The sequence below is a fragment of the Mariniradius sediminis genome (genome assembly GCF_021491425.1).
GTDB classification, from domain to species: Bacteria; Bacteroidota; Bacteroidia; order Cytophagales; family Cyclobacteriaceae; genus Mariniradius; species Mariniradius saccharolyticus.
In genome coordinates this window covers 1-115,343 of the sequence record NZ_JAKEVZ010000011.1, presented here as the reverse complement: position 1 = coordinate 115,343, position 115,343 = coordinate 1, and the positions used below count along the sequence as shown (strand labels likewise).

Sequence of the window (115,343 nt, the reverse complement as noted above, 5' to 3'; positions counted from 1 at the left end):
ATCGGGCTGGTGTTTGGCGATCATTTCCCGTGCTACCTGCTTGATAGTGTCCATCGAGACATCCTTCAGCCCGCTGTCGGGAAAATCAAACAATTCGAGTGCATGTAGGCCCAAAATCTTGCCCACCTGTTGAATTTCATTTGTTCTCGTGGCCCCCAATTCGGATTGAGGTACGAGTCCGTTAGTAGGACCCGCCTCGCCCCGGGTCAGGTATACCAACACGATCTCATGCCCAGCTTCCGAAAGCCCGATGAGGGTGCCACCCATCGCAATCTCATCATCGGGGTGGGCAAAAAACGCCAAAAACCGTTGTTTGGGCTCATCAGGTACCAAGCTGGCCTTCACCGGAATATCGCCCGGGTGAAGCATCCAGCGCCCCAGAAGCATTCCGCCCGCTGTCAGCAGGATCATCACCAAGACGGCAAGGAGAAATATCAGCCCGACAGATTTCATCAGAAATCCTCCTTCAGGGTGGCGAGGTAGCTGACCAAATCCCGGATTTCCCTGCGACTCAGTACCGCCTTCATATCCGGCATGCTGGAGGGCGCGTCTTTTCTGGTTTTGACATTTGCTTTCATGACAAGGGTGTCAGGACTTGCTCCTTGTTTGACCAAAATAGACTTACTGTTTTCCTCTGCAAGGACACCTACTACCTTTTTTCCGTTGTCAAGTTCCAAGGTAACCACCCCGTATCCCGGTGCAATCCGCTTGCTCGGGTCGATAAGGGATTCCAGGATTTCCTGCTTGCTTAGCCGCTTCGCAATTACATTCATGGCTGGACCTACATTTCCGCCCATGTCATCATAAGCATGGCAGCGCATGCATTGTCCAGTTTGGGATTGGAAAAAGATGCTGCGTCCTTTGGCGATATCACCCCCATTGAGGCTGCTTTGATAGGAAGCCAGAGCGTCACCCTTCCAAAGTTGGTTGGAAGCGTGCTCGTACTTCTCCATTAAAACGCTATCTTTTGTAGAATCCACAGCCTCCGACAATTCCAACAAGATATCTGTCGGCAATTTCCCGGCGGACATTTGTGCCAATAACTTTTCGAAACTAGCCGAGGTGTTTTCTACGGGTACTTTACCCAATGCGACCAAGGCAGCTTGCTTCTCTTCCGTAGTCCGCTTTTCGATGACTTCCATCAACAGCTTGACTTTGAGTTCCTTATCCAAGTCCAATTGATCCAACAACGTAAGTCCGGCCACCCGCACCGATTTATCCGTATCAGCCAAAGCCGATTCAATGCCTTTTGCGGTGGTACTTGCATTCATCTTCGCGAGGGATTGAATGGCTGCGATTTTCACCTCGGGGAAACGGTCGGATTTCACCATGGCCAACAGCGGCTCAGCACCTTCTACGATACTCAATCTGCCGATCGCCTTTGCAGCGGAAATCCGCAACTGAGGTTCTTTGTTGGCCAACATCTGCAGTAATGCAGCCGATGAAGCAGTTCTGACCAAAGCGCCATCCCGTGTCACCTCGCCCCGGTAGTGGCCGTCCACCCTATCCAAAACAGAGGGTTTGGTCCAGGTGCCCAAAGCATCAATCGCCTCCTGACGCAGTGGCAAGGGTACATCCGGCTTTTGTATGTAAGTCACCAGGTTTTGCATGGATTTCTCCGTCCCGACACGCAGGTTGGCGCTGATCGCGCGACGGATAAGGGCTTCATTGGAAAAGGAAGTCGTCACCAACAAGTCGCCCAATGCAGGCAGTGCGGCTTCGATGGAATAATCATCGTTGATGGCTCGGGCAGCTTCAGTCACGATGTATTCATTTGGATCTTTGAGAAATTGCTCAATCCCCGGATGTTCCAGCCGTCTCAATGCCAAAACAGCACCCAACCTGACCGCGTTGCTGGGTTCAGTGGCCAATTTCACCAATTCATCAGGCTGATTCAACCTTGCCAAAGCCAAGGAAGCCGCATGACGGATATAGGCATCTTGGTCGTCGTTGTTTTCCAAGAGCGCTACCAAGGATGGAAAACCGGGTTGATAACCGATTCTACCGATTGCCTCCGCACCAAAGAACCTTGCCCTCGGATACTCGTCCACCATAAGTGCCAGCATAAATTGGCCAGCAGGTTCATATTTGATATCGCCGAGCCACTTGGCAGCTTGGGCGCGGATTTCAGGATCCGAATCCTTCAACAATGGAATGATCTTTTCCGCGTATTTCTCGTCCTTCATCCTTGCGATTTGGCTCATACCTACGATCGCATTGACCCGGGCAAGTTGGTTGGAAGTCTGGTTCATGGCTTTTTCAAAAACCTTGGCACCTTTGTCTCCCCTTTTTGCCAATTCAAACTGTGCCTTGCGACGGATCCGCATGTCTTCGTAGTACAGATGGTCTTCCAATTCGGCTTCGTCCATTTTCGAGTAATCCAACTTGATGCGGCGTTCAGTTTCTTTTCTTGCGGCCCAATTTTGTCCTTCCTCATCGTCGAGCTTCCAGATTCGGCCGTAATTCTTGGCTCCCCAGCCATTGATCCAGTCCGCCACATACATTGATCCATCTGGTCCAAAATCAATTCCAGTTGGCAACACACCTCCTCTTTGAATCGCTTCGGTCTTTGCCAATTCGAAGGTGGCCCCGCTTGGTTTCAGCTGGAATGCATGGATTCCCGAACGAACGGGGTTCCCTACGAACTCTACCACGAAAAAGTGGTTTTTCCAGCGTTCGGATAGGGCTGTGCCGGGATTGTAGATCATTCCTGTAGGGCCATTGACATAATTGATGATACACGGCGTAATGTAGGCAGCCTGACCCTCGTGTCTTGGCGTGTACATTTTCTCATCCATCCAGACTTTGTAGGTATTATTGTCGGGATCCCTGTACTTTCCAAACTGCCAATTGATACGCCAACCTGTGTCCGAACCATTGACGAGGTAGACCAAGCGCTCGCTTTCTCCGCGGTGGTCTCCATCGTTGTCGACTGAGATGAGGTTGTTGTACTCATCCCAAGTGAACTCGTGGGTATTGCGCACACCCATTGCAAAAACCTCAAAGTCGCTTCCATCGGGATTGGCCCTGACGACGACGCCACGGTTGGGATACTTGTGGACATTGCCGTCCTTATCGGTGCCATTGAATCCGATATCGCCGATTCCCCAATAGATTTTTCCGTCAGGACCGACTTTTGCACCCGACATGCCATGTGAACCAAAGCCCACATGTACGCCATAGCCATTGGAAATCGATGTTTTCTTTTCAAAAATACCGTCGCCATTCTCATCCTGAAGTCTCCAAAAATCGGGAGCGACGCCGACAAAAAGATCGCCTTCGTGTTTGGTGACCGCTAGGGCCAAGTCCGTGATTTCCTCATGAAAATCATATACCGCCCGCTGAGTCCAATCTGCCCGTCCATCGCCGTCAGTGTCCCTGACCTTGAAAACGCTCTCCTTTTCGATCATCAAATCCTTCCAATCGTGAGAGCCGTCTTTATTGAGATCCGTGAGCCATTCGTTTTCAGCGCTTCTCTCTGGCGCAAATTCCTTCCGTAGGAAAGCCCTCCGATCCTCATAGGTCTGCCAGCTGATCGATGGGATTTCCCATTTTTGATGGCCGCGGATGTCAAATTCAGATATTCCAAGGCGTTCAGAGCTTACATAGTACAATGCACCTTCCTCGTCTACATAAATGGAAACCGGATCGATAATCATCGAATCCACTGCCCAAACAGACATTTTGAGGCCTTCCTTCAGCGTCGGCACAATGGTCGCCTCCAATTCCGAGGCCTTTTGATTCACAATTCCCGAATCAAATTGGGTAATTCTTAGGTCTACTGGCTCTTCCTGCTTTTTCTTGCAAGAACCAAACATGGATCCGGCTACAACAAAAATGGAAACGACTAAGGGTAAATTGGGTCTCATAGGTTTTTGGATGTTTTACGATGGATTTCCGAAAACAATTTACCAAAATAGGAAAATGGCAGTTGACAATTTTGATAATCGGTGCACAATTTCATTTTTTGATTGGGTTGATTTACCTACTTTCAAAACAAATCAATAATCGCCATGTCCTACCTAACCCATATCGCTTCGCCGACCCTCTTGATTGACGAACAGATTTGCAGAAAAAACCTCCAAAAAATGGCCGAAAAGGCCAAGAGAAATGGAATGAAACTCGTGCCGCATTTCAAGACAGCGCAATCTCACGTCATTGGTGAATGGGCCAAGGATTATGGAATCAAGGAAATCACCGTCTCCTCCATCAAAATGGCCGAATACTTCTGCGGACATGGCTGGGAAAATATCCACATTGCATTTCCGTTTAATCCGCTCGAGGCGAAACGGCTGAATAGATTGGCCAAAAACCAATCCCTTTCCGTCCAACTGATCAACGAAACCACGACCCAAACACTGGTCGACGCACTCGAAAACCCCGTGGGATTTTTTATTGAAATCGATGCGGGCTACGGCAGGACTGGCGTGCACGTTTCCGATTTTGGAAAAATTGAAGCCATCCTCCGAACCGCCAAAAAATCCGACAAACTCAAGTTCAGGGGCTTCTATCTTCATGCTGGACATACCTATTATGAGAAAGACAAGGAAGCGGTCTATGACCAAACCCGGGCAGCTTTGGGCATGCTCAAAGCCAAATACCGCAGCGAGTACCCCAAACTGGTCACCAGAACTGGAGACACGCCGGGATGTGCGGTGATGGAGGATTTTGGGGATATCGACGAAATGGGTCCTGGCAATTTTGTATTCTTTGATATGATGCAGGTGGCTTTGGGAAGTTGTACAAGAGAGGAAGTCGCCGTCGCTCTTGCGGTTCCCGTGGTGGATATCCAAAAAGAAAGGGGCGAAATCCTGGTCCACGGCGGCGGTGTACACCTCTCAAAGGACTATCTCCCTGAGCCTGACGGAGGAAAAAACTTCGGCGAAGTGGTATTCTTGACTGAAACCGGATGGACAATTCCCAAAGAAAGGTCTTTTCTGAAAAGCATCTCCCAAGAACACGGCCTGATAAAGGCCTCATCGGAGCTTTTGAAAAGCGTCAAAATCGGCGATGTGTTAGGCATCCTGCCGATCCATTCATGCATGACAGCGGATTGTATGGAAAGCTATCTGAGCATTGGCGGGGAGGTGATTGACCATGCGGAAGGCGCACGTCAAGGCTGATGTAAATACGCTCGATCAAAAAAAATGCGTGCTGATTGGCGGCACGCATTTTTTTATATCGTCTTACCCGGATGCTAGTAACCCAGGATCTTGAGCATGCTTTCACTTTTTTGCTCCGGAGCAAAAAGCCAATGCTTGATGCTGCCGTCCTTTTCCCGGTCAATGATAACGTGCTTCGGCGCTGGAATCAGACAATGCTGAATCCCTCCGTAGCCGCCAAGTGATTCTTGATAAGCGCCAGTGTGGAAGAAGCCGATGTATTGTTTTCTCCCCTGTTCGATTTTTGGAAGGTAAATGTTGAATTGGTGCGCCTCGGAATTGTAGTAATCCATGCTGTCGCAGGTGAGGCCGCCGAGGTTGATATTGTGGTATTCCTCATCCCAATTGTTGACCGCAAGCATGATATACTTTTGGTTCAAACCCCAGCTATCCGGCAATTGGGTGATGAAGCTCCCATCAATCATGTACCAAAGTTCCTTGTCGTTTTGGAGCTTTTCATCCAAAATCGAATACAAGACCGCACCGCTCTCGCCTACCGTGTAGCTGCCAAATTCGGTGAAAATGTGCGGCTCGTCCGTATGGTTTTTGGCACACATCCACTTGATATTTTTGACGATCTGCTCTGCCATATACTGGTAGTCATAGTCAAAAAACACGTTGTACTTGATCGGCCAACCTCCACCGATATCCATCGTGTCGAGGCTCGGCGCGACCTTTTTGAGGTCTACATACTTCTGGATAAACCTCGTCAATTCGGACCAATAGTATGCGGTGTCCTTGATGCCTGAGTTGATGAAAAAATGGAGCATTTTCAAGGATACCTTTGGGTTATACTTAATCTTTTCTTCATAGAGTTTGATGATGTCGTTGTATCGGACTCCCAAGCGGGAAGTATAGAAACCAAATTTGGGTTCCTCGTCGGCAGCGATACGGATACCTACTTGGAATGGCACTTTGACATGCTCGAGGTAATAGTCGATTTCAGTCAGGTTGTCCAAAACTGGAATGCAGTTCACAAATCCGTCGTTCAACAACTCTGTTATGTATTGGCGGTAAAGCTCGCGCTTGAAGCCGTTGCAGACGATGTAGGTCTCTTTTGTGATTTTCCCTTTCTCATACAGGCTACGCACCAATGGGATATCAAAGGTGGAGGAAGTCTCGATGTGGATGTCGTTTTTCAAAGCCTCATCCAATACAAAGCTGAAATGGGATGACTTTGTGCAATAGCAGTAGGTATAGTTTCCCTTGTAGTCGTGCTTCTCGATCGCGTTGTTGAAGTAGGTCTTTGCATTCTGGATATTCTCGGAAATCTTGGGCAGATACGTCAGCTTCAAAGGCGTCCCATAAGACTTGATAATCTCCATCAGGTTCACACCGTTGAAATGAAGCTCATTGTTTTCAACGTGAAATTCTTTTGTGGGGAAATCAAAGGTCTGCTGGATGAGATCAATGTACTTGTTCATGGGAAATGGGGGAACGGTTTGAAAACGAGTCGCAAAAATTGCGGATTCTGCTGGTTATTCCAATGAAAAAAGGGAAAATCCCGCAGGACTTTCCCTCAATTTAACATTAAGATCATATGCCCAATCAGTTACCTGCAAACAGCTCTCTTTTCAGAAGTTGGCTTTCCCTACCAAACCGCTCCTGATTTTCGATCACGCGCTTCAGAATCTGCTTGAATCTCATCTCCTCTTTCAGTACTGAAAAAACTCTTTCCAAAAACGCTACTGTGTCTCGCTCCTCAGATTGATAGAATTTGACAGCAAACGTATCCAATTCACTGTAAAACTCTACTGACCCTTTACAAGGCTGACCGATCGCCAACAAGCCATTGAGTAGTGGCTGAATCGACTTGTAGGACTCATTTACTTTGAAATATGCTACCTGAAATACTTTCTTCGACTCGGGGAAATTTGGGAAGCCAAATCCAGCGAGTCCAGCAATCTCGACCATAGACTCTTCAGCGAGTATATCCCTGACTCCTTTAGTAGTCCTGCCGGAAAAGTCTTTTTTGGAAATCTCCCTGAATGGGTATATTTCTTGGATTTGGGTGCCGGATTGTAGATGCTGAACTGCCATGACGATAATCGTTTATTAAAATCTCATTGATGATTCAAAAGTAAAAAAGCATTTTGTATTATCCTAATTACCCTATCATTTTTATAGGGTAATTATTAATTTTTTTTTAGCGAAAAAAGGAATGACTGAATTGGTGAAATTTCGGTTCAAAGGCCCGCCAACTCCACGATGGACTTATCGAGCACGGGCAGCATCTCTGTCCGCAGTTCCGCAAAAAGCTTTCTGATTCGACAGGTATCCTCGTCCACGCATTCCCCGCAGGCCTCATAAAACCGCTCGGACACGCAAGGTATCAAAGCTATCGGCCCATCGATGATGCGCATCAGGTGGGCTACGGTGATCTGTTTTGGATCTTTTGCCAACGAGTATCCCCCTTCAGCCCCGCGAAGGCTTTTCACCACCTGATGGGTTTTCAGCTCGCGCAGGATATTCTCCAAGAATTTATAGGGAATACGCTCGTTTTCGGCAATTGTCTTTGCCGAAATGGGGACATATTGTTGGTGCTCGTACAAATACAAAATGGTCTTGATGGCGTACTTCGCTCTTTTTGACAGCATGAGGTAGATCTTGTGCCGCCAAAATAACAAAAAATCACCGCCTATCAGTCCACTCCATTCATTATTGAACCGCTAGGTAAAATGTGCGGATGCTCAAGATGATCACAAGCAAGCCGACCAAAGTCAACAAGACTCTTGGATTCATCACCTTGACAATCCTTGCAGCAAAAGGTGCGGCGATCACACCGCCGAGGATAAGGCCTAAAACCGGCGCCAAACTCAATTCTTTCACAAAAAACAGGAAAGTGCTGGCGCTAGCCAATGAAACGAATATCTCTACAAAATTGCCTGTACCGATCGCGAACCTGGGAACGTGGCCTTTGCCCAACAAAGTCGAATTGACGATTGGCCCCCAGCCTCCACCGCCAATGGCATCCGCAAAGCCTCCAACTCCTGCCAAATAGGGCAAGCTCTTACTTTGGGCGTTGAATTCACGCTTTTTTCTACGGATTACTTTCGAGAGAATGATCAAACCCATCAAAAGCAAATAGGCGGCTATAAACGGCTTGATCGCGTTGCCGTCGATATTTGAAAGGAAATAAGCGCCGAGAATCGCTCCAACCACACCAGGAATCAACAGCTTTTTTGCAAGAGACCACTGCACATTGCCCAATCTCCAATGTGAAAACCCGGAAGCAAGGCTTGTAAATACCTGTGCAAAATGTACCCAGGCACTTGCCACTGCCGGCGGGATTCCAATCCCCAATAAAATGGAATTAGAACTCACTCCATACGCCATACCCAAAGCACCGTCTATAGTCTGAGCTACAAATCCTACCAACAAAAACCAGAAAAACATCTCGTAATCCATACCGGCAAACCCGTCAATAGCCCCTGAGAAGGATTTGAAACTGATGAGGATGACAAGTACAAAGCAGAAAGCAAAGAACGCTGACCATAATGGTTCCTCTTTCAGTTTGATGATTACTTTTTCCATATATCCGATTTTTTTGGTAGGAATTATTCTCCAAATGTAAAGCCAAAACAAATTCAAAACAACATTTCCTATAATTTTTGTAGGGAATTAATTTTCCAGGAATTTTAGCCTTCACCGAATACTAAGTATTCAAATCGTTAAACTATTGTTATACAATGTATTAAAGGATCAAAAACAATATAAAAACCCCGAAATCCATCCGGGGTTCTTTTCCCAAATTAAAAACCTATTGAATCAATTATTGTGTCAAAATATTGAAGCGAACCGTGAATCCGAAAGTCCGCGGATCCCCGAGTACAGCAGCATACTGTCCCGAATTGCCTGCGCCCGGCAACAGCTGCTCGAAGTATTGGGCATCAAAGAGGTTTCTGGACCAGACAAAGAAGGATAACCCGGAGCTGGCCCTGAAGCCGGTTCTGGCATTGATCAAGGCATATCCATCAATGTTCAAAAACTGCGAAGGCGATGGGCTGGATGAGAACTCTGACCTAAAGAATAATTCTGATCCCACGAAATACTGGCCATCAAGCCCGAGGAAACGGCCCTTGAGCGAAGACCATTCTCCCCCAAAAGAACCTGCCCATTTGGAAACTCCCGGAAGTCGCCCGCCAGAAATATCTTTGTAAGTTTCGCCGCCCACCTCTTCCAAGGGCACTGGCGCATTGGTGAATTTCACGTACTTGGCATCAGTATAGGCCAAAGCCCCAAAGAACGACAGGTTTTTCAAGGCCTTCCAATTACCGTCCAACTCCAAGCCTTGGACGGCAACCTCCTCGGCATTGGCCAAATAGCCCCTATTGACGGAGAGGTCCGGCGTCTGGACCAGGGTCTGGAAATTCTTGATAGTCGTATTATGGTAGACAAGGTTCAGCGTGGTATTCCTAGTCGGATTTGTCTTTACACCGAATTCAAAATGATACACTTCTTCCGGCGCAATACGGGCAAGTTCGATCATCGTACGGCCGTTTTCCCTTGGGAGTCCACCGAGGTTGACACCCACAGGTTTGTAGCTCGAAGAATAGGTACCAAAGGCATTGATACGCTCGCTCGGACGGTAGGAAAGGGTGATTTGACCCGAAAAGTTGGATTCATCCACGTCCACGGCAAAATCCTGGTCATTGTACACTGAGTTTTTCAAAGCCAGCAATGCAGGATCGGTGGTCTGAAGCCCCCCGTAGGTTTTCCTGTCGAATACAACGCTCTTCTCGTCATAATTCCACCTCAACCCAGGCAGCACATGGAATTTGTCAAACACTTCCCAGTCCAATTGGCCAAAAACTGCACCCCCAAAAGACTCGAGTACACTCGTGGTCCTGATACCGTAGCCATCCAAGAGACCGGGCGTACGCCAGAGCGGGTTCTGGTTGTTTTGTACAAATCGCCACTGGTGAATCCCCGATTCCTCGGTATGGTAAGGACTGGTTTTCAGGTTTTGCCACAAGCCAAATACCCCGATAACACCACTCAGTTTGGAATTGAAATCACCTGCAAACCGAATTTCCTGAGACCATTGGTCATGTCGGGATGGCGCTTGTGACAACGCCAGTGCCTGTAGTCCTGTAAAATCACGGTCATTGGATGGCCCCCAGTTCCAATACCGCCAAGCAGATGTAGAGGTAAGGGTACCGCCTCCTACTTCTGCATCGATATTGAGCGATACCCCTCCGATGTCATTGTTGGATCGCCATGGGGTATCATGGTCGATGACTCTGTCAAAAGGATTGGTACTTGGAAGCTGATAGTTGAATTCTTTGATGATCTGGTCAAACTGCCTAAATGCCTGACGCTTTGTATGAACTATTCCGGCTACAACTTGTGCGTATCCGTCAGGTCGCTGTCGGGTAGCATCCGCCGCCAACAGGATTTCGAGTTTGCTGGAAGGAACAAAAAGCAACTGTCCACGTACCCCGAGGTTGTTCAGGGTACTTGTGTTGCCCTGTGTGGCTTCGTTGTAAATCAAGCCATCGCGGGTAGTGCCAGAAAAAGACAACCTTGCCGCCAAGGTTTTACTCAAGGGTCCGGTCACGGAGCCTCTCGTCTGTATAAAGCCATAGTTTCCAAAGCTGGATTCGACGGTCGCATCGTTTTGGAACCTTGGCCTTCTGGTACTGATATTGAATGCTCCGGCTGTCGTGTTTTTCCCGAACAAAGTACCCTGTGGCCCCCTCAGGACCTCAATCTGATCAATATCGATAAAGTCAAGCGTGGTCACGGCAGGTCTCGCATAATACACGCCGTCCACATAGAATCCCACCCCCGGATCGATGCCATCGTTGGTCAATCCAAAAGTCGAACCCATACCCCTGATATTGAGGGTAGTGTTTCTTGGGTTGGAGGAATAAAGCTGTACAGACGGCACGAGCTCCTTCAATCTGTTGACATTAAAGGCCTGGGTTTCCTCGAGCAATGCCCCGCCTACCACGGTGATCGGGATTGGAACGGCTTGGATTTCTTCCTGTCGACGGCGGGAAGTCACCATCACCTCGGCCAAAATCAGGTCTTCTTCCAACAAGAAATCAAGGGCACTTGCGGCGGGCGCATTCAAAATCAGCGACTGGGCCTTGAAGCCCACAAAGCTCACTTTTAGGGAAATTGGAAAGGATTTGGAGGTGGTGATCGAAAACTTGCCTGTGTCGTCGGAAATACTGAAGTCGTTGGTTCCCTCCACGACGACTGCTGCGCCGATGATGGGATTTCCCGAGGTATCCTTTACTGAACCCTCGATGGCCTGCTGCGCGATCGCATAGCCGAGGATGAATTGGCTGAGCAAAAATGATAGTATGGTTCTTTTCATATTGGAAGATTTTGAATAGTTGATGGCCTTGAGAGACATAGTTATAATTTATATATATTATATCTTTTTAGTATGATATTGATTCAGGATTAGTGCAAAGTTTTGATAGGCCCAAAAGTAAATGGTGAAAATTTATTTTCCTACATTTCCTATAATTTTTATATGATTTAAAATAACATCTTTAACCAGCCTTGGAACATGAGTATCATGGACGAACCGATTTAAACCCATAAACATTTGTTTTGCTCGGTTTTTCTCCAATATTTACATGATTAATCACACCATGCATCGGCAACAATCAGGTTTTTTGGTCCACAAAGGACTCAGTTTCCCAATCGGGCCTTCCATCCACCACGAATCGTTCAATTTTTGCCTGTTCTCCAAAAATGCAGAATGGGTAGAATTGCTCCTTTTTGATTCGGTAGAGGATATGTCCCCGAGCCACGTCTTTCGGCTTGATCCGCAAGTCAACAAGACCTACCATTATTGGCATATTGGCATTCAGGGTCTAAAAGGTGGACAACTCTACGGATTTCGCGTCCACGGCCCCTTTCAGCCCGATAAAGGACACAGATTCGATGCCTCCAAAGTACTCTTGGACCCCTACTCCAAATCGGTCGCCATACCCAAAAATTACAACCGCAAAGCCCTAAACGAATTTGGAAACAGTGAGGCACCGTTTTTGAAAAGTGTCTTGGTGGACCTTTCGACTTACGATTGGAACGGAGATGTCCATCCAAGAAGACCCTTTTCGAAGACCGTCATCTACGAAATGCACGTCGGAGGTTTCACCAAAAACCCCAATTCCGGGCTTCCACCAGAGAAGCGTGGGACGTTCTTGGGTTTGATAGAAAAAATCCCTTACCTCGTAGATTTGGGTATCACTGCTGTTGAGCTCTTGCCTGTATTCCAATTTGACGACCAGGATGCGCCCGAAGGATTAACCAATTATTGGGGATACTCCCCGATATCGTTTTTTGCACCCCACCAAGGGTACAGCACCTCAAATGATCCATTGGCGGTTTTGGATGAATTCAGGGACATGGTCAAAGCCTTGCACCAAGCCGGCATTGAGGTGATTTTGGATGTGGTATTCAACCACACCTCGGAAAATGATGATACCGGACCGACTTACACTTTTCGGGGGATTGACAACAGCATCTATTACATCTTGGACGAGGACAAGTCCAAATACAAAAACTACTCCGGAACGGGCAATACCCTAAACGCCAACCAATCGATTGTCAGACGGATGATCTTGTCCAGCTTGCATTTCTGGGTAAGGGACATGCATGTGGATGGATTCCGGTTTGACTTGGCTTCGGTATTGTCGAGGAACGAGAAAGGCGTCCCGATCGAAAACCCACCGATTCTTTGGGATATCGAATCCGATCCGGTTTTGGCTGGCACCAAATTGATCGCCGAGGCCTGGGATGCCGCCGGACTCTACCAAGTCGGTAATTTCACCGGTGATAGTTGGAAAGAATGGAACGGAAAATTCCGGGATGATATCAGGAGTTTTCTCCGAGGGGATAAGGGAAAAGTCGGACTTTTCGCGACGCGGCTCATCGGTAGCCCGGACATGTATGAAAAGATGAACCGAGAGCTTGAAAAGTCCATCAATTTCGTGACATGCCACGACGGATTCACTTTGAATGACCTCGTCAGTTATAACAAAAAGCGGAACCTCGCCAACGGCGAAAACAACCGCGACGGGCATAATGATAACCTAAGCTGGAACTGTGGCGTCGAAGGACCGACTGACAACCCAAAAGTCCTTGGACTCCGGAAACGTCAGATCAAAAACTTCTTGGCTTCCAACATGCTTGCACTCGGTGCACCCATGTTGCTCATGGGTGACGAAGTATGCCACACGCAACAAGGAAACAACAACGCCTACTGCCAAGACAACGAACTGACATGGTTTGATTGGGAACTGGTGGAAAAAAATGCTGACATATTCCGTTTTGTGAAAATCCTGATCAAAAAACGACTCTTGCGTGAAACATCAAAAGCCACGTTCAACATGAGTCTCCGGGAGCTTTTGGGACAATCCTTGATTTTTTGGCATGGCACCAAACTCAACCAACCCGATTGGTCTGAGCATTCCCGTAGTATCGCGCTGACGGTTTTGGCGCTGAGCCGCAAGTTTGCAACCCACTACCTGATCAATGCATACGACCGCGAGTTGTTGTTCCAGCTACCGGAAAACATTGAATCAAAACCTGTGGCCTGGAAGCGGTGGATAGATACCAACCTTGAATCGCCCGAAGATATTTGCCTGTGGGCGGATGCAAAGCCCTACGTGGGCTACAGCTACAATGTGGCGCCGCATTCGATGGTGGTGTTGATTACGGGACTAAAAGAAGGGGGATTGAACGGTCAATAGGTTTCATCCAGCCACCTCGACAATCTCGGCGGACTCGAGATAACAGATGAAACCTTTGGCAGGGAGTCCCGTCATCTCTCCCACGAGAGCCATGTACTCAAGCAGCTGGGTCATGTACTTTTCCTGGGCCTCTCCCGTTTTGAAATCAACAACTCTCACGCAATCTTTGCCGACCAAGATCCTGTCAGGACGCTTTTGCTGGCCACCGGGAAGAATGATGCCCTGCTCGACCATTGTCGGATATTCACCCGAAAACCAAGACGCAAAAACGGGATTATCGAAAAGTCTATCCAATTGAGACTTTACTGTCTCCTGTTCTACCTGGTCAAGCCTTCCCTCAAAATGAAGTTCCTCCAAACCCATCATCACCTCCGCTTTCGATCCTGATTTCTCCAACAACTCATGGATCATACTTCCAAACTCACGTTTTCTTCGCCGTTCCAAACCACTTTCTGAAAAGTCACCGGCAAATTCCCGTACCTGTAACAATTCATCCCAAGCTTGGTATTCCCAACGCAGGGGCACAACTGGAGCGGAAGCAACCGTTTGTTGGGACTTTTTAGGCCATATACCCAATTCATAAACCCGAGAATCGGCATCGTAAGAACCATATTCGCCCTTTCCGACCCGTTCAACATATTGCTGAACAAAATTCTGAATACTGCTTCCCTTTGGCTCTTTTTGAAAAGGCAAAAGTCCCCAAAGCACTTCTTCCGCCCGGGTAAACGCCACGTAAAGCATGTTGAGCGAATCCAGGTAAGACATCACTGCCTCGCTTCGGTATAGCTCCGAAAAAGCTGATTTCCCCAACTTCTTGTCCAAACGAAGCGGAACTATTGCATCCAGTCCTTGTGCTTGAAAAGGGGCCCAAAGGATATTGCTTTTCGTCGTGTCAAAAATCGTCCATTTCAAAAATGGCATAAGAACGACCTTAAACTGTAATCCCTTCGACTTGTGAATCGTCAAAATCCGCATTGCTTCATGGCTCTCCGGGATTTTCACAGTACGTTTCCCTTTTTCCTGCTCCCACCATTCCAAGAATCCCGCCAAATCGGCACGGTTGAATTGGGTAAAATCATATACTGCTTCCTTGAATGCCGCGATATAGGCCATCTCCAGACCTTCCCCTTTGATACCAAGCTGCTCAATCAACTCCTCCACCAGCTCCATAAGAGGCAATTTGATCCATCCTGATATCTCGTTTTCAAAACCAGCTATTCCCCTCTCAACCCAATCGGGCCCATTTCCGGAAGAAAAAAGCGCATGTCCGATTGCATTTCCCTGACCGACTGCATAGTAATACCACATCGTCTTCCAGGCCAACTCGTCCTTTGGATCCGACAAGTAGCGCAAAGCAGCTTCCAAGGCGACTACCGCCACGCTTTTGGTCAGAAACATAGATTCATCGGAAAGTACGTCAAACCGAAATCCGGTATCGGGATGCTGATGGGCATAATCCATCAGGCAATCGGCAATCTCCTCACCCTCAGCCTTGGTCCTCACCAAAAAGGCGATGTCCCTCAGTCCGTAGCCCTTCTGCTGCAATTCGATGACCATTTGGGGAACCTTTGCCAAAACCTGGCCCAAGAATTTCCCTTCCTCTTCCTCCCTATCGCCTTCCAACACTTCAAACCTTACCAGTCCACCCAAACCCAGCCCGACTTTGCGCGCTGAGACGTGTTGAAACACCTCGCTGTATGCTTTGGAAATGATTTCCTGTCCGTTGGTACCAAAATCCCTTTCCAGTTTGGATTCAAATGCTTGTGGCAAATGCTTGAATAGGGCGTTGTTGAAATCAATGATGTTTGGAAGGCTTCGGAAATTGGTATCCAGATTTTTCTCCTGAATATAGTCCAGACCTATTTCGGATTCGACTTCTTCGAGCATCAGCCGCATATCCCCTCCCCTCCAGCGATAGATCGACTGCTTGACATCGCCGACGAGCAGATTAGCGTTCCCTTGTGCCAGACTGTTTTGCAAAAGCGGCTTGAAACTGGCCCATTGGAATCCCGAAGTATCCTGGAATTCATCGATCAGGAAATGTCGGAATTGGTTTCCCACTTTTTCATAGATAAAAGGAGCATCGGTTTCGGCTGTGATTTCCTTCAGAAATTCGTTGGCATCGGATATCAACAGGATGTTTTCCTCGTCTTTGACGGCAGCAAGTTCATCCAAAAGGTACCGAAATAGTCCAAAAACGTAAATGTTACGCCCGAGAGCGATGATCGTGTTCCAGCGCTGTTCCAGTTCTAAGGCCTTGCCAATCAAACTTCCCAATCCCTCCTCATAGGCCGAAATGATTGCCTGAGCACTTTTGCTTGTTTTTGTATACCATTCATTGACTGATGGTGGAAGTTCACCTTTTGTATTTCTGAGATCAGCGATTGGATTGGGCATTTCACCAAATCGGTCAAACTTATTGGCAAATGACCTTGAACCACCTTTGAAATCCGTCCATTCCAAACCATGCCTTTGTCGGATTTGGTTGGCTTGGGATTTCAGGTTTTTGGCCTCAGCAATGATTTCAGCCCTGCCCTTTCTGGCAAAGTTTTTCAATCCTTCCAAAGCATCTTTATCATCCAAAAACTTTCGGATTTCATTGCCATACTTCTTGAAGTCCTCTTGGAATATCTTGTTGGCCAATTCCTGGATGTTTTTGCGAATATCCCAAGACTTGCCTTCCTGGATTTGCTCGATGGCGTATTCGACCATCCATTGGTGCAACTCGGTATCGGAGACCGCCTTTTCAATGACCCTGTCCACGGTTTTTGACAGCACGGCATCCTGATCCAATTCCAACTCAAATTGGGCGTTGAGATCCATTTCGCGTGCAAATGCGCGGACGATTTTTTGGAAAAAACTATCGATTGTGCTCACGGAAAAACGTCCGTAATCATGCAGGATCGCAGAAAGCGCCAGATTTGCTTTTTCCTTTAATCCCTCTTCCCCACAGCCCAACGCCTCCATGAGCTCGGCATCCATTGTTTCCTCAGGAACAACCTCCACGCGCAGCCTTGCGAGTTGGCTTAAGATACGCTCCTTCATCTCATGCGTGGCCTTGTTGGTGAATGTCACGGCCAAGATACCGCGAAATGCAATTGGGTTTCGCAAAGCCAGTTTCAGATATTCCTTGGTCAGGGTGTAAGTTTTTCCTGACCCCGCGGAAGATTTGTAGATGACAAATGGCTTTGTTTGCATGAGTTGTTCTTTTTAAAAATGACGCAGCATCACCCTATAAAAAAACCTCAAAATGTCTGGAATAAAAAATCGATGACGGAGAATGTCGGGATTTTGTTAAGAGATACTTCGATCCGCCTTTTTACCGAAAAGCCAATAATCCACGGAAAACTTCCCTGGCCCGATCAGGAAAATCGCCCAATAGGCCACCATGTACAGATAGGGCAGCTCCTTGGTCCCGAAATCATCTGCGCCGTGCACGACCAACACCGCGACAGAAAAGCCAACCGCGAGCATCAGCGACGCCGGCCTGGCCAAAATCCCGACCACAATCATCAGCGTGGCTACTGCCTCCAAACTTCCCATCATCACCATCGTCAAGTTCTGGCCCAAACCCAAAGGATCGGGATAGCTGATTTCTCCCCTCCACCAATTGGCAAGCGTAGGCCATCCGTGTCGAATGCTCATCGGCAAAGCCACGCCGACGCGTAACAAAACCTTTCCGAAATCAGATAGACTTTCGGTATTGGTGTTTCTTGAAAGCAACCAATCAACAAAATTCTTCATTGCTCATTTGGCTTTGTAAAAAAAAACTAATCGGAAAATTTGGTCAAATCTCGGCTATTGACGTCTGGTCTTTTCCCAAAATCAAAACGTGGATTGCAGCAGATCAGCCTTGCTGATCCGCGAAAAATCCAGTTCAATTTCGTAGCGCAACCAAAACGCATCCTCAATCCGATCCGCATCACTGATATTTGGAAACCGTACATAGGAAGTTCCCGCACCGGGAGGCCAAGCAGCCGCTACTGCCCGCAGCACGATCCTGCCATTCGAAAAGCCGATCTGCGGTACCAGCAGGGCATTGGTATTGCCATCGGTAAGACGGGCCGTGATAAAGGTGCCCTTTTTGATCTTGCCTGTTTCTGAATCTATTTCCATGACCAAACTCACCCTGGGCCCGCCACCGACCCCATATCCACTTTGGAAAACACCTTCAAATGCCCCCGGCACCACCTGATGCCGCGTGATCGAATTGGTGGCGACACTACCCCCATCGACGGTCATAACAGCGTACAACCGGCCCTCGCTCCAGGCAACCAACACGGCCCTGCCATCCACAGGTGTCTCTTCATAACGTAACCTCCAAAGGGTCTCGCCCCGGGAGTTTTTCTTATGGATAAATGGGTCTTGATTATTGCTGCTGACCTGGTCAAAACCGGCAAGGTAAGTATTGCCGGCAGCATCTACCGCAAAATGGTCGGTGACAAAGGGGATATCGTTTTCCGTATTTGGATTCCCTGAATCATCGGAACAGGACGCAAACATGAATAACGTAATGACCCAAAATGCGGGAAAATATTTCATCGACTGAAAGACTGAATGCGGTCAAAGATAGGGAAACATATCACAGCTGAAAAATCGGACGAAATTTGGTTTACAAATCAAACGCATTTTGGCGGCTGAACATGAGGCGCTAATCGGTTTTGGGTTTGTTGAAATGGTTGAGACGAAGGCCAATGCCAATGCCCACATGCCATCTTCCATTCTCCGTGGCGGTTTTGCTGTTGTAATAAAACGGCATCTGTATCGCCAAGGCCCGATAGGCGTAAGTAAGCCCAATTCCCAAGGTAGGCGTCACAAATGTATTTTGGGTCGGTCCTTCATCTTTTTTGTACCGCAGGGAAGGCAAGGCACTGAGGATAACCCTCGAGTCGCCTTTGACCCAGTTGATATTGGGGCCTGTGAAATTGGTGAAGCCTCCACGGTCAACGTATCCAGCCACCACGATGCCGTCAAAGGCGCTTGCTTTGATGCTTTGACCCCGACAAACAGCCATGCCTACCAACAGGTAAAATACGAACATTGAAACAAGCTTCTTATCCATTTTGAAACTGGGTTTAGACAAATCATTGGAAAAAGGGAAATCAGCCGAATCGGATCAAAAACAGGCCATTCAAACTGGATTCCGAAGAAATTCGACTTGTCTGATTCAATGCAATTTTGGCGAATTCTTCGAGATATAAAAGTGTCAATTCGCCGATTTTCCAGCTGATTTTCAGCCAAAAAGCGCAGTGCACGGGTTGCCGCATCGCTGTCGATTCCCAACCTTTGTTTTCACAATCTCAATTGGCTAATTTCAGGATTGAAAACGCCTCAAAACTTTTCAATACCAAATCTTGCCAACATGAAACTAAGCCTCACAGACCTCAAGTACCTTACTGCCTACACCATCCCACTTTCCGCTTGGTTTGCGCTCGAATGGCAAGGTGCATGGTCTTGGGCTACTTTGATATTGGCATTTGGTATTTTCCCTGTTTTGGATGCGATTCTCCCCGCTTCGACCAAGAATCCAAGTCCCGAGGAGGAAGTTTCCAGATTAAAGAATCGAATTTACGATGTGTTGCTTTACGCCTGTGCGCCGATCTGCTATTTGCTGCTGGCCGGATATTTTGGCGTCATCCAAAAAGGAGGGCTCACGGGAATGGAAACTGCAGGATTGACGGTCAGCATCGGGATTGTGCTGGGCGCACTTGGGATCAACGTAGCGCATGAGCTCGGCCATCGGTCCAATCCTTGGGAACAGTCCTTGGCAAAATGGGGACTGCTTCCCGTGCTGTACCAGCATTTTTTTATCGAGCATAATCGCGGGCACCACAAGCATGTCTCCACTGACGCAGACCCAGCCACCGCCAGGAAAGATGAAAACGTTTATGCTTTTTTCTTTAGATCAATCATCGGCCAATACAAAAACGCATGGAAATTGGAGAATGAGCGTCTGCAACGAAAAGGGCAAAAATTCTGGTCTTGGCAGAATGAGATGCTGCGTTTCCAAACTTTTCAGCTCGCTTATTTGGTGGCTGTCGGGGCAGTTTTTGGCGTCATGGTAGTTCCGTTCGCATTGGCTGTGGCCCTAATCGGCGTGTTGCTACTGGAAACGATCAACTACATCGAGCACTATGGACTGCGGAGAAAAATCCTATCGAATGGCCGTCCCGAGCGGGTTCTGCCCATTCATTCCTGGAATTCTGACCACGAAATGGGACGGATCGTCCTTTTTGAGTTGACAAGGCACAGCGACCACCATTACCTCGCATCGCGGAAATACCAAATCCTCCGCCACATGGACGAAAGTCCGCAGCTACCGACAGGGTATCCGGGAAGCATGTTGATGGCCTTGGTTCCCCCGTTGTGGTTTGCAGTGATGAACCAAAGACTGGAGCGAAACCAACAATTGGCCGAGGCCTGATTTCCCCAGACTATTTCAGGGCGATTTTTTCGGAAGATTTCTGTATCAACCTTTCCAAATATCCATCGATGCTTTCTGGCTTGGTCCATGGAGAGAATCTTTTCAAGGGCCTTCCTTTGTCATCCACCAGAAACTTGGCAAAGTTCCACTTGATACGGGAGCCAAATATTCCCCTCAATCTGCTTTTCAGGAACTTAAAAATCGGATGGGCATTTTCCCCGTTGACATCGACTTTGGCGAACATCGGAAAGGTCACGCCATAATTAAGCACACAGCCCTGGGCTATGGATTTCTCGTCACCCGGTTCTTGGTTACCAAATTGGTTGCAGGGAAAACCGAGGATGACCAAGCCTTTGTCTTGGTATTTCTGAAACAATTTTTCAAGGCCTTCGTATTGGGGAGTCAGGCCGCATTTGCTGGCTGTATTGACGACGAGGACCATTTTACCTTTAAAATCAGCCATCGAAACTACTTTCCCCTGAAGTGTTTTGGCTGAAAAATCGTGGAAGGACTTCATGTAGGTCATTTATGGTATAAAGCCTTTTGGAAATCAAAATGTTTCGACCTTTGTCAGGAAAAAAGGTCTAATGTGCCCAATCAAATTTCCCAAAATCCTCCAAACATGCCTTGAGTAGGCTGATGCTTTGGAGGATGTCATCTTTGTGGGCCATTTCAATGACCTGATGGAGGTGTCTCGTCGGAATGGATATCGCTCCGGCAATTGCGCCCTGCTTGCCCATTCTCTGTACTCCCGCCGTGTCGGTCCCACCGGCGGTTAGGATTTCGGGTTGCCATTTGATTTGGTGCGTGTCGGCCGTCTTTTTCATGAACGCCACCATTCTGTAGTCGCATATGGTGGAAGCGTCCATGATCTTGATCGCAGTCCCTTTACCCAACTCAGTGATTTTCTCGTGGGGTTGTGCGCCGGGGACATCAAAGGCTATTGTGGTGTCCAAGGCAATCCCGAAATCAGGATTGATTCCGTGTGCGGCTACGTTGGCGCCCCTCAGTCCTACCTCCTCCTGCACGGTAAATGTGGCGTAAACATCATAGGCCGGGTTCTCCAATAACCTCAGCGTCTCGATCAAAATATATACTGCTATGCGGTTGTCAATGGATTTGCAGTTGACACAATTACCCATTTCGATCAATTCGCGATCGCGGGTAATCGGATCTCCGACCGTAACGTATTTATCCACCTCCTCCTTGGGCATGCCCAGGTCGATAAAAAAATCGGTGGTTTGGGGCAGCTTGTTTTTTTCCTCGGGGGTCATCACATGGATGGGTTTACTTCCCATTACGCCAATCAGGTCTTTTTTTCCGTGAACAATCACGCGCTGCGCCGTCAGTGTCTTGGGGTCAAAACCACCCAAGGTATGGAACCTCACGAATCCTTTGTCATCAATATGGGTCACAATAAATCCGATCTCATCCATATGGGCAGCGACCATCACCCGCTTGCCTTCTGGGTTTTCCTTTGCTTTTTTGATGGCGATGACGTTGCCGAGATTGTCGGCCTTGACTTCGTCTGCCAAGGGAGTCACCAAAGAAACGACAAGGTCCCGGATTCTTTTTTCATAGCCCGGGGCGCCAGGCGTTTCGCAGATTTGTTTGAGCAAAGTCACATTGACATCCATATCGTTTGGGTTTGGTTTTTCAAGCTAGCCTGCGAATTTGCTCAAATTCAACGAATATTGAAACCGGGATTTTAATCCAATACATATTCAATGAATATTGAACACTGCTATCCGCCATTGGTATAAATCGGGAATTATTCCTTGAATGCACTCGGACAAATAGTTAATTTGAAACCTACAATTAGAGATATGGGAAAAAAATTATTGCTCGTTGAAGACGATATTGTGTTCAGCAAGTTGATCTCAAAATTTCTCGACAAGAACGGTTTTGAGGTTTCAGACGCGAAAAACGGAAAAGACGCGCTTCAGATTATGGATGCCGACCATTTCGAATTAGCAATCCTGGATTACAGATTGCCGGACATGAATGGACTGGAGGTATTGACTTTGTTGAAGGAAAAAAGTCCGAAGGCAAAGGTCGTGCTGATGACCCGATTTGGGGAAGAAGCCGCAGCAAAAGCCATTGGCGCAGGTGCCGACGCGTTTATTTCCAAGCCAATCAATCCTGAAGAACTCCTGGAAGTGGTCAACCGTCTCCAATAGCTGCCACCTATTCCTTAAGATTTTTTGAATTTCTAAATGAAAGGCTATCCTAATACGCCCTGACGGCTTTGCCCTCCATATAGTTTGCAAATGCCCTGTTCACGACACGCATTCCGCCCGAGGTAGGAAAATCTCCCGTAAAATACCAGTCGCCCAAATGGTCTGGAATACACTTGTGAAGGTTTTCAACAGTTTGGAACACAACCTTCACTTCAGCCTTGATTTCATCTGAGGTAATGATTTCGGCGATTTTGTCTGAAATCTCTTGGTCGGTGAAAGGTTCGTAGATCGCTTTCACATAGTTTTCGGTCAATATCTGCTGAGACGTACATTGGTCATAGGTCTTTTCCAAAAGGTAAGACATTCCCCTGTCCTTCAACAACTCTACCGTGGCGCGGAAGGCCACAAACTCCTTCATCCTCGACATGTCAATGCCGTAGCAATCCGGAAAACGAATCTGGGGTGCAGAGGACACGATGATGATACGTTTGGGGTTTAGTTTATCGAGTGTTGTCAAGATGCTTTTCTCCAAAGTCGTCCCCCTCACGATGCTGTCGTCAATCACCACCAAAGTGTCGATTCCAGCGCGTACGACTTCATAAGTGGTATCGTATACATTGGCCACCATCGCATCACGGTCGGAGTCGTTGGTGATGAATGTCCTGAGCTTCACGTCCTTGCTGACGAGTTTCTCAACTCTTGGCCTGAAGCTCAAAAGCGCTTCCAAGTCTTCCAAATGAGGTTTCCCGTCCAACAACACCTCTTTCCGCTTCGCTGAAAGGTAATCTTCGAGCCCTTCAATCATTCCAAGAAAAGCTGTCTCGGCGGTATTGGGAATATAGGAAAAAACGGTGTTTTTCAAATCAAAATCGATAGCCTTCAGCACTTGGGGGATCAAGGCCTTTCCGAGTAATTTTCTCTCCCGATAGATATCAGGGTCGGTGCCTCGGGAAAAATAGATGCGTTCGAAGCTGCAGGATTTCTTTTCTCTCGCGGGGAGGATTTCATACTCCGCAAATGATCCGTCCTTATTGATGACCAAGGCGTGGCCAGGCTGGATTTCCTTGATTTGTTTGTAGTCGATGTTAAATGCGGACTTGATCGCAGGCTTCTCTGAAGCCACGACGACGATTTCCTCGTCGGCGTAATAATATGCAGGCCTGATACCCGATGGATCCCGGACCACAAAACTGGAACCGTTCCCAATTATCCCTGCCATGGCATATCCCCCATCAAAATCCCGGCAAGAGCGGCGGAGAATCCGAGCGACATCCAATTCGTTTTCTATGACATGGGTAATCTGCTCGTTGGTGTAATGTAGTTTGTATTTGTCAAAAAGCCGCTGATTCTCCTCATCCAAAAAGTGGCCGATTTTTTCCATGACGGTCACGGTATCGGTTTTTTCCTTCGGGTGCTGACCGAGTTGGACGAGCTTGCTGAACAACTCCTCCACGTTGGTCATGTTGAAATTGCCCGCCATGACCAAGTTCCGGCTTCGCCAGTTGTTTTGTTTCAAAAAGGGATGGCAAGTCTCGATGCTGTTTTCGCCGTGCGTGCCATACCGCAAATGTCCCAACCAAACTTCTCCCGTAAACGCGATATTTTCCTTTAGCCAGTCGGCGTCCAAGATGGCATCTTCCCCTCCCTGCTTTTTGGCTTTTTTATATTTCTTCTGGATTTTATCAAAAATTTCATTGACCGCAGAGGGCTCAATAGAGCGATAACGGCTAATATATCTTGTCCCAGGCTTCGTATTGATTTTGATGTTTGCCACACCAGCCCCATCCTGACCGCGATTGATCTGTTTCTGCATCAACACATAAAGCCTATTGGGAATATACAGGGGTGAACCGTATTTGTCGATGAAGTATTGAGGGCTTTTCCTCATTCGGATCATCGCGATACCACATTCGTGTTTGATTTGGTCACTCATGGGGGTGGTGAAGTTATATTGGAGAGCACAAAGGTAGCGCTTTTTGAGAAGTTAATTGAAGTAAAAAAAGTTCTGTCTAAACAATATTTTGTGAAAAGGCGAAAATCATTTGGGAAATTTCTCGCAGAAAATCCAGCACCCTACGACCCCACTATTCCACGATTGGGGTGTGGTAAAACTCCACAGGTGTGGAAGATTTCCACAAGCCAAAAAACCCAAAACCCCAATTCTGGCGTTTCTGGGCACTTTTTGATTTCGGCATGGTGCGTGCATTCCTATTTGGCATGAAAAAAACACTCACGGTTTTCCTCCTCGGACTTCATATCATGATTCTTTCGATCTTGGCTTACGGAAAGGTAAGTACCAAATATTGGGAGCATTGCCCTGAGGCGGAAAGCGAGTTTTATGCACTCGAATTAGAGCACAGACTGTATGTGCCCTGAGATAAACAAAAAACAATTTCTAACCTAAACCAACAAAAACCATGAAAAAGCACCTCTTTTTCGGAATTATCTTCGCAGCAGGATTAGCTGCAAGTCCAGTCTTCGCGCAGGAATCAGCACTGTCACAGGCAACTGAAATGGCACAAGACCAGGAGAAGACCAAGTTAGATCCAGAGCAACTTCCGGATCCAATCAAGGCAACCATCATGAACAATGAAAGCCTTAAAGGACTTCAAATCAAGGAAGCTTGGCAAATCGTAGATCCATCAGGCGAGGCCCACTTCAAGGTAGTTTTTGATGAAAACGGCAGCGACTTGACCAAAAAATTCAAGGCCGACGGCACCGAAATCAAGGAATAACCAATCCAATTTACCTAATTGAAAGGCATCAGATCATTTCTGGTGCCTTTTTTGTTTGATGGGAAGTCCAACTTACCTACCATGTCTAAAATACTTCTCGTCGAAGACGATCTCAGCTATTCCAGGATCATCAAGACTTTCCTTGAAAGGAACAATTTTGAGGTGCTTTCTGCCAATTCCGTCGGCAAGGGTTTACATTTGATTGGCAAAGAACAACCGAATCTGGTGATTGTGGACTATAGACTGCCCGACGGGACCGGCTTGCAACTTTTGGAGACAAGTTTGAATGGGAACGATGCGCTTCCTTTCATTCTGATCACAAGCTATATCGATATCAGGACGGCCGTAAAGGCCATGAAACTTGGGGCGTTTGAATACATCACCAAGCCGATCAATCCGGACGAATTATTGGCAACCGTGAGAGATGCGCTGCGGCAGGAAACACCAAATCCCCAATCCAAGAAAAATGAAGCACCTCATCCCAAAGATCACCTGGTGGGAAAAAGTCGGGCCTCGCAACAAATTGATGCGCATATTTCAATCGTAGCAGCTACCGACCTCAGCGTTTTGATTCTAGGTGAAACCGGTACTGGAAAGGAATATGCTGCACGTAAGATTCATCTCCAATCTCCCCGCAGTAGCAAGCCATTCATCGCGGTGGATTGTGGGGCACTCAGCAAGGAACTCGCTGCCTCTGAATTATTCGGTCATCTAAAGGGCTCCTTTACGGGTGCTTTGGATGATAAGACTGGTCACTTTGAGTTCGCCAATGGCGGAACGATCTTTTTGGACGAGGTTGGAAACTTGTCCTATGAAGTGCAGGTCAAATTACTCAGGGCAATAGAGGAAAGAAAAATCCGAAAGATTGGTGCCAACACGGAGATACCACTTGACATCCGAATCATCGCCGCAACAAACGAAGACATCCGATCTGGTATTCAAAATGGCAGCTTCCGTGAAGACCTTTTTCACCGGCTAAACGAATTTCAGGTCATCCTCGAACCGCTGCGAAGGCGCAAGGAGGACATCATGCAGTTTGCTGAATTCTTTGTGAACCAAAGCAATATGCGCTTAGGAAAAAGTGTCACGGATTTTGCCCCTGCCGTAAAGGAAATCTTTGAGTCTTATTCTTGGCCAGGCAATTTGAGGGAATTGAAAAATATCGTCAGGCGGGGAGTTCTCCTCGCTCCGGGTTCGATGTTCGAAAAGGATTTGCTGCCCTTGGAGTTAATAGCGTATGCCAATTGTTCTAAAATTGAAATCGAAGGACCTGAAGCGCTGAGGATCGAGAGCCAAGAATCCGGCCTGATACGCAAAGCACTGCAAGAATCAAACAACAACAAGTCACTTGCGGCGAAGTTATTAGGCATCGATCGGAAAACATTGTATAACAAGTTGGCAAAACTCCGGATTTCTCAGCAAGGATAAATCCGTTGCTATTTCCCAATCGCCTCAGGATACTTGGCATGCAGTTGGGCGATTAAATGCTCGATACCAGGAAAGATTTCTTCCAACTTCCTATCCAGTCCTTCGATGCGATTTTCGCTGATCGCCAACTCAATTTCACGAATATCTCCAGAAAATGGCGCTTTGATCTGGGCCAGCCTACTCGCCAATTGATGGCAGATTTCCCGAATTTTGGAATAATCCGCCGTTGCCAATGCTTCCCGGAGCGTATCCAAGTCCGTGGTTGTGTTTTGGATCAAATCATGGATGACTTCCTGCATGAGCTGCTCGTCTCCCAAGCAGAATTTCCTGATATCTTTCAGGTCAAAAAACTGGGTTTTGTCGGCCGCATTTTCTTTAAAGGACCTGTCGGAAATCGTTATTTTTTTGTTGATTATCAGTTGCTTATCAATTTCCCTGAACAAGGACTTTTCATCAAAAGGCTTTAAAACCACCCCATCAAATCCCTGCTCCCCGAGCGAATTTTTCTCATTGGCAAATACATTGGCGGTCATGGCGAGGACTGGGAGTTTCTTGTACTTCTTATTCGATTTCAATGCTTTAAGCACATCCAATCCGCTGACTTCGGGCATTTGTATATCCAAAATCGCAAGATCCAAGGGCACTTGCTTGAAGTTTTCCCGCCAGGATAAGCCTCCGGCAAAGTCCAACACAGTTGCTCCGGCGGATTCCAAGAGTAGCCTCATCAACCGAAGTCCCACCGTATCGTCATCAACCACGAGTACATTCAAACCCGACAGATCATAATTCACTTCCTGCGAAAATTCCTTCTCAACGGGATCTACGACCTCGAAAGGAAGCTTCACCGTAACCGTCGTTCCCACCCCGATTTCACTCCAAACATCGACAGTCCCGCCCAAGCGATCGATCAATTTTCGGATAATCGCCAAACCTAGACCAGTACCGCCAAATTTCCTCGTGATGGATGCATCTCCTTGGTTGAACTCCTTGAACAGGTTTTCCTTCACTTCCGGGCCCATACCCATGCCTGTATCCGCCACCTCCAATATCAGTTTTTCCTCCTCGAAACCAATGTGGACCTTGATGCTACCTTCTGAGGTGAATTTGAAAGAATTACTCAACAGGTTATTTAGTATTTGGTTAAGTCGCAATTGGTCGCCCATGAGCCATTTACCCCCAGGCAAGTCGATTTGCCATTTGAAATCAAGTTTCTTCTCCTCAGCCTTGAAGTCATAGAAACTCTTCAGCGACAGGAAAAGCTTGACAGGCTCGAAAGCCGCCCTTTCGATATTAATTTGTCCAGCCTCAAGCTTAGAAAAGTCGAGTATGTCATTGACGATGGAGATGAGTGTCCGGGAGGCAAAGCCGATCATTTCCACAAATTCCTTTTGTTGGGCATTGAGACCCGATTGGTCAAGCGCGCGCTGATACCCTTGGATTGCGTGCAGCGGATTGCGGATTTCGTGGCTCATATTGGCCAAAAAGTCTTGCTTTGCCTTGGCAAGCTGATCGGACTTCTTCTTGGCTTCTTCGAGTTTCTCCCGATAGGTATTTGCTTGGTTGACCTCTTTCAGGATGCTGAAAATGAAGCCCAAGGAACCGACCACCCCAAGAAAAACCAAAAATCCCAACACAATCGACACCGTGTATGTCAGCCTATAAGCTGATTGGTTTTGATCGTTGTATTCAGTCAAAAGATTCTGTTGAAGGGTCGAAATCGCACCCTGTATCTGGGAATAGATTTCCTTGTTTTTCTCGATCAACCGTGATTCAAGGGTGATGAAATTACTCTGTTGGCGTTTTTCGTCTTCATAAATTTCTTCTACCACTGCCCTGATGGATTGAATCGCTGAATCAGACCTTGCCTTCAGGTTCCCGGAAGCGCTGTTGCCAGATTGTATCTCACGCACGATCTCCATCAACTCTTCCTGCACATCCAACTCGTTTCTTGCGCTGAAGTCGCTCAGCGGGTCTTCATTTCCAAAGGATTTGTTTCCAGAATTTTCACTTTTTTGCTTGGTTTTGACTCGGGACAAAAACTCCAACTCGTTCAATTCCTGCTGTCGCTTGGTCCTCAATTCAATATTTTTGAGTGCCTCCTCCGAAAAATTCCTGTTGGTCAGGATGTACCGCACTTCCTCCAATCCGGCATAAACGACCATGATCTCGGCAATATTAAGCCCGACCTGCTCGAAAGTATGGTACTCGGCGGTATCCGCAGCATTTTCCTTGAGCCATTCCAGTCTGGATTTGGCACTGCTCAGCGTCGCTTCCAAGGTGGAGTCACGGTCGGAGGTCCTCTCCGTCTTGGTCACATCCAAGAGGTAAATGTCTGCCAAGAGTCCGTTCAACTGCGAGAGTCGTTGATTCGGCTCAGCGAGGTTCTCAACCGTCAAAAGAAGCTTTCGGATACTCACAAATGTGATGATGCTGACGCCAAGCACCAGCAAACCAGCCAAGATGAACCCAAGGACTACTTTGTTGCCGAGTTGATATTTTCTCTTTTTAAACACTGGGAATGGCTGAAAACGAAGGCAAATGTGAAGGCCAAGTTAAGAAAAATTGCTGGAAGCAGTCCCTAAACTGTCCGTACATCCAAAAAAGGAATCCATTCTTCCGCATGCCGTTCGGCATAGTCAGCCAAGAAAAAAGACAGCGTAGGCTTAAATGGTTCGGTCCTCAGAGCCAGCCCAGCCTGGTCGGGCGTCTTATCGCCCTTGTATACGTTGCATCGGTGGCAGGCAGTGATGAGGTTGTGCCAATTGGTCTTGCCACCTTTGGAACGGGGAATGATATGGTCGATTGTCAGGTGCTTCCGGGAACCGCAATATTGGCATTCGTGCCTATCACGTCTGAAAAGGTTGGCCCGATTCAGCAATACGCCCTTGTATGGTATGTTACGGTATTCGTTGAGACGGATGACGGCAGGGTATCTGAATTCCATGCTGACGGTACGTACCACCAAGGATTCATAAAAAGAAAGGCAACTTACTTTGTCCAAAAATGTCAGGACCAACGCCTTTTGAACGGGCACGACCGCGACCGGACTATGATCCAAATTCAAAACCAAAACACGTTTTTCCATAGCTCCTAATATAAATTCATTAGGCCAAAAAACCTGTTGTTTGGCGGGATTGTTTTTTTCAGAATCTCATCCGATCGAGTTCTCGCTTGACGTCTTTTTCCTTGATATCCTGGCGTTTGTCGTGGATCTTCTTGCCACGGGCAAGTGCGATTTCCATCTTGGCAAGGCCGCGGTCATTGATAAAAACGCGAACGGGAATGACGGAAAGCCCCTTCTCAGCAAATTTGGCTTCCATCTTCTCCAATTCCCTTTTGTTGAGGAGCAATTTCCGCTCCCGCACCGGGTCATGGTTGTAGCTTGTCGCCATCGAGTAGGGCGCTATGTGCATTTGCTTCACAAAAAGTTCGCCGCGGCGAAAGTAACAATATGCCTCCGTCAAGGATACCTTTCCCTCCCTTACCGATTTGATCTCCGTGCCGCTGAGCATGAGGCCCGCCACAAAAGTATCGATGAACTCAAATTCGAATGAGGCCTTCTTGTTTTTGATGTTGATGATCTTGTCGAATTTGTTTTTTGTATCCTTGCTCATGAAGTGAATCCTAGATATTTATTTTAATGGGACAAAAGCCTGCGGTATTCGATGTCCGAATTTCGAACTTATTTTGGTCTAGCGTATCGCAGGATGAAGATCGAAGTAGCTGTTAAGAACCACTTAAAACTTCATTCTCGCCTCGGGCACTACGTCGATGGAGGAAAATTCCCCGGCCAAATACTTGAAGTGCGCAGCCATGGCAATCATCGCGGCGTTGTCGGTACAGTATTCGAACTTAGGAATGTAGGTATTCCAACCCAATTTCTTGGCTTCTTCCTGAAGCGTTTGCCTCAGTCCCGAGTTGGCTGAAACCCCTCCCGCGATTGCAATTTCTTTTATCCTGTACTCTTTTGCTGCCTTTTTGAGCTTTTGCATCAGCGTTTTGATCAGTGTGTATTGGATGGAGGCACAGATATCATGAAGGTTTTCCTCGATGAACTTGGGGTTTTCCTTTAGGTTGTCACGTAGGAAATACATCACGGCAGTCTTGATACCGGAGAATGAGAAACTCAGCGCCGGCATGTCCGAGATGGGAAACTGAAACGCCTTGGGATTCCCGAGTTGGGCACACTTGTCGATCAAAGGACCTCCAGGATAAGGCAATCCCATCAGCTTCGCCGTCTTGTCAAAAGCCTCTCCTACCGCATCATCGGTCGTTTCGCCTATGATTTCCATATCCAAATAATCCCTAACAAGAACAAGTTGCGTATGGCCACCACTGACTGTGAGGCAGATAAACGGAAAGTTCGGCTTTGGGTCCTCGATAAAATGTGCAAGGATATGTGCCTGCATGTGGTTGACTTCGATCAGCGGAATCCCCAGGCTAAACGCCATCGCCTTTGCAAAGGACACTCCGACCAATAAGGATCCCATCAAACCTGGGCCTTTGGTAAATGCAATGGCCGACAAATCCGACTTATGCAGGCCGGAAGATCGCATGGCCTCATGCACGACCGGAATCAGGTGTTGCTGATGTGCACGCGAGGCTAGCTCCGGAACGACTCCCCCATATTTTTCGTGTACGGATTGCGTGGCGATGATATTATTAAGTATTTTGCCATCAGAAATTACTGCCGCCGACGTTTCATCACAGGAAGATTCAATAGCCAGAATATTTAATTTCATTCGCGTGTAGTCCTTGGAAAAGAGCCCCAAAGTTACGGAATTTTTGATCAAAGCCTTTCGGCTATTATCAAGGCTCGTCCTTTTTGTCCTGATACTCTTCCTCCTCGTTGCGCTTTCGATCCAAATCCCATTTGTGCAAACTCGAATAACAAAGGCGCTCACTGAATTCATCACAACGAACACCCAATTCCAAACAAGCATATCCAAAGTCCGAATCAGGTGGTGGGATGCCGTCAGCCTCAATGACGTGGTAGTCAGGGATCACCATGACAGCTTGATGGTGGACTTAAAGGAAGTTTACATCGACTTTTCGATTCGCAGTTTATTAAATACCCAAAACCCATCCATAGATCAGATCAAACTTGAAGAAGGAAACGTCCGGCTGCTTTTCCATGCAGACGAGTCGTATATAAACCTCGCAGAATTTATTGCCAGGATCAATGACCTCTTTCCAAGTGCACCCAGGGATCCAAACAAAAAACCTTCGAAATTCAGCATCGAAAACATCCACCTCGACAAAACCTCCCTTGATATCATCAACTATGGGGCGATCCCGATCACCGAGGGTTTCGATTTCAACAACCTCAAATTCAGGGACCTGATCGCCGATGCAGACGGGTTTTACGCACAAGGCCCCGAAATCGGCGTGAAGGTGAATTACATGCGAGGCGAAGAGTTGACTTCGGGACTTGTCTTCCAACAGCTAAAGACCGTTTTCACCTATACCCCGACTTTCATGGAGTTTGATGATCTGTTTCTCAGGTCCAATCAAACAGAAGTGAAGAACTATCTCAGATTCAGCTATGACTCTGTCGGGGCGCTTTCCTATTTCAATTCGCGGGTGACGATTTTGGCACGATTGGAGGAAACGGCCCTAAACATCCAGGATTTGCGATATTTTGCGGAAAACCTCCCAAACTACGAGGATCGCATTTACCTAAGTGGGGAAATCGAAGGAACAGTCGACAATCTCTCCTCAGAAGAATTGTTGATCAGGTTTGGGACGCAAAGTGCGCTTTTTGGGAAGTTCAAAATCGATGGCCTGCCGGATTTGGACAACTCGTTTTTTGAGCTTTCGCTGCAAAATTCCGTCCTCACGAGCAATGACCTTGCACCCTACATCGGCGAATCGGCGAGAAAGGAACTCAATAAGTTTCGGACGATCCGTTTTGACTCGGATTTTTCCGGTTACCTCCACTATTTCACAGCCAATGGAAGATTTCGGACAGGAATCGGAAATGCCATTGGTAGGCTGAATTATCAAACGGTCAACAACGAACCCACGTATAGCGGCCGCCTTGAACTCCAAAATCTCGATGTAGGCGTGCTCGTCGAAGATCCTGAAAAATTCCAAAAAGTCACGATGACCGGCAATATCAAGGGAAAAGGCCTGACAGCAGAAACCGCCCTCCTGCAAGTAGATGCCGCTATCAAAAGTGCGGGAATAAATGGCTATGATTTCAAAAACATCACGACTGATGCGACTTATGGAAAGGACCTTTTCTCAGGTAAACTAAAAGTTAACGACCAAAATCTCAAGGGAGAAATGTCCGGAGTTTTGGATTTAAGGGATGGAAAAGATTCTGTGAGATTGCAGGTGCAGGTTGATACCGCTTTTCTGCACGAGATAAAACTGGTGGAGAAAGAAACTTTCGTGAGTGGCAGAGTCGACCTCGACACCCGGGGAATCACTTTGGACGATGTGGAAGGCATTGCGAGATTCAGCGAAATAAACTTCAGCTATGAGGGGCGAAATCTCTATTTGGACAATTTCTTTTTCCAATCCCTATTTACGGATGATCTCCGCGCCGTAAGGCTCAATTCTGATTTGTTGGTGGCGGGAATTTCGGGAAACTTCAAAGTCAACCAATTGATTGATGACCTGACCGACTTGTCGGACGATTATATCAACATTCTCACCAACAACAGTCTTACCCCAAAAACCAAATCAAAAAAACAGATCGAACCCTATCAGATCGACATCAATCTGAATTTCATAGACATCAACCCCATCATCAACCTGCTGGAACCACGCGCCACCATTTCCAAAAACACGATCATCGAAGGGGCTTTTTACCAAACACCGGAAAACACGGTATTCAACTTTTTCTCCAGCATCGATACGGTGTATTTTGATGGAAACCTGTTGTATAATACCAACCTGGACTTTAACACTTCCAAACTCAATGATGCCGACGACGTGTTGGCTTCCTTGTATTTGTTTTCGAAAAAACAGGAATTATCGTCCGGATTGACATTCAACAACATGGCTTTGGAGGCAATTTGGGATGGATCGTCGATAGACTTGTCCTACGAGCAGGATCAATTGGGAACAGGCAGCTATGTCCGTGTGAAGAATGACATCACGCTTTTCAAAGACCACACCTCCATCGTTTTTCAGCCCTCTGAACTGAAAATCCTGGACAAAATCTGGCGATTTGATTCTGACAATGAGATCATTATTGCGAATAAAACCGTCCTTTTTGATAACCTGAAGCTTTTCAACGCAGATCAATACCTCTCCCTGAACGGTACGATTTCCCCAAATCCCAAAGATGTGTTGGAACTGGTCATCCATGATGTTAACCTTGATTTTATCAATACACTCAGCACAAGGGAATATGAGGGATTAGCAAATGGAAACTTTGGATTCAGCAATCTTTATGATGTCCCGGAGCTACTCGGACAATTGTTCATCGAAGATTTACATGTAAACAAATTTCTTGTCGGAGACATTGAAGCAGCGACTTTTCTGGAAAACAAAAGGGTCAACATTGAGCTGAGCAATACCAGAAATGGCAAAAAAGTAATCGCAGTGGACGGGTATTTGGGCAGTCTGGATGATGGACTGGAACTAAACGCCAAACTCAATGAAGCAGACCTGTCCGTTTTGGAACCTTATATTTCCAATTACCTGACACGAATCGGTGGCACGGTGACGGGCGATTTGGTCATCAACGGGACTTTGAACTTCCCTGTGGTGATGGGCACTGGCAGATTGGAAGGTGGAAAATTCCTGATCAACTATCTCAACACGTTCTACGTCGTGGACGGAAACATCCTTTTCAACACAAACGAAATCAGTTTTCGTGAGCTTGTGCTGCGGGATGTGCGGGGAAATCGGGCTCGTCTTCGGGGAGGTATTTCCCATGATTATTTTTCTGACTTTATCCTTGATATCAGTTCCAACCTTGAAAATTTCCAGGTGCTCAACACAGGCTCGAAGGACAACGACACATTCTATGGAACAGCCTACGCCACGGGAACCTTGAATGTATTCGGCGCAGCCAACAACTTGGACATCACCGCGCGGGCCACGTCCATGCCGGATACCAGGATTTACATTCCCTTTGGGTCCACGAATACAGTTGCCCAAGAGGAATATATCAAAATCATCAACGTCCGCGACACAAGCCGGCTCGTCCAATTTGAAGAGCAGGTCGAACAACTTGCAATCAACAATCTCCGGATGAATTTCACCTTTGATGTGACGCCGGACGCCTATGTCGAAATCCAAATCGATCCCCGGACGGGAGAAAGTATCCAAGGAAAAGGCAGTGGCGTACTTGGCATGAACATCGATACGCAGGGAAATTTCACCATGTCCGGCAACTATGAAATCTCCGAGGCTCGGTATAACTTCTCGCTTTATAACCTGATCAGAAAGGAATTTATCGTGGAGCCCGGCGGACGAATCAGTTGGTTTGGCGACCCCTATCAAGGCATCATGGACATCAAGGCCTTTTATCAGGAAAATGTCAATCTGCAAGCGCTCCAGTCCAACCAAAACGCTACGATCGAAGACCCGATGATGCGCCGCAGGTTTCCGCTCAAAGTGCTCATGAACCTAAAGGGAAACCTCCTTTCTCCGGAAATCACCTTCAACTTTGACTTCAACGAGTTTCCAAAGGAGGGCAACTTGCAGACCTACATTTCGGCATTCCAAAACCGAATCGCCAACGACGAGCAGGAGAAAAATAGACAGGTTTTCTCGGTCATCATGATGCGTGCACTGTCACCAGAAGGACAGTTCAGCGGCGTGGGCAATATCGCCACTTCCAACCTCAGCCAACTGCTTTCCTCCCAACTCAACAGCTTCATCGCCCAGGTGGACCAAAATCTGGAAGTCGATTTGGATTTGGCAAACTTGGACCAAAACGCGCTCGAAACCTTTCAACTACGCGTGGCCTACACCTTCCTTGACGGCAGGCTTCGGGTGAGTCGTGACGGTGGCTTTACCGATATGCGCGGCAACGCCGACTTCAACAGCATTGCGGGCGACTGGCAGGCCGAATACATGATTACCGAAGACGGACGCTACCGCATGCGGATTTACAACAGAAACAACTTCAACACCTTCACCTCCCTTTCCCTGACACGGAATGTGGCTACCTATGGCGTTTCGGTCTCCCAGAATATCCAGTTCAATTCCTTCGGGGAGCTGTGGAACCAAATCCGGAGAAAAGAAAATGAAAAGCTCCGAATCAACGACACGGATGATTTTCTCAGGTATCAGATGGAGGAAGACCAAAATTGGAACAATATCCCCTTGGAAAATCTGGACAAAAGAGTCAATCCACTCGACCTGCAGATGGACCAACCGCTCGGACTTCCCAGAAAAGAAGAAAAAGAGAAAAACAATTCAAGCAAGAATTGACTTGATTAGCTGAAAATAAACCCTTGATGGAAAAAGTCAGCTTATTTTGGTTTCGAAGAGACCTTCGGCTAGAGGACAATACCGGACTCTTTTACGCCTACCAACAGGAAAAAAACGTCTTGCCCCTATTTGTTTTTGACAGGAACATCCTCGACAAACTTGAGGACAAAGACGATGCGCGAGTCACTTTCATTCACGACCAAATTCAAAGGTTATCATCAGAGCTCCAGCATTTTGGTAGTAGTATTTTGGTGAAATATGGAAACCCCTTGGATGTCTACCGGGAATTGTTGGAGACATATGACATCCAAGTCGTCTACACCAATAGGGACTATGAACCCTACGCCAAAGAGCGTGACGCAGCGGTGGCGGCACTCCTGAAGAGAAAAGGAATCCAATTTTTGGACTTCAAGGATCAGGTCATATTCGAAAAAGACGAGATACTCAACGGGAGTGGTGACTTTTATAAAGTTTTTACACCCTACAGCAGGGCTTGGATGGATCGTTTTCAGAAATCCAACATCCAAACTTTGGCGCTTGACGCCAGGAAAAACAACTTTTACCAGACCTCTCCCCTTCCGATTCCGAGTTTGGGAGAAATGGGATTTGAGCGCAGTGAAATCGCCATTCCCCCTTTGAAAGTGGATGAAAGCCTTATCTCGAAGTACGACCAGACCAGAAACTTCCCGTCGATTGCAGGCACTTCGCGACTTGGGGTCCACCTGCGTTTTGGCACGATCTCAGTCAGGCAGCTCGCACTCAAAGCTGTGAAACTCAATCAGACTTACCTCAACGAGTTGATTTGGCGGGAATTTTATATGATGATTCTTTTCCACAACCCACAAGTCGTAGACCATGCGTTCAAGCCAGCCTACGACCAAATTACTTGGAGGAGATCAGAGGAAGATTTCAAAAAATGGTGTGATGGCAAAACCGGATTCCCGATCGTGGATGCCGGTATGCGCGAACTCAACGCGACTGGCTACATGCACAACCGTGTCCGTATGATCGTGGCGAGCTTTTTGACAAAACACCTCTTGATCGATTGGAGATGGGGTGAGGCGTATTTTGCGAAGAAACTCCTCGACTTTGAGCTTTCCTCCAACAATGGCGGATGGCAATGGGCGGCGGGCACTGGTACAGACGCCCAGCCGTACTTTCGGGTTTTCAATCCCGAATCCCAAACGGAGAAATTTGACAAAGAATTGAAATATATCCGCAAATGGATACCAGAATTTGGCACGTCGGACTATCCAAAACCGATGGTAGATCATAAATTTGCCAGACAAAGAGCCATCGACACATATCAGGCGGCGCTGCAGGCAACATGAATATAGGCGACAAAGTAAGAATCCTTCATGGCAACGAATCAGGAGTAATCAGCAAGATTTCGTCCGGGGGAATGGTGGAAATAGAAATCGAAGACGGATTCCGTATTCCCGTCCACCGGCGTGAGGTCGTCGTAGTTTCTGCTGTAGAAAAGCAATATTTCGGCGGCGCGCAAGCTCCCAGCCAAACCCCATCCGTCCTGGACGGCGGCACAGTCAGCGGAGAAGGCGTTTTTTTGGGCTACATCCCGCTTAACGACAAGGACCACAGCATTTACATCTGCAACGACAGCGTACGGACCTATTTCGTACTGGTTGCAGATCTTTTCGGCGAAAACTGCAAGACGCTTTTGGCTAACAAAATTGGCCCGAACGGCTCCATGAAGGTTGGCGAGAAATCAATTGCGGACTTCGAAGAATGGCCGATGCTTTTGGTGCAGCTTTTTCCGATCCATGAAAAAATCGAAAAACAGCTTCCCTCGATCGAACGGCGGATCAAGTTCAAGGCTAGCTCTTTCTTCAAGAGCAAAGGCAAAATCCCCGTCCTTGGAAAGAATGGCTATGTTTTTAAGCTTTCGGAAAACACCAAGGAAATCAATGTACAGGAGCTCAATGCCGAATTGAACGAGGGAAAGATGGTTGAGCAGCCCACCTTCAAGAAACCGCCTCGCGAAATCGACCTGCACATCGAGAAGCTCGTCGAAGACCATTCCAAAATGAGCAATTCAGAAATGCTCAGGCTGCAACTCAAGACATTCGAAACCAACCTGAACCAAGCCATTGCCTCCGGCATGGATGAGATCACTTTTGTGCATGGCATAGGCAACGGCGTACTGAGAAAAGAAATCCACAAGATTCTCAGCCAAATGGGAAATATTAAGTATTTTCAAGACAGCCAGAAAGACCGCTTCGGTTATGGCGCCACTTTGGTAAGAATTTCTTGAGCCATGATCGGAAAACTATCCCCTGTATTCAGATTATTTGCCCAGCAGTACGCAGATGCGAAGGAGGCTTTTCTCGCACTTGGGAAAAAGTACCGTGGAAAGAAAGCCATGGAACTGGAGCAAAGATTGATATTCCTTGAAATATACACGGATCTATTGTCGCGGATATACTTTGAAGAGGAAAAGCTCCAATTCAAGCTATTTTCCCCTTTCAAAAAGATTTTCAAAGGTCTCAAAAAGACCAAACACCTCAAATTCATCATGCGCCAACTCGATGAAATCGAGGAAAAAAACAACCTGAGTTTTAACTCTTACAGAAAACAACTCGAAAACGAGAAGTCGATCCTTTACACTGACGTGTACGACCAAATAGTAGCCACGCCGCTCAAGGTCTGGGAGCAGTTATTTGAGGAGGTCCATCAGTACAGCAAGGGGCTGAAGCCACTGATGATCAACACCTCTACCACTCAGATAATCAACGAGGAACTGGAGTTTTTTAACCTCGACAACAAAGAAAAACTAAACAGCGGGGCACTGAAGGACATCTACGAGGGTCTAAGGGTGATAACTGCACTCGAGAATCTCAGGATCGAATCGGGATTCAACTCGATCTTTGTGCAGGAAGTACACGACCGAATGGCCGAATTGCAGCGCTCCCTCAACGATTGGTATCAAAACCACCTTTTTCTGCAGCACCTGACCGGGTATCTTGCCGATCGTGAGCATATATCGAAAAAGTACCTAGAACTCCTTTCCCAACTTCAGGCAAACAAAAAAACCTATACCCAAAAAGTGGAATCCCAATGCAAGCAATTGTTTGAGCGGATTTTGGAGTAGAAATGCATAGGCGAGGGCTGATCTTGGATTGAAAGCTTTTTTGCGATAAATTATCTTTTTTTAGAATTTGCTCTAAACCCTGCACGATGTACACCAAAAGAAATTACAGCCTTTGGATGACTTTTAGATGGTCCCGAAAGTCGTTTATCAGGGGGATGTTGTATGCCACAGCCGTTACCTTACTGTATAAATTTACCGGTTGGGCGATCTTCACACTTCCTTGGGAACCTATCAGCGTCATTGGTATCGCCGTTGCCTTCTACCTAGGATTCAAAAACAACTCCTCCTACGACCGCACATGGGAGGCGCGAAAAGCCTGGGGAGGAATCGTGAACGACAGCCGGACTTTTGCCACTGGAATCCTGAGCCTGATCGAAAAGGATTCGCACGGCGATTTGGAAGCAAGAAAAAAACGCATCATTTACAGGCATTTGGCTTGGACAATCGCACTGAGAAGACTCCTGCGCGACACCAGAAAATCCTGGGAACACAAGTATGGGCCAAAGGATCTTTTTTTCGTGCCTCAGTACGCCAAAATCATGGAAGATGGTGTGGCCAAGGAACTGGCTCCCTATCTGGCGGCGGATGAACTAGAGTGTTTTATTAAGGTCAAGAATATTCCAGTCCAGATCCTGAAAAAGCAAACAGAGGAACTCGCCGCACTGAAAGAAGAGGGCCTGATCTCGGACTACAAGCAGGTATGGTTTCACCAGCTGATCGGCAATTTTTATGACAACCAAGGCACTTGTGAGCGGATCAAAAACTTCCCCCTTCCCAGACAATATGCCTCAGTCGCATTGTGGATGAACTATTTCTTTTGCGCCCTGATTCCGTTTGGGCTCTTGGATATTTTTGAAGCCAGCAATGAACTCTGGGTGTGGATGACTATTCCGTTTTCAGGACTGATCATTTGGATATTTTTCTTGATGGAAAGGATCGGCGACTATTCCGAAAATCCCTTCGAAAGCGCCTACAACGACATCCCGATTTCAGCAATCACGAGGTCCATCGAAATCGACCTGCGTGAAATGCTAAACGACGAAAATATCCCGGAACCCTACCCCGTCGAAAACGGATTTTTGATGTAAAAAGGCCGTACATTCGCAGACAATTCCCCCACGCCATGTCGATCCAAATCCAAACCGCCCAAACCGTCGAAGACCTCGAGGGCATCCTTGAATTGCAGGAAGAAAATCACATCACCAACCTCGAAAACCTCGACCAAGGCTTTGTATTTGCAAGGCATGACGTCGAATCTCTGGCCAAAATGCATGGATTCGCACCACATGTGGTCGCCAAAGACGGCGATACGATCGCAGCATATGTCCTTGCGATGACAGAGGACACCAAGTACGACATACCGGAACTGATGCCGATGTTTGAAATGCTAGAGTCCTTGGAATACGATGGAAAAAGGCTCAGCGAATACCGCTTTTTGGTCGTTGGGCAGGTATGTGTAAGCAAGGACTATCGGGGCATGGGGATTTTTGATGCCATCTATAAGGCCTACCGCGAAATCCATTCGAAAGATTTCGAAATGGTCGTGACCGAGATCAACGCCATGAACGGCCGCTCACTCCGCGCCCATGGGCGGGTAGGATTCCAGGAAATAGCACGCTATGAAGCCGAAGACGGGCAGATTTGGTGTATCGTGGTTTGGGATTGGAGGTAGGGAATTGGTTATTCGTTATTGGTTATTCGATGTTCGACATTCGATATTCTAGGAAAAAAAGAATTACGAACCCCCCTGCGGTGGGCAGGTGATGAACGCCGAATACCGAATCATGAATGATGGGGAGGTTTCCGCCCTTATTTTTGGTGCCGATTGATCAGCACATCCATCACCTCATCGAGCTCGTAGCCCTTGGCTTCCAACAAAACCAAGTAGTGGAAAAGCAAATCGGCCGCCTCTCCTAAAAACAGTTCTTTGTTGTCATCTTTGGCTTCGATAACGATCTCTACCGCCTCCTCTCCTACCTTTTGGGCGATTTTATTGATGCCCTTGGCAAACAGAGATGCTGTATAGGATTGCTGGTTGGGATTGTTTTTGCGGTCCTTGATGATGCCGCGCAGGTGGTCGATGAAATGGGTCTTGCTCTTGTTTTCCTGCTCAAAGCAAGTATCATCGCCTTTGTGGCAAACGGGACCGACGGGTTTTGCCTGGACCAAGAGCGTATCGTTGTCGCAGTCGAGCTTGATGGATTTCAACAAGAGGAAATTCCCCGAGGTCTCACCCTTTGTCCATAGCCTCTCCTTGGTGCGGCTGTAAAATGTCACCTTGCCCGTCTCGAGGGTTTGATCCAAAGCCTCTTGGTTCATATAGCCCAACATCAGCACGGCACCTGTATCCACGTCCTGGATGATCGCGGGTACAAGCCCGTTTACCTTTTCAAAATCTATCTCCAGTTTTTCCATCTGATAAGTCTTTTTCGATTGCCAATTGCGGCTCATTGAATTCTCATGCTAATCCCCTCCTCTGCCAAGTAAGCTTTGAGGTCAGGAATCGGTATTTCCTTGAAATGGAAAATACTGGCAGCCAACGCGGCATCAGCCTTTCCAAAGGTAAAAACATCCTTGAAATGCGACATATTTCCCGCACCACCGGATGCTATCACGGGAATGGACAATGCTGCCGAAATCTCCGCTGTGATCTCGTTGGCGAAACCGGATTTGGTACCGTCGTGGTCCATGGAAGTCAGGAGGATTTCCCCCGCGCCACGGTCCGCCACTTCCTTGGCCCAAGCCTGTGTCCGCAGCAAGGTAGGCTTGCGGCCTCCGTGGGTATGGACAAAATCAATCCCATCCACATTGCGGGTATCGATCGCCACGACGACGCATTGCGAACCAAATTCCAGCGCCATTTCATTGATAATCTGTGGGTTCTTGACCGCGGCAGAGTTGATCGAAATCTTGTCGGCACCGGCACTGAGGAGCACCTTGACGTCCTCGACCGTCGAGATTCCCCCGCCGACCGTAAAGGGAATATTGATCGCCTTTGCCACTTTGGTAACCAAATCGGTCAAGGTTTTCCGCTTGTCGACCGTCGCGGTGATATCAAGAAATACCAGTTCATCCGCACCTTCGTCCGAATAGACTTTCGCCAGTTCGACGGGGTCGCCCGCATCGCGGAGTTGCACAAAATTCACGCCTTTCACGGTTCTGCCGTCTTTGATATCCAGGCAGGGGATGATTCGTTTGGTCAGCATAATCGATTTTCAAAATCCCCATGTACAAATCGACATGGTACATACCCTCTCCAAAAAAGAAGGCTCCCCGCCTATTGGGTAGGGAGCCCAAATTTCCGCTTTTGGAACCTATACAACCAAGCCCATCATGGAAAAATTCCCAGATCGGTATAGCTTTGGGCGATTCTTTGCAGCGCCAGTATAAATCCCGCCGTGCGCAGGCTTTTGATGTTTTTCTCTTTGCGGACCCTGTTGATGGCGTGATAGGCTGTGACCATCGTTTCCTCCAAACCCGACAACACCAAATCCCGCTCCGAGGCCCCTTGGATCAATTGGATTTTCTCGTCTTCGGTAAACTCCTCCCCTGTCGCGTTTTCGATCGTGCCGAGCAGGCGCCTGAACTTTTCCTGGTCATACCTTCTTTCCAACTTGCCGAAGGAAACACGGGACAGGTTTTTGAGCCATTCGAAGTAAGAAACCGTGACGCCCCCTGCATTCAAGTACATATCGGGGATGACCATGATACCTTTTTCCAAGAGGATTTTCTCTGCCTCCTTGGTCACGGGACCGTTTGCGGCCTCGCCGATGATCTTTGCTTGGATCTTGGGAGCATTGTCCTTGGTGATCTGGTTTTCCAGCGCGGCCGGAATCAGTATATCGCAGGGGTAGGTCAGCATCTCGATGCTGTTTTCGATAAATTCCCCTTTTGGAAAGCCTTTGAATCCCTTGTTTTTCAATTGGTATTCTTTCAAGGCCTCGATATCGATGCCTTTTTCATCCCAAATTCCACCGTTCCACTCCGCCACGCCGACCACCTTGGCCCCTGCTTCGGCGATATACTTCGCGGAATAGTAACCCACATTCCCCAATCCCTGTACGATGACCGTTTTTCCACGATACCCCGTTGTCAATCCCAATTCCCGCATATCCTCCTCGACAGCAAGTGCTTCGCGAATCCCGAAGAAAACACCCTGTCCGGTAGCTTCCGTCCTCCCGTCAATGCCATGTTGGGAAAGTGGCTTGCCCGTCACACATCCTTTGGCATTGATGACTTCGGGATTGAAGGCCTCATAGGTATCCACGATCCAGGCCATTTCCCTCGCACCAGTACCGTAATCCGGCGCCGGCACGTCAATGGCCGGTCCGATGAATTTCTTCTTGATGAGTTCTGAAGTATAGCGGCGCGTGATTTTCTCCAGCATCCGCTCGTTGTAGTTTTTGGGCTCGACACTCACGCCGCCTTTGGCACCGCCAAAGGGCACATTGACCAAGGCGCATTTGTAAGTCATCAGCGCGGCAAGTCCCTTGACTTCTTCTTCGTCCACAAAGCTGCTGAAGCGAATTCCCCCTTTCACCGGCAACTTGTGGTGGGAATGCTGGATGCGGTATCCGGTAAGCACCTCATAGGTACCGTCCTCGTGGCGGATCGGAAAATTGAACTTATAGATGCTGTTGCAAGCCTTGATCTGGTCCAAAAGTCCCTGATGGATATCCAAATACTGCGCGGCTTCATCCACGAAACCGCAAACATCATCAAAAAGGCTGTAACTGGAAGTCTTGCTCATAATCTTGGGATTTATTGTCATGCCCAAGTTACAAATGAAACAAGAGAACTAGGTGGTTTTAGGGGATGATATTTGTCAGGACTCCCCAGATATCGTCGAGAAACATGAAAGGCACCAAGGATTGATCCGGAGAGCTTCCCATGCGTACAATCACCAAATTTTTGGAGGGGACCACACAAACGTACTGGCCATCTTTGCCCATCCCGCAGTACATATCGTCCGGGGCATTGGGTGTGGGCGAACCCGGGAACCTTGTCTGCAGACCCGGAACCATAAAGGTAGACTTGCCATTTAGCCACCAAAGGTAGCCATAGCTTTCGTTGATGTTTTGGGAGGTGTTGATCATGGACTGGAGAAATTCCTTGTCCTGGATGATCTGCTCACGGTTCCAGGAGCCGTTGGCGGATACCATCAAGCCAAACCTTGCCATCGAGCGGGCATTGGAGAAGTAGACGTTGTTGAAGTCCACCTTCTGCCAGGAACCCGTCATACCGATCTTGGAAGCCAGCTTGGCATCAAAATAGGTGGCGAAATTTTGGCCTGTGGCCCCTTCGATGACCTTGTCGAGGAGTGTGTAGGGTGCATTGTGGTAGGCCCACCGGGTTCCGGGTTCAGCCTTGAATACCAAGGCAGCGGGGCGTGTGTCGAATGGGTCCGCTACACCATCATCCAGGCCCGAGGTCATCGTCAACTGATGCCAAACGGTGATTTTGGACTCTTGTGCAGGACTCAGTGAAGTCCAACCCGCGCCCAGATAGGTCGCCGAGGGCTTGGTGACATCCAGTTTGCCTTCATGCTTGGCAATCCCGGCCAAGGTCGCGGTGAGCGTTTTGCCCGCCGATGCCCAATACCACAGGGCATTTTGGTCAAAAGGCTGCCCGCCCGAAAGGCGCTGACCGAAATATTCCTCCATGACGATGCGGCCGTTGTGCAGGATGATAAAGGCACGGGTGCCGTTGGACGCGAGGAGTGTCTTGAGTTCCGGGATTTTGGCCGTATTCCAGCCAAGTTTCTGTGGATCGGTGGTTTCCCATTCGCTGCCCGTAAGCGGGGGAAAGTACATCGCAGGTTGGATGGGCGTGGGGTCTTCTTTTTCCTTACAGGAAAAAACAAGCAAGACTGTGAACGCAGCAAGAAGAAATCTTGAAAACATAGGAAAAGGATTAGGAGATAGATAACAAAGTACGAAGATAAAAGTACATGCTAGAAAAACTTATTTACTTGATTCAAATTTAGGATTTCAAAATCGAATTCCGAAAGACATTGGACTTATCGACACAAAAGCGACAGACCTGATTCTCAAGCGCGTCAGCAATTGGCCCAAGCCATTAAAAAAAAAGGCAGAGAATGAAACGACATACAAATCAGGGAATATTTGATCTCAATGATTATTCCCTACAAATATACTGACCACATGATTTCAGAGTTGACAATTGAATTTAGGAAAACAGTAGAATAAAGACTTGCCTATATCCTGCGGAATTAGTATCTTAATTCACTTTAAATCCACCAAAATTTTTACTAACCCCAGTCATTTATGAAGATTCTTTTTGTCTGTTTTTCCTTGGCCCTCTTGTTTTTGGTCCAGCCAATCTTAGCCCAGCAAGACTCCAACCAATTCTTGATTCAGGAATACGTCAAACAAAGCGAACGACAAAAAAAGACCGGACTGGTCATGCTTGGGGCGGGTGTTGGAGCAGTAGTGCTTGGGACAGTCCTGTTTGCTGCCGCTTGGGATAGTGGTTCAGGTTTTGCTGGAGGTGCTTCAGTGTTTTTTTTGGCAGCAGGTAGTATATCGACCTTGGTTAGTATTCCAATTATCATCAGTTCTGCCTCGAATGGCAGAAAAGCTGGAAAGTTAAGTATGGGCCTTGGACAAACTCAGGCGCTGCAGGCGCCGGGATTTTCCCCAAATGCTTGCCCAACGATTAGTTTTTCACTTCCTCTAAATGCACAAAAACGATGAAGTACCTCCTTGCCCTAATTCTGGTAGCCCTTGTTGCTTTTGAATCACTCGGACAAACCACCAGTGTTCTCGAACACCAGCAGGATTTGATGAAAAAGAGTGACGCTCAATACAAGGCAGGCTGGATTTTCCTAGGAACTGGCCTAGCGCTTTCCATTACTGCCATTGCCATACCTTATAAATATGACCCAAACGACGGATCAAGTAACTCCAGAGTCACTTCCTTTCTTGGTTGGACTGGATTTCTTTCCATCAGCACGAGCATCCCCTTATTCTTGAGCGCGGGGTATAATGCCCGAACGGCCGCAAAGCTTAGTCTGGAACCAAAGGCACTACACCAACCCAATATTGGAGGTGAACTGCCCAGAAATATCCCCTCTCTTACCCTGAAAATTCCGCTTTAGCGTATTCAGGCTTGGGAATATTCATTTTTAGGCTGGTCAAAAAACCATCCACTTTTTCGGTACTTCGTCAGCGACCGTGAGCCATCTTGGAATCTGCCGGTACCAGCGCCAATTCAGCTTCTCCTGCATCCCAAAAAGTATCAAAATCTCAGGGCATCAACACAGAAGGTGATCATTTTCCACCTTCAAATGCAGCAGTACCCAATCCCCGATATTCCTTTCCATGGAGGGTCGCTAACCCCTCACATCCGTAAAATCCTCCCATCCTCCATCTCGATGACCCGATCCGTGCCAGCAGCAAACTCCGGATCGTGGGTAACAATCAGCATGGTCTGTTTGAATTCGGCTGCCAGTTCCTTAAAAATATTGAACACGATGTCCGAGTTTTTCTTATCCAAATTCCCGGTGGGTTCGTCGCCCATGATGAGCAAGGGATCGTTCATCAGGGACCTGGCTATCGCCACCCGCTGTTTTTGGCCACCTGAAAGTTGGTTGGGTGTCTTGAGCATGTGGTCCTGCATGTCAAAGATCCGAAGTTTTTGTTCCGCCTTGTGTTCCAATGCCTGCCGCTGTTCCTTGCCAAGTTTGAGTCCGGGAATCATCACGTTTTCCAAAACCGAGAACTCATTGAGCAGGTAATGGAACTGGAAGACAAAGCCAATCTTTTGGTTCCTGACCTGTGCCAGGTGGTTGGGGCTTTTTCCGGTCAACAGCTCCCCATCCATGATCAAATCCCCCTCGTAGTCCGTATCCATGGTCGAGAGGATATACAGCAGCGTGGACTTTCCGCAGCCGGATTTGCCCATCACCGAAACGAATTCACCTTTTTGGATCTGGAAACTGACTTCTCTCAGCACCTGTGTCTTTTGGGGGCTGTAGAAGTATTTGCTGATTTGTCGGGCTTCGAGTACGATATCCTGCTTCATGGTTATTTTCCTCTTATGATGTCCACAGGATCGACCCCGCTTGCTTTCCTGGCGGGAAAATACCCGGCAAAATAGGTTGTGACGATGCTAAATATGCCTGCGATGATGTAATACTTCGGGTTGAAGTCGACCGGAAATGTCTTGATGGTGGGCAAAGCCGCTGTTTCAAAGGGAATTTGATCGATGCCCAATCCAGCCAAAAATCCAAGAATAAGACCTATCGTACCCCCTGTAACCCCTATCGTAATCGCAATCGTGATAAAGATCCTGTTGACATCCTTCCCCGAAAAACCAATTGCCTTGAGAATGGCAATTGTGTCCATCTTTTCATAAATCATCATGTTCAGGATATTGTAGATCCCGAATCCAGACACAATCAAGAGAGTGATGCCCACCGCATAGCTTATCAATGTTCGTATATTGGTACCTGTTTCGAATTGGGCGTTGACAGTTTGGATATCGTCAGCATCTATTCCAAAGATATTCCGATAATCCCTAGCCATACCCGGCGCGAGGTTGAAGTCATGGAGTTTGACTTGGATATCAGTCACGTAATTGGACGGCTCGCCGATCATCTTCTGCACTGTTCCGATAGAGGCATAGGATTGTACATTGTCCAATTCTCCCAAGCCCGATTGGTAATACCCCACCACCTTGAGTTGGACGCGGTTGCCTTGGGAAGTGGTCGCCTGGATCACATCCCCGATTTCTGCCATGATACGGTCGGCGGCACCTTTTCCGAGGATAATGCTGTTGGATACATTTTTCAGGTCAATGAAATTCCCCGTCGTGACGTAGTCCTGAAATGCAAAAAGCCGATTCTCCTCCTCCACATCGATGCCATTGATGACACCCGACACGTCGATCGTTCCGATGTTGTAAAACACCTGTGCGGATATCTTCGGAGAAACACCCAGGACCCTTTCGTCCTGCTTCAAAGTCTCCATGATTGCCGCACTGTTGTGGATACTCACGCGACTTGCGGAGGGCTTGACGGAGCGAATGATGTTGTATGAATCTGCCAGGCCTTGAAATATATCCACAGGCTGGTTTTCGGTGGGCTTCACTTCATTGTAAAAGCGGATATGCGGGGTACGGTTCAGGATCAATCCGTCAAGCAGTTGATTCAATCCGTTCATAAAACCCAACAAAGCCACAAACATGGTAATGCTGAACACCACCCCCGTCGCCGCAATCAACGTCTGCTTCAGACGGGCAAGCATCAAGGCCCGGGCAATTTCCAAGATCAGGGTAAACTTCATGGCACAGGCTTGATGATTTCGGTTTTTTCATCCAATCCTTCCAATACCTCGACCTTTTCGTAATCCATCAAGCCCAGCTTGAGGGATAAAGTGTCTCCATCCACGGTGATGATGGAGCTATCTTTTAGGAGGAATGCACGGGGGATCGTAAGTGTAGCTTCCTTGGTTTGGATCACAATATTTGCTTCCAAAGTTAAATTCGGATACAGTCTAGGGGGTGGGGTTCGGAAAACACCTTCGACCGTAAACGTCTTGCTTTTCTCATCCATAATCGGATAAATACGGCTGACTGTCGCCCGAAAGACTTGCCCACGATAACTGTCCATCGTCACTAATATTTCCTGTCCTTGGCGGACTTTGACAATGTCGAATTCATCGACTTTCATTTCCAAAAGAAATCCTTGGGCGCTGCCAACGATCGCCAAGGGCATTTGAGGCGTTACCATTTCCCCTTTTTCTTTTAAAAGAGAATACACGATCCCGTTCATTTCGCTTTTCAGCACAAGTTCACTTTCCAGCGCTTTACTGATAGCCAGATTTTTGCTGGCATTGCGTTCGTTGAATTCGATATCCCTTTTGAGATCCTGGTAGCGAAAAACACTGTTTTGATAGGATGTGCGGGCATTTTCAAAATTGAGCTTGCGCTGCTCCAATTCCACCGCAGAGCCGATTCCTTGGTTGCGCAGCGATTGCTGCCTGACATAAAGGAGCGAATCGTTGATTAATTTGTTTTTGGCCAAATCGATAGCGCGCTCGAGGTCCCTCAACTTGGATTGGTTGGCGCGCTGATCCGCATATTCCCTGCCCACTTCCGCCAACTCTCGGTTGATCCGCGTGGATTCGTTGTACAGGGACAAAATCGGCGTACCGATCGCAACCGTGTCCCCTTCCTTGACAAATATTTCCTGTACCGTCCCGCTTGCATTCACAAAGGCCTGGTATTGCCCTTCGGCTTTGATCAGACCCGAGGCATAGACGGATTCGGAGATGTTTTCACGGGTGGGAAATGTGCTTTCCGTGGAAGATTTACAGGCGGCAAGACAAAAAATACTGCAAGCGAAAATCAGCAAAATTGGTCTATTCATAGCGCATTGCTTTGGTACGGAAATTTAGGGCTTATCAAACAATTCCGACAGTCGTTTGGCGAAAATCTATATGCCCAAGAAAAAATGCCGCTATATTTTCATTTTGCTCATCATCCAGACAGCCATTTTAGGAAAATGCCGTCCGATTAAGGCCATGAAGCGTCCATGTCCAGTAAACACAAACGACTGCCTGCGCTTGGCGATCGCTCCGACCATTACTTTGGCGGCTTTGTCGGTTGGCCACATCAGGTTTTTGGGCCGGGGATCTTTAGCTTCCGGGTGCAGCACGCCGTCGTTGTCAACCCGCGCGATGTCTGAGTCCACAAATCCGGGATGGATGACGGTACAGCTCACCCCAGTTCCCTTCAGCTCGACGTGCAATGTCTGCGCAATCGATCGGACAGCCGCCTTGGAAACGCCATAGGCTCCGACTTGCGGATTGGGAACATAAGCCGCGACTGATCCGATCAGCACGAGGCGTCCTCCCGTCTGCTTCAATAAGGGTAGCGCAAACTTGGCTGTCATTGCCAATCCAACAACATTTACATCCAACTGTTTCCGCCAATTTGCCGCGCTGAGGCTTTCTATTTTACCAAATACGCCAAATCCTGCATTCGCAATGGCAACATCCAATTTCCCAAAACGGGACACGATGGCCTTGACGGTGGCGTCCAAGGCGGCCTCGTCGGTAACCTCACAGGGAAAAACCTCCCCCCTACCACCGGCGGCAATCACCGCTGTACGAACGGCCTCAAGCTGCTCGATCCTGCGACCCGAAAGCGCAAGCTTTGCACCTTGCCTGGCAAATTCTATGGCCATAAACTTGCCCAAGCCCGAAGAGGCACCGGTAATCCAAACAACTTTGTCTTGAAAAATCATGGAATGATGGGATTTGGTTGTAATTGAAAAGTACTGGAAAACGGGATCAAAAAAAAGTGATTTCCGATTCAATGCGCTTCCTGAGGTCCTCGTGGTACGACCATGATTACCGATTCCTTGTCCACCATGACCGATCCGTCCGCTGAGCCTTTCACCTTTCTCACATACTTGGCGGGTGTATAGATTACAGGAGCCAAGGAATCGTTTTTGATTTTCGAATAGTAAGCCGCCAATTCAGCCGCCCTTTCCAAGACAGTTTTGGGAAAAGACAGCCCTGATTTGAACTTGATAAGTACGTGCGACCCAGCCACGTCTTTGGCATGCAGCCACAAATCCTCCTTCCAAGCGAATCTCCGGAGCATCTCATCATTTGCCTTGGCTGATTTTCCAACCAAGACATCAAAACCCTCAACCTCAAACCGCTTGAATGGAACCTGTTCTTCCTGCTCTTGGGACTTGGGAATCAAATGGTGATTTCTGACAAAATTTTTGAGTCCACGATGGTCATTGATTTCCATGAGTTCCGCCAACATATTTCCGGTCAATGTCAAAAGTTGCTCTTTATCAGAAAGATTCTGATAAAGTTGATCAATCTCCCGCTTTCTGTTTTTGGACTTACGATAGAGCGTTTCGGCCAGTTTTTGGGGAGTTTGGCCCCGTTTGAAATTGAAATTCTCCTTCTGCTGTGTATAAAAATTGAACAGGGAAATCGTCTCGGTTTCAGGACCGATTTGGTGCAGATTGGCCATGATGACATCGGCCTTTTGGGAAGGCGAAGGCCCGTCCTCCAATTCCTCCAACCTTGCAGTGGTTTTCTCGATATAGGCTTTCGTCCGCTTGAGTTGCTCCTCGAGCTTTTTCTGGATGGCAATTTTCTCCATTTCAAAACCCTGCACCACGACCCGGTAGCGAAACAGCATATTCACAGCCTCGATAGCATCGGCGGTCTGAAATAGCGGCTTCTCCGTTGGCAGCATGCTCAGCAAATATTGATTGTCGTCATGAATAATGGAAAACCAGGGCATTTCCAGCATTTCCAACATTTGTTGCATCAAGCTCCACTTTGACTCTATACTCGCTTCAATGTAGCCTTGGGCTTTGAGCCAGTCCCGGGGAATTTTCCCAAGAGTTGGAAGAAAATGGGAAGCATTTCCCTGAAGGGCGATAAAGGCGGCGTGGTCCAAGACCAGGTTTTTTTCGAGACTTTGAGGTAGCAGGACCTTGTCATCCTTCAATTCGTTCCGGAAAATCCGGACCGGTACCTCGTCGTCCTGTCTGTAATAAATCAGATTGCTCCTTGTCCCGTGCAACTTGAACAGCAGCCGATCTCCCGACACAAACTGAATCCAAAATGCACGCTCAAAATTGACCAAATGGATTCCTTCCACCCTTTGCCCGATGAGTTCCGGAAATAGCGAAATCGTATTTTTCTTGCTCCTTTTGAAAGCATCTGCCACCGCCAAGCAGGAAATCACCGGTAGGAAATTGGCTCTCAGGTAGCACTCATTTTCACCCTGAGCCAATCCTATCACGAGTTCGTCCTTGTTTTGGGAAAAGCATTCAATCACCGACCAGCCTTTGATTTTGGATTCAAGGGCTGGACAGAAAAACTTCAAAAAATGGAAGTTGAAATGCATGTCAAATGCTGATTTTTAGGCCATCATAAGCGAGTCGGATGTTAGACGGCAGGCCGGCTTCCACTTCGGCATGCGTCCCCAACTTATGGCTGATATGCGTGAAATAGGCCATTTCGGGCCTGATTCGCTCAACCAATTCGATGGCTTCATCCAATGTAAAATGGGAAATATGGTGGTTCAATTGCAGGGCGTTAAGGACAAGGATTTTGCTTCCTTTGACTTTTTCCAGTTCCGTTTCCTCTATGTATTTGGCATCGGTGATATAGGTAAAATCACCAAACCTGAACCCCAACACCGGCAACCGGTAATGCATGACCTGGATCGGAATCACGCGAATGCCTTCCACGGAGAATGGATCGGAGCCAATTTCATGAATCTTTACGGTCGGTACGCCGGGATATTTTACTTCCTCAAATACATAGGCAAATTCCCGCTTGAGTTGCTGAATAACGGAATGGGTAGCGTAGACTGGCATATCCTTTTTTTGCAAAAAATTGTAGGACCGGATATCGTCCATTCCCGCAGTGTGATCTTTGTGCTCGTGGGTAAATATTATGGCATCCAAGGTCTTGACCTTCTCCCTCAGCATTTGCTGCCTGAAATCCGGACCCGTGTCCACGACCAGACTTTTTTCGCCAATCTCCAAATGTATAGAACTCCGAAGGCGCTTGTCCCGGTAGTCCAAGGAACTGCAAACCGGACAATCGCAGGCAATGACGGGTACGCCTTGGGAAGTGCCGGTTCCTAAAAATGTCACTTTCAAAGTTTCAGCTCGGTTTGTTGGAGTTCAATCAATAAATCTTGGATCTTCTTGTCGGAAAAATCCTTGGGCATAAAACCAAGTTCCTTGATGATATCCACAAGGGCATTGATCTTGCCTTCCAAGGTATAATATTTATTGATGATGACGATCTTGTTTTCCTTGAGGACACAATATCCCGATTTGAAATTCCCCTTCTCGTACCTCAGGATGTATTCCGAAGACGCGAAGAGGTTTTCTAGTTTGTCCAGGAAATTTTTGGTGTATTTGATCGTCATTTCCGGGAGAAATCGGCAGTTTAGGAGAGGTGCTTTTTGACCGTGGCTAGCAGCAGGTCGTAGTCCAAAGGCTTTTGGATATAATCATTCAGGCCGGCCTTCTTGAAATCATCCATGGTGTAGTTTTTGTAGTTTCCAGTGATCGCTACGATTGGTATGTTTGCTTTTTGCTTGTCTTCCAATGCCCGTACAGCTTTTGTGCATTCAATACCGTCCATGACTGGCATGTTGATATCCATCAGGATCATGTCAAAGTCTTCCACCGCCAGCCTGTCCAAGACCTGTTTTCCGTTTTTGACCGCCACGATATCGTAGTTTTCAAACATGAGTACATTCTTGGTGAGGTTGATAATTACTGAACTGTCTTCAGCGACCAATACCTTTTTGTTTCCCGTCATGGATTTAGCAATTCTGAATGTTGAATTTTTGTTTTAAAGGAATCAATCAACCAGCCCAAGTACACGGATTCCTCTGCCGTGTGCTCAAAGTTGTGGGATTTAATGTTCTTTTCAAATTTTTGGCAGTAAGTATATATCGCCATTGCCCCAAAGGTGCCCGAATTGCCTTTGATAATGTGCAGCTTATCCCCAATGGCCTCAAAATCTTTTTTCACCGCCAGTACTTTGATCTCTGCCAGTAGGGTTTCACATTCTTGGACAAATTCCTCGTAGACCTGTTTGATATTCGCAGAGGAATTATATTTCAGCAATTGCCGTACCTTATTTTGATCAAACTCATCGTCCGACAACTGTTCATCTGCTTCAAAATTTGTGGATTCAGCGTTTTTCTTTTTCAAATAAAGCTCCAGCGTCTCAAGCAACATTTTCGGTTTGATTGGCTTGGGGATGAAATCATCGAAACCCATCGAGATGAAGTAATCCCTATCCTTTTGGTTGGCAAATGCCGATACTGCAACGACCGGAGCATCAGTGAGATTCTCGGACTTGATGGCCTTCAAGGTATTGATGCCATCCAAAACGGGCATCTGTATATCCATCAGAATCAAATCAAAATGCCCATTGCGGATTTTGTCTAAGGCCACCTGTCCGTTTTCAGCAATATCAAACTGGTACATCAAGCCGATGATATGCTCAAACACCTTTCTGTTGAGGTTATTGTCATCAACGATCAGCACCTTGTTGGCTTTCATTCGTTTTTATTAATAATTTGGAAAAGTTTACTTTGCCACGAGTTGAAATCGAAAAATAAACATTTATTGGCAATTGCCGGTCCGACGGCGGTTGGAAAAACTGAAATTTGCCTCAAACTCGCCGATAATTTCCATACTGAGATCATATCATCGGATAGTCGGCAATTCTACAGGGAAATGGAAATCGGGACGGCCAAGCCCAGCCCAGAGGAATTAGCGCGCGTGCCCCACCATTTCATCAATTCACTCAGTATTTGGGATTCCTTCGATGTGAAAAGGTTCGAAAAGGAGGCCATAGAACTACTCCATGTGCTATTCAAAAACCATGACCTGGTGATCATGACTGGTGGTTCGGGTTTGTTTTTGGAGGTAATCATGCATGGAATGGATGAAATTCCTGACGTGGATCCGGCGATCCGCCAATCGCTGATTTTGTCCTTTGAGGAAAAAGGAATCGCCTATCTACAAGATGAACTCAAAAAACGCGATGCCGTCTATTTTGGATCGGTCGACCTGAACAATCCCCAACGATTGATGCGTGCACTTGAAGTTTGTATAGGAACTGGCAAACCTTACAGCGCCTTTAGACAGAAAAAAACGGCTAAACGAGAGTTTGAGACGATCTTGGTTGGGTTGGAGCGGGAAAGAGAAGTGCTTTACCAGCGAATTGACCAACGCATGGACCAAATGATCGCAGCAGGTTTGTTTGCAGAAGCAGAGGCCCTATTTCCCAATCGACACCTTAACGCCCTCCAGACATTGGGATATTCAGAGATCTTCTCTTATCTGGAAGGGGAGTATGACTATGAGGAGGCTGTGAGACTTCTGAAGAGAAACTCGAGAAGGTATGCCAAAAGGCAACTGACTTGGTTTAAGCGCTATCCCGAAATGAAATGGTTTCACCCAGACCAATATGAGGCGATTATCCAATATGTGCAGTCGAAATTGGAAGCAGATAAATCAAAGGGGGAATCCTGATTCCAGCTACTTTCCGATCGCTCTGTGTCCCATTGCTTTGGCCACAAAGCTGTAGGGTTTCTTTTTGACCAAGCGGTTATACTGATCAATGGTGACTTTCATATCCCTGTAAGGGATTTTGACTTTCGCTTCAAATTGAGCGTTATTCTTTGCATCTGCTTTGGCGTTCAGAGTACGGAAGCCTTCGTCGATCTGATCGACAACGCCCGGTGAGATCGCGGGCTCCAGGGAAAGATTGGCACCAAAGACCCTGAATCCGTCAAAAATAGCTGCTTGAAGCCTTAGGATCGCGTTTTTCTTAGCGATCATACTTTGGTGGACCGCCATAAAAAACAGGAGGATCGCTCCTCCCATCGTGAGAATAATCGGAATAAATCCCATAAATCAGATACTCAATATTTCAATCAGTTTCAAATGGTCCTCTTTGAGAGGCTTGGTCTTTCCGATGCAATCCGCAAAGGGCGTATACACGACATCGCCATTGACAACACCAGCCATGCAATTGGTCTTTCCCTCGATTAGGCCATCGACGGCCGCCTTGCCGCATCGCGACGCCAATACTCGATCCCTTGCGGTGGGGCGACCTCCTCTTTGGATATGGCCGAGTGTGGTTACTTTGAATTCCTTTTCTGGATCTTGGATTTTTTGTTTTACTTTTTCCAGTATTGTCTCGGCACCTCCCTCATCGCCGCCTTCTGCAACGACGATGATGCTTGAAGATTTGGTTTTTCGAAGGTTTTTGAGCGCTTTCACGACCTTTTTGAGGTCTGTTTGGGTTTCGGGAACCATCACAAATTCCGCTCCACCGCCGATTCCGCATTCTATTGCGATGTACCCGCTATCCCGACCCATGACTTCGACGAAGAAAATCCGGTCGTGGGCCGCGGCTGTGTCCCGAATCTTGTCGATCGCTTCCAGGGCCGTATTTACAGCCGTATCAAATCCTATGGTATAGTCAGTGCCATAAATATCATTGTCGATCGTGCCGGGGCAGCCAATCACCTGGATTCCAAACTCTTCGTGCAAAATCTTAGCTCCCGTGAACGTACCATCGCCACCAATCGCCACCAATCCCTCGATACCGAATTCCTTCAATTGGTCAAAGGCCTTTTGTCTTCCTTCTTTGGTCCGAAATTCCTCGGAACGGGCTGTTTTCAGAATCGTCCCGCCCCTCTGGATAATGTTGCTCACAGAGTGTGACTGCATCTTTTTGATACTACCTTTGATCATCCCATCATATCCATGGGAAATTCCGTACACTTCCAGTCCTCTAAAAATCGCCGTTCTGACGACAGCTCTGATACAGGCGTTCATACCCGGGGCATCACCGCCAGAAGTAAAAACAGCTATTTTTTTCATGTTTAATAGGTCGTTGAGCTGCAAAAATAGGCAATAATGGATGCTTTTGTTAGGCCGCCGCAAAGTTTTCGGGATCTAAATTTGACCCTCAAGCTAAACCAAAAACCAATAGACCCTAATCTGAATCAAAAAGGATGAAAAAAAACGAAGCAAAAAATATAAAAACTAACGACAAGTGCCCCAAATCTTTGGAGCTACTTGTCGTTACTTTACCGAATATCAGGGTGTCGATACTTTTTCGCCGAGCAAAAGAATATCATCCACCTGTACCTCGGTGATGTATTTCTTGTTTCCATCCTTGTCATCGTACGAGCGGTTGGCAAGCTTTCCTGAGACCATGATTTCGCTTCCTTTGTCCGTGTATTTCTCGATGATTTCGGCGGCAGGTCCCCAGGCCACCAAACTGTGCCAGGTGGTTTCCTCTACCTTTTCCCCTTTGGCATTCTTGTACACTTCCTTTGTAGCAAGTTTGAAGGAAGCTTTTACTTTTCCACTTTCAAAATGGTTGACGTCCGCCTTGGCGCCCAATCTCCCGATTAGCTGCACCTGATTTCTCATTCTGTTCATAATTTCAATGGTTTGGTTGATTTTTCTTTCGGAGGTTTCAGAAATCCGATGGACCAAAGTTGGGATAGCTGATGCCATCTAGTCGGTACTTTGTCGTTTCTAGTCGGGTTTAGTCGTTTGTGAAACGGATAATCGGCCAAGAATGAAAAAGCTGCGGAAATGGGACCGCAAGCTTAGCATTTAATGGAAAATTTTTTTACCTTTTAAGAACTATTCAAAGAAAAAATAGAATCATTTCAGGTTTACTTTGATGGGAAATTGCCGAAGATCAATTGGCTGGGAACGCGCTGTCCCCGGTTTAGAGCTCGGATTTCGCCGAAAATCAAGGTTTTTCCTTTTGCAATTGTGGGAACCTGTCGAAAAAGGGATCTTGAGGATTATTGAACACACACTTTTGACACTAAGCGCATGAAGACTTTGAGCGAACCAAACCACGGATCCGAACAGCTTTTCCAACCAAAAGAGCATTTCAAGATTGAACTCACAAGTAATCCGAGCACCGGATACATTTGGGAAGTCACGAAAATTGATCCTTCGATGCTGTTGATGGTTTATGAGGACCAAATACGCTATACAAGCGAAAAAATCGGTTTGGGGAGTTTGATGATATTTGAATTCGAGGCGCTCAAGTTGGGCGAAACCGATTTGGAACTGATTTATCGCAGAACTTGGGATCCAAATTCCGTTATGAACAGGTTTTACATAAAAATCCGGATTCAGTAATCTTGAGTTGATGCTCTCTGCGCAAGAATATTATTCCGACTAACGAGGCATTCCCACAGACGACTCTTTCAATCGGGAATTTCGAGAATCCGGAATCCAACCCCCATACCCGATCCAGCAGCCAAACCAATATCCATTTTCATTCCCAGCCGAATTTTTCTATTTTCAAGGAAATTAGACCTGAATCCTTTTTGACAAAAACCACCAATGAGAAAAAATCTACTCGTGCTGCTGCTCTACATCTTGGCTGTAGGCACTGCGAATGCGCAAGAAAAACCCCAAGACGCGCCGATTCCCGAAGCAGAAGTATTTACTTCCACGCAAACGGTCCGCATCAATGGAACGACCCACAGTCTCAAAACCCGGGCCGGCACGCTGCATTTGAAGGATGAAAACAATAATCCGATCGCATTACATGGATTTACAGCCTACTTCAAGGAAGACGGACCATCCAAGAGGCCCATTATTTTCGCGTACAATGGCGGTCCGGGCTCCTCTTCCTATTGGTTGCACATGGGCGTGATGGGTCCAAAACGTATCGTGGTTAATGACCCTGGCTACACCAAAGCTGCCCCCTATGAGTTGGTCAACAACGACTACTCGATCTTGGATATAGCGGATGTGGTGATGATGGACCCCATCGGGACAGGATTGAGTATTCCAATTGGCAAGGCTGAGGGCAAAGATTTTTGGGGCGTAGATCAAGACATCCGAGCCACCAGTCTTTTTATCATGCAGTTTTTGAAGGAATATGATCGGCTCCAGTCCCCCAAATATATTCTGGGCGAAAGCTATGGCACATTCCGAAATGCGGGCGTAATGAGCTATTTGCTTGACAAAGGAATCGCCCTTAATGGGGTCATCATGGTCTCGGCCGTTTTTGACCTGAGGACTCTGACGTTTCCACCCAATGACGATATCCCCTATGTCGTTTATGTCCCTACCTATGCAGCCACGGCTTGGTACCACAACAAGATTGCCAACAAAAACCCAAACCTTGAGGCATTCCTTGATGAGGTGAGGAAATTTACTGAAGAGGAATATATGCCTGCCCTCTACAAGGGCACCCGGATATCCGAAGCTGAGAAAAACCAGATTGCAGAAAAACTTGTAAAATATGCCGGCTGCAGCAATGAGTTTTGGCTGCGGGCGAATCTGCGGGTTCAAGCGGGCGAATTTTTCAACGAGCTTCTGCGCGATGAAGGCATGACTGCCGGAAGGTTGGATTCGCGGTGGAAAGGCATCAATGAAAACCTCCTCAACCAGTTTGCTACGACCGACCCACAAAGTGATGCCATTTCACCAGCCTATACCACCGGCTTCCTCGATTACCTCCACAGGGATTTGGGAGTCAGTAAAAAACTGAATTACAAAACCTCTGCTTACTCTTCGCCTGGTTTCAAATGGGATTGGTCCCATCAGGGTAACCAAGGCTGGGGCACCCAAATCGCCATCAATACATCCATCGACATGGCCAACGCTATGAACAAGGATCCCAATCTCAAAGTACTCATCATGAACGGATATTATGACCTAGCGACGGTATTCTATGGCGTCGAGCATTCTATCGACCACATGGGACTCACGCCGGAAATCCGCAACAACATCATTATGACCTACTACGAAGCGGGCCACATGATGTACACCCACATGCCGTCGCTGGTCAAATTCAAGAAAGATCTGGCGGATTTTATTCAGGACACAAGCAAAAGATAGAAGGCAATAAATCTGTCTACAAAAGCCAGCGGGCGATTTCAGTTGATTACGCGATCATCTGAAATCGCCCGCTGGAATATTGAATTGAACCCTTTTGTGAACAGAAATCAGCTGTTTTTCTGAAATCGATACCGCTAACCAAGAGGATACTGATGGAAAATGAGTTTTTCTGGAATCTAACGATATCAGTTCGATTTTGGCATTAAGTCTCGGCTAGTCCTAATCCTTTGGATTTCCCATCCTTCGGGAAATACCCAAACCAAAATTGAAAAAAGTACCCTCTTCGCCTGGTAAAAACATCAATCCGAGCTCAGGCCTCAGCACCCATTGTTCAGAAAATCCAATTCCAGCGCCAAGATTGAGCGCCAAAAAGCTATCACTGAATTCAGAGCCCTCGTCCAGTGAAATTAAATATTTTGGCGAAAACGTTAGATTCATTTTCTCCAAACGAAGAATCGAAACCAAAACTGTAGGGTGGATCTGGAAAGACTGATCGCCTTCGGCAAATGCCATGACAATTGGTAGCATAAAGGCGAATCGACCATCTTCTTTGCCAAGTTTAGGTGCCAATGTCAGATTATTGAATCCTCCATCACCTATACCGAGTCCGTCAAACCAAAGCCGCTCATAGCGGGTACGGAGCTCAAACCTTTCCCCCAAGCCGAATCCAGCCTGCAAGCCAAGGCCGTTAAATGTATAAGCAGATTCACCGCCGTAAGAAGTACTTACTCCTGTGAAGTGGGTGGACGCCTCGATCTTGCCCTTTCCCAATAATCCAGCATTTTGATACTCACCAAAAATCTGGGCCTGGGCTTGATTCGACAGGAATAACAAGCCCATTGCAATCATTCCAGCAGCTGCAATCTTCCGAAAATTTTTCATAGCATTTTGTCAGAGTTTATTGTGCTGACACCGCACAATTGTAGTTAAAAATTGACGTGTTATTAGTCAAAAATACCCACATCAAACCCTAACCTATAATTGAAAAATGGACCCAACTATGGGTTACAAACTATAAAAAGCAATACCAATCGTCGGAGAAGGCGTCTTTACCGCAAAAAACACAAAAGACGAATGCCTCAATTCCCAAGAATTGAAAACCAATAAAAAATCCCTTAACAAAAGGAATTAATGCAAAATAAGAATGCGATTTTCCAATGTCAATTACATCTCAAAACCTGTCCTGATCGTCTCAGCAATCGCAGCAAGTTCCTCTTGGCTGAGTTTGAGTTTTGGTCGGGAAAAGTTGATGTCGTCCATGGTGCGTAATGGGACTAAATGAACATGGACATGGGGAACTTCCAAACCGATAACCGCAACGCCGACCCGGGTACATTTGATGGTCTTGTCGATGGCTTTTGCCACCTTTTTTGCAAAAAGATGAAGACCTGATAGCGTAGCATCATCCAAATCAAAAATGTAATCCACTTCTTTTTTGGGGACCACCAGCACATGGCCCTTGGCCAAGGGCATGATGTCCAGGAATGCGATATAGTGCTCATCCTCAGCCACGATATGGGCGGGGATCTCTCTGTTGATGATTTTGGTGAAGATAGTTGCCATGGGTATCAATAAAAAAACCCGGAGCGGGGCCCCGGGAAAAAACATCTTAATATGTGATATCGAGGATTTCAAACTCCAATGTGCCGGCCGGAGCCTTGATCTGGGCGATTTCACCCACGGCCTTTCCCACCAGTCCTTTACCAAATGGAGAGCCAAGGGAGATTTTCCCATTTTTCAAATCAGCTTCCTCTTCCGAGACCAAAGTGTAGGAAACCGTCATTCCGTTTTTGACATTCTTGATTTTGACGGTACTTAAAATGCCCACCTTGGATGTATCCAATTTGGAATTGTCCATCACCCGTGCGTTGCCGACGATCTCCTCCAGTTTGGAAATTTTCAGTTCCAGCAGACCCTGCGCATCCTTGGCGGCATCGTACTCGGCGTTTTCACTCAAATCCCCTTTATCTCGCGCCTCGGCGATCTGACGGGCGATATCTATCCTTCCCTTGGTCTTCAATTCCTGAAGTTCATCCTTCAGTTTTTTCAGGCCTTCCTCAGTGTAATACTGCACTTTTCCCATTTTCTTTCAATTTACTAAGCCGTAGAAAAACAAAAGAACGGTCTCATTGCTGAAACCGTTTCTTTGTCTCCTTTTATATTTTGGATATTCAAAGGTAAGAAGATTAGCCCGACAAAGCAATCCAATACCAAAAAAGTGTCTTTTGCAAATTTCGCCAAACAACGATTTAGGAGAAATGGGCACGGATTTTCTCTACCAATACCTCGTTGATTCTCTGGTAAGATTGGTGCGTCCAGCCCGCTATGTGTGGGCTGAAGATGACGTTTTCCCTTGCTGCCAATAGTTCAAACCCCAGCTTTTGCCCCGGAGTGAAAGTCTCGAACTTCTCATTTTCCAAGACATCTAACACTGCCCCGCGAACCAATCCCCCATCCAGCGCCCTGTTCAAGGTTTCAAATGTAATAATCTCACCACGGGCCGTGTTGATCAGGTAAATGGGCTTCTGAAATTGTCTAATGACGTCGATTGTAAACCAATTTTTGGTTTCGGGTGTCAAGGGCACATGAAGGCTGACGACGTCTGCTTCTGCTTGCAATATTTCAAAACTGACTTCCTGCACAAAAGCATCGCCAAATCCGCGCTTGTATTTATCGTAAGCCAAAACCTTGACCCCAAATCCCCTGATCTTTTCGGCAAAAGCAGAACCCATGTTCCCATATCCAATGATGCCGACGGTCTTTCCGCCCAATTCCTCTCCCCTATTTTCTTCCCTTTTCCAAATGCCCTTCCGCACCTGTTGGTCCGCACGTACGGAATGATTGAACAAAGCCATTAGCATTCCAATGGCCTGCTCGCCTACGGCATCACGATTGCCCTCTGCGGCGTGGAAAAGCCGGATATCGCGCTGGGCAAGGTATTCCAAGTCGATCTTCTCCAGGCCTGCGCCAGCCCTACCGATAAACTTCAGCCGGCTTGCCTTGTCCAACAGCGGCCGATCCATCGGGGTTTTGGAACGAATTAGGATGCCTTCGTAGTCTCCGATTATCGAAAGGATCTCCTCCCTTTTTATCTCCGGCCGATAGTGTACCTCATGCCCATCCTGCTCGAGCATCGGGATGATCGAAATGTGCATATCGTCGATAATAAGGATTTTCATGGGAGATGGGATGGTTGTTGGTTATTGAGTTATTGGTTAATAAGTGAACGGGCAGGTAATTTGATGGAAGGGATTTTGTCTAGGTTATGATTCATGGGTATGCTGAATTGACGCGTAGACTGATATACAACTACCATTACTTCTCCATCATGCATTCAAACATCTGATAACTGATCTCAGCCAAATAATAACTGGCCACTTCATGCCTCCCGACCTCCGCAACTGAACACTATTTAACTTCCTTCAATCTAGGATTCAGCTCCAAGGGATGGGTATCTGATTTCTTACGCATCCGCATATTGACGATCTCAACTGCCAAAGAGAAGAATACAGCGAAATAGATGTAGCCCTTTTCAATCTCTTTGTGGAAGCCTTCCAGCAACAACATGAATCCGATCAGCATCAAGAAGGAGAGTGCCAAAATCTGCAATGTTGGGTGCTTGTTGATGAAGCGGCTGATCTTGCCCGCAAAGGCCATCATTACGCCGATCGATATGGTCACAGCGATGATCATAATCAAGACTTCTTTCACCAATCCGATAGCCGTCAAAATACTATCGAACGAGAAAACGAGATCCAGCAAAATGATCTGGAAAACGACTTTTGCAAAACCATTGGCTGAGTTCTTTTTCACCTCCTGCGGCTTACCTTCCATTTTATGGTGGATTTCAAGGGTGGCCTTGAAAAGCAAAAACAGTCCACCAAATGCCAATATTAGATCACGACCGCTCATTTCGAAGTCGTAAACCGTCAAAATCGGTTGGGTAAACTGGATGATATAACTGATACCCAACAGAAGCATAATCCTAAATACCAGTGCAAACAGCAGCCCAAGATTTCTGGCCTTTGCCTGTTGGGATTCCGGTAGCTTGTTGGATACAATTGAAATGAAAATGATATTGTCCACGCCGAGGACGATTTCCAAAAATGTCAATGTAGCAAGCGCAATCCAAGTTTCTGTTTGAAGGAAAATTTCCATAATAGATGTGGTTTAGACGCTGCGAATATAATTGAAAAAGAACCGTCAAAACATTCCTATTTGCCACTCTTCTGGCAAAAAAAGTACATGACTTTTGTTGTACGCTAGGTCTAGGTCAAAGCCTGCTGGCATTGAAGGTATCCCCTTGGCTAGGATCGCCGGTCTCATACCCCTTTTTGAACCAACGCATCCGCTGTTCAGATGTGCCATGGGTGAACGAATCCGGAACGACCCTCCCGGTAGCTTGCTTTTGAAGACGGTCATCACCTACCGATGACGCTGCGTTCAATGCTTCCTCAATATCACCTGGCTCAAGGATGTTGGCATATTTATCGGCATAATGGGCCCACACCCCTGCATAAAAATCCGCCTGCAGTTCCAGCCTGACCATCAGTCGATTGAACTCTGGTTCCGGCAACTTTTTGCGCATCGACTGCACCCTCTCGAGCGTGCCGTCAAGCAGCTGTACGTGATGGCCCACCTCGTGTGCGATCACATAGGCCTGCGCAAAATCCCCATGTGCACCGAGCTTCCGTCCCATGTCCTGAAAGAAACTCAAATCGATGTACACCTTCTCGTCGCCGGGACAATAAAATGGCCCCGAAGCCGAAGACGCAAACCCGCAAGCAGATTCAATGTTTCCCGAAAACAAAACCAATCTTGGCTCTCTATATCCCTCCATCAGTTGGTTCCAAACGTTTTCTGTCTCTGCAAGCACCACAGCAGTCATTTGTGCAAGTTCCTCCTCCTCGGGACTGGCTTGGAAATTGGTAGACTGTTGGGCGATCGGCGCGCCACCACCCGCAAACTGCCCAATCAAGGTCAATGGATTGGTGCCCGTAAGCCACATCACCAAAAAGAACCCAGCTACCAGAATCAGACCTGTTTTAGAAAAAAGCAACCTGCCCAATGCGCCAATCAGTAAGGGATTCATCCCACCACCTGCCCTGCCCATTCCGCCACCTGCCGACTGACCCCGACGGTCCTCCACATTTGTGCTTTGACGTCTGCCTTGCCATTTCATAATTGTAAGACTTTTAGTATTTGAAAAGCTACAAATTACGAATCAGGGATTGATTATTTCTAAGGCTTCAATTCTTTATTACAAAAAAATTCAATCCAAACCTCCCACCATCTAAAACCTCAATTTGCTGACACCAACTCAGGCTTTGGTGCTTCGACGAAGTACATATCCACTTCGCCTTTGTTCTTTGCCAAAATTTTGCCGCGGTAATGGCACTGGAAATAGTCTTTCACGAGCTGAAAGGTGGTTCCCGATATGTTGATTTTGCCTTCTTCGCTGCTGCTTTCCATCCGCGCGGCCAGATTCACGGTATCTCCCCAAATATCGTAGGCGAATTTTTTCAGGCCTACTATGCCCGCGACGACGTTTCCGGTATGGATTCCTATTCTTACCTCAAAAACAGGCTTACTCTCGGAAGCCCGCTTTTTGCCATGTTGGTCCATGAAATCCCTGATCTCAAGCGCGGCATTCACGACATTCACGGCGTGGCTATCATTGACTACCGGCAGACCGCCTACCGCCATGTAGGCATCTCCGATTGTCTTGATCTTCTCGATGCCGTAGCGCTGTATGATTCGATCGAATTCCTTAAAACAAAAATCGAGTTCCGAAACCAAATCGTCGGCACTCATATTTTCCGCAATGATCGAAAACCCTTTGAAATCGGTAAACATCACCGTCACGCTGCCGTATTTCTGCGCCTGCGCTGTACCTTTTTCCTTCAGTTCCTTCGCGATATCGCTGGGAAGGATGTTCAACAATAGCTCATCTGATTTTTCCTTTTCGGACTGAAGGTCGATAGTCCTTTCCATCACTTTGGATTCCAGATTGGCGTTGTATTCCTCGAGTCGCTTTTCGTTTATGCGGAGATTAGTCTCGGCAGCCTTACGCACCTCGACCTCCTGCATTAGTTGCTCGTTGAGTTGTGTGGTACGCTCAAGTAGCATGGCATTTTGTAGGGAAATGGCTGTTTGGGAGGCCATCACCTGAATAATTTCGACACGTTCATCCGTGAAAGCCCCTGGCAGAAGGCGATTTTCCAAGTAAAGATAGGCAAAAACAACCCCAGCATGCTTCAGCGGCATACATGCAACCGATTTCAATTGGTGCTGCAACACATAGGCCTCATTCGAATATGGCAACTTTGACCTCGCGTCTTCCAATACCAAAGTATCTCCTGTGCGCGCGACGTAATTGACGACGGCGTGGCTGATTTCATCAAAGTTGTCAAAATGTATTTCCTGCAGGACCTTGACCTCGTTTTTAGATACATCTAAAGAAGCTTTGATGATTTTGGTCCCATCCTCTTCTACAATCAAAAACGCCCGATCGGCACCGGCATTTTCCGTAATCAGATCCATAAGTCCCCTTAGAATATTTCCAAGGACCATTTCCCCCGAAATAAGGTTGATGGTCTTCAGGATCGTATTAAGGTCCAGATTCGTAGACTTGGCACCAATCTCCTCGGTAGAAATTACACCGTGGTACAACTCCTTCATCTGCTGAAGCTTCGCTTTCGCTCCCCATTTTGAATAAGCCTTGTAGGCATTTGAAAAATAGAACTCTGCGGCTTCATCCTGATTTTGGCGTCTCAGAAACTGTCCCGCTCGTTCCCATATGATGGCCTCGTCCTGGATATACCTGTTTTGCCTCGCAAACCTCAGCGCGTAGGTAAACGACTTGAGCGCCCCATCATAATTACCCAGCAAGCTTTCATACTCGGCATTCATCACTTCATATCTGTGGCGATAGTTGGACTCAGAGTACTTCAACAAACCCTTAAAGAACTTGAGGTTCTTTTTGGCGATCTTCAGGAGTTGCTTTTGTTCGTCCTTTGACCGTCTGCCAAATATCGGTGTGATGCAGAGGTTTTCATAAAAATAAAACAGGGTCTCCGTCACGGAACCCTTTACAGGTATCAGACAAGTCTTCTCCAGCGAACAGTATTTCCAGGCGATTTCATCCTGATTGAAAACCAAGGCGATCAGCTTTTTTTGTGCATAGAGATTGTGGTAGTAGAGTCCAAATTCGGCTACGTTTGGAAAACCGACCTCCTGCTCGTCGAATATCGGTCCCTTTAGAATTTCATAATCAGAAACGCCATCTACCAAGGAAGCTGCCGATTGCCTGAAAAGGGCGATCCGCTTGATTTGCATGATTTGGTTTAGCGGAGCGATCTGAAGGCTCAACAATTCACCTCTGCGGAGCAATTTTTCAAGCGGCATCCCTCCGTAGAAATACCAATAGATAATCAGTTGGCCAATAATTGAAGTAAATTCAAAATTTCCCGTTTCGAGCCCTTTTTTGAAAGCCTCCTCCAAATCCGGAATGCTGTCTGCCAGATGCTTGAGCCACTGGGCAATGAACATGATATAGGCCTGCTTGTTGAAAACAAACTGGCTTTCGTCTCCCAGGATATCCCCCAGTCTATTGCCCAATTGCCCCATTTCCAAGCCTTTTTCAATTTTGCCCATAAAGGCAATGTTGATATAGCCAAACACGACGAGGGCTACTGCGGACTTGGGCCCCAACCCGAACTTCAATGTCAGCCTAATCAACTCAAACATAAACAAAGGCACCAGATTCGGCTCAAGGAAATAGGCAGCCAAAGACAGGTGATGCATGATGGACATACAGATGATCGTCTTTTCGTCCGTGATCCTTGGCAGCTTTTCGATCTCTCCTTCCTTGAATCGGGATAAGCGGATATTGGTCATCAAATATCCAATCAGCACATCCACTTGGGATGGGTGCAGTTTCAAATTTATGTCACACTTTCTGAGGGCTTCTATTCCAACCTCAATGACCCTTTTCTGATTGTTGGCTACGTTTGCGTTGAGGATTTTAAGCTCAGCGAGTTTGAGCATATCCAGCACATCGGAGACGTGTTTATCCAAAAGTCCTGTAAATTGGTCAAAAAGCTCTTGCTTATTGCACTGGTTGGCCGCAATCGCCGCATGCAGGTACAAATCGTAGGTGAATTTCCGATCGAGTTCCCAGGAATTTTCAGGAAGAAGCTGGATGGCATTTTGAAAATATTGCAGTGCAAAAAGATAGGCAGTTGCATTTTGGGCCCTGACACCCGCCATGATATTCAATTCACAAAGCCGGTGCAACTCCGAAGGCTCGGTGATTAGGGCTTTTCCGAAATTCAACTGATTGGCGATATCAAAGATGCTTTCAGCCAACTCTTGGTCTGAAGCGTTTTCCAGGAGCAAGCGGCCGATTTTGAGGTGATGGCGTTGTTTGCCCAAGTCATCATTTAGGGAATAAAAAGCCTGTTGGACCCTGTCGTGTACAAAATACATGTATCCATCGTGACTTTCTATTACTAGATCAAGATCAACAGCGGGCTGCAAATCCTTTGAGATATTCGCCTTTTTTGAGCCAGTGATCACTTCCAGTTCCTCCAAGCGGAATTTGTTTCCTCTGCAGGATGCAAGTTTGAGGAGTGTCGCCGTGTCGTTGGGAAGTTCCTTGATGGTGTCCAAAAAAAGGTCTACAATATCACCATCCACATTGAAGTTGATCAACTCCTGTTCATCCCATTTCCAACTTCCTGATGCACTATCAAAGAAGAGCCTTTCACTGTTGTAAATAGCCTTTAAAAACTGAATCGCGAGCAAGACGTTTCCGCCGGATTTCTTGTCCACAATTTTCACCAAGTCATCCAAGGGCTTTTTTGACTTACCGAGACTGCTGGTGACAAGACGATAAATGTCCCCATATTGAAGGTTAGTGAGGTGGATTTCCTCAGGTTGGAAGCCCATTTCCCCGATTTCCATTTTGAATTGGAGAAACAAATGCCCTGTAGTGACCTCATTGTCGCGATAGGCTCCCACCAGCAGGATGTTTTGAATTTCATTGCTGGTAAGAATATTTCGCATCAAAGACAATGATGAAACATCGCTCCATTGCAAGTCATCAATGAAAATCACGAGCGGTGTTCCTGTTCTTGAAAATACCTGAAAGAAATTATTCATCGCATAATTGAACCGCAGTTGGGCTTCAAGACCATTCAACACAGGTAATTCGGGTTCGTTTTCAAGTATACTTTCCAGTCCAGGAATCACATCATAAAGAACCCTACCAACCGGATGCAATAGCCGATGGAATTCCTCCTTCCATTTCATAAGGTTTTCCTGATTCATCATCAGGAGTTGCGCCATCAGCCTGCCCAAAGCCTGTGAAAAAGCCGCATAGGGCGTATCGGTTTTCAGTTGATCGAACTTGCCTGAAGTAAAAAGTCCGCCCTCACTGAGTACCCTGCCATAAATGCTTTCGACCAAGGCTGACTTTCCTACACCTGAATTGCCGTAAACCAGTGTCAATATCTTCTCGCCTTCCATCACACGATGGAATGATTGTAGCAATTGGTTGATTTGAACTTCCCTTCCAAACAATTGATCGGTCGTCCTTAAGACACCTGATGCGTCGTTGGTACCGAGTTCAAACTTTTCGGCTACACCGCTTGACTCAAGTTGATGCAATACTTCTTCCAAGTCATGCACCACGCCTATCGCCGAATGGTATCTGTTTTGCAGGTCCTTTTCGAGCATCTTGAGAATGATGTCTGCGAACGCTAGTGGCATATCAATGGACTCAGCAGGATTTCTTGGTGTCAATGCGATATGTGCATGGATTTTCGCCGCTCCTTCTTTGGATTCGAAGGGTGCAAAACCGGTAAAAAGCCAATAGAACACCGCTCCCAAAGAATAGATATCGGTATAAAATCCGATGGATGCACCTATTCTTCCGGTTTGTTCGGGCGCGATGTAATCTTGGTCGGCCTCGGGGAATGTCAGTCGATGTTGAAGGCCAATCTTCCCTCTAATCTTGGCAGCCATGCCAAGACTGATGAAATAGATCCGGTGTGTGCTCTTCTCAATCAGGATATGGTCTGGATTGAGGTTGAGATGGACCATGTCCTGCCGTTGAACTTCTGCAAGTCGCTTCGAAATTGCAATGCAAACCCTCAGTTTTTCCCCGAAGCTTGGATTGGTAGCTGCAAACTCACGAAGCGTCTTCCCATGCACAAATTGGAGCTTGAGGCGGATTTCAGCATTGTCTCCCTCACTTCCCAAGACTTTCCTGAATCCATCTATGTGTTGACCAACGAATGAAGCTTCGTTATTGGACTTCATCAGGGCAACTTGGGAAATCGACACCTGCGAAGCCTTTTTTAGGGCAATGTTTTGTTCCAGAAATGATTCTGAATGCAGAATATCGAAGAATTTGCCTTCATAGAGGACCTGCCACTCCATCGGATATTGAAATTAGGATGACTGTTTTTTCATTCTGGCCATGCGATCGCTAGGTTGCCAAAAATTCTACACTTAGCCAGAAATAAATATAGTATGATTTTCTTTCGCATACACTTAAAATAAAATTCTGCCACGAAAATAAGTTGCCTAATTTTTACCTACCTTCATGATGTTTCCACTACAAATCCTAGCTATTAACTTTTTCACCAATCGAAAAAATGGCAACCACAGCTTCCAAAAAAATTGGCCACGAGTACCCCTCCGCCGACGAAGATACTATCGCAGCGAGAATGGTCGGGGAATTTGAGGCACAGGTCACGCGCCTATACAAAGACAAAAAAATGCTTAGGCAAGTACACACCAAGATGCATGGCTGCGTCAAGGCAACTTTCAGCGTCGAAAAAAACCTGCCTAAAGACCTGAAAGTGGGCGTATTTGCCGAGGAAAAAGACTACCATGCCTGGGTGCGATTCTCCAATGGCAATACCATCCCTCAAAAAGACAGCAAAAAGGATATCCGCGGAGTCGCAATCAAGCTGCTAGGAGTGCCGGGTGAAAAGCTACTTCCCGATGAGCGACAGTACCAAACCCAGGACTTCCTCTTGATGAGCACCGAGACATTTTTTGCAAAAACCATCAAGGAACTCGATACACTTCTCAAGGCAGTGACCGCTGCCAGTAAGATCAAGTCACTTTTGTATTTCCTTAATCCGTTGCATCTGTCAACTGTCCTCAGGGTCAAAAACAGTATGGTCGCCTGTGAAAATCCACTTTCAATTCCTTATTGGAGTACACAGCCTTACCAGTTTGGCACAGTCAACCAAGCTGTAAAATACCACCTGCGGCCATCGCCCAACAACAATATCGTGGTCGAAAATACCACGGACTACAATTTCCTACGCTACAATCTTGCGCAAACCCTTACCGATAACATCGCCAAATTTGACTTTTTTGTCCAGTTCCAGACCGATGCGGATGCCATGCCGATCGAGGACCCTACGGTGGCTTGGACTTCGCAATTTGTCAAGGTCGCGACGCTGACTATCTACGCGCAGACTTTTGACTCCGAAGGCCAGCTCGAGTTTGGGGACAATCTGTCCTTCAATCCATGGCATTCGCTGCCCGAACACCGCCCACTAGGCAGTTTCAATCGGGTAAGAAAACGTGTATATGAAGTAATGTCCAAGTTCAGGCATGACGCCAACAAACTGCCGATGTTCGAGCCCGTTGACTCTGATGATTTCTTGTCCGATATCAACAAACCCAATACAAAGGTCACGATTGATCAACAAGTCCCAAAGAAGCATACCATCAGCACAACTGCCGAAGTGATCGTGAATTGCAGCAAGGAAAAGGCCTACATGTATGTATCAAGCGTCAAGGAGTTGCCCAATTGGCTGTTGAAAACGGGGCCGATCTATGGCATCATCAATGTGAAAACCCTGCGGGGCAACTGGGAAAATGTCGGTGACAACAGATATGTAACACGCGGGGATGGGGCCGCTCTTGTCGAGGAACTAATCACGGTCCATCATTTTTCCCACTACGCGTATCAGTCCACTGACTTCAGCGACGTCTTCAAACATTTTACGAACAAGACCTACGGGCAAATGTGGTTTGACACCGTGGACGGCAAGACAAGACTTCGTTGGACTTACACGTTTACCTACAAGAACTTCTTCGCCCGCCTAATCCTCGCCTTTTTTGCTCCGGTTTTCCTAAAAAAATACCTGCAAAACGGACTCAACAATGCAAAGGCATATCTGGAGGAATGACGACTAGGAAAGGTCAAGCTGAATTTTCCTTGAGGGGATCACTCCTGTCAATTCCGTGTAGACCAGTAAGAACGCCACTTGAGTCAGAGAATGCGTATTCTAAATCGTTGCCAAATACCGGATTGCGCTGATAGACGGAAAAAAGAAGTAAGCCCCTCCCCTTACGGTGATAAATCTTTGCAATCCTGAGATCGTCCTATTCACAGGGATGTCCTGAATGGTAAAATTCTGCTCCTCTCCCGGCTTGGGGTTTTCCTTGACTCCAATGATCGGATCGGGATCATTGTAGAGCTCTTTGATTTTGGGAAGATTTCCCCAGGTATATTGCAAGAACTCAAATTGCCGACTGATATCGGCATTGAAGCAAGTGAAAAGCAAGCCGACCTCACCCTCTGGTTTCCTGTTTAAAGGTGAACCCTCAAAAATCTGCCCATATAGCCTTGCTCTCCGAATGATCCTGTGCTGATTGCTGAGCTTCAGGGACTCCTTCACGCCATGGTCATCGACGCTGTCTCTGGGGTTGGTCCTTCGCAGGTGTGAACCAAAGGGACATTTAAGTCCATCGCTATCAAATTTTGCATAGCCAAAGTCATTGATATCACTGATGACGCCGGGGTCTTTGTCGGGAAAAAGCGTAATCGGTGCCCCGCTTTGCCAGCGTCCCATCATTTTTGCACCAAGCTTCAAACTCTCAGTTTCATTGATTGATCCGTCCGAATTTTTTGTTTTTTCATTCAGGAATGACCAAAATTTCTCCACATCCTGCTGCAGTTGCCGCATCACCATCATGGTACCGTTTCGTCCAAAGTCCTTCTTTCCACTCCCTTCGGCATCCGTTGAAAGCAGGTTCATATTGCCTTGGTTTTCTGTCAACAATGGGGTATCCGGATAAACCCCAAACTCGTTGCGGTAGCCATATATAAACTCGCCAGCCTTGACCACATCGTCCTTTGACCCTACTCTCCCTGAGCCCTCGATGATAGGTTGGGAGATGCCGTCCCGGAATCCAAAATGTTCCTTATTTTCTGGCTGCGTCGCCCCATCGATATAATGAACGACCTCCAAGCCCATTTCGGAGAATTGGGACGCCAACTGATCATAATAGCGCATACATGCGACTTTATCTCTGTCCAAATCATCTTCATGCTCCTTGTCCCTACCAAAAACCATCAGGCAAAGGTGAATTTCATCTGTCTTCGGGCCTCCCCAAATCCAGTTCTCCGGCGCGCTGCTATCTAAGTCTCCTAAAATTCGGGTCCGATGGGGAGAAACCATGCCCTCACGAAACTCCCTCGAAAAGGCAGAGAGATTTTGAGCTTTCATTCCCAATTTCTCTAAACCCGCGTGGGTAAACCCAATATTCAAATGGGTGTCATTGATTTCGGATTTGTCGGGAAAATGCTGCGCGGTCGTAAAATCAGGCCATGATAAAGACAACCATTTCCTAAATGCCCTAGGATCCGTGATCTTAATGTAAGCAAACCTGGAATACATCATGTGCGCATAGCCACGGACCACGTAACCTTGGATATCTTCGAGTTCTAACACGTTCATGGCTTTGTCTAAATAAGTTTGAAGAATTTTTTGGCATGCTTCTCCGAAAGCGACTGCATCAAAAGCGACCGGATTTTTGTGTTGTTGTTGACGTTTTTGATCGATAGGTCGGGATAGGCAGCGTACCACGCCTGGGTGACAACCTGGGAATTTCTACTCCAGGCAAGAAAGTGCTCCTCGTCATAGGCCCCGCCGGTCAGCAGGAAATTTGTCTTCGGAAACACCTTTGTATTGGAAAAAATCCCTGTCAAGCCCCAACCACTATTATCGATAAAATCACCCAAGTACTGTTGCCAACTCCCATCAAAATTGCTGAAAAACAAAACCCTGGAATTGTCCTCAAACATGACCCACTTGGCAAAGTGGATCGTCGGTATTCCCATGAGTTTGCCCTGTACGAATACTGTCTTGATCAATCCCCTGGAAAGCAGAAACATAGCCTTGATGGTAACCAATCTGACCCAGCCGGTCTTCATGTCTACCAGCTGGCTAAACTGATTTTGATACTTAAAATCCTCATAGGACTCCAATTCCGTCATATAGTCGCTATCGAGCCCACTGCGTTTCATAGTGAAATTTTCATCCTTCACCTCATAGAAGAAGTGGACAATCAGCAACCAAACGATAATCAAAGGAAGTAACAAAATCAAAATCAAACCGACCAAGACAAGTCCGGGAATATTTATTTTCGGCAGGCTGACGGTTGATTTGTTCAAAAAATCAAACCGGGCATCTGCCAGCACATGTGATTTTACCTGTTGATGGATTGATTTGGCGGAAACACCTACCCAGGACTTTGAATCGAGAAAGGACCGGATTGCGTCCCGCAGTTCCCGCTCTTGTTTTATCTGCTTGACAGTGCGCCCCGGAGCCCCGATGTACACCGCAGCGTCCTTTACCAAGTTGCTTTGCAAATACGAAGTCCGACTTTGAGGATTCCTGTTTTCTGCGGAAGGATAATCCTCACAAAAGCAAAAAACACTATCAATGGTGTTGGACGATTCAGAGCAGAGCTTTGCAAAGAACTCAGCCAGGTTCCCATCAAAATCAGCCACAAAGACCAACTTAGGATTACGCTTTGTCGCGTCATCGATGTAAGATTTTCCATGGTCGATGACAAGCCATCTCGCAAAATGCACCATCCCCAATTGCTCAAATTCCGATGCAGTTCCACGATCTATTTCTTTGTTGATTTCGGCTAGTCGCTGCAGCAATTCCTCAACCTTGCCTTGAACAATCGGAACAACAACGGTAATCGAATTTTGGCGCATAAAACACAATTTTGAGATTTCTGTTCAAAAAATAAGCATTAACTAACTTTCAAAATCCAACGCAAATCACCTTGGTAAAAAGGAGCATTCCAAACGCGATGCATAAATCCAAACACCTTAAGCGCGAAACATCCCCAACATCCAATCATGAATGTAAGGAATCTTAATGAGCGAACAAACTGGCCAACAGTCAAGGACAAAAAAAACAAGGGTGTCATCGAAAATCACCCTTCGTGGCTCAAATTCACTAGGAATGAAATCCCAAAAACCTGACCTGTAGTTCCATAATAAAGAGACTCAAAATTTCATAGATTTTCAGGCTCCTGCTTTCAAAATCCTTACCGATCGGAATATGTGACTCCTCCTCTTTTGCCCTGTTCGACGATCAAAAAAAACTTCGCCCTAAATTTCGATTTAGAAAAAAATCGGCTTACCCAAATCATTGTAGTCCAACGTAGGATTTTCAACAATATTTAGCTTAATTTCAAGTATGTATTGAAAAACTAAACCCAAACAACCATGGCTATTGTTAACATTTACCTGACCTTTAACGGAAACTGCAAAGAAGCATTTGACTTCTATGCCAGCGTACTTCAACAGAAATTCTCCGATTTCAACCTATTTGGAGAAATGCCGCCACAGCCCGGATTTGAGTTGTCGGAAGCGGACAAAAACCGAGTAATGCATGTGACACTTCCCATCAGTAAGGAGACATCACTCATGGGTTCAGATACTTTTCCGCATCAGCCTGTCAGTTTTGGTGACAACTTTTCGATTTCAATCAGTCCTGATTCCAAGAAAGAAGCAGACAGGATCTTTAAGGAACTAGCCGAAGGAGGAAATGTCGTGATGCCAATGTCGGACACATTCTGGAACGCTTACTTTGGGATGGTCAAGGACAAATTCGGCGTTAATTGGATGATCAATTTTGACTCTTCACATTCCTAACAATCATGAAAAAATACAGCATCGAACTGAAATGGGCCCTGGCGTTTGCAGGAATGTCACTCGTATGGATGGCATTGGAGCGCATGGTTGGCTTGCACGATACGCATATCGACAAGCATGCGGTTTATACCAATCTGATCGCAATCCCGGCGATTAGCATTTATGTTTTGGCTCTATTGGACAAAAGAAAAAACTACTACGGTGGCAAAATGACTTATATGGAAGGATTCATTTCGGGCATGGTGGTAACCCTGATCGTGACCGTCCTCAGCCCACTTACCCAGATCATCACCTCGCTGGTCATCACGCCGTACTACTTCGACAATGCCATCCAGTATGCCGTATCAAATGGGAAATCTACTCCTGCTGCCGCCCAAGACTACTTCAACCTCAAAAGCTATATCATCCAGGGTTTGATTGGCGCTCCCATTATGGGTCTGATCACCACAGCCATCGTGGCATTCTTCACCAAAAACTCCAAATAACTCCCACAAAAAGCACCATGGACAAGGCAGAACAAACCATGCTGGACAACCTCCGGAAAAACACTGGAAAAACCCTCGAAGAGTGGATCGAATCCGTCAGGGGCAAATCCTTCGCGAAACACGGGGAGATCATGAAGTACCTCAAAGAGGAAATCGGGCTTACCCATGGATTTGCAAACCTAATCGCGCTGAAAACGCTTAAATCCGATGCAGGGTCTGTTGAAAACAAAGACGATCTTATCCAAAACCAATACAAAGGAAAAGAGCATTTTCTTCCGATTTATGAAAAGCTTGTTTCTGAAATTCAAAAGTTCGGATCAGACATTGAACTTGCCCCGAAAATGGCCAACGTCAGCGTGCGGAGAAAAAAGCAATTCGCGTTACTCCATCCAATCACCAAGACCCGCTTCGAAATTGGCATCAACTATAAAGGTCAAGAACCAAGTGGGAAACTGCTGGCTAGCGGCAACGCGATGTGCACCCATAAAATCAATATCGGCACTTTGGATGATATCGATGCTGAGGTAATCGGCTGGCTGAAGCAGGCCTACGAGCATGCTGGTTAGTAAACTTTTTTTGTAATCGATCAATCTTCGCCTAGCCCATTCATGGAATCTACCTGCCTTATTCAAACCCCAACTCCCAACCTACAACAAAGTCAAGCTTTCTATGAGCAAATCGGTTTTATCCCTTTAGATAATTCGCGCCTCATTTGGACCGATGCTAAGGCCCATATCGAAATAAATCCGGATCGATTCGCACGGGCTGGGATCAAACTTTTCAAGTCTGATTGGGGCAAAGAAGTCGGGCATTTGCAACTTATAACAAAAGTGATTGCTGTTGGCGATGGATATGTACTTGCGGATCCATCAGGTACTTGGATTTACCTAATTGAAAAAGAACCACCCATTCAAACTGGAAAGCGTGGCGACTCTATTGGAATGCTCGGCAATTTTCACGGGGTGAGCCTAGAAACCATGGATTTGGACAAGTCTGTTTTGATTTTTGAGAATTTGGGATTTGGCCATACAGGAGGTTCGACAGAACAAGGATACATTGTCTATTCGTTAGGAGATTTTTCTGTGAGTCTGATGAAGCCACTTTCCTGCCCCCACCTTTTCTTCAACCCCTCACTCACCTATTTCAATAGCAAAAACAACCTTTCGATAATCGCCAAACTTCGCGAAGTTGGCGTACCTTTTTCAGAAGAGATCACAATTTTCAACGAGGGAGGCCTCGTGGACAATGTCATAATCAGAGATCCGGGTGGCATCGGGTTTTTCATATTTAGTGATTGACCGATTATCGAAAACCCGTGGGAAAAACAAAGTAAATCTCCAATTTTAAGGGATTGAAAGATCCGTTATGTCCGATTTCTCCTCCCAATTCTGCCATAAAATCCATATCAAAACCTTTGGATCAGCTTTTTTAGCATCCATTCTTCTCTTTTTTTACTCTTGTCAACCGAGCTCCGAAAAACTTGCCTCTGGTACACTATTGGGCTATTTGCAATTAGATAATTCCCTCTTGGAGATTTCGGAGGTAGCAACGGGCTTGGAAGTCCCATGGGATTTGGATGCTTCAGAGGAGGGAAAACTTTGGTTTACCGAAGTAAGTGGAAGGCTTTTTTGTTTGGATTTGCAAACCTTGGAAAAAAAGGAAATTTTGAAGCTAGACGATGTTCTGGCTAAGAAATCCTATGGATTGCTCGGAATGGCGGTTCACCCTGAAAAAGGGCATGTTTTCCTCCACTACACCTTTGCCATTCCAAAAAATGCCAACGAGGAATCGGTGATGTCCCGCTTGGTACGGTATGATATTTCGGAAAGCGGATTGGAGAACAGGTTGATTCTGCTGGACAGCCTGCCCGGCAATACTTTCCACAATGGCTCGCGGATACTGATTGTTGGAGATTTGATTTACTTTTCACTTGGAGATGTGGGTAAAGTTGATCAAGCGCAATCCGTAGACTTCCTCGGAGGAAAAATCATGAGAATTGGGCTTGACGGAAGTATACCTGAAGACAATCCTTTTCCAGAAAATCCCGTATGGGCTGCTGGCTTTAGAAACTCACAAGGGCTGACCTTGGGAAAGAACGGAAATCTCTATGCTTCCGACCATGGCCCTATCAATGACGATGAAATCAACTTGATCGTGAAAGGAGGAAATTATGGTTGGCCTAATGTTGCAGGATTCTGTGACACATCCGAGGAGTCTGAGTATTGTACAGACCATACCGTGATTGAGCCGCTTCGAGCCTGGACACCAACGATTGCGACAGCTGGATTGGAATATTATCGCAGTAAAACCATACCAGAATGGGAAAACAGCCTCCTACTTGCGACAATGAAGGGCCGCTCGCTTCGGGTCCTCCACCTCAACACCAATGGTGATGAAATCGAGTCGGAGGACATTTATCTACAACAGGTTTTTGGAAGGATTCGGGACATCTCAATCGGCCACGCCGGAGAAATCTATCTGAGCACCTCCAATCGGGATTGGCATCCCAGGTTCCAGCCATGGATGTACGAAGGCTTACCCGAAGGCCCGGACAGGATCATTCGATTGAGAAAAATACCAGATCAGGAGCAGGACAAAAGCCTTCCGGTCTTTTCATTGGAAAAAGAACCCATCCGCTTGTTGGACGAAAACTGGAATCCAGAAGTACCAGCCGAACTCACAAAAGGCAGGAATCTATATGCGACCCATTGCCTCGCCTGTCACGGACCTGATGGCATGGGTTCAGAAGACCTGATCCCGCCACTTGCAAATACTCCTTGGGTCACTGGCGACAAAGGGAAACTCATTCGGACAATGCTTAAGGGTATCAGCGGTGAAATTGAAGTCAATGGTAAGATTTTCAATCAGGAAATGCCTGCTTTTGCCCACCTCCAAGACGCTGAGTTGGCGGAAATCCTAACGTTCATCAGAAACCAATTCGGAAATAAGGCTTCAGCAGTGATTCCCGGCGAGGTATTTGAGGAACGAAAAGGACTAAATCGGCAATAAAAAACAATTCATAACAATTCAGGTTTATTTAGCCCACAGTGGCTCGGAATTCATCACCGGAATTTCAGCACTGGCCTGAACCAATGCGGAAAACAGAAATTAAGGTAAATGCTTTGTGCCCCGATTTCAGGATAATTCAGGCAAAAAGACAACAAAATCGGCTCGCTAATCTAGGCTTGGTAAAATTGACCTCTTTTCGGTAGAATTATCGGAATAGGTCTATATTTTTCATAAAAAGTTTAATTTAATTTTTTAATCATAAGTTTCCAGACGCAGAATTATTTGGCTGTGTTACATTTTACAATCCATGAAATGCAATAAGTGAGCCGAAAATTTCTGTTCATCCTTGAATTGGAATATTTTATTTATCTGTTTTTCAGTTACTTATATTTTTAAAAAAAATATTATCAGGAAAAGTCCAATTTAAATTTCCATTATTAGAAAGTATTTATTTACATTTAACAGCCAGATAGAAGAGAATCGCGCAGATTCACCCCCAGTAACGTTTAATGATTCACCCATGGATCACCAAAAAAAATGGAATAAGATCATTTTGGTTGATGACGATGTCGTAACCAATCATGTACACAAAAAACTCATCAATCACCTTGGCTTTCAAGGTGAGGTGATCACCCTCCCAGATGGCGGGCATGCAATGAGTTATATCAATTCTAAATTGGAACAACCGGAAGCAAAGAAACGGGGGGACAAGGAATTGGTACTTTTAGACCTCCACATGCCAAAAACCAACGGGTGGTCGTTTTTGCAGCAGTTCAAACAGTTTGACAAAAAGACTAAAAATAAGTTCAGGATCGTGATGGTCAGTAGTTCGATCCATCCTGACGATATAGAGCCGATCAAAGAAATTTCAGAAATAGCCGAATACATAATCAAGCCAATCTCGGTCGACCACATGAAAAAACTCATCTACGGATAAAAAAAGAGGCTATCGGATTCGATAGCCTCTTTTTTTTTAAGCAGGTAGTCTAAAACCTTGCCGGGCGTACAGCTTCCATTGTTTCTTTTCCTTTTTCCAAACCATCAAAGTCGCAAGCCTTAGGTTGATCGGATCACCCGTAGGGCTCAGACCACGGATGATCAATAGGTTGCGCATGATGGCTGTATTTCCAGAGACTTGTACCGTCTCGCTTTCTCTTTCGATTGTTTGATAGGAAATTGGATTTTTACTTACAACCTCCTGTAAAAACGCTGCCTTATCCTGGATCACGCCGGAGGAATGGCCATAACTGAGGTCTTCCGAAACCACGGAGGACAAATCCATCGCATCAGCTTTGATCATCCCGACAATAAGCTTGTCGAATGCCTGCGAAACCATTTTTTCTTCGGTATTCTGGCCTTGAATTTCCCCGAAAAACAAGCCTGAAATAAATATAAGTGTCAACAATTTTTTCATAATTGAAAATTACCCCAATCATAAACTCCTCCCAAACCGTCGATACAATAATTGATGCCCTTATGGATAAAATCAAGATGACTTCATCATTGTCGACCATAGAGAGCCTAAAAATCACTAAATTTCTCTCAAACTCGATATTCGAAAATGGTACCGACACTAAGCGTTCAAGTTGCCTATCAGATTCAACGACCCGCCGAGGAGATATTTGAAGCAATCGTGGATCCTGATAAGATGGCCAAGTATTTCCTTTCCAAGGGGAGCGCCCGAATGGATGAAGGGAAGACAGTTTACTGGTCGTTTCCCGAGTTTCCGGACGAGGAACCTGTACAAGTCGGCAGGATAGCTCAGAACCGTTTGATATCCTTTTCATGGAAAATCGACGGCTTGGATCATTTTGTGGAAATCACACTCGAGCCAAAAGGACCCTCAGACACGCTTGTGAAGATCACTGAAAAGGAAAGGCCAAATGACGAAGCGGGAATTCGCTGGCTGAAGGGCAACACCGAAGGATGGATGAATTTCCTGTGCTGCCTGAAAGCCTACCTGGAGTACGGCATCAATCTTCGGAAGGGTGGCTACGATTTCTACATGAAAAAGTGAGATCCTTTACGTACATCCTTTCATGTAAATCATGTTAAAGTTGGCGAGGACAAATTTGGATGTTGGCAGGCCTCTCTTAACTTTGCGCACTCAATGAACGGGACATTTACCGATACCGCCGCTTGTTTCTCCAACACCTTTTTCGGTGGCGTCCATCATTTCCACCATTCCTCCTAAGGAGGAACTTTTAACACATACCGCCCATGGAGGGTTATGCATAGGATGCATCAGCCTATATCTCCAAAATGATCATCAGCATTTTGATTCTAACCGTATATTGCATCCATGAATTCAGTTTTGAAAATAGCCGTCCAAAAAAGTGGCAGATTGAGTGACGATTCCCTATCGCTTGTCAAGGAATGTGGGATCAAATTTTATAATGGGACCGGAAAGCTTATTTCCGCTTCCACGAACTTCCCTGTAGAGTTTTTGTTCCTACGCGACGATGACATTCCCGGCTATGTGGCCGACGGCGTGGCTGACTTAGGCATAGTCGGGGAAAATGAGATGGTCGAAAAAGCCAAGGACGTAGCCGTTCTCAAGAAGCTTGGCTTCTCCAAATGCCGCCTTTCTTTGGCAATTCCAAGGGGAGTCGCGTATGAGGATGTTTCCTATTTCCATGGCAAGAGCATTGCCACCTCCTACCCTAGAATTCTTCAGGATTATCTCGAATCACATGGAATCAGGGCAGATATCCACGAAATCAGCGGCTCGGTTGAAATTGCACCAAGTATCGGACTGGCGGATGGGATCTGCGACATTGTGAGCTCGGGATCGACCTTGATGATGAACGGCCTGAAAGAAGTCGAGGAAATCTTCAAATCAGAGGCGGTACTAATTGCCAACAAAAACCTTTCCGCAGAAAAATTGTCCATTGTTGACCGCTTGCTCTTCAGGATCAACGCGGTTCAAAAGGGCAAAAGCAACAAGTATGTCCTGCTCAACGCCCCCAACCATGCATTGGAAAAAATCATTGCCTTGATTCCCGGAATGCGTAGCCCGACGATTCTGCCCCTCGCGCAGCCGGGCTGGTCATCGGTCCACTCGGTGTTGAGCGAGGACCAATTTTGGGAGAATATCGAGGAACTCCGTGCCGCTGGTGCGGAGGGAATATTGGTCGTCCCAATTGAAAAAATGGTTGTCTGATTCAAAAAAAGCTTCTACATATTTTTCATTCCAATTATGAAACTGATCGTCAATCCTTCCAGGTCCGAATGGGCAAAAGAACTACAGCGTCCAATCCAAAAGACCAAGGAAATCGAAAAAATCGTCAAGCCAATCATGCGGAAGGTCAAGCGCATGGGCGACAAGGCGTTGAAGAAATTTGCGCTGGAATACGACCATGTCCAGATCAAAACCCTTTTGGTATCTGCTGAGGAAGTCCAAAAGGCCAAATCTCTTGTCGATCCCGACCTACAGGCCGCGATCCTGCAAGCCAAAGAAAATATTGAGACATTCCATGCGGCACAGGCTACCCCTGATCTCGTGATGGAAACAATGGAGGGAGTTACCTGTATGCGCCGCTCAGTGCCTATCCAGCGGGTTGGTCTGTATGTTCCCGGCGGTACGGCGCCACTTTTCTCGACTGTGCTGATGCTCGGAATTCCAGCCAATTTAGCTGGCTGCGACGAGATCATCCTATGTACCCCCCCCGACAAAGAAGGCAACATCCATCCAGCAATCCTATTCACGGCGGATTTGATCGGGATAGACAAAATCGTGAAGGCAGGTGGCGCCCAAGCGGTAGCGGCTTTGACCTTTGGTACCGAATCCGTGCCCAAGGTTGACAAGATTTTTGGGCCTGGAAACCAATATGTAACCGCAGCAAAACAATTGGCCACCAAAAACGGCGTCGCGATCGACATGCCGGCGGGTCCCTCAGAGGTGTTGGTGTATGCCGACAGCAGCGCAGTGCCGGCTTTTGTCGCCGCTGACCTGCTTTCCCAGGCCGAGCATGGCGTAGATTCCCAAGTCGTGTTGGTTGCATCTTCCGAAAAAATCGCTAAGAAAGTGCAAGAAGAAATCGAAGAACAACTTGGGAAACTTCCTAGAAAAGAAATCGCAAAAAAGGCATTGGAACATTCAGTCATCGTAGTGATGCCCAAACAAGAAAAGGCAATCGAGCTGATCAACGACTATGCGCCCGAGCACTTGATCATCTGCGTGGAGAATGAGGACGAAGTCGTTTCCCAGATTGTCAACGCTGGTTCGGTTTTCATCGGCAACTTCACGCCGGAATCTGCGGGAGACTATGCCTCAGGCACGAACCACACCCTTCCTACCTATGGATATGCAAGGAATTACAGTGGCGTGTCTTTAGATAGTTTTTTGAAGAAAATCACTTACCAAAAAATTACCGAAAAAGGAATCAAAAATCTCGGACCCACCATAGAGAAAATGGCTGAAGCCGAACACCTTGACGCCCACAAGCGTGCGGTAAGTATCCGGTTGAAATACCTCAAAGACAAGAAATAATGGCATTTGATATAAAAAAGCTGCTGAGGCCACACATCCTCAGCATCAAACCCTATTCTTCCGCAAGGGACGAGTATTCGGGTAAGGAAGGTGTTTTCCTCGACGCCAATGAAAATCCCTACAGTTCACCTACCGGGGAAGCTTTCAACCGCTATCCTGATCCATACCAACACCTGATCAAAGAAAGACTTGCTCCCATCAAGGGCGTGGGAAAGGAACAAATTTTTCTCGGAAATGGCAGCGACGAAGCGATAGACTTGTTGATGCGGGCATTTTGTGTGCCGGGCAAGGACAATGTCCTTTTGCTACCACCAACATATGGCATGTATGAGGTATCTGCGTCGATCAACGATATCGCAATTAAACGTGTAAGCTTGACTGAAGACTTTCAATTGAGGCCGAAGGAAATCCTAGAGGCGGTTGACGAGCATACCAAAATCATTTTCATCTGCTCTCCCAACAATCCGAGTGGTAACAAAATGCGCAGGAGTGATATCCACGCGATTCTGAAGGGATTTGAAGGCCTGGTGGTTATAGATGAGGCTTATGTTGACTTCTCGGACGAACCTAGCTTCACAACGGAGTTAAACGAGTTCCCAAACCTACTTGTAATGCAAACCTTCTCAAAGGCCTGGGGTTTGGCAAATTTAAGGATTGGGATGGCCTTTGCATCGGCGGAAATCATTCGGGTCCTAAACCTTATCAAACCACCCTACAACATCTCCGGTCTCACCCAAGAAAGGGTATTGGCATCATTGGAAAACGCTGAAAAGGTTAAGGAGGTAGTAGCTGCGATTCTAAAGGAGCGCGAAGTTTTGGAAAAAGCATTGAAGCGAATCCCTTTGGTTCAAAAGATCTACCCTTCCCATGCCAATTTCCTCCTGGTAAAAGTACTGGCCGCCAAGGAAATGTACGATTACCTAACCCAAGAAAAAATCATCGTGCGCGACCGGTCCAAAGTAACGCTGTGTGACAACTGCCTCCGGATTACCGTGGGCACGCAGGATGAAAATCGTCGTCTTCTGGAAGCTATGTCCGAATTCCAGCCATTAGAAAAAACTCTCAAACCATGAAAAAAGTACTTTTTATAGACCGTGACGGCACCATCATTGTCGAGCCGCAAACCGACTTCCAGATTGATAGCTTGGAGGACTTGGAATTTATCCCTGGGGCAATTTCAAACCTTCGGAAGATCGCGGAGGAAACGGACTTTGAGCTGGTGATTGTCACCAACCAAGATGGATTGGGTACAGACTCCTTGCCGGAGGAAAACTTCTTGCCCGCCCACAATAAGATGATGCTTACTCTGGCGAATGAAAATGTACATTTCGCAGACGTGCATATCGATCGGTCTTTTGAGCATGAAAACCTTCCCACAAGGAAGCCCCGGACGGGTCTGCTCACCAAATACATGCAGGGAGGATATGACCTTGCCAATTCGTATGTGATTGGAGATCGAAAAACGGACGTACAACTCGCCAAGAATCTGGGTGCAAAGTCAATCTTTATAGGCAAATCGACCGAAGATGCGGATTTCTGCACCGAAAGTTGGGATGAGATTTACCGCTTCCTGCGAATGCCTCCACGCATAGGGGACGTGAGAAGGAAAACCACGGAAACAGACATCCATGTCAACGTCAACCTGGACGGTACCGGCAAATGTGAAATCTTCACAGGTCTGCCCTTTTTCGACCATATGTTGGAGCAATTGGGAAAACACGGCGGGACCGATCTGCACATTGAAGTGAAGGGCGATCTGCATATCGATGAGCACCATACAATTGAGGACACGGCTTTGGCGCTAGGCGAAGCCTATCTGAAGGCCCTTGGCGACAAAAAAGGGATCTACCGCTACGGTTTTCTTTTGCCAATGGATGATGTTCTTGCGCAGGTTGCCATTGATTTTGGTGGCAGGCCTTGGATAGTTTGGGATGCGGAGTTCAAGCGGGAAAAGATCGGCGATATGCCTACGGAGATGTTCTTTCATTTCTTCAAGTCATTTTCAGACACTGCCAAATGCAACCTCAACATCAAAGCTGAAGGCCAAAACGAGCACCACAAGATCGAGGCGATATTCAAAGGCCTTGCCCGTGCGATCAAAATGGCCGTCAAACGCGATATTGCGGCGCTCAATCAACTGCCGAGCACGAAGGGAACGCTTTGACGCAGTCCCGTAATAATGGAAGAAAGACTGTTTCCTGCAGGCATGGGCTGAATTTGGACAGCTTTTTCTGATGGAGTGTTTGACGTATCAAAAAAGGTAGGTTTTCAAATTCTACAAATAGAATTAAATTAAGGTATTGCATATTATTACGATTTTTTCGTAGATTGCCGACATGATAAGGAAATCTTTTTGTCTTGCGGCGGTATTGATGCTTTGTAATGCTTGCCTTGGTAGCTATTCGGAAGGTGAGCGACTGTTTCGCAGCGCGCGATACCAAGAGGCAATCGGTGAGTTTTCCCGAAGTCTCTTTCTTCATGTCAACGATCTAAAGACCCTCCATTTGAGGGCAAGGTCCTACGAGGAGTTGGGGGAGTTTGAAAAAGCCGTGGAAGACTACCAAACGATTCTTTACCACGAGCCAACTTACGCACAGGCTTTGGCTGGAATCGGTAAGATATTCTGGAAGAAAGAGGACTATAAAAATGCCGAAAAATATCTCCTGCTCGCCGCCAAACAGGACGGTGAGGATTTTGAAATCCTACTGCTACTCGGCCGGGCCATGTTGATGAATGAAAACTACAAGAGTGCTGACGAATTTCTCCAACTCGCCAAAGAACTCAATCCAAAACACGCGGGGGTGTATTTTTACCAAGGAATGGCACGTTCCCAAATTGGAGATATACTTGGTGCGGCGGGTTCATTTAACATGTGTCTGAAATACGACCCCGAAAACCTTACTGCCCGCTACAACCGAGGACTGGTACTTTTACTCATTGGCCATACGACTTGGGCATTGGAGGATTTTGAAACCATTTTGCAGAGCAACCCAAGCCATATTGAAGCCCTTGCGCGACGGGGCCATGCCAAAATCCGCCTTCAGGACCCTTCCGGCTGCGCAGACCTTCAACAAGCCGCGCAACGGGGAAGTCTTTATGCGCAATTGCATCTGGACGGGTGCTAGGAAGTAAGGATGTTGGAAGATGGGAAGCGAAGCAAGTTGTGAATTTGAAGATCATGTTGAGACTGCCTGATGGTTTCAGGGCTTCAACTTCTAGGAAAATGAGTTATCCCGGAAAACAAACAGCCACCCATTTCTAGGTGGCTGCAGATTTTCAAAACAGGCTGTACGATTACCTGATTGTCATGTCGTAGGGCATACGGACCATCAAACCTTCGTAGGTCTTGAGTTTCTCGACCTGATTGTATATCGGATAAAGATCACCCATTTGGTGTTTTCTGTACATTACCTGCACATCATTGGTGAATTGGCTCATGAAGCGCTCAAACCAGGGTTTTTGGATTGGGTAATAGACTACCCGATAGTCATCAGCAACACCAGCTTTCTTGGCAGCGATTTCGATAGCATCTTCCAAATCTCCCAAGATATCCACAAGCCCATTTTCCTTTGCCTGATTGCCCGTCCAAACGCGTCCTGACGCTATTTTCATGATTTCTTCCTTCGTTTTGTTTCTTCCTTCGGCAACCCTCGTCAAGAAAACATCATACCCTTCTTCCACCTGCGCTTGGAAAATCGAGCGTTCGACATCGGTGATCTTCCGGGTGGGTGTGAGCATATCAGAGAGTTCGCCCGTTTTGACAACATCCGTTGTGATGCCAAGCTTGTTGTTCAACAATCCCTGGGCATTGAACCAAAGCGCGAAAATTCCTATCGAACCGGTAATCGTATTTGGCTGGGCAACAATCGTATCTGCGGCGGCGGCGATGTAATAACCACCGGAAGCAGCTACCTCGCCCATCGACGCGATCACCGGTTTTTCCTTACTCGCCAATTCCAATTCTCTCCAAATCACCTCAGAAGCCAATGCCGAACCTCCTGGGGAGTTGACCCGAAGGACGATGGCCTTCACGTCCTTGTTTTTACGCGCATCGCGGATTTCCCGCTGAAAAGTCTCTGAACTGATCGCACCCTCGACCCGTCCGCTCACGATATCACCTTCAGCGACAACCACGGCAATTCTGTTCTTGGAAGTCCTGTTTTTCGGCTTGACCGTACGGTTGATATTGCTGACATTGATCGTCGTAATCTTATCATCTTGGCTTAGCCCGAGCTTTTCTTTCATGGCATCGATAACTTGGTCTTCGTACCATAGGTCATCGACCAGCTTGAGGTCTACAGCGTCCTTGACCTTCCTCACCAGCATTTTGTTACTGATATTGAAAAGCGTGTCGGCAGGTATCCCGCGGCTTTCCGCGATTTCTCCAATCATTACCTTATTGAGGTCATTGAGGAAGGATTGGGTTTGGAGTCGGTTTTCCTCGCTCATTTTGTCCAAAATGAATGGCTCTACGGCGCTCTTAAAATCCCCTACCCTGAATACCTCGGGCTGCACTTCAAGCTTCTCGAACATCCCTTTGAAAAATACGATCTCAGAGGCAAAGCCGTTGAGCTCGATCAAACCCGATGGGTTCATGTACACTTTGTCAGCAACGGAAGACAGGTAATAGGCAGGTTCCGTGTAATATTCACCATAACTATAGATGAATTTTCCCGACTCCTTGAAATCCAACAAGGCATCACGCAGTTCCTTCAGACCAGCTTGGCCAGCTGAGAACGTTCCTGCCTTCATGTAAATACCTTTGATATTTTCATTTTCCTTAGCGGCTTCGATCGCGGTCTTTAGACTAATCAGGCCTACCGTTGGCATTCCCCCGAAGCCAAAAGAGGAAAAGTCGGGTTCATCTTCATTGGCCCTTTCGACTAGGACCCTTCCCTCCAAGTTGAGCAAAAAGACAGAATTTTCACTGACACTGACTTCCTGTTCGGAAGAAGCAATCATCGCAATGAGGCCCGCCATGATGAAAAAGCTGATGACCGAAAAGACCAACAAGCCGACAATCACTGCGAGGACGTTTCCAAGAAATTTCATATACTATTCTATTTTGAGGCTAAAATACTCGTTTTTTGTAAATGTGCTTAATACACAATTTTCAACATGCAAAGTAAGCAAGTGGTTTTGATCATCGGTGGAAATTTGTACGACCGCATGGCTTTGATTGACCAATGCAGGAAATTACTGGCTGACTTTTTGGGTCCGGCATCTAAAGCATCTGCCGTTTACGAATCCGAAGCTTGGGGAGGAAAATCCTCCGGAAATTACCTCAATCAGGTTTTGGCATTCGATACAGAACTTTCTGCCATGGAAATCCTAGAGGGAATTCAATCCATCGAACAACAGCTGGGTCGCAGCAGGGAGGAGAAATGGGGAAACAGAACCATGGACATTGATATTCTTGCCTTTGGTGAAGAAGTCATCGAAACAGATCTGCTTTCCATTCCCCATCCTTTCCTCCACTTGAGGCGATTTGTATTGGTTCCCTTGGCGGAGATCCTGCCAAATTGGATACATCCTTTGTTGAGAAAATCCGCGAGTGAACTCTTGGAAGAGTGCCCGGACATCAGCCAAGTCTGGAAATTGAAATAAAAAACCCGGCTGAACCGGGCTTTGTGAAGTCAAATGCTGGAAACTTCGGCTTCCTTGTGGATTTTTTTCACCAATCCCTGGAGCACCTTACCTGGGCCGCATTCGATAAAATGGGTCGCGCCATCGGCGACCATGTTTTGGACACTTTGAGTCCACTTCACCGGACCTGTCAGTTGTGCGATCAGGTTTTTCTTGATGGTATCTACGTCTGAGACAGCTATTGTGCTTACGTTTTGGTAAACTGGACAAATGGGCTTGCTGAAATGGGTGCTTTCGATGGCTTTTTGCAGTTTTTCCCGCGCAGGTTCCATCAAGGGAGAGTGGAAAGCACCGCCAACCGGAAGGGGAAGTGCACGTTTTGCACCAGCGTTTTTCATGACTTCGCAGGCAAGCTCAATGCCTCTATTGCTACCTGAGATTACGAGTTGTCCTGGACAGTTATAGTTGGCAGGAACTACGATCTCCTCTGTGATGCCCGCGCAAAGTTCCTCCACTTTTTCATCCTCCAATCCCAAAATGGCCGCCATTCCCGAAGGATTGATTTCGCAGGCTTCCTGCATGGCCAATGCCCGTTGGTAGACGAGTTTCAAACCGTCTTCGAATGCCAATGCGCCATTGGCTACCAAAGCGGAAAACTCGCCCAAGGAATGACCTGCCACCATATCGGGCTTGAAACCCGGGGAGCACTTTGCCAAAATTACTGAATGGAGGAAAATTGCGGGTTGGGTCACCCTAGTCTGCTTCAGTTCCTCCTCAGTACCATTGAACATGATATCCGAAATCCTGAATCCAAGAATATCGTTGGCTGATTCGAAAAGCCTTTTTGCTTCCTCATTGCCTTCGTAAAGTTCCTTTCCCATGCCGGGAAATTGTGCTCCTTGTCCAGGAAAAACATATGCTTTCATAATTGGTGGTTTTTGGATAAGGCGCAAATATACCAAAATCTCGCTGAAGCACATTTACCAGCATTCGGCCGCAGTAGCCTCCCCTGCAATTTCAATTGAATAATTCTCGTTTGGAGGGGAATGACTTTCGGTTAATTTTAGCAACACAAACCCAAATTCCCATGAGCGTTTTCCCTCGATTTTTGATCTTCAGCTTTCTCCTCTTCCTATCGTTTGCTGGTTTTGCCCAAACTGACCTTGCGCGCTGGCAGCAACGTGCCGCACAGACGGAAATCATCCGCGATCAATGGGGAATCCCACATGTGTATGGGAAAACAGATGCGGATGCTGTTTTTGGGATGGTCTACGCCCAATGCGAAGATGATTTCACCCGGGTTGAAACCAACTTCATCAACGCCATGGGAAGAATGGCGGAGGTAAAAGGGGTCAGCCACGTCTATCATGACCTTCGGATGAAGCTGTTTATCGACGAGGACATTGTGAAGGAGGAATTTGAGAATTCACCGAAATGGCTGCAGGAATTGATGGTCGCATGGGCTGACGGGATCAATTTTTACCTTTATACAAATCCAAAAGTCAAGCCGCTCTTGATCACAAAATTTGAGCCTTGGATGGCGCTGACCTTTAGCGAAGGAAGCATCGGCGGGGACATTGAAACCATTGCCTTGAATCCGCTGCGCTCATTCTACGAAAAAGGCGAACCTTCTGCAATTGCCTTGGAAGAACGGGATTTCGAAATTGAACCAAAAGGCTCCAACGGATTTGCCATCTCCCCGCAGCTTACCAAAAACGGGAATGCCTTGCTTTTGATCAATCCGCATACGTCCTTCTACTTCAGGCCGGAAATGCATATGGTCAGCGAAGAAGGATTGAACGCTTACGGTGCCGTGACTTGGGGACAGTTCTTTATTTATCAGGGGTTCAATGAGTACAACGGCTGGATACATACGTCCAGCAAGGCCGACGCGATCGATCATTATGCCTTGACTGTGGAAGAAATGGAAGGGAAATATCACTATCGCTTCGGTGGGGACTGGCGACCTCTAAAGGAAAAAACGATCACACTGAAATACAAAGATGGAGATGGATTTTCAGAAAAGAAGATCGTCGCCTACTACAGCCATCATGGTCCTGTGATTCGGGAAGAAAACGGAAAGTGGATAGCCATATCACTGATGGTCGAACGGGTGAAAGCATTGACGCAATCCTACACACGTACCAAAACCAAAAACCATGAGGAATTTCGCTCCACCATGGACCTGAAGACAAACTCATCCAACAACACGGTCTATGCCGACCGGGATGGAAATATTGCCTACTACCACGGCAACTTTATCCCGAAGAGAAACCCAAATTTCGACTGGCGTAATACAGTGGATGGCAGCAATCCCGATACAGATTGGCAGGGACTGCATAGCCTTGATGAGATGATTTTCATCTTCAACCCAAGGAATGGATGGATTCAAAACTGTAACTCTACTCCGTTTACTGCAGCAGGCCGATTCAGCCCAAAGAAGGAAAATTACCCCGCCTATATGGCTTGGGATTTGGAAAACGCGCGGGGCCTGAATGGCGTGAGGGTGCTCGAAGACCAAAAAAACCTTACCCTTGAATCACTGATTACCATTGCTTATGAACCCACCCTGATGGCATTCAAGCCGCTGGTTCCATCCTTGGTCAAGGCCTTTGAAAACCTTCCTGATACGGATCTTCGCAAAATCCTATTGCTCCAGCCACTCGGAGTCTTGGCGTCTTGGGATTTGAAAACAGGGGTAGAATCCGTTGGAACGACCTTGGGCGTCTTTTGGGCAAATCAATTGATGGCAGATGCACGTGATCTGGAACGTCCCTGGGATGCCTATATCTTTGATTTTTTGGCCAAAGAGACTTCAGATGAAATGAAAATCGCAGCATTTGAAAAGGCCTTGGAAAAACTGAAATCCGACTTTGGAACCTGGGAAATGCCATGGGGCGAAGTGAATCGATTCCAGCGTATTTCGGGAGAGATCGAACCACACTTTGATGACACGCAAGCCAGTTTCCCCGTCGGAATGAACTCATCCATGTGGGGTTCACTGGCAGCTTATGGAAGCCGGCCCCACCCGAATACAAAAAAATGGTACGGCAATGTCGGCAACAGCTTTGTGGCCGTGGTCGAATTTGGCGAAAAGGTGAAGGCAAAGAGCCTACTAGCCGGTGGCCAAAGCGGTGACCCCAGTTCTCCCCATTTTGCAGATCAGGCGGAGATGTATGCACACGGGAAGTTCAAGGATGTGAGTTTCTATCGGGAAGATGTGGTGAAAAACACAAAGAAAACCTATCGACCGGGAGAAAAATGAATAACCCTGTGCCAAGATGAAAGTCTTTTTTCTGTACAACAGAAAGAATCTATGATTGTAGGGCCCGGTATATAGAATCCACAAAAAGTAGGATAGAAGCCTTTTAAATTTCAAATGATATTTTTACCTTTGTCATATGAAAAATATTAAAAAGTATCCCGAGCTGGCACCAGAAGATCCTTCACTGTTGAATGATTTTCAGGCTTCCTATGATTCCCCAAGCACTTTTGTGGTCCAAAAAGGAGGAAAGACGACCAGCTACAATGTCCAAAAAGGCTACGGGTACTATCTAAAAAGCCTCAAAAATATTCAAAGCCTGACTGACGTTGGAGCACTGCTGGACAGGAATCTGACTTTTGCCGAGATTACTGACATTGTTGATTACTTGGATATGAAAATGATCGATGTTGCCAAATCCGCATCAGTGTCTCCGAGTACGGTTTCGAGATGGACAGCTGATAGCCCGATAGGTACTCCAGGTTCCTATCAGTTTTTCAAAATAGATGAAGCCATCAAAAAGGGAGTCGCATATTTTGGCAATCCAAGCCGATTGAAATCTTGGCTCAATAGCCCCAATTTGGCCTTGGGACAAGCACGCCCAGCTGACTTGATGGTGTCTTTGACGGGCATTGAGTTGGTACATGAGGCGATAGATGCCCTTCACTTTGGAAATGTCCTTTAGTCATGCTGCATTATTACCGCATGATGTCCGAAAAGTACTACCAAGAGCCCTACAGCAGTTCCTTTTCCGGTGGCAGATGGAATCCAAAAGGCATGCCGATGATCTATGCCGGAAGTTCGGCGTCATTGGCAGCCTTGGAATACCTCTGCATCAAGGGGACGGCCGCCGCGCTCGAACCATGGTATGTGGTCGTTTATGGGATAGATGATGTCTCCATGGTGGGTGCATTGGACAAAGACAGCCTGACTGGAAGTTGGGATATGTTGCCGCATGGAAACGCCACCCAGGAATTTGGAAGGCTTTGGTTAACCGAACGATCCTTTCCTTTTCTGAAAGTACCTTCTGCCCGGCTTCATCTTTCTTTCTACCCAGACGAGCACAATCTCTTGGTAAATCCGACCTTTCCCGGTATTCATGACCTTTTCAAAGTGGTAGACACGAGGAGGTTTGAGTATAAGCTTGGGGGTTAGCTATATTTCAATTGCTTCGAAATCGAAAAAAACATTACGATTTATCGATTCTCAACGGCCCATTGGCCAACCTTCACCAGCCCTTTTCCCAGGCAAACCAAATCAACCTGCCTCCAAAATAAATGAGGACGACACCGACAAGGTAATTGAGCTTGGCCAAGAGTTTGGCGGTGACAAAGCGGGAAAGCTGCTTTGCGATAAAGGCTTTGAGCAGGTCGATTACAAACACAGTCAACAAGATCCCCGTGTAGAACAGCCAAACTTCTGCCCTTCCAAACCCTTCTTTGAGATTGACCAAGCCGGCGATGGAAATCCAAAATAGCATCACAAAAGGATTGATACCATTGATGCTGAAACCCTTCATGAAGCCGGTCCGCTTTTTTGCTTTGGGAAGTGGAAACCCGCCCGAACTTGGTCGGCTGACTCGTTTTTTTAGCAGCGTACTGACGCCAAATCCCACCAAAACCAGTCCTCCGACGAACCCGAGGACCACTTCAAAATGCGGATTGGAAGCGAAAATAGAGACGCTGAGGTACGTTAGAATGACATAAATCAGATCCGAAACCAATATCCCCAAGGCCAATACAGCTGCATACCTAAAGCCGTTCTCCAGACTGTTTTGGATCAAGGTAAAGAAAACGGGACCGATCATGGCCGACAGCAAAAGCCCGATACTCAGTCCCTCCGCAAAGGCCTGCATCATAGGCTAAGCCCTTTCTTGTCGAGAAACTGTAGCCAGTCCAGCATCTTGTCCCCTTTGAGTACGCGGGGAAACTTGTTTTGGCCACCCTCCTTTCCGTGCATTTTCATCCAATCGTAGAAGTCCGCCGGTGATAGCACAGTAAGTTCTATTTTTTTCAAGGCATGTTTTCGCTCCACCACATAGTCATCGTTTAGGGACTTGAGGTTATCATCGATTTGTTTCAATAGCGCCTTTTGATCCACAGGATCGTCAGTGCCGACAAACCAATGGTGCCTGAAAAGACTTCCGTGCGGCAAGCCCAAAACGGTGAATTCCCTGATATTGAGGTTCATCTGCTCTGAGACCATTTCCACGGCTCGGTTCATATTGTCCATGGAGAGGTGCTCTCCGCAAAGGCTCAAAAACAGTTTAGTCCTGCCCGTGATGATGATCTCGCTTTCTTCTTTGGAAACAAAGCGAATGACGTCCCCAATCATGTAGCGCCACGCCCCTGCACAGGTGCTTATCAATAAAGCATAATCTACTCCTTCCTCTACCTCGTTGATGTGGAGTGTTTTGACGCTTGGCCGCAATTCGCCCTCTTCGTCAAAGTTATCGTCGTTGTAGGGGATAAATTCATGGAAAATGCCATTGTTGAGCACCAAGCGCATGGATTTACGATTCGGCAAAGCCTGAAAAGCCAAAAACCCCTCTGAAGCCAAATAGGTCTCCATATAGATCAGTGGTTTTGCCAGCAGCGTTTCAAAGCCCTTCCTGTAGGGTTCAAACGACACACCACCATGGACAAAAATCTGGAGATTGGGCCAAATGTCGTGGATGGTTTTCAGCTTGTACCGCTCAATGATTTTTTCCAACAAAATCTGCAACCAAGCCGGGACGCCCACAATGATGCCGATGTCCCATTTGTATGCCTTCTCGACAATCTGGTCGAGTTTTTCGCCCCAATTTTTATTCTTCGAAATCTTCTTTCCCGGCTTGTAGAACCTTTGAAACCAAATCGGCAACTTGCCTGCAGTAATTCCGCTCAAATCTCCCGAAAAGTATGTACCGTTAAACTCCAAATCCGTACTTCCTCCTAGCATCAGGATTCCTTTTGTGAACAGCTTGTTCGGCAGGTCATATTTAGATAGGCTCAAAATTTGTCTCACGCCTGTCTTTCGGATGGCGTTGACCATATCTTTGGTGATAGGGATATACTTTGAAGTAGCTCCTGAGGTTCCCGAGGTCAAAGCGAAGTATCGGATGGTGCCTGGCCATGTAACGTCCTCCTCCCCGTTTTTGAGTCGGTGCCACCATTCTTGGTAGATTTTATTGTAATCATAGATCGGCACTTGGTTAGAAAACGCGCTGTAAAAATCATCCTCACCTTTCTTAAATTCCGTCAGGATAGCTTCGAATTGGTACTTGCGGCCAAATTCCGTGTCCTTGGCCTTAATCAGGAGTTTTTTCAGTTCCTGTTTTTGGAGGTCGAGGGGCGAGCTATACTCCTGCTCCAAAGATTCCCTCAGTCTTATGCCTTTTTTTAGCAAGGTACCCAATATCGCCATATCTTTGTTTGAAAAGTGTAGGGCCAAATTTACTGGAATGAGCATTAAGGCAAACCTTTCTTCAATAAAAAACAGTTTTTATAATCCTACCTGCTTGCTCATCGCCGTAAGCAAAACCCAGCCAAGTTCGGCGATCTTGGAAGCCTTTGGCGCAGGGATACGTGATTTTGGGGAGAACAAAGTGCAGGAACTGACCGCTAAGCAAGCCGAACTTCCCGGAGATATACGCTGGCATTTTATCGGCCACCTACAAACCAATAAAGTGAAATACATTGCGCCCTTTGTCCACCTGATTCATGGAGTGGACTCGTGGAAGCTGCTATTGGAGATCGACAAACAAGCCGAAAAATCAAGTCGTGTATGTTCCTGCCTCCTGCAGATTCACATCGCCCAGGAAGAAACCAAGTTTGGCCTTGATCGGGAGGAACTGCAGGCAATACTTCAAAACCCCGAACTTCAGCATCTGAAAAATGTACGGATCATCGGCCTGATGGGAATGGCGAGTTTCACTGAGGATGTGCATCAAATCAGAAGTGAGTTCAGATTCCTGAAAAACCTTTTTGAAGAATGCAAATCCCTTCAGCTACCAGAAAACGTACAACTGTCAGAACTTTCCATGGGCATGAGCGGTGATTATTTGATAGCACAGGAAGAAGGGAGCACGATGGTAAGGATCGGAACGGCGATATTTGGAGAACGAAATTATACTAAACAGTGAAAAACAGAAATTATATACAATTGGCTGCCATGCTAGGGATGTTGGCGGTGGGGATCGGCGCATTTGGAGCGCATGGGCTTGAGCCGACTTCGGAAGCCAACGGCCGTATAGAAACCTTCGAAACAGCCGTGAAGTACCATTTCTACCATGCCTTGGCAATCTTGGCGCTGGCGATTTGGCTTCAGGTTCAGCCGCAGCATACATTTTTGAAATCAGTGATGGGTTTGTTGGTTTTGGGAATATTGATCTTCTCGGGTTCACTGTATGTGTTGTCCCTGACGGGTATCAACTGGCTGGGTGCCATTACGCCCATCGGTGGTGTGGCTTTCATAGCAGGATGGTTTTGGTTATTTTGGTCAGCACGCAAACTCAAGTCATGATCGCAAAGCGTCTAAAGACCGTCATTTTCCTTTTTGCTGGCCTGTGGTATTGCCAAAATACCTGGGCACAGGATCCGGAAATCCGCGCCCATTATCTCGGCTTGGATAAATTGCTGAATGAGCAGTCCTACTTTGGGAACCACTTCACAGGCTTTATGCTTTTTGACCTGGACAGCCAAAGGGTATTGTTTGAGAAAAACAGCCACCTCAATTTTATCCCCGCCTCAGTCACCAAGCTGCTGACCTTTTATGGAGGAATCTCGGTCCTTGGCGACCGCCTTGCCGCTTTTCGGTACGTCGAATCGGGTAAATCCGTCAAAATCTGGGGAACAGGATATCCACTATGGGAATACCGTGACATGAAGCATCCCGATATAGATGCTTTCCTCGCCAAGTATGATACGGTCTATTTCTCCGACCAAAACTGGAAAGATGAGCCATATGGCTATGGCTGGCAGTGGGACGATTTCTTTTATTCCTATTCTGTGGAAAAATCCGCCTTCCCGATCTACGGCAATTTTGTGACGTTCAAAAACTCCAACCGGGTCCCCAAACCAAACATCCCATTTTTCGACAAACCTGTAAGTATTAGCCAAAAAGCCACCAAGGAGGTAATGCGGGAGCTTTGGTCTAACAATTTCTATTTCAATCCGGCGAGCTATACTGCTTCTGAATCGGAAGTTCCCTTCATTACCTCAAGTGAACTGTTTGCGAGCCTGGTTTCCGAAAGGATCAAAAAGCCAGTCGTGGTGATCAAAGATTCAATCCCAAGCGAGCATTTGGTCTTTGAGGTCGAAGGAGCAAAAGAAGTATGGCGGGAAATGCTGCAGGAAAGTGACAATTTCCTCGCGGAGCAGCTACTGTTGATGGCAGGCGAATACCAAACGGGTGAATTGAATACCGAGCGCGCCATAGCCTACATCCAAAAGACATTCCTTTGGGACCTTCCCGACCAACCAAATTGGATGGACGGTTCAGGCCTGTCACGCAACAACCTGGTCACTCCCCGGGCCATGATCCAATTGATGGTGAAGCTCGAACAACTGATTCCGAGGGAAGAATTGAAGAGCTTTCTGGCTGTGGGAGGTGTAAATGGCACACTGAAAACCACCTATAAAGGCTCGAGTCCTTATATTTTTGCAAAAACCGGAACGCTCAGCAACAACCACAGCTTGGTCGGCATTATCAAAACCGACTCAGGAAAACACTTGGCCTTCGCATTTATGAACAACAATTACCTCCAAAAAGCCTCCGAAGTCCGCCGGGAAATGGAAAAGGTGATGGGGTATGTGAAGCAGCATTTTTAAACCCGGTAAATTGGAAACATGAAGGTTCAGAACGCAAAATTTGACTTTTCATCCCCAGAGGAGCAAGAAAAAAGAAGAATCGCCAAAATTAGGTCATTAAGCTACGGCGAAAGGTTGGAGAGGCTTTTCGCATTACTTGAGGTTTCCAAAATGTTTGCGAACGGGAAGGTTGTTAAGAGTGAGTAAAAAATTTCCACGTGATAATTGTGCTGAGAGAAAGAAGCATTTATTGGGATTCTCTATTGCGTTTGTCGGAATACCCTATTTTTGAAAAGAAATTTCCCAATCATGAACAAACGCCACTTCCTCAAATCCACTATACTGGGACTTGGGGCTTTTCCATTGCTATCCTTTGGCGAGCATTCCGAGGATTCGCCAAAACTCCTCCTTCCCAAACCTTTGCAAAAAGGAGACACCGTCGGCCTCATCAGCCCCTCTGCGGCCACTTCTGAGCGGATTCAGTTTGACTTTGCAAAGGAAGCACTAGAGGCTTTGGGATTTCAGGTGAAATTGGGGGAAAACCTCAAAAACCGGCGAGGTCACTTAGCAGGCTCGGATGCAGAGCGCGCTGAAGATCTCAACAACATGTTTGCCGACCCGGATGTAAAAGCATTGATATGTATTCGCGGAGGCTCGGGCGCTGCTAGGATACTTCCCCTGATCGACTACAAAACGATCAAAAAGAACCCAAAACCGATCTTGGGATATTCGGACATCACCGCGCTGCATTGCGCCATCCATAGCCAAACTGGCCTGGTTACCTTCCATGGGCCAAACGGATCCGGAAGCTGGAACAACTTCAATGTCAGTCAATTCCAAAAAATGTTCTTTGACCAATCCCTTGTCACATTCGTCAACGAGCAGGTGAAGGGAGACGATCTTGTCGTCAAACAGAACCGCACGCAAACCTTAGGTCCCGGCACTGCTCAAGGGAAAATCCTAGGAGGAAATCTAACGGTCTTGGTATCCCTATCAGGAACCCCCTATTTCCCGGATTTCAAAGATGCCATCCTCTTTATCGAAGATATCGGCGAGGACCCCTACAAGATCGACCGCATGATGAGTACCCTTGCGCTGAATGGCACGCTTTCAAAAATCAAAGGCTTTATTTTCGGCCAATGCAGCGATTGCAATCCGGGCGGTGGCTACGGTTCCCTGACTTTGGATGATATCCTTGACGACTACATCCTACCACTGGGAATTCCCGCGTACAAGGGTGCCATGATCGGCCACGTAGCAAAACAATTCATCGTTCCGGTGGGTGCGAAAGTGGAAATGGACGCGACCCAAGGCACTTTCCGCATGCTGGAACCCATTTTCCCTAAATGACATCAACCATGAAATACCTTTGGATATTCGCTTTTCTGATTACGACACTATTCCTTGATTGTATGGAAAAACCAGTAGATAATCCCATAATCCAAAACAAGCATGCGACCTATTTGGCCCTCGGCGATTCCTACACCATCGGCGAAGGCGTTCCCGAAAATGAAAGATACCCCAACCAAGCGGTAGATCTTTTGAATGCGAAGGGTATTCAGATCCAAAAACCTTTGATCATTGCCCGTACAGGTTGGACAACCGACGAACTGGGTGAAGGAATCAAGAATGCCAACATCGCGGGCAATACTTACGATTGGGTAACGCTGCTGATCGGAGTCAACAACCAATACCGCGGCAGGCCCGTTGAGAACTATCGTGCTGAATTCAAAATACGATTGGAACAGGCGATCGCTTTTGCAAAAGGTAATCCAAAACGCGTCGTGGTGCTGTCCATCCCGGACTGGGGAATAACCCCTTTTGCCACCGCAAGAGGCACAGACCAAGCCAAAGTGGCCAGGGAAATTGACGCCTACAATGCTGCAAAAGTGGAAATCACCAAGCAACTCGGCACACACTACATCGACATCACCGATCACTATCGTGAAGTGGGTGCCAAACCCGAAAGTGTCGTCGCAGACCAACTCCATCCCAGTGGACTGATCTACAGGGCTTGGGCGGAGAAACTCTCCAAGGTTATTCAGTCGGAAATGCAATCCTCAGAAAAGTGATCTGGTTTGCATTTTTCGCAAACTATTTTTTGAAGATTAGTAAAAACGAATTACCGTTTCAATTACAAGCAAACTAAATTGACACCATGAAAATCCATTTACTGCTTTTCTCCTTGCTGATGTTGGGAATGATTTCCTGCAAAACCGCCACCAAAAACAACGCTCTGAATACCGTGGAAAAGACATTTTGGATCAATAGCGCAAAACTTCCCTGTCAGGGCGTCGGTCCGATGTCTTGTCTGCAGGTACAGGATGGAGAAAAAATCGAAGAAGGACGATGGCAAAATTTCTTCAGCAACATCGAGGGATTTGAGTATGAGCCGGGAAATATTTACAGGATTGTCGTGGCGGTGGAGCAGCTTCCCCCTCCTATTCCGGCCGATGCTTCGAGTTTGCGGTACAGGTTGGTCAAGGTCATCTCCAAAACCGCAGACAAGACCTTGGCGATTACGGACATTTGGTTGCTAGAAAAAGTCGGTGAATACGAAAAGCCAAAAGGCATGGGCGACAAATCACTCACCTTCGAATTCAATGCCTCGGAACGCCGGATGTATGGTTTCTCCGGCTGCAATACCTTGCGCGGTCCAATCACAAAACTGACGGAAACGGAACTCGAATTCGGCAACCTCGCCAGCACGATGATGGCTTGCGGCCAAGCCAATATGGAGCTGGAGCGGGCGGTGTCCAATGCCTTTTCCCAAACAAAAAAATACAAGCGGGACGGCATGCTCCTGACGCTGATTGGCGCAGGCAACGAAGTGCTGATGGTGCTACGCAAAGTAGATTGATGCCCTGAAAGCGCCTTCGGGTTTGTTTTTGGGGTTATTTGGTAGATTTTGTTATCCTAGATTTTTTCCCCATGAAAACCCTGAAAACCATTCTGCTGTATGGCGTTATCGCCCTCTTCATTTCCTGCGAACCCGAAGAAGAACCAGGCGAACTGATTACCTTGGAGGTATTCGGAGTCACGGTTTCCTGCACATCCAACAACAGGGGCAGCTGCTACATTGCGCGGACGCAAAACTCCGAGGAACCTTTCAGTATCCTTGCCGAGGACATCGAAGGATTTCAATTCGAACCAAGATTTCGGTATTTGATTTCCGTCCGCAAAACGCTTCTCCCGAAGGAGGTGCCATCCCAACCCAACCGGTATAGCTACAAGCTTGTTGACATCCTTTCGAAAGAAGTCGAAGAAGGCCTCGATTTGGAAGGGGTTTGGAAAGCGACGCTTTTCACCAATCCGGATAAGCCAGAAAACTGGGAGAAATACCAGATGACGATCAATATCATCATGCTCTATAAATGGATCATTGGACCATTGGGCTGTAATTCTACTGGTATTATCATTGAAAAAGTGAAGGGGCATCAAATTACCTTCGGTGGAGGATTGCCGACGACAATGCGCGGATGTTTCGATCGAAACGAGGAAAATTTTCACAGATTTGCATGGTTCGAAATAAGAAGATCCAAAACCTACAAAGTCACGGGTACCAAGCTCGAGTTGTTTGACGAAATCGGGGCGTTACTGGTCGAATTCGAAAAAGTCCAACCGTAAACACGATTGTCAGATGGGTAATTTGCCTCCCTTGGTATTTCTCTTTGATGTCCTGAGAGACTCGGAGTAGCACAAGTGTCACGCAGCGGGCGCCGCGAGAAAACTGATCCTGACATCGCCAGAACCCAAGTCACTGGATCAAACTAGTCAACAATAATTGCCTCGATCAGAGCCTGCGCTTGTTCGGGTTCAAATTGACGTAGCCGATAAGCTCGTCGTAGCGGGAACCCATATCACGGTAGTAGAGGAAAACCTCGTATTCATTCTCCGTTTCAAAGTAATTGCCTTCCAATTTGCCGGTATCGAACCCGTCCTTGGTCAGGTAGGCATATTGATAATCATACCAGCCTTGTTTGAGCAAAAGCGTCGCCTGATAGGTATTCGTCTTGTTGTTCAATTCCATCTTGGCCGTGGGTTCCTTGCCCCAGCGACTCATGGATCCAATGATATAGGGAGTTTCGGTCACTCCAGCCGCAGAAAGGTTGAACGTCACCAACATGTACTCGCTTTCGCGTTCGTAATTTTGCCGCTCCATGTTCATGACGGCATATTGGCCATTGATGTCGAGGTATTCGGAATAGACTGATTGAGTACGGATTTTGTCCGTTCCCGCTTCTGCAAAAACCACATCCTCCTCCATTTTGACAGCGGCCACGTTCAGTCCCCTGGCACGTACAAATCGCAGGTCGACAAACCTGAATTCATTCCCTGCCCAAAAGGTATTGCTCCCATCAAACAACTGGTATTCGATCATCTTGATGTCCTCCCTGATCATCGTCGGATTGGGAAGTACGCGGGCATTGTCCCAGCGTTGGTTTTGGCGGATAAAGACCCTCAGGTTGTTTTTCGGATCAAACAATTCCCTGGATTTGTAATTGACATTGACGTTGATCTGCTGCACTTGGCGGCGGTTTTCGGTTTGGGCGGGTGGTACGATTTGCGCACCGAGTGCAAGACCTTTTTGATAGACCATAAACCGCTTGGTCAGGACCATTTGGTTTTGGTCCCTGCCCCGATAGACCAACACGGCATAGTTTCCCGATTTCCTGACCCGCGGCAACACAAACTGGTATTGGATGTAGGGGATACGCGTATCGATGGAGTAATTGTACTCTTGGACATTGAACTCATTGTATTCGCTCAAAATCTCAGGATCCTTGAGGTCGGAGGGTGTCCAGTCAAAATTGCAGTGTACAATCTTAACCGAATACATATCAGGATCATAGGCCAAATCATCAAAAACCAACCTGAGCGACATGCCTCCGAGTTCGACCACAGGCGACATCATCTGTGCTTCGTAGTCGGGCAGGTTTGGAAACAGCCGCGCCGATTGGATGTTTTCTTCGAATACCTTGTCTTCATAGACGACCTTCTGTTTTTGGGAAAAAGCACAATGGCAAACAAAAAAACCAAACAGTAGAAATATGTTGAGCGATTTGATAATGACTTTATCCATAATTCAATGATAGAAAAAACTACGCTTTTGTCCTAAAACAATCCCCTGGCGATTGATGTGTTGCGAAAATCATTCCACAAGAGATTACGGCCAGAATCCCAAAAACAATACCAAACCTACACGAATTTGCAATCTTCCTGATCTCCGACTATATTCCGCTTTGTTGTTTGACAGGGAATACCAATTTCATCCCAATTGTCGTGGATGGAAAGGATGAAAGGGTAGAATTGCAAATCCCACCCAGTCACCGCCGAAGGTTTATACTACTCCCAGGAGGGGACAGCGAAAAGCGCCCGACATAGTTGAAGCCGTAAAAAGCGTTGACATGGATAGACTATTCTTAGAAACAAACATTTCGGACAAAGGTAGAAATTCCACTTTCGGTCGAGAGTTTATATTTGTTTGTCGTTTTTTCAGTCGGTTTTTGTCAGAGGTTAGGATTGAAAATCTATCCAAAATATTAATCGAAATAATCGAACCACCTCAAAAAGCTTATTTAATCAACACCCACAAATTGACTCGCGTCGCATCAGCGCGCAGATTTTTTAATTGGAAAATGATTGAAGAAGAGTCTTCGGATAAAGCTCGATTCCGGATCATTTTAGATTTTTTACAATTCACAGTTCAGGAATTGTGCAATGAGTTTGGTTGGCCTGTTGAAGGTTTTGATAAAGCCTACTCAGAAGTTATTAGATCGGACTTTCGGAATGAATACGTGATACTAACTCCAAAGAATTCAAAAAACCGAAAACTCAGTGCTTTAGTGAAGGTTTCCACAACAACAGAAAACAATGCAATTTCCGCTGAGATATTTTCAAAACATGATAAGAAATTCAAAAGAAAAATTCACTTGACAAAGTGTGTCTTTTACAAAGACGATTTTTCAGATTTGGTAAAGATGTTGCATTGGGAAACTGATGATCTTTTTATTGTCTCCAATAAAAACAAGGAAATCCACTTTAGAGTCTCAGTCAAGGAGGAGAAGTCTGAAATAGTGCTTTCCCCGCGCATAAATTCCCGAGATTACTTGATCGAAGAACTAAAATTGTCAAACCCGGAGACATCCGATCAGGAAGCAAATGAAATATTGAGCAAGAGGCTTAGGTTTCTTTTCGATAAACCCTAGTTCCACCTCAGAGACATATAATGAGGACATTGGGTTCATTTTGTAAAAAACCCATATAATCCTTTATGCTATTCCTAAAGCAACAAACCTTAAATTTTTTTTCTTGACAACTTGTCAAGATGATTTTATCTTTAGATAAAATTATGTTACATGACCTTAACCATGCACATTGGAGAGTTCAAGGCACGGTTTTCTGAAGTCGTCGAGATGGTACGCGAAGGTGCGGTAATCAAGGTCGTCAAAGGAAAATCCAGTGAACTCGTAGGCTATTTTGGCGTGAGCAACAAGCCTGAAAAGACCAGCACCCGCAAGCTTGGATTTTTCAATGACCAAGATGTGGTGATCAAAAAAGAGGACATGCAATGGACTGATGAGGAACTATCGGAGATGGGGCTATGAGGTATTTGCTGGATACGCATGTGGTTCTTTGGGTTGCTTTCGATGAAACCCAAATCAGCCAAAAAGCCAGAGATATCTTGTTGACCGACGATGCAGAGATTTATCTCAGTGCCATCAGCATTTGGGAAATCTGCATCAAATACCGCCTGGGCAAGTTGGATCTCAAAAACCATACACCCGAAACGCTGGTAGATGGGTTCAAGCGGAATTTTGAATGTAGGTTCCTAAACCTGGAATTCAACGATGCCGTGTCATTTTTCAATCTCAATGCGGACCACCACAAGGACCCGTTTGACCGGATGTTGGTTTGGCAGGCGCTGCAACATAGACTCAGCATCATCTCAAACGACGAAAAAATCCATGCCTACAAGGACACAGGTTTGAAACTAATCTGGTAATTGAAGCTTTTTTTGAATATCTGTTTGAGCAGGTTGAAAACTCACTACGCGGTCCTTGTCCAAGTTTTAAAAGGCAGCTAAGTGCTGGTTTTTCTCTTCCCCCAAAAATCAACACGGCACAAATCCAGTCTCCAAAAACTGAACTTGTGCCGTTTTTTTAGGAATGAAATTAGCTCCAAATCAATTCCAAGGCTTTCTGGGGAGTTTTTCGTCCCTTTGGGCTGTGTTGTAGACCAAGGCAGCGATGATGACCGCCGCTTGGGTCATGTCGGCAAACTGCATCCGTTCGTACAGGTCCATGTTGGTATGATAGCCTTTGCCGTAGTCGATTGGGTCTTGGATAAACTGGAAACCGGGAACCCCTACCGCATCGAATGCCACGTGATCTGTCGAACCTGTATTTCTGCGTGTCACCGTATTGGCCCCCAATTCATGGAATGGTTCCAGCCATTTTTCAAAAATCGGCACCACCATGTCATTGCCTTCGACGTAGATGCCGCGGATTTTTCCGGAACCATTGTCAAGGTTGTAGTAGGCGGAAATCTTGTCCCATTCGGCCTTTTTTTCCTTCTTGGTACGGTCTGCGACATACTGCTGCACATAGCCCCGTGAACCATGTAGGCCTTGTTCTTCCTCTCCCCAAATCGCGATTCGGATCGTACGCTTGGGCTGCACGCCGAGCGCTTTGAGAATCCGGATCGCCTCCATCATCACCACGACGCCGGCTGCATTGTCATTGGCACCCGTACCGGCATGCCAACTGTCCATGTGTGCACCGAGCATCACGATCTCGGATTTGAGGGTCTTGTCTGTTCCGGGGATTTCGGCCAGCACGTTGTAGCCTTTGTAGTCATCGTCCAGCCATTCAACTTGCACCTCGGCCTCCACGGTGACGGGCTTGCCATTTTTGATCAATCGATAAATCCTACCATAGTGCTCCGCAGCGATTTCGATTTCGGGAACGGTTGGCTTCTTGTCGTTGCTGTAAGATCCGGCACGTGTATGGAAAACGGTACCAAAGCTTCCCCGGGTACCCGTCAAACGCAGCGCAACCCCTTCTTCCAGTAGGAAAGTGGCCAGCTTTTGGTCGAGTTCGCGCTGGGCGCGCATTTGTGCGAGGGCCTCAGGCGTATACCGGGAAGGCTGCACACCAGTAGATATCTCCTTTCTTTGTTCCAATTCCTCCTCTGTCCATCGCTTTGCTTCTGCTTCAAAGGCTGGATTCAAGGTCAGGTTGGCAGGTGCCATGACGATTTTCCCGCGGATTTTTCCCCGGTATTTTTCCAAATCCGCATCGGTGGATATTTCCAACAAAACAACTTCGGACGAAACTTGGCCTGCCGTGCCATCTGTCCATGCCTTGGGATAGCCTATGATCTGCGCATAATAGGGTGCCTTCATGGCGATGTAGGATTTCTTCACGTTCCAGCCGCGGCCAAATTCTCCCCAAGCATCAATCTTGACATTGGAAAGTCCCCATTCCTGGAATTTCCGCGAAGTCCAAGCCCTTGCATTTCGAAGGTTTGTTGAACCCGAAAGCCTCGGCCCGATGAAGTCGGTCAGGTGGAAGGACAAGTCCTGGATTTGGGATTTTTGGATGCCTTCGGTTTTGATCCGGTACATCATCTCGAGGTCCACATTGTCCTGGGCAACAATCGGAGTAATAAATGCAATCCATGCCAACAGCAGCATGATTGAAGTGTTTTTGTAATTCATAACTTGCATCTTAAATATTTGGACTATTTTGTGACTGTTTAACGGTCTGTTTAATATTCGCCAAAAATGGGGAAATTTCAAATCGCACCTTAACCACCAGTCAAATTCCTTGATCCATGGCAAATAATATTTCGGAAACCAGCACGGACGTTTTGATGGATGTCCTGAAGCATGCGGGCATCCTGAACGCGGGGGATAAGTTTTTGGAAATTTCCAAGGCTGGGGAAGGAAACATGAATATCGTCCTCAGGCTCAAGACCAGTGAGCGGACCCTGATCCTGAAACAATCGCCTCCTTATGTCAACAAGTATCCGCATATTCCTGCGCCAGTTGAAAGAATCAAAGTGGAATATGCCTATTACGGGCTTGTACAAAAAGACGCCTATTTGACAAAATTTTCCCCAAAAATCATCGGCTTCCTTCCTATTTACAACCTGTTGGTCATGGACGACTTGGGGCTGGGATTGGACTATCGCCATCTCTACGAACAAAAGACAAAGCTACCGGAGCATGACTTGGAGCTTTTGGTCAATTACCTGCTACGCCTGCACCAGTTGAAGGTCCATGCATATCCGGACAATCGGGGCATGCGACGGCTCAACCACGAGCACATTTTCAAATTTCCGTTCTTAACCGACAATGGGTTTGACTTGGACCGGGTACAAACGGGGCTACAAGAAGCGGCAAGCAGTATTCGTTCAGATTCGAGACTGTTGCAGTTTATCGAACAGCTGGGCTCGCGGTATCTCTCCAAGGGAAGGTCCCTGATTCACGGGGATTTCTATCCGGGAAGTTGGCTTGGAACAAGCGATGGAATTAAGGTAATCGATACGGAGTTTTCATTTATGGGCGATCCGGAATTTGATTTGGGTGTACTGTGTGCACATCTGATGATGTCCAACACTTCCCCGCAGACTATTTTCCAGCTGAAAGCGATGTACATGGCGGAGAAGAAACTGGATTTGGATCTATTGGATCAGTATACGGGCGTAGAAATCCTACGGAGATTGATTGGCTTGGCACAGTTGCCGGTGACCCTCAGTCTGTCTGAGAAAAAAAGCATAATCGATTATGCGAGAAACCTGATTTTACACGCCTAATGGGAAAAATCAGCGTCGTTCTGTTGCTTTTCCTTTCGGTATTTTTCTCCTGTGCTCCGTCGACCAAGGAACTGACAGGACTTGCTCCACTTCAGATTTCCGAAGAGGAATTATATGACAAAATTTTAGGCATGTTGGTCGGATCGGCAATCGGTGACGCCATGGGGGCACCGACGGAGATGTGGCCTAGACAGGAGATTGTCAGCAAGTTTGGATTCGTCACTGGACTGGATTCAGTCATCCGTGATGTTTCACCAGAGGGGGTCTGGATCAAAAATTTGCCTCCGGGAGGTACCACTGACGACACCCGCTGGAAAAAACTGATTGTGGAATACCTCGTCGATGAGCCAGACCACAAACTTGACCCAAAAGCTTTTTCCCAAAAAATCCTGCACACCTATGACCTTGCGCGGGCGGAGATTACGCCCAAAGACAGCTTGGATTCACTCGTTTTGGAACAAAAAACACTCCCTGTCCTGTGGCTTCATGAATGGGCGAAAGCCGCAAATCCATTTGTTTCGGGAGATTTTCCCCAATACCAAGATCAATTGAGCACGTTTTATGGCGGAGAAATGGTCTGTGCAGGTTTACTGTACGGTCCTGTAATCGGATCATTTTTTCCTGTTGATGTACCGAAAGCCTATAACGAGGCCTTCAATCTCGCCCTCTTTGACATCGGCTATGCGCGGGATATCACGGCGCTCTCCGCAGCATGGACTTCGCTGGCTATGAACAAGGAGATCAAGGGGGATTCGATGGTAAGTCTGATAGAAAAACTCGACCCCGAGAATTTCTCTGAAGCGCGATTGGTCGGACGTACCGCCCAGCGTATCCTGCGCCTCGCACAGGACATTGATCGGCAGACTAAGGAAAGCTTTCGGATAAGACAAGGGAAGGATTCGACATTTGTAGGATTTGATTGGAACCCTGAGAATCTCCAACCAGCCTATGCAATGCTCGACAAGCATCTTCAGGATATGCCCTTTCATGCCGGGGAGATTTACCTGCAGGTCTTGACGGCCATGTTGGTTGCTGATTTCGATTTTGAAAAGACACTCCAATTCCTGGTCAATTATGGCCGGGACAATGACACCAGTGCTGCCATCGCCGGAGCGATTCTTGGCGCGAGGACGGGATTCAAAAAACTGCCCGATCAAATGAAACAAAAGGTGATTGAGGTGAACAAGGAACAATTGGGAATTGATTTGGAGGATCTGGCCCAAAAGATGCACGCAAAAATCATCGCACGATATCAATAAAAAAGCCCCGAAGATTCCTCTCCGGGGCTGCTGGTTGTGGTTAATCTACAAATAGAGGTTTCTGGTTCGTCCTTTGGCGTCGGTCACTTTTACGCTTACCTCCCCTACCTTCAGGTTTTTGAGGTGGTAAACTTTGGTAAATGCTTCGGGTTGTTTGACTGATTCTTCAAAAATGGTCTTCCCCTTGGCGTCAAATATTTCAACGTTTACGCCTGGTTCATCCAAACCGATCACCGACAGTCTGAACGAGTCGCCGTCGATGGCTTTGCCGTATGCCATCAATGGCAGCGCAGCCGGAGAATCTGTCGTTTCAACGCTATATACCATTTTGTCCTTGACGGGATTTTTTGGGGCACTTTCGATGACCACGAAATATTCACCAGCCGGCATTTCAGAAAGGTCATACGGCAATTTCATGCTGTTTTTGACATTCAGGTTTCTTTTATGGAGTTGTTTGCCGTTGTGATCCAAAATAGACACTTTAACTTTGCCGATACCTTCCGCGAGGTTCACGGCAATCTTTTTTTCTTTGGATCGCACAGAAGACATTTCTGCGATGTTTTCGTTTGAAGCGTTTGCAAAGCTGGCGACACCTAGTGTAGCAGCCAATGCGAGTGTGAGTAATGTTTTCATTTTTGTGGTTTTTTAAAGTTGGTATTGGTCATTGTCCATCTTCTGTACCAAAAAATTTCCGTGGTCCTGCCAGACGCTATTTGCCCCTATCAAATTGAAAAGCCAATGCGAATGAATGTTAATTGAAGATTTCCCGATCTGTGAAAACGACGCCTGACCTTGTTTCAGTTTGATACAAACACCCTAAAACCTGTCCGTATTTCGGACAATTTTGGGGTGGAAAGGACAAACTCCCATTCCCAAAAGGTTGCATTTGTCGAAAAATTTTAACCTAAATTAATTTTCAATTTTTTTATCAAAAAAATCAGTCGTCCTGCCAGATAAAAAAACCTGTACGGTTGCGTACAGGTTGCGTTCTTTCACGGTCGAAAAATGCGGACACTCATTCTGTCAACCTGGCTTTCAGCATTTTAACCCGATCATAGATTGTCATTTGCTTGATATCGAGATTTTCGGAGGTAGCCTTGAGGAAGTCCAAAACCGCCCCTTGATGGTCTGTAGATTTCCCATCATGTACAGTTACATACCGCATGGTGGTCCAAAGCACCGTCTTGAGTTCCTTCTTCGAATCGTCCGTCATATAATACTCCACCACGAGTGAATGATGGTCATACCAAAGTAGTCGGCTCATGATACGCACCCATTCGCCGACGCGCGCCGGTCGGACATACGATATGTTGTGGTTGTAAACCACCCACGCGGCTTTGTATTTTCGGATGAAATCGATCATTTCCACGCCATACAGCTTAGGGACTTGGTCTTCACGGGCGTTGAAAAAGTAGTCGAAATACTTGGCATTGTTCAGATGCTGAAGCGGGTCACAGTCCTGAAAGCGGATCACAACACGGCTTTCGGTTTCCTTTGGATAATGCTTTTCCGGATCAAATTCAAACATGGCATCGTCTTTTTGATTGCTCGAAGATAATCAGAATTGGCGAGGGGGATTCCAATTGGCCAATCAAACATCAATAATTTCAAAACGAGCCACGGGCAAAAATGTGGAACGGATATTTTTCTAACTTTAAAGAATGAAGCCACTCCACCTCGATATCAACTGCGACCTGGGCGAAGGCCTGTCCAATGATGCGGTGTTGATGCCTTTTTTGGGAAGCTGCAATATCGCGTGTGGCGGACATGCTGGTGAGGAAAAAACCATCTCGGAAACGCTCATATTGGCCAAAAAACACGGCGTGAAGGCTGGGGCTCATCCGTCTTTTCCCGACAAGGCAAACTTTGGAAGGAAAATCATCGATATGCCAGAAGCTGAATTGGAACAAAGCCTGATCGATCAGATCCGATTATTTCAGTCCATTGCCAGCAAACATGGCTTGCAGATGCATCATATCAAGCCCCATGGTGCGCTTTACAACCTTGCGGCGCGGGATCCCAAAACGGCAGAATTGATCACCAGTGTCATAGTGGAACATTTTCGTGAGACATGGTTGTACTGTCCTCCATTTTCTGAAATGGAAAAATCAGCGCGGTCTAAGGGAATCAAAGTCGCCCGGGAAATCTTTGCCGACAGAAACTACAATGCGGATTATTCCCTCGTCGAAAGAAGCAATCCAGAAGCCACCATCCACGATGGTGGCGAAGCGGCAGCACATGTTCGCGAAATGGTTTTCAACCATCGTATCAAGACGCTGAACGGGGATTATCTCCCTATCGAAGCGGAGACAATCTGCATTCACGGAGACAATCCAAACGCATTGGAAGTTTTGAAGTCAATCCACAAAATCCTCCATCATGAAACCTCTCAAGATCTTCAGGGCGCATAGCAAGTGGATTGAGATATCCTGGCCAAAGGAAATCTCTGCCGAAATCCTCAGGGAACAGTTGGCCGTAAGGTCATTTTTGGAAGCGGAGTATGGGGAGGGAATCAAAGAAATCCGGATGGGTTTCAATACACTCTCCCTCAAGCTTTCGATCCCGATCTCGCCATCCGATGCCCAGGATCTTTTGGATGAAATCAAGGAGATTGCCGTAGCCCATGTGTCAAAGTTTTCAAAGCTTTGGGAAATCCCCGTTTGCTATGCGCCGAACTTTGGGAAAGACCTGGGCAAGCTGGCCGCCCTTCATGGGCTGAGCGAAACCGAGGTGGTTCAACTCCATTACGAAAAAGACTACTTGCTGCATTTTTATGGCTTTTTGCCGGGATTCATGTACCTGGGCGGACTGGATGAAAGATTGGTAACACCGAGGAAGAAGACCCCCGACAGGTTTATGCCCGCGGGGACAGTGGCTATCGGTGGCCAACAAACCGGCATTTACCCCATGGACAGTCCTGGGGGCTGGTATGCAATCGGACGTACCCCCATGAGTATGTTTGACATCAACCGGTCACCGGACCACATGCCAAAAATCGGCGACACAGTCAGGTTCGTGCCTGTCACCGTGGAAGAATTCGCGGAAATGAAAGAAAAAACCGTGACCACCTTATGATCAAAAGTCCCGCCTATGTGCATTTTCTACAAGCTGGGTTGATGACCTCGGTTCAGGATTGGGCGCGCCAGGAAATGGCCGATTTCGGCGTTCCCTATTCCGGCGTCATGGATCGGCTTTCGATGGTATTGGTCAATTATTTATTGCAAAACCCCCAAAACGCTGCCGTATTGGAAATGTCACAGACCGGCCCTGAAATGCTGTTTGAGATGCCTACACGAATCGCTTTCGCAGGGGCGATTGCGGATATCTACCACAACGATAAACCGGTGAAATTGGGGACGATCATCGCCATCGACGAAGGGGATCGGGTTATTGTCAAGAGATTCAGACGTAGGCAATGGCTCTACATGGGCATTCAGGGTGGTTTTGAGACGGATGTGGTCTCAGGTAGCCGAAGTTGGTACAAAGGTATCACCCCACAGGAGAAGGTCGAAAAGGGCGACAACCTTTGCTACCTTTATGAAGAAAGGTACTTCCCTCCTCCACCGGCAAATTCGAGAATCAAGGATTCTTGGTACCGGCAAAGCGAAATCATGGTCCATCCGGGTCCTGAATGGGAAATGTTACCCAAGCTGAGTCAAAATCGGATCATCCACAAGTCCTTTACGATATCCGAAACCGTCAATCGGATGGCCTATCAACTCGTGGAACCCATCTACAACAGCTTGGAATCGATCCTCACAGCGGCAGTCTATCCCGGTACGGTGCAACTCACTCCCGGCGGCAATCTGATCGTTTTGATGCGGGACGCACAGGTCACGGGAGGTTATCCAAGGATTTTGCAGGTGGAAAACAACTCTTTGAGTATCCTTTCCCAAAAGCGGCCGGGAGACAAAATCAAGTTTTCCTTTGTGAAAGAAGAATTAACCTGAAATTTCATGGGCAGGCTTTTTCATTGCATGCCGCAATCTTTATATTAAAGGGTCAAAAAAACATACCAACATGAATATACAGCTAGAGCAGCAGATTTTGAAACAAGGGATGTCAGTTGAAAAAGCGAAAGAACAACTGAAAAACTTCGCCGAGGGCTTTCCTTTTTTGCCCATCGTAAGGGCTGCAACGATCGGGGACGGAATAAAGGTCCTAACGGATGATCAAATCAAAAACTACCAAAAAACCTACCCCAATCAGGTGAAAGACAAGGAGGTGGTGAAATTTGTACCGGCTAGTGGTGCGGCCACCCGCATGTTCAAAGACTTGTATTCTTTTTTGGATGGGGATGGAGATATCTCCAAGAGCAAGTTCGTGGAAAAGTTTATCTCAGAACTCAAGAAGTTTGCGTTTTATGAAGACTTGGACGCCAGCCTGCACAAAGTAGGCAGCAGCATCGAGGATGCATTGGCCAAAAAGGACTATAAGCTCATCGTTTCGCACCTCCTGCAGGATTTTGGCTTGGGATATGGCAATCTCCCCAAGGGACTATTGAAATTCCACCGCTACACAGACCATCAGCGGACTCCTGCCTACGAACACCTTATTGAAGGCATCACACATAGCTTGGGCAAGGATAATGTGATTCGTGTGCATTTCACCGTTTCTCCGGAGCACGAACCAAAATTCAAAGAACTTATAGCCTCTATCCAGCCGAAGCTGGAAAAGGACCATAACGTGAAATTTGAGGTAAGCTATTCGCAGCAGAAGAAATCCACGGATACCATCGCAGTCAACATGGACAACACGCCATTTGTCGAGGATGATGGTTCGGTACTTTTCCGACCCGCCGGACACGGTGCATTGTTGGAAAACCTCAACGACATCAACGCTGACCTCATCTTTATCAAAAACGTGGACAACGAGGTACCTGACAAACTCAAAATGACTACACTGGAGTACAAGGTTGCCACGGGCGGACTTTTGCTCGATATCCAGGAAAAAGTCTTTGCGGCACTGCGTGCATTGGATGCGGGTGCTAATGAATCTTCGATCAGCCAAGCTGAAAAAGTCATCACCGAAGTGTTGGGTGGGATTTTGCCTGAAAAATACAGCAAGATGAGCACGAGCGAAAAAGCCGCCTATCTCCATGGCAAGCTGAATCGGCCGCTGCGCATATGCGGTATGGTAAAGAACACAGGAGAACCGGGTGGCGGACCGTTTTGGGTACAGGATGACGACGGTTCACTCTCGCTTCAGATTGCCGAAACGGCCCAAATCGACTTGGGCAACCCGGCCCACAAGGCGATTTTCCAGTCATCTACCCACTTCAATCCTGTGGATTTGGTCTGCGCAACCAAGGATTACAAAGGCCGTAAGTTCGACCTCCTGAAGTTCCGTGACATGCGGACAGGCTTCATCACTGAGAAGTCGAAAAGCGGCCGCGACCTCAAAGCCCTGGAGTTGCCAGGCTTGTGGAACGGCTCGATGGCGGGTTGGAACACGGTTTTCGTCGAAGTTCCGCTGATTACCTTCAATCCCGTCAAGACGGTGAATGATTTGCTCAGGGATGAGCATCAAGGGTAAAATTGTGTCATTGGTTATTGGTTATTGGTTTGAAGTTACAGGCTAATTGCTGGAAAAAGTCCCGCCTTTCTTTAGGTGGGACTTTTTAGACTCTTGATCCCGAACTTGGCTATGGGTTTAAAGGTTAAAAAAATACCGTTGATTAGATTGAGCACAAAAAATTAAAGGAAATGGACTACAAAGAACTCATCGAAAGAAATCCAAGCGTATTGGGTGGTAAGCCAATCATTAAGGGAACAAGGATTTCGGTGGAATTGATTATTAGGAAACTGGGTGATGGATATTCCATTTCTGAAATTCTAGACAATTATCCACACCTGACAACCGACCAGGTCAAGGCCGCATTACAATACGCAGCCGACGTGATTGCTTTTGAGGAGACGATTACGGACACTATCCCGAGAAGTGTGTAAATTGATTTTAGGATTGGTTATAGTTTTAGACGGTTTTCAAACATAATCATAAATTGGTTTAGGATCATACCCCAGTCTCGGATGGGCATGGTCCACTTTTTTG

104 protein-coding genes (1 of these 104 running past the window's edge) are annotated in these 115,343 nt (G+C 46.9%); 52 read left to right on the top strand and 52 right to left on the bottom strand.

The features are described from left to right. Both L0U89_RS14675 and L0U89_RS14670 read right to left on the bottom strand, forming a co-directional pair. Nucleotides 1-453: the 5' portion of a PIG-L deacetylase family protein gene (locus L0U89_RS14675; RefSeq protein WP_234862201.1), read on the bottom strand. The gene continues 405 nt to the left of window position 1, outside the view; 453 of the gene's 858 nt are visible here — the first part of the coding sequence; it begins with the start codon at nucleotides 451-453; its stop codon lies beyond the left edge, outside the window. After that, nucleotides 453-3,869, bottom strand: a complete 3,417-nt coding sequence (locus L0U89_RS14670; protein ID WP_234862200.1) for a HEAT repeat domain-containing protein — start codon at nucleotides 3,867-3,869, stop codon at nucleotides 453-455. The genes L0U89_RS14675 and L0U89_RS14670 overlap by 1 nt, the downstream gene beginning before the upstream one ends. A gap of 144 nt (nucleotides 3,870-4,013) precedes the next feature. Here L0U89_RS14670 and L0U89_RS14665 point away from each other — a divergent pair, with 144 nt between their 5' ends. Further along, nucleotides 4,014-5,123, top strand: a complete 1,110-nt coding sequence (locus L0U89_RS14665) for an alanine racemase (protein WP_234862199.1) — start codon at nucleotides 4,014-4,016, stop codon at nucleotides 5,121-5,123. A 74-nt stretch (nucleotides 5,124-5,197) separates the two neighbouring features. On the opposite strand, the gene L0U89_RS14660 is transcribed toward L0U89_RS14665, so the two are convergent. The 5 genes from L0U89_RS14660 to L0U89_RS14640 form a co-directional block, all read right to left on the bottom strand. After that, the gene (locus tag L0U89_RS14660) at nucleotides 5,198-6,586 is read right to left on the bottom strand and encodes an arginine decarboxylase (RefSeq protein ID WP_234862198.1); all 1,389 of its coding nucleotides are present in this window, start codon (nucleotides 6,584-6,586) and stop codon (nucleotides 5,198-5,200) included. Nucleotides 6,587-6,710: 124 nt separating this feature from the next. After that, on the bottom strand, nucleotides 6,711-7,202 hold the full coding sequence (locus L0U89_RS14655; RefSeq protein WP_234862197.1) for a hypothetical protein: 492 nt from the start codon (nucleotides 7,200-7,202) through the stop codon (nucleotides 6,711-6,713). Between the two features lie 146 nt (nucleotides 7,203-7,348). Then, a complete protein-coding gene (locus tag L0U89_RS14650; RefSeq protein WP_234862196.1) occupies nucleotides 7,349-7,759 on the bottom strand; it encodes an RrF2 family transcriptional regulator in 411 nt (136 codons plus the stop codon). Nucleotides 7,760-7,820: 61 nt separating this feature from the next. Beyond that, the gene (locus L0U89_RS14645) at nucleotides 7,821-8,696 is read right to left on the bottom strand and encodes a sulfite exporter TauE/SafE family protein (RefSeq protein WP_234862195.1); all 876 of its coding nucleotides are present in this window, start codon (nucleotides 8,694-8,696) and stop codon (nucleotides 7,821-7,823) included. Between the two features lie 238 nt (nucleotides 8,697-8,934). Then, the gene (locus L0U89_RS14640; protein WP_234862194.1) at nucleotides 8,935-11,490 is read right to left on the bottom strand and encodes a TonB-dependent receptor; all 2,556 of its coding nucleotides are present in this window, start codon (nucleotides 11,488-11,490) and stop codon (nucleotides 8,935-8,937) included. Between the two features lie 283 nt (nucleotides 11,491-11,773). Between L0U89_RS14640 and glgX the strand changes: the two genes are divergently transcribed. Continuing rightward, on the top strand, nucleotides 11,774-13,879 hold the full coding sequence (gene glgX / locus L0U89_RS14635) for a glycogen debranching protein GlgX (RefSeq protein WP_234862193.1): 2,106 nt from the start codon (nucleotides 11,774-11,776) through the stop codon (nucleotides 13,877-13,879). A 3-nt stretch (nucleotides 13,880-13,882) separates the two neighbouring features. Here glgX and L0U89_RS14630 read toward each other — a convergent pair whose 3' ends face one another. The 4 genes from L0U89_RS14630 to L0U89_RS14615 all read right to left on the bottom strand — a co-directional run bounded on the left by L0U89_RS14630 (nucleotide 13,883) and on the right by L0U89_RS14615 (nucleotide 18,941). After that, nucleotides 13,883-17,077 (bottom strand): UvrD-helicase domain-containing protein, encoded by a 3,195-nt coding sequence (locus L0U89_RS14630; RefSeq protein ID WP_234862192.1) that lies wholly within the window; start codon nucleotides 17,075-17,077, stop codon nucleotides 13,883-13,885. Nucleotides 17,078-17,173: 96 nt separating this feature from the next. Then, the gene (locus L0U89_RS14625; RefSeq protein WP_234862191.1) at nucleotides 17,174-17,623 is read right to left on the bottom strand and encodes a DoxX family protein; all 450 of its coding nucleotides are present in this window, start codon (nucleotides 17,621-17,623) and stop codon (nucleotides 17,174-17,176) included. Between the two features lie 81 nt (nucleotides 17,624-17,704). Then, the gene (locus tag L0U89_RS14620) at nucleotides 17,705-18,421 is read right to left on the bottom strand and encodes a hypothetical protein (RefSeq protein WP_234862190.1); all 717 of its coding nucleotides are present in this window, start codon (nucleotides 18,419-18,421) and stop codon (nucleotides 17,705-17,707) included. A 109-nt stretch (nucleotides 18,422-18,530) separates the two neighbouring features. Further along, nucleotides 18,531-18,941, bottom strand: coding sequence for a hypothetical protein (locus L0U89_RS14615; protein ID WP_234862189.1), 411 nt, complete (start codon nucleotides 18,939-18,941; stop codon nucleotides 18,531-18,533). A gap of 300 nt (nucleotides 18,942-19,241) precedes the next feature. Between L0U89_RS14615 and L0U89_RS14610 the strand changes: the two genes are divergently transcribed. Continuing rightward, nucleotides 19,242-20,303, top strand: coding sequence for an alkane 1-monooxygenase (locus L0U89_RS14610; protein WP_234862188.1), 1,062 nt, complete (start codon nucleotides 19,242-19,244; stop codon nucleotides 20,301-20,303). Nucleotides 20,304-20,313: 10 nt separating this feature from the next. Here the strand turns inward: L0U89_RS14610 and L0U89_RS14605 are convergent, their stop codons facing one another. Together L0U89_RS14605 and L0U89_RS14600 are read right to left on the bottom strand one after the other, a co-directional pair. Next, complete coding sequence (locus tag L0U89_RS14605; protein WP_234862187.1) at nucleotides 20,314-20,820, bottom strand: glutathione peroxidase; 507 nt, start codon at nucleotides 20,818-20,820, stop codon at nucleotides 20,314-20,316. A 67-nt stretch (nucleotides 20,821-20,887) separates the two neighbouring features. Further along, complete coding sequence (locus L0U89_RS14600; RefSeq protein ID WP_234862186.1) at nucleotides 20,888-21,940, bottom strand: M42 family metallopeptidase; 1,053 nt, start codon at nucleotides 21,938-21,940, stop codon at nucleotides 20,888-20,890. A 189-nt stretch (nucleotides 21,941-22,129) separates the two neighbouring features. On the opposite strand from L0U89_RS14600, the gene L0U89_RS14595 reads away from it, so the two are divergent. Continuing rightward, nucleotides 22,130-22,483 (top strand): response regulator, encoded by a 354-nt coding sequence (locus L0U89_RS14595; protein ID WP_234862185.1) that lies wholly within the window; start codon nucleotides 22,130-22,132, stop codon nucleotides 22,481-22,483. A 49-nt stretch (nucleotides 22,484-22,532) separates the two neighbouring features. Here the strand turns inward: L0U89_RS14595 and L0U89_RS14590 are convergent, their stop codons facing one another. Next, nucleotides 22,533-24,416: an amidophosphoribosyltransferase gene (locus L0U89_RS14590; protein WP_234862184.1), complete on the bottom strand. Its 1,884-nt coding sequence runs from the start codon at nucleotides 24,414-24,416 to the stop codon at nucleotides 22,533-22,535. Between the two features lie 284 nt (nucleotides 24,417-24,700). On the opposite strand from L0U89_RS14590, the gene L0U89_RS14585 reads away from it, so the two are divergent. The 3 genes from L0U89_RS14585 (at nucleotide 24,701) to L0U89_RS14575 (ending at nucleotide 26,646) form a co-directional block, all read left to right on the top strand. Then, nucleotides 24,701-24,859, top strand: a complete 159-nt coding sequence (locus tag L0U89_RS14585; RefSeq protein WP_157198491.1) for a hypothetical protein — start codon at nucleotides 24,701-24,703, stop codon at nucleotides 24,857-24,859. Between the two features lie 41 nt (nucleotides 24,860-24,900). Next, the gene (locus L0U89_RS14580; RefSeq protein ID WP_008626758.1) at nucleotides 24,901-25,218 is read left to right on the top strand and encodes a hypothetical protein; all 318 of its coding nucleotides are present in this window, start codon (nucleotides 24,901-24,903) and stop codon (nucleotides 25,216-25,218) included. A gap of 81 nt (nucleotides 25,219-25,299) precedes the next feature. Continuing rightward, the gene (locus tag L0U89_RS14575; protein ID WP_234862183.1) at nucleotides 25,300-26,646 is read left to right on the top strand and encodes a sigma-54-dependent transcriptional regulator; all 1,347 of its coding nucleotides are present in this window, start codon (nucleotides 25,300-25,302) and stop codon (nucleotides 26,644-26,646) included. Between the two features lie 8 nt (nucleotides 26,647-26,654). Here L0U89_RS14575 and L0U89_RS14570 read toward each other — a convergent pair whose 3' ends face one another. The 4 genes from L0U89_RS14570 to tsaD all read right to left on the bottom strand — a co-directional run bounded on the left by L0U89_RS14570 (nucleotide 26,655) and on the right by tsaD (nucleotide 31,388). Beyond that, nucleotides 26,655-29,159, bottom strand: coding sequence for a hybrid sensor histidine kinase/response regulator (locus L0U89_RS14570; protein ID WP_234862182.1), 2,505 nt, complete (start codon nucleotides 29,157-29,159; stop codon nucleotides 26,655-26,657). A gap of 65 nt (nucleotides 29,160-29,224) precedes the next feature. Beyond that, complete coding sequence (locus L0U89_RS14565; protein ID WP_234862181.1) at nucleotides 29,225-29,731, bottom strand: HNH endonuclease; 507 nt, start codon at nucleotides 29,729-29,731, stop codon at nucleotides 29,225-29,227. Between the two features lie 58 nt (nucleotides 29,732-29,789). After that, nucleotides 29,790-30,260 (bottom strand): SsrA-binding protein, encoded by a 471-nt coding sequence (smpB, locus tag L0U89_RS14560; protein ID WP_234862180.1) that lies wholly within the window; start codon nucleotides 30,258-30,260, stop codon nucleotides 29,790-29,792. Nucleotides 30,261-30,383: 123 nt separating this feature from the next. Beyond that, nucleotides 30,384-31,388, bottom strand: coding sequence for a tRNA (adenosine(37)-N6)-threonylcarbamoyltransferase complex transferase subunit TsaD (gene tsaD / locus L0U89_RS14555; RefSeq protein WP_234862179.1), 1,005 nt, complete (start codon nucleotides 31,386-31,388; stop codon nucleotides 30,384-30,386). Between the two features lie 133 nt (nucleotides 31,389-31,521). On the opposite strand from tsaD, the gene L0U89_RS14550 reads away from it, so the two are divergent. The 6 genes from L0U89_RS14550 to L0U89_RS14525 all read left to right on the top strand — a co-directional run bounded on the left by L0U89_RS14550 (nucleotide 31,522) and on the right by L0U89_RS14525 (nucleotide 40,826). After that, nucleotides 31,522-36,045, top strand: coding sequence for a translocation/assembly module TamB domain-containing protein (locus tag L0U89_RS14550; protein WP_369413255.1), 4,524 nt, complete (start codon nucleotides 31,522-31,524; stop codon nucleotides 36,043-36,045). 26 nt (nucleotides 36,046-36,071) lie between these two features. Continuing rightward, on the top strand, nucleotides 36,072-37,376 hold the full coding sequence (locus L0U89_RS14545; protein ID WP_234862178.1) for a cryptochrome/photolyase family protein: 1,305 nt from the start codon (nucleotides 36,072-36,074) through the stop codon (nucleotides 37,374-37,376). Further along, nucleotides 37,373-38,317 (top strand): Smr/MutS family protein, encoded by a 945-nt coding sequence (locus L0U89_RS14540; protein WP_234862177.1) that lies wholly within the window; start codon nucleotides 37,373-37,375, stop codon nucleotides 38,315-38,317. The genes L0U89_RS14545 and L0U89_RS14540 overlap by 4 nt, the downstream gene beginning before the upstream one ends. A gap of 3 nt (nucleotides 38,318-38,320) precedes the next feature. Continuing rightward, nucleotides 38,321-39,154 (top strand): hypothetical protein, encoded by an 834-nt coding sequence (locus L0U89_RS14535; protein WP_234862176.1) that lies wholly within the window; start codon nucleotides 38,321-38,323, stop codon nucleotides 39,152-39,154. Nucleotides 39,155-39,240: 86 nt separating this feature from the next. Then, nucleotides 39,241-40,242 carry a bestrophin family protein gene (locus tag L0U89_RS14530; protein WP_234862175.1) on the top strand — a complete coding sequence of 334 codons (1,002 nt, stop codon included), beginning with the start codon at nucleotides 39,241-39,243 and terminating at the stop codon, nucleotides 40,240-40,242. Nucleotides 40,243-40,277: 35 nt separating this feature from the next. Further along, nucleotides 40,278-40,826: a GNAT family N-acetyltransferase gene (locus L0U89_RS14525; protein WP_234862174.1), complete on the top strand. Its 549-nt coding sequence runs from the start codon at nucleotides 40,278-40,280 to the stop codon at nucleotides 40,824-40,826. A 137-nt stretch (nucleotides 40,827-40,963) separates the two neighbouring features. Here L0U89_RS14525 and hisIE read toward each other — a convergent pair whose 3' ends face one another. From hisIE to L0U89_RS14505, 4 genes are all read right to left on the bottom strand, one after another. Beyond that, nucleotides 40,964-41,569: a bifunctional phosphoribosyl-AMP cyclohydrolase/phosphoribosyl-ATP diphosphatase HisIE gene (gene hisIE / locus L0U89_RS14520; protein WP_234862268.1), complete on the bottom strand. Its 606-nt coding sequence runs from the start codon at nucleotides 41,567-41,569 to the stop codon at nucleotides 40,964-40,966. Between the two features lie 32 nt (nucleotides 41,570-41,601). After that, nucleotides 41,602-42,360: an imidazole glycerol phosphate synthase subunit HisF gene (hisF, locus tag L0U89_RS14515; RefSeq protein ID WP_234862173.1), complete on the bottom strand. Its 759-nt coding sequence runs from the start codon at nucleotides 42,358-42,360 to the stop codon at nucleotides 41,602-41,604. 125 nt (nucleotides 42,361-42,485) lie between these two features. Continuing rightward, nucleotides 42,486-43,904, bottom strand: coding sequence for a Glu/Leu/Phe/Val family dehydrogenase (locus tag L0U89_RS14510; RefSeq protein ID WP_234862172.1), 1,419 nt, complete (start codon nucleotides 43,902-43,904; stop codon nucleotides 42,486-42,488). A gap of 58 nt (nucleotides 43,905-43,962) precedes the next feature. Continuing rightward, nucleotides 43,963-45,057, bottom strand: a complete 1,095-nt coding sequence (locus L0U89_RS14505; protein ID WP_234862171.1) for a serine hydrolase domain-containing protein — start codon at nucleotides 45,055-45,057, stop codon at nucleotides 43,963-43,965. A gap of 468 nt (nucleotides 45,058-45,525) precedes the next feature. On the opposite strand from L0U89_RS14505, the gene L0U89_RS14500 reads away from it, so the two are divergent. Then, the gene (locus tag L0U89_RS14500) at nucleotides 45,526-45,870 is read left to right on the top strand and encodes a hypothetical protein (protein ID WP_234862170.1); all 345 of its coding nucleotides are present in this window, start codon (nucleotides 45,526-45,528) and stop codon (nucleotides 45,868-45,870) included. Next, the gene (locus L0U89_RS14495; protein ID WP_234862169.1) at nucleotides 45,867-46,274 is read left to right on the top strand and encodes a hypothetical protein; all 408 of its coding nucleotides are present in this window, start codon (nucleotides 45,867-45,869) and stop codon (nucleotides 46,272-46,274) included. The genes L0U89_RS14500 and L0U89_RS14495 overlap by 4 nt, the downstream gene beginning before the upstream one ends. Before the next feature lie 242 nt (nucleotides 46,275-46,516). Here L0U89_RS14495 and L0U89_RS14490 read toward each other — a convergent pair whose 3' ends face one another. From L0U89_RS14490 to L0U89_RS14450, 9 genes are all read right to left on the bottom strand, one after another. Continuing rightward, entirely contained in the window at nucleotides 46,517-47,200 is a 684-nt protein-coding gene (locus L0U89_RS14490; protein WP_008626707.1) for an ABC transporter ATP-binding protein, read from the bottom strand. Between the two features lie 2 nt (nucleotides 47,201-47,202). Continuing rightward, nucleotides 47,203-48,462 (bottom strand): ABC transporter permease, encoded by a 1,260-nt coding sequence (locus tag L0U89_RS14485; RefSeq protein ID WP_234862168.1) that lies wholly within the window; start codon nucleotides 48,460-48,462, stop codon nucleotides 47,203-47,205. Next, nucleotides 48,459-49,547 (bottom strand): efflux RND transporter periplasmic adaptor subunit, encoded by a 1,089-nt coding sequence (locus L0U89_RS14480; protein ID WP_234862167.1) that lies wholly within the window; start codon nucleotides 49,545-49,547, stop codon nucleotides 48,459-48,461. The genes L0U89_RS14485 and L0U89_RS14480 overlap by 4 nt, the downstream gene beginning before the upstream one ends. A 90-nt stretch (nucleotides 49,548-49,637) precedes the next feature. Further along, on the bottom strand, nucleotides 49,638-50,426 hold the full coding sequence (locus L0U89_RS14475; protein ID WP_234862166.1) for an SDR family NAD(P)-dependent oxidoreductase: 789 nt from the start codon (nucleotides 50,424-50,426) through the stop codon (nucleotides 49,638-49,640). Between the two features lie 68 nt (nucleotides 50,427-50,494). Then, nucleotides 50,495-52,063 carry an NFACT RNA binding domain-containing protein gene (locus tag L0U89_RS14470; RefSeq protein ID WP_234862165.1) on the bottom strand — a complete coding sequence of 523 codons (1,569 nt, stop codon included), beginning with the start codon at nucleotides 52,061-52,063 and terminating at the stop codon, nucleotides 50,495-50,497. A 1-nt stretch (nucleotide 52,064) separates the two neighbouring features. Further along, nucleotides 52,065-52,826 carry an MBL fold metallo-hydrolase gene (locus tag L0U89_RS14465; RefSeq protein WP_234862164.1) on the bottom strand — a complete coding sequence of 254 codons (762 nt, stop codon included), beginning with the start codon at nucleotides 52,824-52,826 and terminating at the stop codon, nucleotides 52,065-52,067. Further along, a complete protein-coding gene (locus L0U89_RS14460) occupies nucleotides 52,823-53,101 on the bottom strand; it encodes a hypothetical protein (RefSeq protein ID WP_008626700.1) in 279 nt (92 codons plus the stop codon). The genes L0U89_RS14465 and L0U89_RS14460 overlap by 4 nt, the downstream gene beginning before the upstream one ends. Nucleotides 53,102-53,121: 20 nt before the next feature. Continuing rightward, a complete protein-coding gene (locus tag L0U89_RS14455) occupies nucleotides 53,122-53,499 on the bottom strand; it encodes a response regulator (RefSeq protein WP_008626699.1) in 378 nt (125 codons plus the stop codon). Then, a complete protein-coding gene (locus tag L0U89_RS14450; protein WP_234862163.1) occupies nucleotides 53,496-54,251 on the bottom strand; it encodes an Hpt domain-containing response regulator in 756 nt (251 codons plus the stop codon). Before L0U89_RS14450 ends, L0U89_RS14455 begins: the two co-directional genes overlap by 4 nt. 42 nt (nucleotides 54,252-54,293) lie before the next feature. Between L0U89_RS14450 and miaA the strand changes: the two genes are divergently transcribed. Continuing rightward, nucleotides 54,294-55,229: a tRNA (adenosine(37)-N6)-dimethylallyltransferase MiaA gene (gene miaA / locus L0U89_RS14445; RefSeq protein ID WP_234862162.1), complete on the top strand. Its 936-nt coding sequence runs from the start codon at nucleotides 54,294-54,296 to the stop codon at nucleotides 55,227-55,229. A 6-nt stretch (nucleotides 55,230-55,235) separates the two neighbouring features. Here miaA and L0U89_RS14440 read toward each other — a convergent pair whose 3' ends face one another. From L0U89_RS14440 to L0U89_RS14430, 3 genes are all read right to left on the bottom strand, one after another. Next, nucleotides 55,236-55,610, bottom strand: coding sequence for a hypothetical protein (locus L0U89_RS14440; RefSeq protein ID WP_234862161.1), 375 nt, complete (start codon nucleotides 55,608-55,610; stop codon nucleotides 55,236-55,238). A gap of 3 nt (nucleotides 55,611-55,613) precedes the next feature. Further along, on the bottom strand, nucleotides 55,614-56,588 hold the full coding sequence (pfkA, locus tag L0U89_RS14435) for a 6-phosphofructokinase (RefSeq protein WP_234862160.1): 975 nt from the start codon (nucleotides 56,586-56,588) through the stop codon (nucleotides 55,614-55,616). A gap of 219 nt (nucleotides 56,589-56,807) precedes the next feature. Beyond that, a complete protein-coding gene (locus L0U89_RS14430) occupies nucleotides 56,808-57,155 on the bottom strand; it encodes a single-stranded DNA-binding protein (protein WP_234862159.1) in 348 nt (115 codons plus the stop codon). Between the two features lie 408 nt (nucleotides 57,156-57,563). On the opposite strand from L0U89_RS14430, the gene L0U89_RS14425 reads away from it, so the two are divergent. Beyond that, entirely contained in the window at nucleotides 57,564-57,878 is a 315-nt protein-coding gene (locus tag L0U89_RS14425) for a protease inhibitor I42 family protein (protein WP_234862158.1), read from the top strand. A gap of 207 nt (nucleotides 57,879-58,085) precedes the next feature. After that, nucleotides 58,086-59,594: a S10 family peptidase gene (locus L0U89_RS14420; RefSeq protein WP_234862157.1), complete on the top strand. Its 1,509-nt coding sequence runs from the start codon at nucleotides 58,086-58,088 to the stop codon at nucleotides 59,592-59,594. 219 nt (nucleotides 59,595-59,813) lie between these two features. Here L0U89_RS14420 and L0U89_RS14415 read toward each other — a convergent pair whose 3' ends face one another. The 7 genes from L0U89_RS14415 to L0U89_RS14385 form a co-directional block, all read right to left on the bottom strand. Continuing rightward, entirely contained in the window at nucleotides 59,814-60,476 is a 663-nt protein-coding gene (locus L0U89_RS14415) for a hypothetical protein (RefSeq protein ID WP_234862156.1), read from the bottom strand. A 282-nt stretch (nucleotides 60,477-60,758) separates the two neighbouring features. Continuing rightward, nucleotides 60,759-61,157: an HIT family protein gene (locus L0U89_RS14410; RefSeq protein ID WP_234862155.1), complete on the bottom strand. Its 399-nt coding sequence runs from the start codon at nucleotides 61,155-61,157 to the stop codon at nucleotides 60,759-60,761. A 46-nt stretch (nucleotides 61,158-61,203) separates the two neighbouring features. Continuing rightward, the gene (gene greA / locus L0U89_RS14405; RefSeq protein WP_008626664.1) at nucleotides 61,204-61,677 is read right to left on the bottom strand and encodes a transcription elongation factor GreA; all 474 of its coding nucleotides are present in this window, start codon (nucleotides 61,675-61,677) and stop codon (nucleotides 61,204-61,206) included. Nucleotides 61,678-61,843: 166 nt separating this feature from the next. Continuing rightward, entirely contained in the window at nucleotides 61,844-62,773 is a 930-nt protein-coding gene (locus L0U89_RS14400; protein ID WP_234862154.1) for a 2-hydroxyacid dehydrogenase, read from the bottom strand. 229 nt (nucleotides 62,774-63,002) lie between these two features. Then, nucleotides 63,003-63,752, bottom strand: coding sequence for a TerC family protein (locus L0U89_RS14395; protein ID WP_234862153.1), 750 nt, complete (start codon nucleotides 63,750-63,752; stop codon nucleotides 63,003-63,005). Between the two features lie 115 nt (nucleotides 63,753-63,867). Further along, nucleotides 63,868-64,776: a KPN_02809 family neutral zinc metallopeptidase gene (gene ypfJ / locus L0U89_RS14390; protein ID WP_234862152.1), complete on the bottom strand. Its 909-nt coding sequence runs from the start codon at nucleotides 64,774-64,776 to the stop codon at nucleotides 63,868-63,870. A 119-nt stretch (nucleotides 64,777-64,895) separates the two neighbouring features. Beyond that, nucleotides 64,896-70,040 carry an adenylate/guanylate cyclase domain-containing protein gene (locus L0U89_RS14385; RefSeq protein WP_234862151.1) on the bottom strand — a complete coding sequence of 1,715 codons (5,145 nt, stop codon included), beginning with the start codon at nucleotides 70,038-70,040 and terminating at the stop codon, nucleotides 64,896-64,898. Between the two features lie 218 nt (nucleotides 70,041-70,258). Between L0U89_RS14385 and L0U89_RS14380 the strand changes: the two genes are divergently transcribed. Then, a complete protein-coding gene (locus L0U89_RS14380) occupies nucleotides 70,259-71,815 on the top strand; it encodes an SRPBCC family protein (RefSeq protein WP_234862150.1) in 1,557 nt (518 codons plus the stop codon). Nucleotides 71,816-71,914: 99 nt separating this feature from the next. Here L0U89_RS14380 and L0U89_RS14375 read toward each other — a convergent pair whose 3' ends face one another. Next, nucleotides 71,915-73,369 carry a Dyp-type peroxidase gene (locus L0U89_RS14375; RefSeq protein WP_234862149.1) on the bottom strand — a complete coding sequence of 485 codons (1,455 nt, stop codon included), beginning with the start codon at nucleotides 73,367-73,369 and terminating at the stop codon, nucleotides 71,915-71,917. Nucleotides 73,370-73,377: 8 nt separating this feature from the next. Further along, nucleotides 73,378-74,640, bottom strand: coding sequence for a hypothetical protein (locus L0U89_RS14370; protein ID WP_234862148.1), 1,263 nt, complete (start codon nucleotides 74,638-74,640; stop codon nucleotides 73,378-73,380). Between the two features lie 519 nt (nucleotides 74,641-75,159). Here L0U89_RS14370 and L0U89_RS14365 point away from each other — a divergent pair. From L0U89_RS14365 to L0U89_RS14340, 6 genes are all read left to right on the top strand, one after another. Further along, nucleotides 75,160-75,588, top strand: a complete 429-nt coding sequence (locus tag L0U89_RS14365; RefSeq protein WP_234862147.1) for a VOC family protein — start codon at nucleotides 75,160-75,162, stop codon at nucleotides 75,586-75,588. Nucleotides 75,589-75,593: 5 nt separating this feature from the next. Further along, the gene (locus tag L0U89_RS14360; RefSeq protein WP_234862146.1) at nucleotides 75,594-76,073 is read left to right on the top strand and encodes a DUF4199 domain-containing protein; all 480 of its coding nucleotides are present in this window, start codon (nucleotides 75,594-75,596) and stop codon (nucleotides 76,071-76,073) included. A 17-nt stretch (nucleotides 76,074-76,090) separates the two neighbouring features. Next, the gene (locus L0U89_RS14355; protein ID WP_234862145.1) at nucleotides 76,091-76,639 is read left to right on the top strand and encodes a DUF4287 domain-containing protein; all 549 of its coding nucleotides are present in this window, start codon (nucleotides 76,091-76,093) and stop codon (nucleotides 76,637-76,639) included. A gap of 42 nt (nucleotides 76,640-76,681) precedes the next feature. Beyond that, nucleotides 76,682-77,371 carry a hypothetical protein gene (locus L0U89_RS14350; protein ID WP_234862144.1) on the top strand — a complete coding sequence of 230 codons (690 nt, stop codon included), beginning with the start codon at nucleotides 76,682-76,684 and terminating at the stop codon, nucleotides 77,369-77,371. Between the two features lie 208 nt (nucleotides 77,372-77,579). Beyond that, the gene (locus tag L0U89_RS14345) at nucleotides 77,580-79,082 is read left to right on the top strand and encodes a PQQ-dependent sugar dehydrogenase (protein WP_234862143.1); all 1,503 of its coding nucleotides are present in this window, start codon (nucleotides 77,580-77,582) and stop codon (nucleotides 79,080-79,082) included. Nucleotides 79,083-79,602: 520 nt separating this feature from the next. Then, nucleotides 79,603-80,019 (top strand): response regulator, encoded by a 417-nt coding sequence (locus L0U89_RS14340; RefSeq protein ID WP_040479721.1) that lies wholly within the window; start codon nucleotides 79,603-79,605, stop codon nucleotides 80,017-80,019. 36 nt (nucleotides 80,020-80,055) lie between these two features. Here the strand turns inward: L0U89_RS14340 and L0U89_RS14335 are convergent, their stop codons facing one another. Beyond that, nucleotides 80,056-80,496 carry a nuclear transport factor 2 family protein gene (locus tag L0U89_RS14335; protein ID WP_234862142.1) on the bottom strand — a complete coding sequence of 147 codons (441 nt, stop codon included), beginning with the start codon at nucleotides 80,494-80,496 and terminating at the stop codon, nucleotides 80,056-80,058. 147 nt (nucleotides 80,497-80,643) lie between these two features. Here L0U89_RS14335 and L0U89_RS14330 point away from each other — a divergent pair, with 147 nt between their 5' ends. The 6 genes from L0U89_RS14330 (at nucleotide 80,644) to L0U89_RS14305 (ending at nucleotide 86,699) form a co-directional block, all read left to right on the top strand. After that, entirely contained in the window at nucleotides 80,644-81,099 is a 456-nt protein-coding gene (locus L0U89_RS14330; protein ID WP_234862141.1) for an SRPBCC family protein, read from the top strand. Between the two features lie 285 nt (nucleotides 81,100-81,384). Continuing rightward, nucleotides 81,385-82,245, top strand: a complete 861-nt coding sequence (hisG, locus tag L0U89_RS14325; RefSeq protein ID WP_040479718.1) for an ATP phosphoribosyltransferase — start codon at nucleotides 81,385-81,387, stop codon at nucleotides 82,243-82,245. A gap of 36 nt (nucleotides 82,246-82,281) precedes the next feature. After that, nucleotides 82,282-83,574, top strand: a complete 1,293-nt coding sequence (gene hisD, locus L0U89_RS14320; protein WP_234862140.1) for a histidinol dehydrogenase — start codon at nucleotides 82,282-82,284, stop codon at nucleotides 83,572-83,574. Beyond that, nucleotides 83,574-84,647: a histidinol-phosphate transaminase gene (gene hisC, locus L0U89_RS14315; protein ID WP_234862139.1), complete on the top strand. Its 1,074-nt coding sequence runs from the start codon at nucleotides 83,574-83,576 to the stop codon at nucleotides 84,645-84,647. Before hisD ends, hisC begins: the two co-directional genes overlap by 1 nt. After that, nucleotides 84,644-85,738, top strand: a complete 1,095-nt coding sequence (hisB, locus tag L0U89_RS14310) for a bifunctional histidinol-phosphatase/imidazoleglycerol-phosphate dehydratase HisB (protein WP_234862138.1) — start codon at nucleotides 84,644-84,646, stop codon at nucleotides 85,736-85,738. Before hisC ends, hisB begins: the two co-directional genes overlap by 4 nt. A gap of 172 nt (nucleotides 85,739-85,910) precedes the next feature. Continuing rightward, nucleotides 85,911-86,699, top strand: coding sequence for a tetratricopeptide repeat protein (locus L0U89_RS14305; RefSeq protein ID WP_234862137.1), 789 nt, complete (start codon nucleotides 85,911-85,913; stop codon nucleotides 86,697-86,699). Nucleotides 86,700-86,868: 169 nt separating this feature from the next. Here the strand turns inward: L0U89_RS14305 and sppA are convergent, their stop codons facing one another. Beyond that, nucleotides 86,869-88,626: a signal peptide peptidase SppA gene (gene sppA, locus L0U89_RS14300; protein WP_234862136.1), complete on the bottom strand. Its 1,758-nt coding sequence runs from the start codon at nucleotides 88,624-88,626 to the stop codon at nucleotides 86,869-86,871. A 66-nt stretch (nucleotides 88,627-88,692) separates the two neighbouring features. On the opposite strand from sppA, the gene folK reads away from it, so the two are divergent. Next, nucleotides 88,693-89,181 carry a 2-amino-4-hydroxy-6-hydroxymethyldihydropteridine diphosphokinase gene (folK, locus tag L0U89_RS14295; protein ID WP_234862135.1) on the top strand — a complete coding sequence of 163 codons (489 nt, stop codon included), beginning with the start codon at nucleotides 88,693-88,695 and terminating at the stop codon, nucleotides 89,179-89,181. Between the two features lie 29 nt (nucleotides 89,182-89,210). On the opposite strand, the gene fabD is transcribed toward folK, so the two are convergent. After that, entirely contained in the window at nucleotides 89,211-90,086 is an 876-nt protein-coding gene (gene fabD, locus L0U89_RS14290) for an ACP S-malonyltransferase (RefSeq protein ID WP_234862134.1), read from the bottom strand. Nucleotides 90,087-90,247: 161 nt separating this feature from the next. Between fabD and L0U89_RS14285 the strand changes: the two genes are divergently transcribed. From L0U89_RS14285 to L0U89_RS14275, 3 genes are all read left to right on the top strand, one after another. Continuing rightward, a complete protein-coding gene (locus L0U89_RS14285) occupies nucleotides 90,248-92,425 on the top strand; it encodes an acylase (protein ID WP_234862133.1) in 2,178 nt (725 codons plus the stop codon). Between the two features lie 136 nt (nucleotides 92,426-92,561). Beyond that, entirely contained in the window at nucleotides 92,562-93,107 is a 546-nt protein-coding gene (locus L0U89_RS14280; protein ID WP_234862132.1) for an antitoxin Xre/MbcA/ParS toxin-binding domain-containing protein, read from the top strand. Nucleotides 93,108-93,109: 2 nt separating this feature from the next. Beyond that, the gene (locus tag L0U89_RS14275) at nucleotides 93,110-93,577 is read left to right on the top strand and encodes an RES family NAD+ phosphorylase (RefSeq protein WP_234862131.1); all 468 of its coding nucleotides are present in this window, start codon (nucleotides 93,110-93,112) and stop codon (nucleotides 93,575-93,577) included. Between the two features lie 73 nt (nucleotides 93,578-93,650). On the opposite strand, the gene L0U89_RS14270 is transcribed toward L0U89_RS14275, so the two are convergent. Both L0U89_RS14270 and L0U89_RS14265 read right to left on the bottom strand, forming a co-directional pair. Then, entirely contained in the window at nucleotides 93,651-94,280 is a 630-nt protein-coding gene (locus L0U89_RS14270) for a LysE family translocator (RefSeq protein WP_234862130.1), read from the bottom strand. Further along, nucleotides 94,277-95,827, bottom strand: a complete 1,551-nt coding sequence (locus L0U89_RS14265) for a GH3 family acyl-acid amido synthetase (RefSeq protein WP_234862267.1) — start codon at nucleotides 95,825-95,827, stop codon at nucleotides 94,277-94,279. Before L0U89_RS14265 ends, L0U89_RS14270 begins: the two co-directional genes overlap by 4 nt. A 37-nt stretch (nucleotides 95,828-95,864) precedes the next feature. Here L0U89_RS14265 and L0U89_RS14260 point away from each other — a divergent pair, with 37 nt between their 5' ends. The 7 genes from L0U89_RS14260 (at nucleotide 95,865) to L0U89_RS14230 (ending at nucleotide 101,838) form a co-directional block, all read left to right on the top strand. Next, nucleotides 95,865-96,545: a YggS family pyridoxal phosphate-dependent enzyme gene (locus L0U89_RS14260; RefSeq protein WP_234862129.1), complete on the top strand. Its 681-nt coding sequence runs from the start codon at nucleotides 95,865-95,867 to the stop codon at nucleotides 96,543-96,545. Nucleotides 96,546-96,574: 29 nt separating this feature from the next. Beyond that, nucleotides 96,575-96,925: a DUF423 domain-containing protein gene (locus tag L0U89_RS14255; RefSeq protein WP_255777909.1), complete on the top strand. Its 351-nt coding sequence runs from the start codon at nucleotides 96,575-96,577 to the stop codon at nucleotides 96,923-96,925. Further along, nucleotides 96,922-98,232, top strand: coding sequence for a D-alanyl-D-alanine carboxypeptidase (locus L0U89_RS14250; RefSeq protein ID WP_234862127.1), 1,311 nt, complete (start codon nucleotides 96,922-96,924; stop codon nucleotides 98,230-98,232). Before L0U89_RS14255 ends, L0U89_RS14250 begins: the two co-directional genes overlap by 4 nt. Nucleotides 98,233-98,520: 288 nt before the next feature. Beyond that, a complete protein-coding gene (locus L0U89_RS14245; RefSeq protein ID WP_234862126.1) occupies nucleotides 98,521-99,561 on the top strand; it encodes a S66 peptidase family protein in 1,041 nt (346 codons plus the stop codon). Between the two features lie 8 nt (nucleotides 99,562-99,569). Then, nucleotides 99,570-100,283 carry an SGNH/GDSL hydrolase family protein gene (locus L0U89_RS14240; protein WP_234862125.1) on the top strand — a complete coding sequence of 238 codons (714 nt, stop codon included), beginning with the start codon at nucleotides 99,570-99,572 and terminating at the stop codon, nucleotides 100,281-100,283. Between the two features lie 86 nt (nucleotides 100,284-100,369). Next, nucleotides 100,370-101,071 carry a DUF4377 domain-containing protein gene (locus L0U89_RS14235; RefSeq protein ID WP_234862124.1) on the top strand — a complete coding sequence of 234 codons (702 nt, stop codon included), beginning with the start codon at nucleotides 100,370-100,372 and terminating at the stop codon, nucleotides 101,069-101,071. Between the two features lie 71 nt (nucleotides 101,072-101,142). Continuing rightward, entirely contained in the window at nucleotides 101,143-101,838 is a 696-nt protein-coding gene (locus L0U89_RS14230) for a DUF4377 domain-containing protein (protein WP_234862123.1), read from the top strand. A gap of 166 nt (nucleotides 101,839-102,004) precedes the next feature. On the opposite strand, the gene L0U89_RS14225 is transcribed toward L0U89_RS14230, so the two are convergent. Then, the gene (locus L0U89_RS14225; protein WP_234862122.1) at nucleotides 102,005-103,294 is read right to left on the bottom strand and encodes a type IX secretion system plug protein; all 1,290 of its coding nucleotides are present in this window, start codon (nucleotides 103,292-103,294) and stop codon (nucleotides 102,005-102,007) included. A 325-nt stretch (nucleotides 103,295-103,619) separates the two neighbouring features. On the opposite strand from L0U89_RS14225, the gene L0U89_RS14220 reads away from it, so the two are divergent. The 3 genes from L0U89_RS14220 to L0U89_RS14210 all read left to right on the top strand — a co-directional run bounded on the left by L0U89_RS14220 (nucleotide 103,620) and on the right by L0U89_RS14210 (nucleotide 105,217). After that, on the top strand, nucleotides 103,620-104,420 hold the full coding sequence (locus tag L0U89_RS14220; RefSeq protein WP_234862121.1) for a hypothetical protein: 801 nt from the start codon (nucleotides 103,620-103,622) through the stop codon (nucleotides 104,418-104,420). 150 nt (nucleotides 104,421-104,570) lie between these two features. Continuing rightward, a complete protein-coding gene (locus L0U89_RS14215; protein WP_234862120.1) occupies nucleotides 104,571-104,819 on the top strand; it encodes a hypothetical protein in 249 nt (82 codons plus the stop codon). Continuing rightward, nucleotides 104,816-105,217, top strand: a complete 402-nt coding sequence (locus L0U89_RS14210) for a type II toxin-antitoxin system VapC family toxin (protein ID WP_234862119.1) — start codon at nucleotides 104,816-104,818, stop codon at nucleotides 105,215-105,217. Before L0U89_RS14215 ends, L0U89_RS14210 begins: the two co-directional genes overlap by 4 nt. Before the next feature lie 180 nt (nucleotides 105,218-105,397). Here the strand turns inward: L0U89_RS14210 and L0U89_RS14205 are convergent, their stop codons facing one another. Then, complete coding sequence (locus L0U89_RS14205) at nucleotides 105,398-106,909, bottom strand: M20/M25/M40 family metallo-hydrolase (protein WP_234862266.1); 1,512 nt, start codon at nucleotides 106,907-106,909, stop codon at nucleotides 105,398-105,400. 140 nt (nucleotides 106,910-107,049) lie between these two features. Here L0U89_RS14205 and L0U89_RS14200 point away from each other — a divergent pair, with 140 nt between their 5' ends. Both L0U89_RS14200 and L0U89_RS14195 read left to right on the top strand, forming a co-directional pair. Continuing rightward, nucleotides 107,050-108,033 (top strand): phosphotransferase, encoded by a 984-nt coding sequence (locus tag L0U89_RS14200; protein ID WP_234862118.1) that lies wholly within the window; start codon nucleotides 107,050-107,052, stop codon nucleotides 108,031-108,033. Beyond that, nucleotides 108,033-109,292, top strand: a complete 1,260-nt coding sequence (locus L0U89_RS14195; protein ID WP_234862117.1) for an ADP-ribosylglycohydrolase family protein — start codon at nucleotides 108,033-108,035, stop codon at nucleotides 109,290-109,292. Before L0U89_RS14200 ends, L0U89_RS14195 begins: the two co-directional genes overlap by 1 nt. Before the next feature lie 45 nt (nucleotides 109,293-109,337). On the opposite strand, the gene L0U89_RS14190 is transcribed toward L0U89_RS14195, so the two are convergent. Then, complete coding sequence (locus tag L0U89_RS14190) at nucleotides 109,338-109,925, bottom strand: T9SS type A sorting domain-containing protein (RefSeq protein ID WP_234862116.1); 588 nt, start codon at nucleotides 109,923-109,925, stop codon at nucleotides 109,338-109,340. 382 nt (nucleotides 109,926-110,307) lie between these two features. Continuing rightward, nucleotides 110,308-110,820 carry an acyl-CoA thioesterase gene (locus tag L0U89_RS14185; protein WP_234862115.1) on the bottom strand — a complete coding sequence of 171 codons (513 nt, stop codon included), beginning with the start codon at nucleotides 110,818-110,820 and terminating at the stop codon, nucleotides 110,308-110,310. Nucleotides 110,821-110,953: 133 nt separating this feature from the next. On the opposite strand from L0U89_RS14185, the gene pxpA reads away from it, so the two are divergent. The 5 genes from pxpA to L0U89_RS14160 all read left to right on the top strand — a co-directional run bounded on the left by pxpA (nucleotide 110,954) and on the right by L0U89_RS14160 (nucleotide 115,240). Next, nucleotides 110,954-111,703 (top strand): 5-oxoprolinase subunit PxpA, encoded by a 750-nt coding sequence (gene pxpA, locus L0U89_RS14180; RefSeq protein ID WP_234862114.1) that lies wholly within the window; start codon nucleotides 110,954-110,956, stop codon nucleotides 111,701-111,703. Then, entirely contained in the window at nucleotides 111,672-112,367 is a 696-nt protein-coding gene (gene pxpB, locus L0U89_RS14175; RefSeq protein ID WP_234862113.1) for a 5-oxoprolinase subunit PxpB, read from the top strand. Before pxpA ends, pxpB begins: the two co-directional genes overlap by 32 nt. Beyond that, entirely contained in the window at nucleotides 112,364-113,242 is an 879-nt protein-coding gene (locus L0U89_RS14170; protein ID WP_234862112.1) for a 5-oxoprolinase subunit C family protein, read from the top strand. The genes pxpB and L0U89_RS14170 overlap by 4 nt, the downstream gene beginning before the upstream one ends. A gap of 70 nt (nucleotides 113,243-113,312) precedes the next feature. Next, the gene (locus L0U89_RS14165; protein WP_234862111.1) at nucleotides 113,313-114,827 is read left to right on the top strand and encodes a DUF4301 family protein; all 1,515 of its coding nucleotides are present in this window, start codon (nucleotides 113,313-113,315) and stop codon (nucleotides 114,825-114,827) included. A gap of 170 nt (nucleotides 114,828-114,997) precedes the next feature. After that, a complete protein-coding gene (locus L0U89_RS14160) occupies nucleotides 114,998-115,240 on the top strand; it encodes a DUF433 domain-containing protein (protein ID WP_234862110.1) in 243 nt (80 codons plus the stop codon). The last annotated feature ends 103 nt before the right edge of the window (nucleotides 115,241-115,343 follow it).

Coding starts and splice junctions, on each gene's coding strand:
- L0U89_RS14350 (WP_234862144.1), top strand. CDS start 76,682: ATGGAATCTACCTGCCTTATTCAAACCCCAACTCCCAACCTACAACAA.
- L0U89_RS14665 (WP_234862199.1), top strand. CDS start 4,014: ATGTCCTACCTAACCCATATCGCTTCGCCGACCCTCTTGATTGACGAA.
- hisB (WP_234862138.1), top strand. CDS start 84,644: ATGAAAAAAGTACTTTTTATAGACCGTGACGGCACCATCATTGTCGAG.
- L0U89_RS14160 (WP_234862110.1), top strand. CDS start 114,998: ATGGACTACAAAGAACTCATCGAAAGAAATCCAAGCGTATTGGGTGGT.
- L0U89_RS14330 (WP_234862141.1), top strand. CDS start 80,644: ATGGTACCGACACTAAGCGTTCAAGTTGCCTATCAGATTCAACGACCC.
- L0U89_RS14600 (WP_234862186.1), bottom strand. CDS start 21,940: ATGGATGTCAATGTGACTTTGCTCAAACAAATCTGCGAAACGCCTGGC.
- L0U89_RS14640 (WP_234862194.1), bottom strand. CDS start 11,490: ATGAAAAGAACCATACTATCATTTTTGCTCAGCCAATTCATCCTCGGC.
- pxpA (WP_234862114.1), top strand. CDS start 110,954: ATGAAGCCACTCCACCTCGATATCAACTGCGACCTGGGCGAAGGCCTG.
- L0U89_RS14360 (WP_234862146.1), top strand. CDS start 75,594: ATGAAAAAATACAGCATCGAACTGAAATGGGCCCTGGCGTTTGCAGGA.
- glgX (WP_234862193.1), top strand. CDS start 11,774: ATGCATCGGCAACAATCAGGTTTTTTGGTCCACAAAGGACTCAGTTTC.
- L0U89_RS14420 (WP_234862157.1), top strand. CDS start 58,086: ATGAGAAAAAATCTACTCGTGCTGCTGCTCTACATCTTGGCTGTAGGC.
- ypfJ (WP_234862152.1), bottom strand. CDS start 64,776: ATGAAATGGCAAGGCAGACGTCAAAGCACAAATGTGGAGGACCGTCGG.
- L0U89_RS14255 (WP_255777909.1), top strand. CDS start 96,575: ATGCTAGGGATGTTGGCGGTGGGGATCGGCGCATTTGGAGCGCATGGG.
- L0U89_RS14535 (WP_234862176.1), top strand. CDS start 38,321: ATGATCGGAAAACTATCCCCTGTATTCAGATTATTTGCCCAGCAGTAC.
- L0U89_RS14655 (WP_234862197.1), bottom strand. CDS start 7,202: ATGGCAGTTCAGCATCTACAATCCGGCACCCAAATCCAAGAAATATAC.
- L0U89_RS14260 (WP_234862129.1), top strand. CDS start 95,865: ATGAGCATTAAGGCAAACCTTTCTTCAATAAAAAACAGTTTTTATAAT.
- L0U89_RS14285 (WP_234862133.1), top strand. CDS start 90,248: ATGAGCGTTTTCCCTCGATTTTTGATCTTCAGCTTTCTCCTCTTCCTA.
- L0U89_RS14440 (WP_234862161.1), bottom strand. CDS start 55,610: ATGGGATTTATTCCGATTATTCTCACGATGGGAGGAGCGATCCTCCTG.
- L0U89_RS14615 (WP_234862189.1), bottom strand. CDS start 18,941: ATGGATAAGAAGCTTGTTTCAATGTTCGTATTTTACCTGTTGGTAGGC.
- L0U89_RS14585 (WP_157198491.1), top strand. CDS start 24,701: ATGAAAAAAACACTCACGGTTTTCCTCCTCGGACTTCATATCATGATT.
- L0U89_RS14170 (WP_234862112.1), top strand. CDS start 112,364: ATGATCAAAAGTCCCGCCTATGTGCATTTTCTACAAGCTGGGTTGATG.
- greA (WP_008626664.1), bottom strand. CDS start 61,677: ATGGGAAAAGTGCAGTATTACACTGAGGAAGGCCTGAAAAAACTGAAG.
- pxpB (WP_234862113.1), top strand. CDS start 111,672: ATGAAACCTCTCAAGATCTTCAGGGCGCATAGCAAGTGGATTGAGATA.
- L0U89_RS14270 (WP_234862130.1), bottom strand. CDS start 94,280: ATGATGCAGGCCTTTGCGGAGGGACTGAGTATCGGGCTTTTGCTGTCG.
- L0U89_RS14235 (WP_234862124.1), top strand. CDS start 100,370: ATGAAAATCCATTTACTGCTTTTCTCCTTGCTGATGTTGGGAATGATT.
- L0U89_RS14280 (WP_234862132.1), top strand. CDS start 92,562: ATGAAAAATATTAAAAAGTATCCCGAGCTGGCACCAGAAGATCCTTCA.
- folK (WP_234862135.1), top strand. CDS start 88,693: ATGCAAAGTAAGCAAGTGGTTTTGATCATCGGTGGAAATTTGTACGAC.
- fabD (WP_234862134.1), bottom strand. CDS start 90,086: ATGAAAGCATATGTTTTTCCTGGACAAGGAGCACAATTTCCCGGCATG.
- L0U89_RS14660 (WP_234862198.1), bottom strand. CDS start 6,586: ATGAACAAGTACATTGATCTCATCCAGCAGACCTTTGATTTCCCCACA.
- hisD (WP_234862140.1), top strand. CDS start 82,282: ATGAAACTGATCGTCAATCCTTCCAGGTCCGAATGGGCAAAAGAACTA.
- L0U89_RS14370 (WP_234862148.1), bottom strand. CDS start 74,640: ATGCGCCAAAATTCGATTACCGTTGTTGTTCCGATTGTTCAAGGCAAG.
- L0U89_RS14205 (WP_234862266.1), bottom strand. CDS start 106,909: ATGCTGCTGTTGGCATGGATTGCATTTATTACTCCGATTGTTGCCCAG.
- tsaD (WP_234862179.1), bottom strand. CDS start 31,388: ATGAAATTAAATATTCTGGCTATTGAATCTTCCTGTGATGAAACGTCG.
- L0U89_RS14220 (WP_234862121.1), top strand. CDS start 103,620: ATGGATAGACTATTCTTAGAAACAAACATTTCGGACAAAGGTAGAAAT.
- L0U89_RS14335 (WP_234862142.1), bottom strand. CDS start 80,496: ATGAAAAAATTGTTGACACTTATATTTATTTCAGGCTTGTTTTTCGGG.
- L0U89_RS14380 (WP_234862150.1), top strand. CDS start 70,259: ATGGCAACCACAGCTTCCAAAAAAATTGGCCACGAGTACCCCTCCGCC.
- L0U89_RS14460 (WP_008626700.1), bottom strand. CDS start 53,101: ATGACGATCAAATACACCAAAAATTTCCTGGACAAACTAGAAAACCTC.
- L0U89_RS14625 (WP_234862191.1), bottom strand. CDS start 17,623: ATGAAGAATTTTGTTGATTGGTTGCTTTCAAGAAACACCAATACCGAA.
- L0U89_RS14200 (WP_234862118.1), top strand. CDS start 107,050: ATGGCAAATAATATTTCGGAAACCAGCACGGACGTTTTGATGGATGTC.
- L0U89_RS14245 (WP_234862126.1), top strand. CDS start 98,521: ATGAACAAACGCCACTTCCTCAAATCCACTATACTGGGACTTGGGGCT.
- L0U89_RS14190 (WP_234862116.1), bottom strand. CDS start 109,925: ATGAAAACATTACTCACACTCGCATTGGCTGCTACACTAGGTGTCGCC.
- hisG (WP_040479718.1), top strand. CDS start 81,385: ATGAATTCAGTTTTGAAAATAGCCGTCCAAAAAAGTGGCAGATTGAGT.
- L0U89_RS14355 (WP_234862145.1), top strand. CDS start 76,091: ATGGACAAGGCAGAACAAACCATGCTGGACAACCTCCGGAAAAACACT.
- L0U89_RS14210 (WP_234862119.1), top strand. CDS start 104,816: ATGAGGTATTTGCTGGATACGCATGTGGTTCTTTGGGTTGCTTTCGAT.
- L0U89_RS14525 (WP_234862174.1), top strand. CDS start 40,278: ATGTCGATCCAAATCCAAACCGCCCAAACCGTCGAAGACCTCGAGGGC.
- L0U89_RS14185 (WP_234862115.1), bottom strand. CDS start 110,820: ATGTTTGAATTTGATCCGGAAAAGCATTATCCAAAGGAAACCGAAAGC.
- L0U89_RS14565 (WP_234862181.1), bottom strand. CDS start 29,731: ATGGAAAAACGTGTTTTGGTTTTGAATTTGGATCATAGTCCGGTCGCG.
- L0U89_RS14630 (WP_234862192.1), bottom strand. CDS start 17,077: ATGCAAACAAAGCCATTTGTCATCTACAAATCTTCCGCGGGGTCAGGA.
- L0U89_RS14670 (WP_234862200.1), bottom strand. CDS start 3,869: ATGAGACCCAATTTACCCTTAGTCGTTTCCATTTTTGTTGTAGCCGGA.
- L0U89_RS14275 (WP_234862131.1), top strand. CDS start 93,110: ATGCTGCATTATTACCGCATGATGTCCGAAAAGTACTACCAAGAGCCC.
- L0U89_RS14225 (WP_234862122.1), bottom strand. CDS start 103,294: ATGGATAAAGTCATTATCAAATCGCTCAACATATTTCTACTGTTTGGT.
- L0U89_RS14215 (WP_234862120.1), top strand. CDS start 104,571: ATGACCTTAACCATGCACATTGGAGAGTTCAAGGCACGGTTTTCTGAA.
- L0U89_RS14490 (WP_008626707.1), bottom strand. CDS start 47,200: ATGAAGCAGGATATCGTACTCGAAGCCCGACAAATCAGCAAATACTTC.
- L0U89_RS14415 (WP_234862156.1), bottom strand. CDS start 60,476: ATGAAAAATTTTCGGAAGATTGCAGCTGCTGGAATGATTGCAATGGGC.
- hisC (WP_234862139.1), top strand. CDS start 83,574: ATGGCATTTGATATAAAAAAGCTGCTGAGGCCACACATCCTCAGCATC.
- L0U89_RS14485 (WP_234862168.1), bottom strand. CDS start 48,462: ATGAAGTTTACCCTGATCTTGGAAATTGCCCGGGCCTTGATGCTTGCC.
- L0U89_RS14505 (WP_234862171.1), bottom strand. CDS start 45,057: ATGTTTTCAAGATTTCTTCTTGCTGCGTTCACAGTCTTGCTTGTTTTT.
- pfkA (WP_234862160.1), bottom strand. CDS start 56,588: ATGAAAAAAATAGCTGTTTTTACTTCTGGCGGTGATGCCCCGGGTATG.
- L0U89_RS14455 (WP_008626699.1), bottom strand. CDS start 53,499: ATGACGGGAAACAAAAAGGTATTGGTCGCTGAAGACAGTTCAGTAATT.
- hisIE (WP_234862268.1), bottom strand. CDS start 41,569: ATGGAAAAACTGGAGATAGATTTTGAAAAGGTAAACGGGCTTGTACCC.
- L0U89_RS14540 (WP_234862177.1), top strand. CDS start 37,373: ATGAATATAGGCGACAAAGTAAGAATCCTTCATGGCAACGAATCAGGA.
- L0U89_RS14340 (WP_040479721.1), top strand. CDS start 79,603: ATGGATCACCAAAAAAAATGGAATAAGATCATTTTGGTTGATGACGAT.
- L0U89_RS14475 (WP_234862166.1), bottom strand. CDS start 50,426: ATGATTTTTCAAGACAAAGTTGTTTGGATTACCGGTGCCTCTTCGGGC.
- L0U89_RS14430 (WP_234862159.1), bottom strand. CDS start 57,155: ATGAACAGAATGAGAAATCAGGTGCAGCTAATCGGGAGATTGGGCGCC.
- smpB (WP_234862180.1), bottom strand. CDS start 30,260: ATGAGCAAGGATACAAAAAACAAATTCGACAAGATCATCAACATCAAA.
- L0U89_RS14395 (WP_234862153.1), bottom strand. CDS start 63,752: ATGGAAATTTTCCTTCAAACAGAAACTTGGATTGCGCTTGCTACATTG.
- L0U89_RS14470 (WP_234862165.1), bottom strand. CDS start 52,063: ATGCATTTCAACTTCCATTTTTTGAAGTTTTTCTGTCCAGCCCTTGAA.
- L0U89_RS14410 (WP_234862155.1), bottom strand. CDS start 61,157: ATGGCAACTATCTTCACCAAAATCATCAACAGAGAGATCCCCGCCCAT.
- L0U89_RS14510 (WP_234862172.1), bottom strand. CDS start 43,904: ATGAGCAAGACTTCCAGTTACAGCCTTTTTGATGATGTTTGCGGTTTC.
- L0U89_RS14620 (WP_234862190.1), bottom strand. CDS start 18,421: ATGAAATATTTTCCCGCATTTTGGGTCATTACGTTATTCATGTTTGCG.
- L0U89_RS14450 (WP_234862163.1), bottom strand. CDS start 54,251: ATGAAAGCCAACAAGGTGCTGATCGTTGATGACAATAACCTCAACAGA.
- L0U89_RS14530 (WP_234862175.1), top strand. CDS start 39,241: ATGTACACCAAAAGAAATTACAGCCTTTGGATGACTTTTAGATGGTCC.
- L0U89_RS14240 (WP_234862125.1), top strand. CDS start 99,570: ATGAAATACCTTTGGATATTCGCTTTTCTGATTACGACACTATTCCTT.
- L0U89_RS14365 (WP_234862147.1), top strand. CDS start 75,160: ATGGCTATTGTTAACATTTACCTGACCTTTAACGGAAACTGCAAAGAA.
- L0U89_RS14385 (WP_234862151.1), bottom strand. CDS start 70,040: ATGGAGTGGCAGGTCCTCTATGAAGGCAAATTCTTCGATATTCTGCAT.
- L0U89_RS14610 (WP_234862188.1), top strand. CDS start 19,242: ATGAAACTAAGCCTCACAGACCTCAAGTACCTTACTGCCTACACCATC.
- L0U89_RS14495 (WP_234862169.1), top strand. CDS start 45,867: ATGAAGTACCTCCTTGCCCTAATTCTGGTAGCCCTTGTTGCTTTTGAA.
- L0U89_RS14595 (WP_234862185.1), top strand. CDS start 22,130: ATGGGAAAAAAATTATTGCTCGTTGAAGACGATATTGTGTTCAGCAAG.
- L0U89_RS14545 (WP_234862178.1), top strand. CDS start 36,072: ATGGAAAAAGTCAGCTTATTTTGGTTTCGAAGAGACCTTCGGCTAGAG.
- sppA (WP_234862136.1), bottom strand. CDS start 88,626: ATGAAATTTCTTGGAAACGTCCTCGCAGTGATTGTCGGCTTGTTGGTC.
- L0U89_RS14195 (WP_234862117.1), top strand. CDS start 108,033: ATGGGAAAAATCAGCGTCGTTCTGTTGCTTTTCCTTTCGGTATTTTTC.
- L0U89_RS14645 (WP_234862195.1), bottom strand. CDS start 8,696: ATGGAAAAAGTAATCATCAAACTGAAAGAGGAACCATTATGGTCAGCG.
- L0U89_RS14605 (WP_234862187.1), bottom strand. CDS start 20,820: ATGAAGTCCTTCCACGATTTTTCAGCCAAAACACTTCAGGGGAAAGTA.
- L0U89_RS14265 (WP_234862267.1), bottom strand. CDS start 95,827: ATGGCGATATTGGGTACCTTGCTAAAAAAAGGCATAAGACTGAGGGAA.
- L0U89_RS14580 (WP_008626758.1), top strand. CDS start 24,901: ATGAAAAAGCACCTCTTTTTCGGAATTATCTTCGCAGCAGGATTAGCT.
- L0U89_RS14480 (WP_234862167.1), bottom strand. CDS start 49,547: ATGAATAGACCAATTTTGCTGATTTTCGCTTGCAGTATTTTTTGTCTT.
- L0U89_RS14590 (WP_234862184.1), bottom strand. CDS start 24,416: ATGAGTGACCAAATCAAACACGAATGTGGTATCGCGATGATCCGAATG.
- L0U89_RS14575 (WP_234862183.1), top strand. CDS start 25,300: ATGTCTAAAATACTTCTCGTCGAAGACGATCTCAGCTATTCCAGGATC.
- hisF (WP_234862173.1), bottom strand. CDS start 42,360: ATGCTGACCAAACGAATCATCCCCTGCCTGGATATCAAAGACGGCAGA.
- L0U89_RS14400 (WP_234862154.1), bottom strand. CDS start 62,773: ATGAAAATCCTTATTATCGACGATATGCACATTTCGATCATCCCGATG.
- L0U89_RS14425 (WP_234862158.1), top strand. CDS start 57,564: ATGAAGACTTTGAGCGAACCAAACCACGGATCCGAACAGCTTTTCCAA.
- L0U89_RS14165 (WP_234862111.1), top strand. CDS start 113,313: ATGAATATACAGCTAGAGCAGCAGATTTTGAAACAAGGGATGTCAGTT.
- L0U89_RS14230 (WP_234862123.1), top strand. CDS start 101,143: ATGAAAACCCTGAAAACCATTCTGCTGTATGGCGTTATCGCCCTCTTC.
- L0U89_RS14650 (WP_234862196.1), bottom strand. CDS start 7,759: ATGCTGTCAAAAAGAGCGAAGTACGCCATCAAGACCATTTTGTATTTG.
- L0U89_RS14305 (WP_234862137.1), top strand. CDS start 85,911: ATGATAAGGAAATCTTTTTGTCTTGCGGCGGTATTGATGCTTTGTAAT.
- L0U89_RS14250 (WP_234862127.1), top strand. CDS start 96,922: ATGATCGCAAAGCGTCTAAAGACCGTCATTTTCCTTTTTGCTGGCCTG.
- L0U89_RS14375 (WP_234862149.1), bottom strand. CDS start 73,369: ATGAACGTGTTAGAACTCGAAGATATCCAAGGTTACGTGGTCCGTGGC.